The organism is Achromobacter sp. B7 (genome assembly GCF_003600685.1).
Taxonomy (GTDB): domain Bacteria; phylum Pseudomonadota; class Gammaproteobacteria; order Burkholderiales; family Burkholderiaceae_B; genus Achromobacter; species Achromobacter spanius_B.
The window spans coordinates 1,082,578-1,197,573 of the sequence record NZ_CP032084.1 but is presented as its reverse complement, the minus strand read 5'-3'; the positions used below and the strand labels follow the sequence as shown (position 1 = coordinate 1,197,573).

Below are 114,996 nucleotides of genomic sequence, written 5' to 3'. Positions count from 1 at the left end.
GTATGCGGTGGGCACCCATGCGGCCCTACGATGAGTCCGAAGCCATGAGAGGGAGGGGTCGCTCTCGTTATTAAGGATTCATCATGAAGACGATTCATTTGTTCAGCGCCCTTGCCCCCACCGCCTTGATCGTGGCCACGCTGCTATCCGGCCCCGCCCACGCCCAGCAGGCAGTTGCGCCCACCACCGCCACGCCGGGACCGAATATCGCCCTGACCCGCGACGACGTCATGCGCGACCTGGCCGCGTGGCGCGAATCCGGCGTCGAAAGAAACTGGAATAGCGACAACACGCCGGACATCAACAGCCCGGAATACATCGCCAGCTACAGGAAGTACGTGGACATGGTGCACCCGAGCAATGCCGTGCCGCCCATGCAGTCGCAGAGTACGGGCAAGTGGTAGGGCAGCAAAAAGCCATTCCCACGATGACGTTCAAGCCAGGTAAGACGCGACTTCTTCCGTCGTCAAATACCGCTTGAACGTCATCGATGGCGCTTGCGCGTCGTGAATGGCGCCGTTGAAGCCGGACCAGTTTCGCTTTGTGCCTTCGTCCGTTTCCAGTGCGATCAGCACGGGCCTGCCGTGCCGGGCCATGTTGTGACGCAAGGCCGCTTCGCCCCAGGCCCACAGCATGGGCTGAGTCAGTTCGCCGTTGGTGTAGGCGCCGGCTTGCAGCCATTGAAAATCCGCCGAGTCCCGGTCCATGTCTGGCTGGCGGGCGGCGATGTCGCGTTTGACTTGCAGGGCTTGTGCATGCTCGCCAATCAGGATTTGCAGCAAGGTGAAAGCGTGAAAGCTATTGTTGACGCCATGCGCTCGCGCCACGAATCCGGTTTTTGACGTGGGCAAGACCACCACAAGCTCGTCGACATAACTGATTTGCGACGCCAGCCACAAAAAATGCAGCTCTTCAAACGGAAAACTGTCGTTGGTTGTGGCCATGGGATGCAGCAGCGCCATCAGGCTGGTGTCCGCGATAAACGATTCATGGTTGCGCTGACTGCGCATCAGCATCGCCATCATCGGCAGGACAAGCACGTCAACGGCCTGCTGCAAGGATTCCACTTCCCAACGCGTGTCCAACGGCACGGCGGCCAGCTCTGCCTGCGCGTCAACCCACGCCTTACGGTCGGCCTGGTCCACCTCTTCGTCGTCCTCGTCCACTTCCTGCGCGCAATAGGGCCGCAGCGTGCGCAACCACTGGCGAAGCAGCGCATGCAGGCTGTCGAACAGAATGGCCGGATCGGCGCCATCCTCGACCATGGACCCGCATAGCAGGGCCAGGGCCGACGCCCGGTTCGGGTGCAGTTCGGGAAGAAGCGTGGCGCACGCCAACAGGTTCGCCGACGTGTAAGCCGGGTCCTGGCTCTGCGCATAGAAGGCGCGGACTTCGGCGTGGTCGAAGAACTGCTCCAGGGTGTCCAGGTCGTCGGCGGATTGGACGGGCACGGAAAGGACGCTGGCGAGATCGGCGAAAGGGGTCGGCATGCGCAGCCTTTGGAATATTCGGAAGGGGTCGCGGAAACATAGACGAGGATTCCTCCATTGGCAACACCGCGCTTGATGTCGCACACGACGCGCATCCGCAGGCAGCTCTCCGACACCTATTTCCCGACCTTTCCTCCGTGCGTGTCCCTATCCCTACTCCCCCCTGATCCCCGCCCCCTCCACCACCTGGGCCCAGTTCTCGATCTGCGCCGATACCCATTGCCTGGCTCCTGCGCTTCCCGCGAACGGCGCGCCCAGACCCAGGCTTGCAATGCTGCGTGAAAACTCCGGCATGGCGTAGACGGCCGCCAGGCTTTCATCCCATTTGCGAGCGATGTCGGCCGGCATGCCTTGCGGCGCCATGATGAGGAAGGCGAAGGCGGCGTCAAAGTCTTTCAGCGATTCCACGCCCACGCTGCGCAGGGCCGGCACGCCCGGCAGGTCGGGGTCCGGTTCGCGAGCCGAGATGGCCAGCGCGCGCATCTTGCCTGCCTGCACATGGGCCTGCACCGCCGAGGCGGCCAGGAAGCCGGCCTGGATCTGGTTGCCCAGCAACGCGTTGACCGCGCCGGCGCTGCCCCGGAATGGGATGTGGGTGGTATTGATGCCGGTGGCCAGCTTCAGTTTTTCAAACGCCAGGTTGCCGGGGCTGCCGTAGCCGGCTGACGAATAGGTCACCGCGTTGGCCTTGGCATAACGCAGGAACTCATCCACGGTGGCAACGCCCAAGTCGGGCCGCACCGTCAGCGCCAGGCCGAAGCTGCCGGCGATGCTCAGCGGCTCAAGCAGCCGCAAGTAGGTGGCGCCGGCGTCCTTGAAAACGTGCGGATTGACGGTCATCAAGGTGTCCAGCGTCATCAGCAGCGTGTAGCCATCGGGCGCGGCATTGGCCACCGCCTTTGCGCCGACGTTACCGGACGCGCCGGGGCGGTTTTCGACAATGATCGTCTGGCCCATCAGTTTGCTGGCGTGCATCGCGATGGCGCGGGCGCCGATGTCCAACGGCCCGGCGGGCGAGGAATTGACGATGAGCCGGATGGGCCGGGACGGGTAGTCGGCCGGGGCGGCCCAGGCCGTTGACCCAGGGGCTGCAACAAGCATTGCCGCGACAAGCAAGGCGACAACACGGGCTGCAAGAGACGAGACTGCGACAAACCACAAGCGCTTGAACGGGTGACTCATGTTGCTCTCCGGTGTGGCGGCGGCCGGCTGGCCACCGCCTTTGGCCATGCTTCAGGCAATGGCCGTGGGGTGGGGGCTGGTTTCCGCATGGCGGATCATTGTTTGCGACAGCGCAATCAGCAGTTCGCCGCGCCGCGCCTCGGCGGCGGGGTCGTGCCACAGATTGCGAAGCTCGTGCGGGTCTTCGTGCAGGTCGTACAGTTCGCCCCAGTCCGCGTCGGCATACACGCTGAGGCGATAGCGGGCCGTTTGCAGCGTGCGCATCCGCGTGCGCCCCGGAAAACCGAACATCGTGCGCTGACCTTCTTCTTCGATCAGCACGGCGTCGCGCAGCGTGTCGACCGCAGCGGACATCAGCGGCAGCAGGGACTGGCCTTGCAGGCCGTTGTAGGGCGGCAGGCCCGCGCGGGCCAGCACGGTGGCGGCGATATCGGGGGTGGCGCATAGCGCCTGGCTGCGCGGGGCGGCGGGCGCGGCCTGCGGGTCGCGCCAGATGAAGGGGGTGCGAATCAGCCCTTGGTAATGGATAGGGCCCTTGAACAGGAGTTGGTGATCGCCGAAGAAGTCTCCGTGGTCGCTGGTGAAGATGACCACGGTGTTCTCGTCCAGCCCCGTCTCGCGCAGCGCCTGCATGACCCGGCCGATCGTGGCATCGATATGGCTGATGGACCCGTAGTTCAGCGCGATGGCTTCACGCGCCTCGCGCTCGGTGCAGGCGAACACGGCCGGCGTGTGCTTGACCGCCATGTTCAGATCGCGCTGCCGATACAGCCACGCCACATGCGGCGGCGGGTGGTGGTGGACGGCCCGGCTGGCGTGAAACGATACCGGCAGCGTTACGTCTTCCGGCCGATATTGGTCCCAATACTTGCCCGGCGGCGTGTACGGGTGATGCGGATCGGGAAACGAGCATTGGATGAAGAAAGGTGCACGGCCGCCCGCCAGCCGCCGCAGCTGCGCAATGGTTTGATCACCGATGTAGGCGGTGGCCGAGCATTCTTCGGGGACGCGCGTGCGCCACGCCTGCCGGTGTTGCGTCAGCACGAAGTCCGGTGTGGGCAGCGCATGCTCGGGTCCCCACTGCCGCCGCGCCTCGGGATGCTGCTGGGCAAGCCAGCGTGCGTAATGGCCGCCGATCTGATCGCCGTGGTCCAGCGCCAGTCGCACGTAATCAAAGCCGTAGAACGGCGTCTGTACCTCGTGGCCGGGATCGGCTCGCCATTTGGGCGCCCACTCTTGATCGTAGTCACCGCGGTCAAGCCGCCAGGCCTCGCCTTGCGACGCGGCGGCGCCTGCCGGCGGCCATGCGGGGCCGATGCCCGTCATGTTCTGCAAATGCGATTTACCGATCAGCGCCGTGGAATAGCCCGCGTCGCGCAGCCGCTCCACAAAAGTCGTTGCGCGCTGCGATAGCGCGATGCCGTTGTGGCGCACGCCGTGCACCGACGGCATGCGGCCCGTCATCAGGGTCGCGCGGTTGGGCATGCAGATCGGCGAGGCGACATAGAAGCGGTCGGCGGACCACCCCTGGCTGGCCAGGGCGTCCAGCGCCGGGGTGCGCAGCACGGCGTTGCCGTAACTGCCCACGTGGTCCGCACGCTGCTGGTCGGTGATGAATAGCAGAAAGTTGGGCTGCATCAGGTCTCCTTGCCACCGGCTCATACCGGCTTGGCTGTGTTGATGCGGCCATTGTGCGTAGCGGTTTTGGCGTCGAACAGAGATATGCCCCGGTTGTCGGACCCATTCACCGGTCCGCTCACCCTGTGTTTTGCAGCCCACACATGTATCCATCAGATTCGATCGGCGTGCCAACCGACCACGGCGTTACAAGCCATCCCAAATCTCAACAAATAAAACAGCTTTGCCGCGCTAACTGCTTTAGTTCTAGCAGTTGCTTGCGCGGTTGACCCGGCGGCAGGAGGCCCCGGGGCCCACAGGCATAAAAAAGCAATAAACCTGGAGGAGGAGCCATGCGTTTGTTTAATCGCAGGATCGCCGCACTGCTGGCGAGCGGGCTGATTGCCTTGACGGCGGGGTGCGCGTCAACCGGCAAGAAGGACACCATCAACATGGCCGGGCTGAGCCAGCCCGTGGAAATCGTGCGGGACCGCCATGGCGTGTCCCACATCTATGCACAGAACCAGAATGACCTGTTCTTCGCGCAAGGTTTTTCCGCCGCACGCGACCGGCTCTGGCAGCTGGACCTGTGGCGCCGGCAAGGCGAAGGCAAGATGGCCGAGCAATTCGGGCCGCGCTTCGTCGAACAGGACCGCGCCGCGCGCCTGTTCCTGTTCCGAGGCGACATGCAGGCCGAATTCGCCAGCTATCACCCCGAGGGCCAGGCGATCCTTACTGCGTTTGCCGCCGGCATCAACGCCTACGTGGACTGGGTGAAAGCCAACCCCGACCAGTTGCCGCCCGAGTTCAAGCTGACCGGCACGCTGCCTGGCTATTGGCGCCCCGAGACCTCGCTGATCCGCATTTACGGGCTGACGCGCAACCTGAACGAAGAAGTGAAGATGGCGCAGCAAGTCGCCGGGCTGGGCCTGAACGCCGTGCAAGGCCTGAGCACCTTCGAGCCGCCTTTGGCGTTGCAAGTGCCGGCTGGCCTGGACGTGCGCCAGATCGACAAGTCCGTCCTGGCGAACTACACGCTGGCGCGCAATGGCCAGAAGTTTGTCGCGGCGGACTTCCCCCAAAGCCCGCTGGCGCTGGACAAGCGCGAAGCGCTTGCCAGCGCGCTGTCCGAAGGCAAGCTAGCGTCGCTGGATCCGAACTTTGATCCGATGGCCACGCGATACGAAAGCAACAACTGGACCATCGGCGGGCAGCATACCGACACCGGCAAACCCATATTGGCCGGCGACCCCCACCGGTCGATCACGATGCCGTCGTTGCGCTACATGGTGCACTTGAACGCGCCGGGCTGGAACGTGATCGGCGCCGGCGAACCGTCGTTGCCGGGCGTGTCGATGGGCCATAACGACCGCATCGCGTTCGGCTTGACGATCTTCGCCTTCGGCGACGAAGAAGACCTGTACGTCTATGACACCAACCCCGCCAATCCCAACGAATACCGCTATCGGGGCGGCTGGGAAAAAATGCGGCAGGTGGACGAATCCATTCCCGTGCGCGGCCAGGCGGCGGCGGTGCGCCAGCTGAAATTCACGCGCCACGGTCCGGTGATTCACGAAGACCCCGTACGCCACAAGGCGTACGCACTGCGCGCCGCCTATCTTGAATTTCCGGGCACGGCGGCCTATCTGGCCAGCCTGCGCCTGAACCAGGCGCAGAACTGGAATGAATTCGTGGCCGGCATGGAAAAGCACTACACGCCCAGCGAAAACATGGTGTACGCGGACGTGGACGGCAACATCGGCTGGTTCGGCGGCAGCATCGCGCCGATACGCCCGCGCAACGACTGGTCGGGCATGTTGCCCGTGCCCGGCAATGGCGATTTCGAATGGCGCGGCGTCTTGCCCGGCAGCGCCCTGCCCCGCGCGTACAACCCGCCGGAAGGCTATGTTGCGACCGCCAACGAATACAACCTGCCGGCGGACTACGTCTACAAGGACATGTCGGCGCGCACCTGGGCTGAACCTTATCGCGTCCAGCGTATTCGCGAAGTGCTGGCCGATGGCAACCGGCTGACGGTGCAGCAATCGCAGGACTTGCAGTACGACAACCTCTCGATACCCGCGCGCACGCTGGGCGGCTATGCCAAGGCGCTGAATTCCGCCGACCCGGCGCTGAACGACGCGCTGGGCCTGTTGAAGGATTGGGATTACCGGATGGACACCGATTCGCGCGCCGCCACGGTCTACGCGTTCTGGCTGCCCGAGGTCGTCAAACGGGTGTCCGACCTTTACGTGCCCGCGAATGGCCGCGCGGCGTTCGGCGACTTGTCCACCCGCAAGACGCTGGAAAAGCTGGCCACGCCGGATGCCGCCTTTGGCACGCCGCCGGATCGGGGCCGCGACGCGCTGTTGCTGCAAGCGCTGAACGATGGCGTACAGAAACTGCGCGCCAAGCTCGGGCCGGATTCCACCCAGTGGCAGTGGGGCAAACTGCATCACATCCAGTTCGAACACAGCCTGGCCAGCCTGCTGCCGCCGGACACCGCCAAGGCCTGGGGCACCCCGCGCTATCCGGTGGGCGGCGACAACGACACGGTGCATCGGGCGACGTTCCGCAAGAGCGATTTCCGGCAGATCAGCGGCTCGTCGTATCGGCAGGTGATCGACGTGGCCAACTGGGATAACTCACGCGTGCAGAACGTGCCGGGCCAGTCCGCTGACCCACGCAGCCCGCATTACCAGGACTTGCTCAAGGGCTGGGCAACCGGCGAGTACTTCCCCATGGCGTTCAGCCGCGCCAAGGTGGATAGCGAACGCGCCGATACGCTGACGCTCAAGCCGTCGGGGAACTGACGGGCGGGCCACAAAAAAATGCCGGGTCGCTTGGGCGGCCCGGCATTTTTGTTGGGGTTTCTGCTGAGGTATTCGCGACTACTTTTTCGACGCGTCCTGCTCCACCACCATATCCAGCACATACACCTTGGACGGCGCGTCCGCCGGCGGGTTCTTCCAGTCGTAGCGCTTGACGCGCAACACGGTACGCACGCCTTCCTGGTGCTTGAACCCTTCGATGGATTGATAAAGCGGATGCCATTTATCCTGCGTCGGCTGCTGCACGCCCGCTTCGTTGTAGCGGCGCTCGCGCACCATCAGGCACTGGTAATCGGGAATCATGGGGTGGCTGCATTCGGCCTTTTTCGCGGCCACTTCCAGGAACATGATCTGGCCGGCGCTGCCGTACAGCGTTTCGGGCGTGGGTTCGCCAACAAACTTCAGCACGGTGCCGTCCTTACCCACCAGTTCCAGCGCGGGCTCGTGCGTGTCGCCCGACAGCGTGGCCCGCAGATCGCCTTTCAGGCGCGCATTGATCTCGGCATCCAGCTGCATCAAGCTCTGCTCGCACGCCTTCATCGTGGACGCCAGGTTATCCACCGTCAACACGCCGTTCTGGTAGCGGTAACCGCCAAATTGCGTATTGCAACCGCCCCGGATATTCAACGCATCGTTCGTGAAGGCCAGGCGCAGCTGATGCTCAACGCCCGGCTGCAACGTCGGAATCGACTTGCCGGATGCATCGGTGGCAGAAACCAGGCGCCAGTAATACGCGGGCAAGGTCAGCTGGCTGGCGGGCGAGGCGGCAGTGGTGTCGGGCATGGAAGAGGATCCTACGCTGGGAGAGGAAACCGGAGCGCAAGCGGAAAGCAGCGCGGCGCATGCGGACGCAAGAAGAATTATTTTTTTCATGGTTCGTTCCTGGAAGCCGAATGGCACTTAAAGCAAAGCGGCATTCTACGTCCGTGATGTGGACGGGTCAGGCGAAGCGCCGGGCAGAGGGTTTCAAAATCTTGCTGAGGGATGGGATTGGCGGACCCGCTATTTGCCCACCTGACGGGCAGTGCTTTCATACGGAGGTCGGAGGACCAACACATCCAGGTCATTAACCCTGCCATCTCGCCCCGGTGATTACAGACTGACACCTTACGTCCGGGCGATAGGGTTTCATGCCCCCCTACCCCACCTGCAACATCCCCATTTCCTCCCGCACCGCGCCCCGTTGCGCCAACCCCGCTATCGCGTGTCCGATGCGTGCTTCCGCATCGGCCAAGGTACGCGACATGCCCAGCAGCCGGCACACGGACTCGATCACATCCACTTTCGGCGCGTTGCCGGTCATCGCCAGTACGTGCAGGACGCCGTTCGCCAGTTCTTGAATGCAGACATCGTCCACGCGGCGGCGCGTGGCGTCGTCGTCGCTTGCGGCGCGAAAGCCGCTCCAGGTTTCGGGGGTGACGCCGGCGGGCCAATAGAAGGTGGCCTCGCCTTCGTCTGTCTGACCCACGTCCGTTGGCGTCAATGTGCGCAACCGTTCAATGATCCGAACACCCGTGCGCTCCAGGCCCCACGCACGAGCCACTTTACGGTGCAGCACCGTCTCGGCGATGGGGCCTTCCGTGTCGATCACCAGGCGTAATTGTTCCGCCAGCAGCGCGTTGTTGGCGCGGTTGTAGAACGCGTCAGCGCCCTCCGGGGCCGTGCTCAAATCCGCTACGCGATAGGGTGCAACCCCATGCGCGGTCACGCCGTCTGCCGACGGCCAGGCGGTATCGCCTTCTTCCGTGGTGATCACGAATTCGACGGGCGATTCGTCCTGCACCGTGCGTTCCAGTTCCGCGTTCAAGCGGGCCAGGATCTTCTCGACTTCGCGTTCCGGGTTGATCCACCAATCGGTGGACCACACCCGATGCAGCGTCCAGCCCAGCCCTTCAAGCACCACCTGCCGCAAGCGATCGCGATCGCGCGCGGTGGCGCCCGAGTGGTACGCGCGGCCGTCGCACTCGATACCCATCAGATAGCGGCCCGGCGCGCGCGGGTCCACCACGCCCATGTCAATGCGGTAGCCCGAGCAGCCCACCTGCGGATGCACCACCCAGCCATGATCGCGCAGCACCTTGATGACTTGCGTTTCAAACGGGCTGTCCGGTTCGCGGCCGGTCGGCAGCGACTGCTCGACCAAGGCGCGCGGCCCTTTCAGCGCAAATTCCAGGTAATGCTTCAAGTCGCGCACGCCCGTGGCGCGCACCCGCGACAGGTCGATCTGTTCCGGCATCAGCGTGCTGTAGATCACCACGCCTTCGCGCGCGCGCGAAATGGCCACGTTCAGGCGGCGGTGTCCGCCTTCGCCGTTCAGTGGTCCGAAGTTCATCGTCATCTTGCCGGCGGCATCCGGGCCGAAGGTGATCGAGAAATAAATGACGTCACGCTCGTCGCCCTGCACGTTCTCCAGATTCTTGATGAAAAGCGGCTCGCGGGATTGCGCCGAAATCGCCTTGTCCAGTTCGGCATTGGCGCGGCGGCGGGCGTCCAGCAGCGTTTCGATCAGGGCTTGCTGCGGCTGGTTGAAGGTCACAACACCCAATGTCTGGCGGCGGCGCGACTCGTCCAGATAGTGCTGCTCGATGCCCTGCACGATGGCTTCGGCTTCGAGGCGATTGGTGCGGCTACCGCCCCGGTCGTAAATGCCCGCAACCTTTTCCAGACGCACGGCCACGTCATCCGTCACGGGCGACGGGAAGGTGATCAGCTGCGAGTCATAATAGGTCACGTTGCTGAACGTGATCAGGCTTTCATGCTTGCTGCGGTAATGCCACTGCAAACGCAGGCGGTTCATGTCGGCGCCCAGGCATTCGTCCAGAATGCTTTCCAGGTCTTCGACCTGTCCGTCATCCCCCGCGCCGTCATCTTCGGGCGTGGACTTGCTGAAGAAGCTGGTGGGCGGCAACTGCTTGGTGTCGCCCACCACCACCACTTGCTGACCGCGCGCGATGGCGCCCACCGAATCCCACACCGGAATCTGCGAGGCCTCGTCAAACACCACGACATCAAACTGCGAATGCCCGGCGTCCAGATACTGCGCCACCGATAACGGCGACATCAGCAGGCAGGGCTTGAGCTTGGGCAGCAGCGACGGCAAGCGCTGCATCAACTGGCGCACGGGCACGTGGCGCGTCTTTTTTTGCAGTTCGCGGCGCAGCAGGCCAAGCTCGCTATCCGGGCTGACCAGCACGCCGTTGCCATCGGGCACTTTGGCAGCCAGCACGGCGGCGATGTAGGCAGACGTCAGCTTCTGGAAGCGGTCGTCGGCGTCGCGGAATTCTCGGATCTTGCGCTCGTGGTCGGCACTGGAAAACGCGCGCAGCACGGGCTTATGGTCAATGACCTTCTTCACCCACCAGTTGCGATAACTGAATTCAAAATGCGCTTCGACCTGCTCCAGCGGCACGCGGCCCTGCTCAAGGGATGCGACCAAGCCTTGCAGCTGCATCGCAATGGCCTGCTCGCGCGCCTGACGCCATACGCACCACGGCATCAGCAATTGTTTGTTGTGACGCCAGCCCGCCAGCACACCCAGGATGCGTTCAAGCGCGCCATTAGCCTCCGGCTCGCCCACCAGTGCTTCGGGCGGTTTGGCCAGCGCGTCCACTTGCGCCAAGCAGTCTTGCAGACCGCGCCACGCATCCCGATAGCCCAGCAAAGCCTTGCCCAACGGTGCCCCAGGTTGCAGCAAGGCGCGGTTTTCGCCCACCAGTGCTTGAAATCGGGTGCGCAGGTCGGCTGCGGAAACCGGGTCGCCCGCCGCCTGCGTGACCGCATCGGCAAAGCGTTCGGCCCATTGATCATGCCGCTGCACCTGCTCCCAATCCGTGGCCAGTCCCGTGTAGCGGTCTTGCAGCAAGCGCTGCGCGTCCGCCTTCAACGCAGCCAGCTCGCGGTCTTCGATGTTCACCAGCGCCAAGGGCGCCAGCATGGCGGTAATCGACCCCTCGTCCGGCCGCTGGCTGTCCGTGCGATAGCCCGCCAGCCGCTTGCGGATACCGCCCTTGGCGAAGACAGACTTCGGCCACCATGCCGAGCAGGCAGACAGCCACTCGGCCTTTAGCGTATTGGCGTCCAGCTCGGCCAACTGCGCGGTCCATTGCGCCCCCACCTGTTCCCAATGCGCGTTGCGCGCCTGCCCGTGACGCACCAGCGCCTGCACCTGGAAGCGCGCGCCGGGGTCGTGCGCCTGCGTGGCCAAGCCGGCGGGCACCTGCGGTGCGGCGAGCAGCACGTCAGCCAGCGTATCCAGACGCGCGTAGGCATTCAGGCTCAAACCCTGCGCCGGCACACCCAACCCATCGCCCACGGTGGCCGCCTGCGTCTGCAAGCTTGCCACCGCCTGCTCCAGCGCATGCGCCGCAGCCAGCAACGCGTCTTGCCAGCTGGGGCTCCATTCGGCCATGCCGATATGCGCCAGCGGATGGCCATGCAGCACGCCAAGCTCCTTGGACAAGGTCGACATGCGGCGCGCGGTCTCGCGCAGCTGCGCAAGGTCTTGGTATTGATGCGCCTGCGCGTCGGCCCAGAACATCGGCGACGGCTCCTTGCCCGCATTCTGAATGCAGGTGCCGATGGCGTCATAAACCGTCAGGCGGTTGGCATGCGCGTGATGCAGCGCGTCGACCAGCCCGTTCAAGTCGTGGCGAAGCACGCTTACGCGTTCGGCCTCGCGCGCCCAATCGTCGCTGGTGCGCTGCCAGCTGTGATCCAACGCACGCCCCAGCTGTTGCAACACCTCGGATTTACGCGCCTTGGATGAATGCAGTTCCAGGCAGAACGGGCCCAGCCCGATATTGGCCAAACGGCGATGCACCACTTCCAGCGCGGCCATCTTTTCCGAGACGAACAGCACCGTCTTGCCGCGCGCCAGCAAATGCGCGATCAGGTTCGTGATGGTCTGGCTCTTGCCCGTGCCGGGCGGCCCTTCCAACACCAGGTCGCGGCCCGCGTCCACCGCGCAAATCGCTTTCAGTTGCGACGAATCGGATAGCAGCGGGGTCAGCAGGTCTTGGGGCCGATAGCTGTCGTCCAGGCGGTCAAAGCGCTGATCCAAAGGCTCTTTGGCAAACGCCTGACCGGGGTGGTCAATCAGATGCTTGACGACCCGGTTGGCTTTCAACTGCTCGGTGCGGTCCTGCAAGTCCTTCCACATCAGGTACTTGGTGAACGAAAAAATGCCCAGATGCACCTGTTCCAGTACCTCCCAGCCCGAGATTTCCCGCACGGCCAAGCGGAACGCCTGCAACACCGGGGCCACGTCCACGCCCTTGTCGTCCGCGGGCAAAACGTCCAGCCCCGGAATGCGCAGCTCGTAGTTGTTGCGCAGCATTTGCAGCAACGTGGGGTTGATGATGGTCTCGTCGTCGTGGCGAACCAGGCGAAAGCCGCTGCGCACCGATTGCCGTTGCAGCGAAACCGGCACCAGGATCAGCGGCGCCAGATGCGCGCTTTCCGCGCCGGGGCTTTCCGTCCAGCGCAGCATGCCCATCGCCAGGTACAGCGTGTTGGCGCCGCCCTCTTCCAGGCCGATGCGCGCCGCGCCGAAGATGGTCAGCAGGTTGGCGTCCAGCGCTTCCTGCGTAACGCGTGCGATCAGTTCCTTGCTGCCCAGCGCGTCCAGCGCCATGTCGTCCAGCGGCGCGCGGCCGCCCCGGCCCACATGCACCTCGGCCACGCGCGGGTCGCTGCCGTCCATCAACGCGGCGGGCAGCGAACGAATACGGAATTCGCTGCCGTCGGCAATGGCGTCTTCCAGTTTTGCCAGGTCCGGCACAACAAGCGGCAAGGTGGATTTGGTCAGCTTGAAGTTCAGCAGCCGATTGCGCAGCGTCAGGTCCAGCAGGCGCGACTTCCACTTGGCCAGCCGGCCTTCCGGCGTGTCATCGGCGGGCTCCAGGCTGATCACGAATTCCGGGTCCAGCGGCGGCAGTTCGGGCGTGGGCTCGATGGCGGCAGGGAGTTCGGTGTCGTCGGCGTCCGTGGGCGCCACCGACACCCCGCGCGAAGGCAGCGGTTTGATTTGCAATTCGCGCGCGCGATGCACGTCGATGGCGTAGCGAAAGGTATTTTCTTCGCGCAGATGCGCCGCGCCCTGCTCCAACGCGCGCCGCAACGACGGCCGGAAGTTGGGATGCTGCGCGATGCCCGTCGTTTCGAAGACCAGGAATTCACCGCTGTCCACGCGCTTTCTTACCGCCTGCACGTCGTCGGTCAGCGGGTCTGCAAAGCACGCTTGATGCAGCCACACGCCCACCCAGGCGTGCCCGTCTTTCATCAGAATCACCGGACGCAATCCCGCCTGCTCCAGGCAGGACGAGAACAGCATCGCCAGGTCCAGGCACGTTGCCACCCGCGCGTCCATGATGCGATCCGGTGTGCGAATTTTCTGCCCGTCCACGCCGAACGAGGCGGGCGGTTCGGCATAGTGCAGCGATTCCGCAGCCAGTGTGCTGTAGATGGCGGACACCTGCTTCCAGACGACGTCGCGGCTTTTGGACTGGTAGCCGTTCATTTGCAGGTCGGCGTACTGCGCGCGCAGAAGCTTGGACGCCTTGCCGATCAGCCCATCCACGGCCGGATTGTTCGGCATGGAAAACGCCGCCAGCAATTCCGGCAAGGCGCGCGTGCCGGCCCATTGGTCATACGCCAACACGGATATCGGTTGCGAGGCCCGACCCAGTTCCTGCGAGCCTGACTGCACCACCACGTCAATACTGGCGCGCACGGCCTCTTGCAGATCGGCCACGTAGCTGTGGTCGGGCGTCAGGTCCAGCGGGGAAATACGGCGAATTTCTCCCGGCACCAGCACGTCAAAGCGCAGCGTTACGGGTTGGGCAAAGGCGGGGTTGCAGCGCAGCCGCACCTCGATGTTCTCGAATGTGTGCTCGGAACGGTTCGTCAGGCGCAACGTACGCACGATGGGCACCGCGTTCTGAATCGAGGCGTAGCCCAGCGTAGGGTCAGCTTCGATGTCGATGGCGATGGCGTCGATGGCATCCCGCGCGCCAGACGCCGTGGCATGCACCAGGTCAGCATGCACCACGTCGATCAGCAACGCGCCGGTTTGCAACGCGCCGGTCTGGGTCGCGCCCTCCTGGATCGCCGGGGGTTCCAGGTCTTGTCGCTTATCCATCGATATCTCTCGGTTCGTTCCGCGCGGGCCGATGCCGGCAGCGAAAATCTGCAATGCCGGATTTTAAGACGCGACGGCGCCTCTGCCCTCGGGAAACAGCAAGTTTTGCGTATCGGTTTGAACATCGATGGCATGAGGCCCGCGCACCCCATGCGCGCGCCATGCCAGCCCCATGCGCGCCCCCGCCGCCTGGCTATTGCGCCGGCGGATACGCCGGGTCGGTCAGGCAGGCCTGCACCCATTCTGCATCGTCCGACGCATCGATCTCGCCATCCAGCTTGGGCAGCGGCGTGTCGGCATACACGTACTGGGGCGCCTCGGGATGCCGGTTCCAGTTCGCCTTGGTGTCCGCGACGGTCGCGCAGGCTTCGTCGGCGCTATTGAACGAGCACGACGCGATGACGCGCGGTTTGCCGTCAACCACGTTGGCGACGTAGCGCTTGGTGTAGACGGCGCCCGACGCCCAGGATTCGTCCACCGTGCACACGCGGTCGTTGTTCTGATAATGACGAATCGCAAAGCACTCGTAGTCGACATAATCGTGCGGCAGCACGTCGCAAGTCGTCCAATAGCCGGCGAACGCGCCGCCCGTGAATTGCGATTGAAACTTCTGCTGCTGAACCGCCCTGCTAATGATCGTGGGCGTGGTGGCGCCTTTGCCGGTTTCCTTGAACTGCGCGCTGCGGTTCTCGATCAGCTCGCGCGCAATCTCGCCGGCGGTCTTGTCATCGGGCACGGTGTCCGGGTCGCCCAGCAAGCGGTCCAGCGCACGATCGCGCGCGGCCAGCCACCGCTTCTGGCTGGCGACCAGCATCGCGCGGATGCTGTCGTCGGGCGCCTGCTTCAAGATCGCCTGGTAAGCGCGATTCAAGTTCGCATCGGCCGCGACGGTGGCCTTGTCGGCGCAGATCAGCTTTTCGACGGCGGTACCCGCCTTGGCGCAATTGATGGCCATCGCCGGCGCGGACAGCGCGAACACGCCGACCAGAAAAACGCCCTTCACCGCGTTCAGTGGGAAACGTACCAATGTCATTGCGTCTTCTCTCTTTGCGTAAGCCAGCGGGGCCAGCGTGGCGCCGGGCACCCGGCGTGCCATTCTGCATGAAATCAACTTACAAAATAGAAACAGAGTTCAACGTTCTGAAACGTGCACCCGCGCTATCCTGCGCCGGCTTCCTCAACCCCTAACACGCTTCCCTTACCCATGCGCATCCGATTCGCCTCGCTACTGTTGACCCCCCTGTTGGCCTGCGCGTCATATGTGCCGCAAGCATGGGCAGACACGACGGTGCCGTCGCTGGACAAGGCGCGCGGCGCCATCCAGACGGAAGATGCCCGCCGGATGTACGACAGCCAGATGAGCGGCGCGCCCCAACCGGACGGGTTGGGCGTTGCGCTGCCCGACGGCTTCACGCGTGAATTCCTGGTGCAGCAACTGGCCCCGGGCCAGGATCCCAAGCGGCTGCTGGTGGCCGGCGCAAAGCCGTGGGGGCAGCGCCCGGGCACGTTTGTCGCAATGGTCTGCCTGGCGTCCACGCCCGAACGCGCGGCGCAGCTGATCAAATACGGTGGCGGCGAATGCGCCGACCTGTCCAGCGACGACGACAAGAACGGCGTCTGGTTTGGCGTGTTCGGCACGACGCCGGGCGCCGCCCCCACGCTGCTGGCGCGCACCAACGGCCCCGTCAAGACGCCCACCGACTGGCGCGATACCGATATCGACCTGCCCCAGGACGTAGCAACGGAAGACGCCAACGCGCCGTTGCTATCGGTGCCCACCGAATGGAAACGCTTCGATCTGGCCGCCTACAAAATCGCCCCCGGCGCCGTGGCCTTCGGCGTGCGCGCCGGATGGAGCGAAGGCTATTCAGGCGGCGGCGCCAACTTCGAGGCCCTGTACCTGTTTCACATCGACGGCCCCACGCTGCGCGTGGTGTTCGCGCAGCCCATGTCCTTCTTCAAGTCCATCGCGGGCGACTGGCATCCCGACGGCACGCGCGATCACGACATGTCCGACGCCAGCAACCTCCTGATTGTGCTGCCCGAGAAAACCGACGGCTACTTTGACCTGCAACTGCGCCAACAAAGCGGCAAGTGGCGCAAGACGTTGAAGTGGTCGGCGGCCGAGCGGGCGTATCGGTGATGCTTAATGGATCGTGCGCGCCCCTTTGCGCGCGCGCTTGATCTCGTACATGCGCGCGTCGGCCAGGCGAACCGCCGCTTCGGCGTCCAGGCCGCGCGGGTCCACGGCCACCACACCCACGCTGGCTCCTTCGTAAGACACCACGGCATCGCCTAGCTGGTAGCGCCCTGCCGTGGCCGCCGTGGCGCGTTCTTCCAGCGACCGCGCGGCTTCCATGGCGTCACCCCGTTGCGCGGCGGCGCCCGCCGTGGCGTCCATGCGATCCAGCTCGGGGCCTGGCCCCACCAGCACGAATTCGTCGCCACCGATGCGGCCCAGCATGTCGGACGTGCGCAAGGCGGCGGCGACGCGGCGTGCGATCTCCTGCAAGAACACATCCCCCTGCTGATGGCCGTACGTATCGTTGATGCCCTTGAAACCATCCAGGTCGATCACGCCCACCAACACGCTGCCGCCTTCGCGCAACGCACGTTGTTCCAGGCGTTCCAGCTCTTCGTACAGGGCACGGCGATTCGGCAGGCCCGTCAGCGGGTCCGTCATCGCGTAGGACATCAGCTGGACGTTGGCCGAGTGCAGTTGTTCCATCAACATTTCGCGTTGCAGGAAGTTGGCGATCACGTTCGAGAACAGCTTCAACACGGACTCGGCCTGCGGCGCCAACTGCAATTGGCGCGCGCTGGCGGCGCACAACGTGCCCAACAGCTGGCCTTCGTCGGTACGCACGGGCGCGCTGACGTAGGTCTGGATGCCCAGCTGGCGCGCGGCTTCGGAATCCGGCCAGCAATTGGCGACGTCGCTGGTGCACATGCGCCCGTCTTCCAGGGCGCGCTTGCACAGCGTGTCCGACCATGGCACGGACAAGCCTTCGGGAATCTGCAAATCGCCCACGTTGCGGGCGTAGCGCACATGCTGCAAATCGGCCTTCAGATCGATCTCGGTCAGGTACGTGGATTCCAATCCCGTCACGCTGCCCAACATGTCCAGCAAGGGGCGGGTCAGTTGCTCGACCGTTTTGGCTTGGGGCAAGGATCTGGACAGCCCGGCAAGTATCGGATCCATACGGCATCTCTCCTTCAAGCGCGCTTGCTGCCGCGCGGCAGCGCTGCCGGCCCAAAGGAGTCGGGCCGGACAAACGACCATTATGCACTTGTCGACAATTTGTGCCGCCCCATGAAAAAGCCCGCGCTTCCTGTGTCGGAAGTGCGGGCTTGCATGGCGTTTTTGATCAGGCGACCGGCGCCTGCGTCACGTCACGTCACGTCACGTCAGGGCATTCAGCCAACCACGCGGAAACGCTCGGCATCGTCCATGAAAGGCTTGTCGCCAAAACCGTTTTCGTTGGAGCCGAACGGCATTTGCGCGCGCAGCTTCCACGAGGCCGGCACGTTCCATTCACGCGCGACCACGCCGTCGATCAGCGGGTTGTAATGCTGCAAGCTGGCGCCGACGTTGGCGTTGGCCAGGGCTGCCCAGGTGGACAATTGAGCCATGCCGCCCGACTGCTCGGACCACACCGGGAAGTTGTCGGCATACAGCGCGAATTTTTCCTGCAAGCTGCGCACCACGTCCTGGTCTTCGAAGAACAGCACGGTGCCCACGCCGGCGGCGAAGCTCTTGAGCTTGGCTTCGGTCTTGTCGAAACCTTCGGCCGGCGCAACCTTGCGCACTTCTTCGATGGCCAGATCCCACAGCTTCACGCTTTCATCGCCAAACAGGATGACAGCGCGCGAGCTTTGCGAGTTGAACGACGAAGGGCTGTGCTTGATGGCTTCCTGGATCAGGCTGGCCAGTTCTTCTTTGGAGGCCGACACATTACGGCCCAGCGAATACTGCGTACGGCGCTTCTTGAGTGCCTCGAGATAAGCGTTGCTCATGGGACTTGACCTTTCGACTGGTAGATAGGGGGTGGTATGGGAACGAATTCTAACGGTCGAACCGTGACACGCGCACTAGCGGCAGGGCCAAAGCGGCCGATTTTGGACGGAACAAACTGTTCTATTCGTGGAACGAGCCGGGTTGATAGTGCTGTTTGACGGCATCCGCGGCGCTGACGGTTCGCAGCATCCAATCCCGCAATGCGCATATCCGGCGGTCGGACGCGCTGGCCGCCGGATACACCAAGTGATAGGCGTATTCCGGCGCCACCCGAACCCCAACATCGAACAGCCGGACCAGGCGGCCGGCTTGCACGTCGCGTTCGACCAGTTCCCATTCCACCAAGCCCACTGCCGCGCCGTCCATCACGGCTTGCACCACGTGGCTGGATTCCGCGAAGGCGACGCTACGGCTATCGTCGAAGCCATCAACGCCCGCCGCCGCCATCCACATCGGCCAGTTCGGCCAGACAATGCCGCCGGGCCGGCAGTCTACGTAGCACAACGTGTGGTTGAACAAGTCCTGCGGGCGACCCAACGGGCGGCCAGATTGCAACAGCGCCGGGCTGCACACGGGAACGACGACGGTATGAAATAGCCGATGGGACACCGCGCCGGGGTAATCACCCGCGCCGAATCGGATGGCCGCGTCCACATCGTCAGCGGCAAAGTCGCGCACGGCATCGCTGATGTCGAACGTCAATGCCAAGCCGGGGTGTTCGGCCTGAAACTGAGGCAGGCGCGGCAACAGCCAGTGCGTGGCAAAGCGCGCGCCCACTGACAGCCGCAGTTGGGCATCGCCCCGCGTCAGCCGTCGCGCCTTGGACACCGCCTGCTGCAACGTGTGCAACGCGTCGGCAGCGGCGTCGAACAGCACCGTGCCGGCAGGCGTCAATTGAATGCTGCGGCTGGTGCGCGTGAATAGCACCACGCCCAGTTGTTCTTCGATCTCTTTGATTTGATAGCTGACGGCTGCCGGCGTCAGCCCAAGTTCGTCGGCAGCGCGCGTGAAGTTCAGGTGACGCGCTGCCGCTTCCAAGGTACGCAAGGCACGGGTGCCGGGCAGCAGGCGATTCATGATCTTCAAGCCAAATTTGATAATGGCGTGAAAATAACTCGTTTCCCCAGGTAAAGGCAATGCAGGATAGTGGCGAAACTTGATGATCAGCCCGGATATCCTTCATGCCCGCCTTGGAAAGCTTTCCCTATGTCACGCAGCGCAACGGCCTGCCCGCCACCGCCGCCGACCTGGCCCCGCTGGCGTTTGCCGGCTACGCCCACTTCACCGCGATGCAGGTACGCGGCGGACGGGTCCGGGGCCTGGACCTGCACCTGGCACGTTTGCGCGCGGCCTCGCTGACGATGTTCGGGCAGGCGCTGCCCGATACCGCCATCGTGGATGCGCTGCGTTCAGCCATCCGCGCCAGCCCCGAGGACTTATCCCTGGTCGCCACCGTCTATTCCCCAGCCGGCGAATTCACCGTTGCCCAAGGCGATACCCCGCTGGACATCCTGGTACGGACCGGGCCGCCGTCAAATGGCCCGGCCGGGCCCCTGTCGTTGGCGGCGATGCAGCACGAGCGGATGCTGCCGGCCGTGAAGCATGTGGGCGAAGTCGCCAAGACGTATCTGTTGCGGCAGGCGGCCCGGCAAGGCGCCGACGACGCAGCCTTCGTCGACCGGCAGGGTCGTTTGAGCGAGGCGTCCATCTGGAACCTTGCGTTCTGGGATGGGCAGGCCGTGGTGTGGCCCGATGCCCAAATGCTGACCGGCACGACGATGGGCATCGTGCAGCGGCAGCTGCGCGACAGGCAGATACCGCAGCGGGTGCAGCCCGTGACGTTGGCCGACCTGCCGGCCATGGCGGGGGCCGCCGTGATGAACTCCTGGACGCCGGGCGTCGCGGTGAGGCGTATCGGCGACACCGCGATGCCGGACGCGCCCGCGTTCATGACATTGCTGCACGACGCCTATCAGGCCGAAGCGCTGATGGCGCCGTGATGGCTTGCGGCCACGCAACGGGATGCCCGCAACGGGATGCCCGCAACGTGGACGCCGGCAAACGGGAGGGCCGGCAACGATCAGTCGGCGCGGAACCCCGTGGCCTTCACCACATCGCTCCAGCGCTTGGATTCGCTGGTCAACAACGCTTGCAGCGTCTGGCGGTCGGATCCCACCACCACGAAGCCGGCCTCGGCCAGGCTGCGTACGGCAGCGGGCTGGCGCAGCGCAGCGGCGCTGTCTTTTTGCAGGCGGTCCAGTACCGCATCCGGCGTGCCGGCGGGCGCGAACAGCGCGAACCACGCGCCGAAGTTCACGGCGGGCAGGCTGCGTTCGGCAAAGGTCGGCACCGCCGACAGCGCGGGCGAGCGCTGCGCGCCGGTGATGGCCAAGGCGCGCAGCTTGCCGCCCTGCACTTGCGGCACGGCCAGCGCCGTTGTCACGAACGCGGCCTGCACCGCGCCGGACACCAGGCCGGACACCGCGTCGCCCGTTGAGCGGTAGTGGATGGCCTCGATCTTCATGCCCGCTTCGCGCGCAAACAACTCGGCGCCAAAGTGGCCCGGCGTACCCGCCCCGAAGGTGGCGAAGTTGATACGATCGGACGCCTTCTTCGCGCCGTCGATAAACGCCGTCAGGTCCTGATACGGGGAATCGGCCGGCACGACTAGCACGAAGTCGGCGCGCACCACTTCAGAGATCGGCGCAAAATCGCGCGGCGGATCGTAATTCAGGTTGCGGTAGGTGGCGGGCGAGATGCTGATGGAGCCGACTTCGCCCAGCAGAATCGTCTGGCCATCGGCCGGGCTGCGCGCCACGGTCTGCGCGGCGATCTGCCCGCCCGCGCCCACCTTGTTTTCCACGACCACGCTTTGGCCTAGCAACGGCCCCATGTGTTGCGACAGCGTGCGCGCCACGATGTCGGGCCCGGTGCCGGGCGGAAACCCCACGTTCAGCCGCACCGGCCCATTGGGAAATTGCGCCATCGCGGCAAGCGGCACGCACAGCAGGAAGCCGCCCAACAGGCGGCACAGCATTGAAGTCATGGTTGTCTCCGAGTCGTTTTTATCGTCATGCCACGGCGGATGCCGCGGGTTCAGCAAATGCGGTAGAAGCGCAGTTCGACCCGGTCGGGATAGCGTGCGCCCGTGCCGATGAACAGGCTTTCGTTCATCCAGCCCAGTGCGGGCGCCGCCGTTTCAAAGCGCGGATAGCTGCGGAAATAAATCCTGGCGGGGTCCACGGGTTCGCCGCGCACCAACCGGGCGATGTCGTCCGCGTGCCCGGTGCGGATGCCGGTGTTCTCGACGTAGACGCGATCGCCCTCGGGCGTTTCGATGACGTAGCGCGCGTGAATGTCGGTGTACGTGGCCGAGCGGATCACCTGAAAATCGGCGCCGCCCGGCAGCACCTTGCCTGTCAGGCGTGGGCCTTGCGCGGTGCCGCCCGAAATCGGGATGACGCGGCGGCGGCCTTGCGGCGTGTCGCCCACTTCCTGCGGTGCGCCAACCTGGACGATAACGGTGGTGACGTGTTCGAGCCGGGGGGCTTCCGGGTCGGTCAATGCATCGATGGCGCTCATGGCGTGGCTTCCCGGCTTTTCTTCAAGGCGGCGGGATCGAATCCCGCCAGTTGTTTGTAGCGCAGCGATACCGCCGCCAATTCCTCGTGCGCCATCACATCGTGGATGTCGGTGAAACCTTGCGGCGCGCGTTCTTCGGCCATCTGCATGACCTGTTCGGGGCCATTCAAGCGGTTGCGCAGCACGATGCCGGCCGTGCGCGGCAGGCGCTCGGCCTCATATTCCAACAATGCGATTTCCGGCGTGCGCACGCGACCGCCGGCCGCCTGCGCCAGCCAATCCGACAGACAGCGCGCGTCCAGAATGGCTTGCGCCGATCCGTTCGAACCAATGGGGTACATGGGATGCGCGGCGTCGCCCAACAGCGTCACGCGCCCCCGCGTCCAGCGCGGCAGCGGGTCGCGGTCCACCAAGGGAAATTCGTAGATGGCTTCTGCGCCGTCGATGATCGCGGGAATGTCGATCCAGTCCCAGCGCCAGTTGGCGAACTTGTCCGCAAACACCGACTTGTTCACCTGGCGGTTCCAGTCGGTGGCCGGCAGTTCGGCGCCCGGCACGGAAAGTTCGGCAATCCAGTTGATCAGCGAACGCCCTTCGCGGCGCAGCGGTTCAGAGATCGGGTAGCAGACGAACTTCTGGTCCTGATGACCGGCCATGAACATGCTGCGCCCGTCCAGGTAGGGCAGGGCCTCGGTGACCGCACGCCACAGCATGCGGCCAGAGAAGCGGGGTTCGTCGCCCACCGGATGCAGTTGGCGGCGCAACGCGGAATGGATGCCGTCGGCGCCCACCAGGATATCGCCGCGCACGCGGTGCAACGATCCGTCCGCGCGCCGCCGGAACACTGCCGTGGCGCCGTCCGCGTCCTGCTCGGCGGATTCCAGCGCCATGCCCGTCACAATGGCATCGTTGCCCAAACGGTCTCGCACCGCTTGCGCCAGCAGCATCTGGAATTCGCCCCGGTGCACCGAGAATTGCGGCAGCGGATAACCCGCTTGAACGCCACGCGGCTCGCGCCAGATGGGCTGGCCGAACTTGTTGTAGTAGTGCAGCTGCGACGTTTCGATGGCGCGCTCGGCCAGCGCGGGCATCAGGCCCAGCTGTTCCAGCTCGCTGACCGCGTGCGGCAGCAGGTTGATGCCCACGCCCAGCGGTCTCAGTTCCTGGGCGCTTTCATATACGCGGCATTCGATGCCGCGCCGATGCAGCATCAGCGCGAGCGTCAGCCCGCCGATGCCGGCGCCGGCGATGACGATTTGCATGTCCACTCCTGGTCTTATTTGTTATGCAACATAACAAAATTGCCGCCGATTCCGCACCGGGGATTTCCCGTAATCCGGTAGCGCGGCGCGCATGACTGCATTAGTGTTGAGCCCCCTGACACCAGGACCCTGCCCCGCGCCACCACCATGTCACGAGCCGCATCCCAACGCCCCCGCCGCCCCGGCGCGCGAGGCGAGCAGTTTCAGCCCCACGTCCCCGGCGTCCGGTACGGCGCACTGGACGGTCTGGTCGGTTACGCCATCCGACGCGCGCAGATCGTTATCTATGAGGACTTCCTGGCCGCGTTGGCGCCGTGGGACATCACGCCCCAGCGGTTTTCGGCGCTGACATTGATTGCGGCGAATACTCACCTGAAACTAACGGACCTGGCTCGCATCCAGGGCATTGCGCGGTCGGGCGCCGTGCAGATCGTGAACCAGTTGCAGGCGCTGGGCTATGTGGAACGGCAGGACGCCGAGCACGATAAGCGCGCCTATTCCCTGGCAGCCACCGACGCCGGCCGCGCCGTGCTGGCCGACATTACAGAGGCCGTGCAGGCGCATGACGCGCGGATCAGCCAGGAACTGGGTGCGGCGGAAAAGCGGCAGCTGATTGAATTGCTGGGCAAGCTGGGGGCTTAGGCCCGGGCGGCTATTGCCCAAACGAGCGCCGGCGCCCCCCCCACAAGGGCGGCATGGCCGCTGCGAGCGCGCCCGTGGTGCTACGATCCACCGACCCGTTTACACGTGAAGGAACCCATGCCGACCCCCATGCGCCAGCAAGACCCATTCATGCCAACGCCCGAAGCCATGCAGCGCCGCCTGGAGCTTGAGAACGTGCACAATGCGCGCGACCTGGGCGGGCTGGCCGGGATCGACGGCCGGCGCGTGCGGCGGGGCAAACTGTTTCGCAGCGGCAACCCGGGCCGCGCCAGCGCCGCCGACCTGGAACGGCTGGGCGCGCTGGGTTTGGAAGCCGTCATCGACTTTCGCGCTGAACCGGAAAAGGCCCACGACGAGGCGCACTTCGGCCAACGCTTTCACTGGATTGCATCGCCCGTGCTGGACGGCAATATGGCCATGGCATCCCTGCTGCCGCGCCTGCGCGACGCCAGCCCGGCATTCGCGACGACCATGATGGTCGAGATCTACCGAGAATTTCCGTCGCGCTACCAGGCCGCGTTTGGCGGTTTCATGAACACGGCGATGACGGGCAAGACCCTGCTCTTTCATTGCACGGCGGGCAAGGACCGCACCGGCTTCGCATCGCTGTTGCTGCTATCGGCGCTGGGCGTGGCGCAGGACGATATCCTGTCGAATTATCTGGAATCGAATCACTGCAACGCCCGGTTCTTTGAGGACATCCTGGCAAAGTCCGGCGCCAGCGGCATCAAGGACGACGTGATGATGCCGCTGCTGGAAGTGGCGCCCGCGTACCTGGACGCGTCGGTGCAAGCCATCAAGCAGGAATACGGCAGCATGGACCGGTATCTGACAGACGCGCTGAAGATAGACGCCGACGTCTTGCGCAATCATTACCTGGAAGCCTGAATCTTGCCGCGCGGGCGAGATTCAATGGCTTCGGCGGGTTCAGCTACTTCAGCCGCTTCAGCTACTTCAGCTACTTCAGTTGCTTCAGTTGCCCGAGCTGCGGCGCAGCCGATCGGAAGACTGCTTGTTCAAGCGCTTTGCCTCTTCTTCGGCGTAGTCTTCTTCGCCGGGGTCGTATGAGCCCTCGTGCATGCAGCTGCTGCGATACCACTGGCACTCGCTGCTGCGGGAGTCTCCCAAGCCAACCATGGAACATCCTGCACCCATCGCGATTAGCGACGCTGCCGCACCGCAACGGATCAACTGTTGAATCGACATAAGCTTGCCCTACCGTTGAATCTACAACGCCCTTTATAACAGTGCCGCATCACTGTTTTGGCGTGCATGGGCGTGCGCATTACATCCCCTAACTGAAACCCTAGGATCGAAACCATGCTGAAGGACCGCGCATTTCTGGCCTGGCTTGCCGTCTTTGCCGTGGTGGCCGGCACACTGATTGCGTTGCTGTGGCCACGGACGTCGGCGCCTGTATCGATTGGGGGTGGCGGCTATGACCTGTCGGATTGGGTGTACACGCTGTCGCTGCTGGCGTTCACGGGATTGTGGTCGACGGTGGCGACGCTGATCGGGCTAAGCCGAAACAACGCGCATGCCGCGAAGCGGGCGTATCGATTGGCGGCGGTCGGGCTCACGACATTCGTGGTGGCGGTGGTGGCGTTTGGCGGGAACTTGCATTGAGGCATTCAATGGCCATGTGTCCAAGGCCAAAGGCAAACGCAAACGCAAACGCAAAGCAAAAAGCCCGCTGAAACGTAGCGTTTCAGCGGGCTTTTTTGCGAGGAATTCTTGGTGCCGACGGCGAGACTCGAACTCGCACAGCTTTCGCCACTACCCCCTCAAGATAGCGTGTCTACCAATTTCACCACGTCGGCATTCACCAGATTTCTGTAACCCTACCGATAGGCAAGGCCAGAAAGTCGAGCATTCTAGCATGGATTTAGTAGAACCCGGAATGAAGCAGATTTCGGGCTCCGATCCCAATGGCGCAAAATAAAAAAGCCGGCGCGCACGCCGGCTTTTTCAACCTTGCCCGATCTTACTTGGCGGGCGTTTCAGCCGGCTTGGTGGCCGGAGCGGCCGGGGCAGTGGGCACCGAGGCATCGGGCTTGGCCGGCGCGGCAGGCGCCGCCGGAACCGAAGCGGCACCCGGAACCGAAGAACCACCGGCTGCGGGAGCAGCGGGGGCTGCGCCCGGCACTTGCGGCACGGAGCGGTCGGCCGGGAAGCTTTGCATCACGCCGGAGTCAACGGCCGGGCCGCTGGTGCCCTTGTGGCTGACGTAGGCCAGGCCGGCGGTGGACGCAAAGAAGACCACGGCGGCCCACTTCGTCGCGCGCGACAGGAAGTTGGCAGCGCCAGTGGCACCGAACAGGCTGCCGGACGAGCCGCTACCGAAAGCGGACCCCATGTCGGCACCCTTGCCCTGCTGCAGCAGGACCAGGACGATGATAGCCAGCGCCGAAAGTACTTGGACGGCCAGCAAAAGTTTAAGCATCAAGGGCATTACAGACTCCGGAACGGAAACTTAGATGGCGGCAATACGCAAAAATTCTTCAGCCACTAGCGACGCGCCGCCGACCAGGGCCCCGTCGATATCAGTCATGGCGAACAAACTGGCGGCGTTGGCAGCTTTGACGCTACCGCCGTATAAAACTTGTACTTGCGCCGCGCCCAGCGTGCGCAGGGCGGCGCGGATGGCGCCGTGAACTTCCTGCGCTTGCTCCGGGCTGGCGGTGCGGCCGGTGCCGATGGCCCAGACGGGCTCATAAGCCAGGACCATGCGCGCCACCGATTCGGCGCCCAGGGCCAGCACGGGCTTCAACTGGCGCTCGATGACGGCCAGTGTGTTGCCCGCTTCGCGATCCGCCAGCGATTCACCGACGCAGACCACCGGGGTCAGGCCTGCGGCCAGCGCGGCTTGCGCCTTGGCGGCAACGATTTCGTCGGTTTCACCGTGCAGCACGCGGCGCTCGGAGTGGCCGGCCAATGCCCAGCGGCAACCGAATTCTTTCAGCATTGCACCGGACACTTCACCGGTGTAGGCGCCTTTTTCGTGTGCGCTGACGTCTTGCGCGCCCCACGACACGCTGCTTCCGGTCAGGGCCGAGCCGGCTTGCGCCAGATAGGGAAACGGAACACAGATGCCGATCTCGCAGTGGCTCGCGGCATCCGCGGCGCGCAGCTCGGTCAGCAACGCGGCGTTCTCGGCCAGGTTGCCGTGCATCTTCCAGTTGCCCAGCACAAGGCGGGCGCGATTGTCGACTGAAGTCATGGCAGGTGTCAGAGTGGGGGTGAGCCCCGGGCAATGATGCAACCGCCCACGGGCCTGCCTGGAAAAAATTCCAGGCGAAACCCAAGATTGTATCCTGTTGCGCGGCGATACGCCGATCGCCGCGCGATTCTTACATTGTCAGGATGATTTTGCCGATGTTTTCACCGCCTTCCATCATGGCGTGCGCCTTGGAGGCCTCGGCCAGCGGGAAGGTGGCGTGAACGATGGGCTTGATGGCCCCTTTTTCCAGCAAGGGCCAAGCCTGTTCGCGCAGGGCGCGGGCGATGGCGCCCTTGAAGGCGACGGGACGGGGACGCAGGGTGGAGCCCGTGATGGTCAGGCGGCGGCGCATGACTTGCGAGGTGTCCACGTCGGCGCGCGAACCGCCCAGTTGCGCAATGATGACGATGCGGCCATCATCGGCCAGGCACTGCATGTCGCGGGCGATGTAGTCGCCGGCCACCATGTCCAGGATGACGTCCACGCCGCGCCCATCGGTCGCGTCCATGACTTCCTTTACGAAATCCTGGGTTTTGTAGTTGATGCCTTTTTCAGCACCCAGTGCCTCGACGGCACGGGCGCGGTCATCGCTGCCGACCGTGGCGAACACGCGGTTGCCCATGGCGCGCGCCAACTGGATCGCCGTGGTGCCGATGCCGCTGGCGCCGCCGTGCACCAGCAGGATCTCGCCTTCGGACAGGCGGCCGCGATCGAACACGTTGCTCCAGACCGTGAAATAGGTCTCGGGCAAACCGGCCGCTTCAACGTCTGACAAGCCCTTGGGAATGGGCAGGCATTGCGCCACGGGCGCCACGCAATATTCGGCGTAACCACCGCCGGCCACCAGGGCGCAGACCTTGTCGCCGATGGCAAAACCGCTGTCGGCAACGTCACCGCCCACGATCTCACCGGCCACTTCCAGGCCCGGCAGGTCGGACACGCCACGCGGCGGGGCATAGTTGCCCTTGCGCTGGAAAACGTCGGGGCGATTGATGCCCGCGGCGCTGACTTTGATCAGGACTTCACCCGCGCCGGGTTCGGGCGTGGGGCGTTCTACGGGGACCAGGACCTCGGGGCCGCCGGGGCGGGAGATTTCTACAGCGTGCATCGCGTGCCTCCTTTGCAGCAAATAGATTATTATTGCGCCCTTTACGGCATCTCGCGGGATCGTTCGGACAGAATGTTTGCCTGACGGCCGAATCCCCAAACCGTAACGCCGCGACCCGACGCGCGGCGCGGCATCACCCCGGAAGCGTGGCAGAGTGGTCGATTGCACCGGTCTTGAAAACCGGCAACGGGCAACCGTTCGTGAGTTCGAATCTCACCGCTTCCGCCAGACCCTCGACAGCAGCCCACGCGCCTTTGCGGCGCGGCTGCGTTCCCCTACCCGTGTTGCAGACCGGCCCGAAATACGGCCTTGGCCCCGGCGCCCGCGCGCTATATCGGCAGGTGCCACGCAAAGACACCGGCTTCCCGTCGCGTCACGGGGCATCCTCTCCCGACATGTAGCGCGTGCACAGTTCCCTGAGCCGCAATAGCGCGGGTGGCAGTGTTTTGCCTTCCAGAGTCACAAACACAAACTGGGACGACAACTCCAATGCCGGTCGGATATCCAAGTGCACCAACTCGCCATGGGCGATTCCAGGCTGCGCCACGCGCAGCACGCCAAAGAACACCGTATCGCTGGTTCGGACCAAATCGACCAGCGGGTGGATGTCGTTCGATTGGTACTGGATCGCTTCGATGAAATGCGCTGTTGGGCCGAAATAGGCATTCAGTCGGTGCATCACCTCGTCGCTCATGGCTCGGCCGCTGGCGGCTACGCCGAAACGACGCAAGGCCTGAAAATCGAGATCGGTCCGGCCGGCCAGTGGATGCCCGGTCCGAACCACGAAGCCCAGCGGCGTGCGGGGAAAGAACATCAGATGCAGATCCGCGTCGGCCGGGATGTGATTGCGGTGAACCACCAGCGCGTCGACCGCCCCCTCGCGCAGCTCTTGCACCTGCATCTCGGGTGCACCGCCGCTTAGCAGCAGCTTGATTGCCGGATAGCGCTCCTTCATCTCGCGCAGCAGCGGCACCGAAAGAATCGCGGTGGGCGTGGGGCCGAGGCCCAGCCGCAGCGTGCCGCCCGCGTAGTCGGCCAACAGACTGGCGCTGCGACGCAGCTCGGACAGTTCGACCCGGATGCGCCGCGCGCGCACGATGGCCAACTCGCCCAGCGCTGTCAGCGTTTTCTCTTTGTCGCGTTCAAGCAAGCGGCCGCCCAGCGTTTCTTCAAGCGCCTGGATACTGCGGCTGAGGGCGGGCTGTGTCAGGTGCAGTTTGACGGCTGCACGGCTGAAAGATCGAGTCTCCACCAACACAAGAAAGTGTTCCAGCTGCTGCAAGTTCATGCGGACCCCGTGGTTTTATTACTTCTTAATTATGCTTTGATGATTAATTATGCATTGGACGTAATGAATCGGGACTTCCAGAATGCGGGTTCACCATCCGAATTCAACTGGAGCAACAGGCCATGGCCCTCGGTTCGCGCTTTCCGCAGTCGGCTTCTTCCCGTTTTCAACGCCTGATAGGCCTGGCCGCAGCCGGCACGCTGGCCATGGCTTGCGCCGCGCCAGCTAGCGCCGCCGACTGGCCGGCCCGCCCGGTCTCGGTATTTGTTCCCGTGGCTGCCGGCGGCGCGGCCGACGCGCTGGCGCGTGCCTGGGCCGCCTACGCCGGCAAAGAGATCGGCGGCACCGTGGTGGTGGAAAACAAGCCCGGCGCCAATGGCAGCATCGCGGCCGCCTATGTGGCCAAGCAGCCGGCCGACGGCTATGCGCTGCTGTTCGGCAGCACGTCCAACATGTCGGTAAACCCATTCACCTACTCGCAGCTGGCCTACAACCCCACGCGCGACTTCGACCCGGTCACGAAGATCGCCGGCACCTCACAGGTGCTGGTGGCCAATCCCGCCACCGGCATCCGGTCGGTGGATGACCTGGTGAAGAAGGCCAAGGCCAGCCCCGGTCATCTGAACTACGGCTCGGCCGGTATCGGCAATTCCACACACCTGAACGTGGCATTTCTGGCCGAGCACTTCAAGATCGAGATGTCGCACGTACCGTACAAGGGCGCAGCGCCGGCAATGATGGATTTGATTGGCGGACAAATCGACCTGACCGCGGACGCGCTTACCGGCGCGGTGCCGCAGGTCAAGACCGGCAAGGCGGTACCGCTGGTGATCTTCGGCGCAGACCGCGTCGCGCAACTTCCCGATGTGCCCACGATTGCGGAGGTCGGCGTGCAGGGCTTTCCCGGCGACGCCTGGTACGGCTTGATGGCGCCCAAGGGCACGCCCCCCGAGATCGTGACTCGGCTTACCGAGGCCACGCGCAAGTTCTGGGCTGATCCGGCGGTGCGCAAGCAAATGGCCGACATCTACATGACGCCGCCCAAGGAGCTTGGACCCGCCTCGGTGGCGGAGTCGATGAAAACCGAGGCCGATGTGTGGGGCCCGATCGTGAAACGCCTGGGCGTGCGCAACGACTGATTTGTGCCGGGCCCCGCGCGCCCGGCTTTTTATTGAGGTATCCATGAACGCTATCCCCTCCCCGCGGTTGGCCGAGCCCGTTGAACACCTGCCGCGCGGTGAAGACTTCCTGCTGTGGCCGCCCTGCCTGCAGTCGTATGGCTATCGCATTGTCGATCGCCTGTTCGCCACCCGCGCCATCCGCCGTGGCTCGCAGCCACGCCCCTTGCCGCGCGCTCCCGAAATCGACGTGCGCTTCACGCAGGGCGATGAACAGCTGGGTGTGGCCGATCTGATGGACCGCAACAACGTTGCCGGCCTGATCGCGATCCATCGCGGCCACATTGTTCTGGAACGCTATGGCCTGGGTTTCCAAGCGCATGAGCGCTGGTCGACCATGTCCACGGTCAAGTCCATGACGGCCATGCTGACGGGCGCGGCCTTGCACGACGGCTCGATTGCGAGCCTGGACGACCCGGTGACGGCCTATGTACCGGCGCTGGCCGGCTGCGCCTACGATGCCGTGACGGTGCGCCACCTGCTGACAATGTCATCAGGTATCGCCTGGGAAGAAAACTACACCGACAAGTCCTCGGATGTGAATCGCTATAGCAAATCGCTGGCCGACAAGGTGCCGGGTGGCGTGCTGGGCTTGCTGCGCGCCTGCCATCGCGCCCACGACGCCGGCCGGGTATGGCACTACAACACCGGGGATACGTATCTGCTGGGCGCGGTACTCAGCGCCGCCACCGGCGGGACGCTGGCCGACTATATGTCACGGCGAATCTGGCAGCCGTGCGGCATGGAATTCGACGGGTTCTACACGCTGGAATCTGACGATGGGCAGGAGATCGGAGGCAGCCGCGCGGGCATGACGCTACGCGACATCGGCCGCTTCGCACAGTTCGTGCTGGACGATGGCGTGGCGGGCGGCGAGCGCATCCTGCCCGAAGGCTGGGTCGCACGGTCCGGCACCCCGGCATTCCAGATCCCGGCCGACCAGCACGCCGCGCATCGAGAGGCGCTGGGCCTCGCGGCGTACGGCTACAGCTGGTGGCTGCGCGAGGACGGCGCGATGATGGCCATGGGCCATTCCGGTCAGCGCATCTTCATCGATACGCGCGCACAGCTGGCGGTGGTGCAGCTTGCCGCCTATCCCGAGCCGCGCTACGCGAGCCCCAACGAGCCAGACCGCGATGCAGCACTGAACGCTTTCATTCTTGCCCTGCGCGAGGCCACGGGCGCATAACCATGGGCCGGCGCCGGGCCCGGATCCACGCCCGGCATCGCGACGGAACCTTGCGACACCGCGGAGGCCCGCGCCCCACGTCTGTTTCAGTGGCGGCTGTTCGCACACGCGGTGATCCGGGTTTTCCCTAGCGCAAGACTTGAGTATCATCCGCGCTCCGGTCGTTGTTGTACGGCCCCAGGCGCCTCCAGGATCTCAGTTTCCATGCAATGCCCTCGCTGCAATTGGCAGAACCCCGCCTCGAATACGCAATGCTTCAGTTGCCAGGCGCCGCTGCCTGTCCCGGCTTCGTCGGCCGCCCAACCCGCCGGCGCATTCGCCACGGGCAAGAAGAAAACAAAACCCGCCAAGGCCTCCGCGCCTAAAGCCGCCGCCCGTTCTGCCCCCGCCGGACAAGGCAACGCGCTAGTGTTCCCCAGCATCTGGCCACGGCTGGGTGCAAGCGCAATAGACGCCGTGGTGATGGCAGTGGGGATGACCGTCTTGATCCTGGCGTCCCAGCTGACCTACGAGGGCTTGACCGGTGACAAGGCGCCCTTCTGGATTGCCTTGATCGCCGGATTGATTGGCTGGTTCCTGCCCGCCATCATGGACGCGTGGGGCAACGGGTCGCCGGGCAAGCGCGCGGTGAAACTGCGCGTGGTCAATCGCAAAGGCAAGGCGCCGGGCCTGGTGCGGTCGATGTGGCGGCACACGTTGAAGTACACGGTGAACATGCTGCTGCCGGGCCTGTTTCACCACTTGCAGCAAATGATCTTTGGCGAACGCGCCATGCACAACGCCTTGGCCGGCACGCACGTGATCACACGCGATGCGAACCCGCACGCGATGCAGGCGGCCGTGGCGCGCGCCCCGTCCGTCACCGGCGCGGGCAAGTTCCTGTTTTTTGTTTTCGGCACCCTGGTCCTGGTGGTGGTGGGCATCGTCATTGGCGTGAACGCCACCGGCGATCGCAACAGCGACAACCCGCTGCATGCGGATATCAACCGCTACGACCTGGTGTCCGACCCGGTGCGCCGCCTGGCGGAAAACCACTATCGGCGCACGCAGAAGTTTCCGGCCAGCCTGGACGACCTGGGCATCAGCCAGCAGTCCATGCAAGACAGCGGCTTTTCCAAGGTGGAGATGAACCCGGTCAACGGCGTATTGCGCTTCACCATTGCCGGCACGCCCAGCACCGACGGCACGCCCAGCCTGGCGGGCAAGCATCTGGTCTACGTGCCGGAACTGCGCGCCGAACGCAAAGGCGGCGGCGTGCGCCGGTGGCAATGCGGCAGCGACGACATCCCCGCCAGCGACCGTACCTACAGTTGCCGCCACGACGCCAGCGCCTTCTCGCGCTAGGCCACCCGGCCATTCTCAGCACCCGCCAAGCAACCGACGTAACGACGGAACCCACGCATGTCCGCCTTGATCGAAGCCATCCACCGCGCCGAAGACGGCAGCGACTTGCCAAAAATGCTGTCGCTGTGCGACCAGGCCGTGCGCGAACAGCCGGCATCGGCCACCGCGTGGGCCTTGCGTGCCCGCTGCCACGCGCAACGCAAAGCCTATGTCCAGCGTGATGCCGATCTGGCGCGCGCGCTGGCGCTGGACCCGCAATGCAGCGACGCCATCGCCGTGCAGGCGGTGGTGCAATACGACGACGGCGACAAGCAGCAGGCGTGGCGTGAATTGCGCGATGCCCGCCAACGCGCGCCTTCGCACTTTGGCCTGCTGATGGCCGAAGGCTACCTGCTGATCAACGACCGCCGCCTGGAAGACGCCATTGCCAGCTGGACCCGCGCCTCTCAAGTGCGTTCGGCCGCCGCCGCGCCGCACTGCTATATCGGATCAAACCTGCACAACGCCGGTCGCTATACCGAGGCCCTGCCCTACCACCAGCGTGCCGTCGCGCTGGCGCCCAACAACGGCGGCTTTTTGTACGATGCCGGCAATAACTACCGGCGCCTGGGCGACCTGCAAAACGCCATCGCCATGTTCGACCGCGCCCGCGCCATCCTGGGCGAACAAAACGCTATCCAGCACAACCGCGCGTCCTGCCTGCAAGCCATGGAACGCCACGCCGACGCCATCGAGGAATGGACCAGCCTGCTGCGACGCGAGCCCGACTGGGACTGGCCGCTGGAAGGCAAGGCGCGGTCGCTGCACCGGCTGGGTCGCGCGGACGAAGCCGTGCCCTTGTGGCGCCATCTGGATACGCTGTCCGACACCGGCTGGGAGGGCCGCAAGGAACAAGCGCGCGAATACGTGCGCAGCCGCGAACCGAAACTTGCCGAAGAAGCGCTGATCGGCCTGGACCCGCTTGACAGCGGCGACGCGCAGCTGCTGTTCGTGGCGGGCAACGCCCAGCGCGACCAGCGCAATTGGGAAGCCGCGCTGGCGTACTACCTGAAAGGCTATGAGCTCGCCCCCAGCGACGACTTCCTGCCCGGCAACGCGGCCGACATGCTGAACTACCTGGAACGCTACGACGAAGCGCTGCCGCTGGCCGAGGTGGCCATTTCGCTGGACCCGGACTGGCTGAAATGGCGTCGCGTCCGCATCGAAGCGCTGACGCATTTGAACCGCGCCGACGAGGCCGTGGCCTACGCCGACACCGCCCTGGAACGTTGGCCTGACAGCGGCCCGCTGCACGCCGAGCGCATCAACGCGCTGATCGCCGCCAAACGCAATGACGAAGGGCTGGCCGCTTGCGACCGGCTGCTGGCGCTGGACCCCGACTACCGCAGTTGGGCGCTGTTCGCGCGCGGCCGGATCTACGGCCAGATGAAGCGCCACGCGGAATCGGCCGTGGCCTACCGCCAGGCCTCCTCGTCCTACCAGCAAAACGGCAAGCCGTATTTTCAGGAGCTGTCGATGAAGAACGCGCTGGAAGCGGAAGCGGCCGCCGCCAAACCCGCCGGCTTCCTGGGACGGCTGTTCGGCCGCAAGTAGCCGGAACGCGCGCGGCGGGATGTTATAGTCACGCCCGCTGCCGACCCTTGCAAAGGGCCGCGCATCGCCCGAGTGGTGAAATTGGTAGACACAAGGGACTTGAAAAAATTTGAGCCCTTTGGAGGAAACTTCAAAGGTGTAGCCCGTCAAACTCGGCGAATGCCCTGGACTTGTTCCGAGCCAACGCCGAGCCAAGCCCCGATTGAAAAATCGGGGAAGGTGTAGAGAGCAGACGGCGGGCACCTAAGGCCGCAAGGCTATGGTGAAGGCGTGCTCCAGACCACGAACAGCGCACCCGCGCTGGCGGCGAAAGCCGAAGTGGTAAGAAAATCCCTCGACCGCAAGGTCGTACCGGTTCGATTCCGGTCTCGGGCACCACTTTTGCGATCGAAAGGCATCGGCCTTTCGGGTCGCCTGTCTTGCGCCTGCCCTGCGCTTTCCCCGGTTTTCCCTTTCTTCCTGTCGTCTTGAACGCCCCCGCCGCCCGCCCCCCTTTCATCGTCCTGGACGCCTGCGTCCTGATGTCCGGCATCTTGCGGCGGTTGCTGTTGCGTCTGGCGGATGCCGGCGTGTACACGCCGGTGTGGACCGAACGCATTGGCGAGGAATGGCGCCGCAACGCGTCGCGCATCTGGGATATTCCGCCCGAGGTATTGGCCGAGTTCTGGGCCGAGATGAACGCGCGCTTTCCCGACGCCAATGAAGCCGACACCCAGGTGTATGAGGCCTCGTTGCGCTACAGCGACCCCAAGGACTTCCACGTGATTGCCGCCGGCCTGGCGCGCCGCGCGCGTTGTGGCTGGCAGCAGCCGCCCGTGGTGCAGGTGCTGACCTGGAACCTGAAGGATTTCAACCGGTCGGAATTGCGGCGCCAGGGGCTGGATGTCTACAACCCCGATCGCATGCTGGTGCAATGGTGGCAGGCGGACGCGAGCGCCATGCGCGCGGCCATTGCGCAGATTCCCGACGACTACGTCGCGCTGGGCCGCGAGCCCGAACCCTTGGCCACGACGCTGCATCGCGAACGCTTGTATGGCTTGAAGAGCCTGGTGGCGCGCGACGCGGGGTGAAAAGGCGGGGCGGCTTCTGAAACGACTGCTGAGGCGCCTGCTAAGACGCCTGCTAAGACGCCTGCAGGGGCCGCCTTGCAGGGCGACAAGAGGGCAAAAAAAGGGCCTGGCCAGCTTGCGCCGCACCAGGCCCGGAGCCAAGCGTGTTCCCCGTGGTCAGTCGACCTCGACGAACGTTTCCTCGCGCTTCTTTCGCAGCGCCGGCAGCATCACCAGCACCAGCAAAATGGCGGCCAGCGCCAGCAATGTGGCGGACAGCGGACGCGTGACGAAGGTGCTGAATTCACCTCGCGACAGCAGCAGCGCCCGACGGAAGTTTTCTTCCATCATCGGACCCAGCACCAGGCCCAGCAACAGCGGCGCACCCTCGCAGCCCAGCTTGCTCCAGACATACCCGATGACGCCGAAGATGGCGAACATGAAGATGTCGAACACGTTGTAGTTCAGCGAATACACGCCGATCGTGCAGAACACCAGGATTGCCGGGAACAGCATGCGGTAGGGAACCCGCAACAGCTTCACCCAGATGCCGATCAACGGCAGGTTCAGGATGACAAGCATCAGGTTGCCGATCCACATGGACGCAATCAGGCCCCAGAACAGCTCGGGGTGGCTCGTCATCACTTGCGGGCCGGGCTGGATGTTGTGGATGGTCATCGCGCCCACCATCAAGGCCATGACCGCGTTGCCCGGAATACCCAACGTCAGCAGCGGGATGAACGAGGTTTGCGCGCCCGCGTTGTTAGCGGATTCCGGACCTGCCAAGCCGGCCGGATGCCCCTTGCCGAAACGCTCGGGCTGTTTCGACAGCTTCTTCTCAAGCGTGTACGAGGCAAACGCCGACAAGACAGAACCGCCGCCCGGCAAGATGCCCAGTGCGGAACCCAGGGCAGTGCCCCGGACGATGGCGGGCGCGGCTTCGCGGAACTCTTGCCGGCTGGGATACAGCGAACCCACCTTGTCGGTGATCTCGACCCGATTCTCTTTCTGCTCCAGGTTGGCCATGATCTCGGACAGCCCGAAAACGCCCATCGCGACGATGGCGAAGTCGATACCGTCCTGCAATTCCGGGATGCTGAAATCGTAGCGGGCGACGCCCGAATTGACATCGGTGCCGACCATGCCCAGCAGCAAGCCCAGCAGGATCATGCAAATCGCCTTGGGCAGCGACCCCGACGCCAGCACCACCGCGCCGATAAGACCCAGGGCCATCAAGGAAAAGTACTCGGCGGGTCCGAAGGCAAACGCCACTTCCGCCAGGGGCGGCGCGAAGGCCGCGATCAACACCGTGGCGACGCTACCCGCGAAGAAGGACCCGATGGCAGCAAGCGACAAGGCCGCGCCGGCCCGTCCGTTGCGCGCCATCTGGTGACCATCCAGCACCGTCACCACGGCGGACGTTTCGCCCGGCAGGTTCACCAGAATGGCCGTCGTCGAGCCGCCATACTGGGTGCCGTAGTAAATGCCCGCCAGCATGATGAGGCCGGCCGTGGGCGGCAACACATACGTGATGGGAAGCAGCATCGCGATGGTGGGCACCGGACCCAGGCCCGGCAATACGCCCACCAACGTGCCCAACAGGCAGCCCAGGAATGCGTAGCTGAGGTTTTCCGGCGTGAACGCCACGGAGAAACCCAGCATCAGGTTTTGCAGTAGTTCCATGGCCGTCTCCTAGTTGGCGAATGCGCTGGGCCACAGGGGAAATATCAAGCCCAGGCCGCGGATGAACGCAAGGTAGGAGAACGCCACGAGGAACAGGCCGTTGGCAACGGCGACTTTCCAATTGAATTCGTGGCTGGCAAGGCTGCTGATGAGCACCAGCAGAAAAACTGAAAGGTAAAGCCCCAGGTGCGAAAGCGCGAAACCGTACAACACCACCGACCCGACCACCAGGAAAAGAATGCGGAAGTCGTAGCGGCTGATGGTGGTCGTCTGGGCGTTCTTGGCCAGCGCGCTGATCAGCACGACGGCGCCCATCAGCGCCAGGACGATGCCCAGCCAGAAAGGGAAATATCCCGGTCCCATACGTGCCGCGCTTCCCATGGAATATTCGGTGGCCTGCGCGGAAAAGGCCCCTCCCAAAGCAATGAACATGGCTCCGGACCAAAAGTCCTGTCTGTTTCTAATCAAGCTGCGGTCTCCCTTGTCTGACGCGCCGAACCATCACTGAAAACAACGGCGCGTGCTTATCTCAACGCCTTGCGGCACCGTCGCGAACGACAGGCAGAAAAGCGAAGTGGGAGATCCTAAATCGCATGCCGACATATCGAACATCCGTAAGAACCATGACTTTTTTGGGGATATCCCTGAGTCAAATAGTGGACATTTTTCACCTGTCTGGCCGTGATGGCGGCTTACAAACACCCTTCACTTTGCTTTCAACGCAGGCACTGCAAGGATGTTGGCCAAGGACGAAAAAGTTCCAGGGGTGACGTGAAAAAATTTTCGCAGTGACTGCGCTGCGCAACTTTTTTTGCAACAACGTCCGACTTCAAGCGTGCGCGCGAAAACAAAAACGCCCGCAAGTTGCGGGCGTCCGTGAGGTGGATTCGGTGTCGGGTGAAGGCGGCCTCAAGCCGGTGCCGCCGCCCTGGTCAGTGGTCGTGGTTGCTGGCCGCGAAGCCCGCGGCGTTCAGCACGTCGATGACTTCCAGGATGTGGTCCGGACCACGGGTCTGCAAGACAAAATCCACTTCGACATTGCGCACCGGCAATGACGTGAAAGCGCGTTGGTGATGCACCTCGGTGATATTCGCCTGCGCGTCGGCAATGAGTTTGGTGGCATGCGCCAGCGCACCCGGCAGGTCGCGCAAGTCCACGCGGATACGGGCAAGGCGGCCGGCGCGCACCATGCCGCGTTCGATCAGCTCGCCCAGCATCAGCGGGTCAATGTTGCCCCCCGTCAGAACCAGGCCGATGCGCTTGCCCTTGTAGCGGTCGCTGCCCGCTTCCTGCGCGCGCAGCAGGGCTGCCAGGCCCGCCGCGCCGGCGCCTTCGACCACGGTCTTTTCAATTTCCAGCAGCACGACAATGGCGTGTTCGATGTCGCTTTCGCTGACCAGTTCAATGTGATCGACCAGCTTGGCGACGATGGGCTGCGTCAGCGCGCCGGGCGACTTCACGGCGATGCCTTCCGCAATGGTGTATTGCCCCTGCGGCATGTCCACGCCCTTGACCGCCGCGTACATCGACGGGAAGCGCTCGGTCTGCACGCCCACGATCTCGATGTCCGGCTTTAAGGCCTTGGCCGCCGTGGCCACGCCTGAAATCAGCCCGCCGCCGCCGATGGCGATGACCATCATGTCCAGCCGCGGCTGGTCTTCCAGCATTTCCAGCGCTACGGTGCCCTGCCCCGAAATGACGGCTTCGTCGTCGTAGGGGTGGATCATGATCAGCCCGCGCGCCTGCGCCAGCTCGTAGCCGTGCGCCTTCGCATCGTCGAACGTATCGCCCGCCAACACCACCTCGGCGCCAAAGCGGCGCGTGTTGGCCACCTTGACGGTGGGCGTGAAGCGCGGCATCACGATCACGGCCGGTACGCCCATGCGCTGCGCATGGTAGGCCACGCCTTGCGCATGGTTGCCGGCGGACACCGCGATAACCCCCTTGGCGCGCTCCTCGTCCGACAAGCTGAGCATGCGGTTCAACGCGCCGCGTTCCTTGAACGACGCCGTGAATTGCAGGTTCTCGAACTTCAGCCAGATCTCGGCGCCGAAGATGTCGGACAGCGTGCGGGACAAGGTAAACGGGGTCTTCAAGACCTGGCCGCGCAAGTGTTCGCGGGCGGTCTGGATGGAAGCGATATCGATCACGATGGGTGGGTCCTGTTAACGCACAGGCAGAAAATTGAACAGCAAGAGGCCTTGCGCATAGTTGATCCCGATGCGGCGGGAATTCTCGCCAAGCAGGTTGGCGATCAGGTCCAGCCTGCCGATGATGGCGCCGAACTCGCGTTCGAAGCTCAGGTTCGTGGCATTGGGAGACATTTCATTGGCCAGCAAAAGCAGCTCGCCCTGATTGTTGCGGCGCGAGGCCAGCAGCCAGGCGGCAGCCTCGACGTTCCGTGCGGCATTGTAGACCCGCTGGCCGTCCAGCGCGTCGGTGGCATACAGGCGGGTCTTGCCGTTGTGCGCGGCGATGATGGTGTCGGCCATGCCGTAGATGAACGCGCCGACGCGGTCGCCGGAGTAGTTCGGGTCCAGCGACACGGCCAGGATCTGGATGTCTCGCAGGCCGGCCAGGTCGCTGGGCGGGATGCGTACTTCGATGGCGTGTTTGACCCGGTTCACGGCGGCTTTTTGATCGGCCACGCCGGTCTTGCGCCATTCGCGCGGATTGCGCCGGTAGAGCTTGTCCAGCAGCGAATACAGGCTGGTGAGGTTGTCGCGCACTTCCAGCGTGACGGTGCGATTGAAATCCGTCTGGCCGAATTGGTCGGCCGACATGGCTTCGCTGTTGGGGCCGCGCTGCCCCGGGCCCGGACTGCTCATGCAGCCGGTCAGCATTGCGGCGGACAGCGCGCCACACAGCACCGCGCCCGCGGCGGCAGGCCATCTGGTCATGCTTGGATCATCCGATTCCCCCTTTTCTCGCGCACGACTTTACAGCAAGGTCGGCGAAGTTGGGGGACGACAGCGGGGTGAAGTCGCAAGAAGATGAATCAGCGCGTCAGTCGCGGTTTGTGGCGCCGCAATAAAAAACGGCGCCTTGCGGCGCCGTTTTTGTTCAATCAGCCTGCCAGCTTATTCAGCTTGCGGTTCCGATTGGGGGGCTGCATCGGGAGCGGCAGCGGGTTGCTGCGCTTCGATACCGCCGATTGCCTTGATGGACAGGCGCAGACGGCCCTTGTCGTCGGCCTCGATGACCTTGACGCGGACTTGCTGGCCGACCTTCAGCACATCGTTGATGTTGGCGATGCGGTAGTTGGCGATTTCCGAGATGTGCAGCAGGCCGTCACGGCCCGGCAGCACTTGCACGATGGCGCCGAAGTCCAGCAGACGCAGGACCGAACCTTCGTACATCTGGCCCACTTCGACATCGGCCGTCAGTTCGACGATGCGGCGCTGGGCTTCTTTGGCCTGCGCTTCGTCGACGCTGGCGATCACGATCGTGCCGTCGTCGGAGATGTCGATCTGCGTGCCGGTTTCTTCGGTCAGCGCACGGATGGTGGCGCCGCCCTTGCCGATCACGTCGCGGATCTTCTCGGGGTTGATCTTGATGGTCAGCATGCGCGGGGCAAAAGCCGAGAGCTCGCCGCGCGAACCGTCCAGCGCTTCCTTCATCTTGGTCAGGATGTGCAGGCGGCCTTCGCGGGCTTGCGCCAGCGCCACTTGCATGATTTCCTTCGTGATGCCCTGGATCTTGATGTCCATCTGCAGTGCGGTGACGCCGTTTTCGGTGCCCGCAACCTTGAAGTCCATGTCGCCCAGGTGATCTTCGTCACCCAGAATGTCGGTCAGCACGGCGAACTTGCCGCCGTCCAGGATCAGGCCCATGGCCACACCGGCCACGTGATCCTTGACCGGCACGCCGGCGTCCATCATGGCCAGCGAGCCGCCGCAGACCGAAGCCATCGACGACGAGCCGTTGGACTCGGTGATTTCCGACACGATGCGGATCGTGTATTGGAAGTCTTCCGGAGCCGGCAGCAGCGGGATCAGCGAACGCTTGGCGAGACGGCCGTGACCGATTTCGCGGCGCTTGGGCACACCGATGCGGCCCGTTTCGCCGGTGGCGAACGGAGGCATGTTGTAGTGCATCATGAAGCGGTCGCGGTATTCACCCATGAGCGCGTCGATGATCTGTTCGTCTTGCTTGGTGCCCAGCGTGGCCACGACCAGCGCTTGCGTTTCACCACGGGTGAACAGCGCGCTGCCGTGTGCGCGGGGCAGCACGCCCAGACGCACGCTGATGGGGCGAACGGTGCGGGTGTCGCGACCGTCGATACGCGGTTCGCCGTTCAGGATCTGACCGCGAACGATGGCCGATTCCAGCGAGAACATGATGTTGTCGACGGTGACGGCGTCAGGCGCGGGCTCGCCCTTTTCAGCAGCGGCGGCAGCCAGCTTGGCCGACACGTCGGCCGACACTTCGCGCAGCTTGGCCGTACGGGCCTGCTTTTCGCGGATCTGGTAGGCGGCGTTCAAGCCTTCCTGGGCAGCCGCGGTCACGGCGGCGATCAGGGCTTCGTCCTTGGCGGGCGCTTGCCAGTCCCACTCGGGCTTGCCGGCGTCCTTCACCAATTCGTGAATGGCGTTGATGACGGCCTGCATTTGCTCGTGGCCGAACACCACACCGCCCAGCATGATTTCTTCGGACAGCTGTTGGGCTTCCGATTCCACCATCAGCACGGCGTTTTCCGTACCGGCAACCACCAGGTCCAGCTTCGAGGACTTCAGCTGCGTGGCGGTCGGGTTCAGCGCGTATTGGCCGTCGATGTAGCCCACGCGAGCGGCGCCGATCGGGCCGTTGAACGGGATGCCCGAAATGGCCAGAGCGGCCGAGGCGCCGATCATGGCGGCGATGTCGGGATCAATCTCGGGATTGACCGACAGCGTGTGGATGACCACCTGGACTTCGTTGTAGAAGTCTTCGGGGAACAGCGGACGCAGCGGACGATCGATCAGGCGCGAGGTCAGCGTTTCCTTTTCGGACGGCTTGCCTTCGCGCTTGAAGAACCCACCCGGAATACGGCCGGCGGCGTAGGTCTTTTCGATGTAGTCGACGGTCAGCGGGAAAAACGTTTGACCCGGCTTGGCCTTCTTGGAAGCTACGACAGTAGCCAGGACAACGGTGTCCTCAATCGACACCACAACGGCGCCGGAGGCCTGGCGAGCGATCTCGCCAGTTTCCAGGACGACCGTGTGCTGGCCGTACTGGAACGATTTTGTCACTTTGTTGAACATGACGATTATTCCTTACAAATGAAAAACCGTGGCCGCTGCGACAATACGTCGCACCGACCACGGTTGCGTCATGGGGAGCCAGCCCCGTCGATCACTTGCGCAGACCGAGTTTTTCGATCAGAGCGCGGTACGAATCGGGATTGCGGCCCTTGAGATAGTCGAGCAGCTTGCGGCGACGGCTGACCATACGCAGCAGACCGCGGCGCGAGTGATGGTCCTTCATGTGTTCTTTGAAGTGACCGGTCAGTTCGTTGATACGGGCGGTGAGCAGAGCCACCTGAACTTCGGGGGAGCCGGTATCGCCTTGAGCGCGTTGGAACTGCGCAACGATATCGGATTTCTTGATGTCAGCTACAGACATTGATGACCTCTTCGGACATGCGACAGGGCCGAGGTGCCCTGACGTGGTTGGGAAAAATTTGCGTAAGACCCGGCGATAAGCGTTTTTGCTTTCTCACTGCTGCTTCAATAGCTGCAAAGTGGCCGCTTTCGGCTACCGTGCAGCCGGACTGCCGGCGCAAAGCATCTTGCAAAATCAATCAATACGTTTGATAAAGCTCGGTGATTATAGCTGAAACGCTAGAATTACCCCAGAGACGGTTTCGCCTGTTCGGCAGAGGCCGGCAAGCGCCCACGGCGCCTAGAGGAGCAATAGATGTCTAAATATTACAGAACAGCCCGCATCACCCTCGCCTCCCTGGCCCTGACCGGCCTGGCCGCCTGCGCGAACCTGGCCCAGGTGCCGCCCGGCACGCCTTACGCCGATGTGTTGACCCAGTTTGGCAAGCCCAACTACACCTGCCCGCAAGCGGGCGGCGGGCAACGCGTCATCTGGACCCAGCAGCCGATGGGGCAATTTGCCTGGGGCACCAACGTGGGCACCGATGGGCGCGTGGGTCCTGTCGTGCCTTTGCTGACGGACGCGCACTTCAAGGTGCTGGAAGTCGGCGATTGGGGGCCGGACCGGGTGCGCTGTGAATTTGGTCCGCCCGCCCGCATCGAAGAGGCAGGGCTGGGCGAAAAGCGCGAAGTCGTGTGGTCGTATCGCTACAAGGAAAACGGCGTCTGGAATTCGCTGATGTACGTCTACATGAGCCGCGACGGCAGCAAGCTGACGCACTTCCATCCTGGCCCGGACCCGATGTATGACGATGAAAGGTTCATGTGGCGCTAAGGTGTCCGGGCAATAATCGCCCGACGCCAAACGTCAAGCGTCCAACGTCCAACGTCCAACGTCAAAGATGAAATACAAAACCCGCCGACTGGCGGGTTTTGTGTGAGCGGTAAGTAATACCGACAGCGGTCAGGAGGATGACTGCCCGCGACGCTCTTGCGTCAGGCGGCGCGCCTTGTTCCAGCGCCACGCCCACATGACCCAGCCCGAAAGACCATACAGCACGAACAGGCCGAACAGCACCACCGGGGGATCGCTGGACACGAACACGAACACGGCCACCACCAACAAGATGCCCCAGAACGGCACGCTGCGGCCCAGCGCAAAGCTCTTGCCGCTGAAGAACGGCGCGTTCGACACCATGGTGATGCCGGCGTACATGGTCAGCGTAAAGGCCACCCAGGCCATCAGGCTGTCATGGATCGGCAGCTTGTTATCGACAGCCAGCCAGACGAAGCCGGCAACCAAGGCGGCGGCCGCCGGGCTGGGCAAGCCTTGGAAATAGCGTTTGTCGACGACGGCGATATTGGTATTGAAGCGTGCCAGGCGCAGCGCGGCGCCGGCGACATAGACGAAGGCGGCAAGCCAACCCCAGCGGCCCAGGTCGTTCAAGATCCATTCGTACATGACCAGCGCGGGCGCAACGCCAAACGACGTCATATCCGACAGCGAATCATATTGCTCGCCGAAGGCAGACTGCGTATTGGTCAACCGGGCGACGCGGCCATCCATGCCATCAAGCACCATCGCCACGAAAATGGCGATGGCGGCGACTTCGAAGCGATCATTCATGGCCTGCACGACGGCATAGAACCCCGCGAACAGCGCCGCGGTGGTGAATGCGTTGGGCAGCAAGTAGATGCTTCGGTGGCGGTTCTCGGAATCGCGCATGGAAAAATTGGGCATAGTCTCAATAACTTACAACGGACTGTGAAAGGTTAACTCATATGGCCCCGCTTGCGGGATAGAGCAAGAGCCGTGCCTGACGAAAAGGCCATAAAAAAAACGGCACGCCCTTGCGAGCATGCCGTCTTTGAGGACGGGGCGCGGGGCCAGCCCCGCACCGGACGTCGATCAGTTCTTGGACTTGTCCACCAGCTTGTTCGCGGCGATCCAGGGCATCATGGCGCGCAGCTTGCCGCCCACTTGCTCGATCTGCGATTCCGCGTTGATGCGGCGGCGCGAGGTCAGCGTCGGGGCGCCGGCGGTGTTTTCCAGGATGAACTTCTTGGCGTATTCGCCGGTCTGGATGTCCGTCAGGCACTGGCGCATGGCCTTGCGGGTTTCGTCGGTGACGATCTTCGGACCCGTTTCGTATTCGCCGAATTCAGCGTTGTTCGAAATCGAGTAGTTCATGTTGGCGATACCGCCTTCATAGATCAGGTCGACGATCAGCTTCAGTTCGTGCAGGCATTCGAAGTACGCCATTTCGGGCGCGTAGCCGGCTTCCACCAGCGTGTCGAAACCGGCCTTGATCAGTTCGACGGTACCGCCGCACAGGACGGCTTGTTCGCCGAACAGGTCGGTTTCGGTTTCTTCGCGGAAGTTGGTTTCGATGATGCCGGCACGGCCGCCGCCGTTGGCGCTGGCGTACGACAGAGCCACGTCACGCGCGGCGCCCGACTTGTCCTGGTACACGGCCACCAGGTGGGGCACGCCGCCACCTTGCTTGTACGTGTTGCGCACCGTGTGGCCCGGGGCCTTCGGGGCGATCATGATGACGTCGATGTCTTCGCGCGGCACGACCTGGCCGTAGTGGACGTTGAAGCCGTGGGCGAAAGCCAGGGCGGCGCCGGCCTTGATGTTGCCGTGCACTTCCTTGTTGTAGACCGAAGCGATGTTCTCGTCCGGCAGCAACATCATGACGATGTCGGCGGCCTTCACGGCATCAGCCACTTCCTTGACTTCCAGGCCGGCGTTGGCGGCCTTGTTCCACGAAGCGCCGTCCTTGCGCAGGCCGACGATGACCTTCACGCCCGATTCATGCAGGTTCTGCGCGTGCGCATGGCCTTGCGAACCGTAGCCGATGATGGCAACGGTCTTGCCTTTGATGAGGGACAGATCGCAGTCTTTGTCGTAGAAAACTTTCATGGTTGTGCTCCAGATTCCAGTATTTTGGATATTCGATTAATTCAGATGTAGGGTGTGGCGTGGCCTGGAAGGCCGGTCAAATCTTCAAAATCCGTTCACCGCGTCCGATGCCGGACACGCCGGTGCGTACGGTTTCAAGGATGGCACTGCGGTCCAGGGCTTCCAGGAAGGCCTGTACTTTTTCCTGCACCCCGGTCAATTCGATGGTGTAGGACTTGTCGGTCACGTCGATGATGCGGCCACGGAAAATGTCCGCCATGCGCTTCATCTCTTCGCGTTCCTTGCCAACGGCGCGCACCTTCACCAGCATCAGCTCGCGCTCGATGTGGGCGCCTTCGGTCAGGTCCACCACTTTAACGACATCCACCAGGCGGTTCAGGTGCTTGGTGATCTGTTCGATGACTTCATCGGAACCGGTCGTCACGATCGTCATGCGCGACAGCGTGGAATCCTCGGTGGGCGCCACGGTCAGGGTTTCGATGTTGTAGCCCCGCGCGGAAAACAGCCCCACCACGCGCGACAGCGCGCCGGGTTCGTTTTCGAGGAGGACGGAAATCACGTGCTTCATGGTGGCCTCCTTACAGGTCTTCAGAGCCAAGCAGCATTTCGGTCAGCCCACGGCCGGCCTTGACCATCGGCCACACGTTTTCGGTGCGGTCGGTGATGAAGTCCAGAAAGACCAGGCGTTCCTTGTGCTTGCCAAAGGCTTCGCGCAGCGCGGGTTCGACATCCGCCGGACGCTCGATGCGCAGACCCACGTGGCCATAGGCCTCGGCCACCTTGACGAAGTCGGGCAGCGAATCCATGTAGGACTCGGAATAGCGCGAGCCGTAATCGATCTGCTGCCATTGCCGGACCATGCCCAAGAAACGGTTGTTCAGGCAGACGATCTTGGGCGTCAGGCGGTATTGATGGCAGGTCGACAGTTCCTGGATGTTCATCTGGATCGACGCTTCGCCGGTAATGACGGCAACGTCGTGCCCAGGGTTGGCCATCTGCACGCCCATCGCGTACGGCAGCCCCACACCCATGGTGCCCAGGCCGCCGGAGTTGATCCAGCGGCGCGGCTTGTCGAACTTGTAGTACTGGGCCGCCCACATCTGGTGCTGGCCCACGTCGGACGTGACGAAGGCGTCGCCGCCCGTCACTTCCCACAGCTTTTCCACCACGTACTGCGGCTTGATGACTTCGTCCGAGTTGGCGAACTTCAGGCATTCCTTGCCGCGCCACGTTTCCACCTGCTCCCACCACTTGGTGATGGACGCGGGCTTGTGCTCGGCGGCCGCCACTTCGAATTGGGCGGACAGGTCGGCCAGCACATCCTTGACGTTGCCGACGATCGGGACGTCCACGCGCACGCGCTTGGAGATCGACGACGGATCGATATCGATATGGATGATCTTGCGGGCGTTTTGCGCAAAGTGCTTGGGGTTGCCGATCACGCGGTCATCGAAACGCGCGCCGATGGCCAGCAGCACGTCGCAGTGCTGCATCGCCATATTGGCTTCGTACGTGCCGTGCATGCCGGGCATGCCCACGAACTGGCCGCTGCTGGCCGGGTACCCACCCAGACCCATCAGGGTGCTGGTGCAAGGCGCGCCCAGTTGCGACACCAGCTTGTTGAGCTCAGGCGCGGCGTTCGACAGGATGACGCCGCCACCCGTGTAGATCATCGGCCGTTCGGCGGCCAGCAGCATCTGCACGGCTTTCTTGATTTGCCCCTGGTGGCCCTTGTTGACGGGCGCGTAGGAACGCATCGAGATCTCGCCCTTGGGCGGCGTGTATTTGCACTGCGCGACGGTGATGTCCTTGGGGATATCGACCAGCACCGGGCCGGGGCGGCCCGTGCGCGCGATATAGAACGCGCGGCGCATGGTTTCGGCCAGGTCCTTGACGTCACGCACCAGGAAGTTGTGCTTGACGCAGGGACGCGTGATGCCGACGGTGTCGCATTCCTGGAACGCATCTTCGCCGATGGCCGCAGTGGGCACTTGCCCGCTGATGATGACCATGGGGATGGAATCCATATAGGCAGTGGCGATGCCGGTGACGGCATTGGTCACGCCCGGGCCGCTGGTCACGAGGCAGACGCCAACCTTTTGCGACGAGCGCGAATAGGCATCGGCGGCGTGCACGGCGGCTTGCTCGTGACGAACCAGGATATGCTGAAATTTGTCTTGCTTGAAGATCGCGTCGTAGATGTAAAGCACTGCGCCGCCGGGATAGCCGAAAACGTGTTCCACGCCCTCATCGGCCAGGCAGCGCACGACGATATCGGCGCCATTCATTTCCATGTTGTATTTCCTTTCAGTACCGGCCCTGCAACCCTGACTGCTGCTCGCCCGGATACGGCGGCAACGGAACCCATACCGGCTACGACAACATGATCCGGCGCTTAGCGGCTCACGGAGCCACGCCACCCGGACACCCTGCCGACCCGGCACACGCTCGACAGAACGCAGTGCAAACGCCCCTGGGGGACGCTGGAGGTCGAAATGGAAGCTTTGGCAACACACGCTTGTGGCGCGGCCAACAGCAAGTATCACTGCGGCGGGATGACTGGGGAGGTGACCCGTTACCATCCGCCTCAACGCACCGGTATCGGATAGGCAGACCGGCGCAAGAGATGGAATTTACCGCGTTGCGTCAAAGGTAGCAAATCGGCGTGAAGCGACCGTTGCACGCGCGATGCAAGGCGAATTGCGGGACAGTCCGGCAATCATCCAACCCCAAAATATATGCCCGCCCAGCGGGGCAGCTTTCCCCTTGGGGCGGCCCAGCGGAAAAAGGGGCCCCCACGCTTCGCGCCCTTCGTGCGCTCTCTGCCCCCAAAGGGGGCAGCTTTCCCCTTGGGGCGGCCCGGCGGAGAAAGGCCCTAACTCGCGGGCGCATCTATATACTTGCCGCATCGCGAGAATTAGGCCCCGCCCCCATGGATTTGCGCATCGCCAGCATCCGACGCTTCCTTTACAGCCACTACTTCTTCGGGGGGGTGCGCCAGGGGGTTGGCATGCTGTTGCCCGTGCTGGTGCTGGGTGGGCTGTTCGGCAACTACACCACCGGGCTGGTCGCCACGTTTGGCGCGCAGTGCCTGGCCATCATCGACCAGCCGGGCGGGCCGCAGCGCCATCGCACCAACGAAATGCTGGGCGGCGCGGCGCTGGGTACGCTTACCGTCATCATTACCGGCCTGGCCTCCAGCAACCCCGTCCTGATCTGGTTGGTGGTGATTGCGCAGTGCTTTGTCTATTCGATGTTCACGGTGTTCGGCAAGCGCGGCGGGCTGATCGGCTTTGCCGGCCTGTTGCTGATGACGTTGACCATGCATTCGCCGCTGGAGCCGCACCAAGTGCTGGCGCATGCCGCCGCGACGCTGGGCGGCGCGTTGTTCTACGTGGTCTTCAGCCTGGGCTTTTCGCGCCTGTTCTGGCTGCGCGAAGAACAGCAGGCCATGTCGGTGGCGCTGTTCGCCACCGCCGACTATGTGGCGGCTCGCGCCGCTTTCTACGACGAAACGGCCGACCTGGACGAGGCCTACCGCGCACTGATCCAGCGCCAGTCGATCATGACGGAAAAGCACCAGGCCGCGCGCGACATGGTGCTGCGCGCGCTGCCACGCGGCAAGGGCGTGGGTGACCGCCAGCGCGTGATGATCTGGAACATGTTCGTGGACATGCTGCAATTGCTGGACACGCTGGTTGCCACGCATACCGACTACGCGTCGCTGCGCCGCACGCTGGCCGGCAACGACTGCCTGATGTTCATGCGTGACGCGCTGGTCAAGATGTCGCTGGAATTGAATCGCATCGCGCTGGACGTGTCGCGCGGCCGCCCGGTGCAATACCGCAGCAGCGCCAAGGCCGAGCTGCGCGCCATCGAATACGAAATCGAACAGCTGAAACAGCAAGGCTTGGGCGAACGCGAACCCGAGATGCTGGCGCTGATCATCCAGGTGCTGCGCCGCCTGCGCAATTCGGCCCGCATCGTGGACCGCCTGGCGGACCACACGGCGGCATCGCCCGACGCCAAGCCCACCGACGTCTTGCGCATCAACAAGTCGTTGACGCGATTCATCTCGCGGCAGGAATTCCGCTTTGGGCTCCTGACCAGCAACCTGCGGCTGGATTCCCCGCATTTTCGCTATGCGCTGCGCGTGACGGCCGCCGCCGCCATTGCCATGACGCTGGCCAGCCGCTGGTTGTCGCCGGAGTTTTCCGCGCACAACTACTGGATCATGCTGACCATCGTCATCATCATGAAGCCCGGCTTCGCGCTGACGCGGCAGCGCAACGGCTGGCGCCTGGGCGGCACCCTGATCGGCTGCATCTGCGCCCTGCTGCTGTTCAACCTGACCGACAGCCCCGAGATCCTGTTCGCCGTGCTGCTGGGCGCCTGCATCATGGGCAACAGCCTGGTGCAGCTGAACTACATGGCCAGCGCCATATTCAACACGCTCTTCGTGGTGCTGGTGTTCCACTTCGTGTCGCCGGGCACCGTGTCGATGTCGGTGATTGGCGAACGCGCCATCGACACGCTGCTGGGTTGCGCGCTGGCGCTGATATGCAGCTACATCCTGCCGTGGTGGGAAGCGCGCTACCTGAAGCCGCTGGCGGCCGCCGCCACGCGCGCCAACCGCGAGTACCTGGTTGCGGGCCTGCGCTACGTGGAAGCCATGCAGGCGCATGGCGCGCCGTCAAACGCGGCCACAGCTACCGCCACGAATGCCGCCACGACTGCCGGCACACCCCCTGCATCCCCCGCCGCCAGCCCCACTGCCACATCCGCGGCCGACACGCCCGCCGTCATCGACGCCGACCTGGCCTGGCGGCTGGCGCGCAAGAACGTGCACATTGCGTTCAGCAACTTCGCCGAAGCGTTCTATCGAATGATGAGCGAGCCAAAGTCGCACCAGCAAAGCGTGCCGGAATTGAATAACCTGCTGATCCAGAACCACGTGCTGGCATCACAGATCACGGCGGCGATTCCCATCCTGGCCGCGCTGCCCAAAACGCCCGAGGCGGTGCAGCTTGCCATGAACGGCATGGTCGACCTGCTGGACGAAAAGCGCCCGCAGATCGCCACCACCCTGCCCACGCAGTTCGACACATCCGGAGAGCAGGCGGCGTTGGCCTATCCGCTGAAACAGATGCTGAAGGCCTCGCACATGATTCGCCAGGAATTGCAGGCGCTGGCCGACCCGACGCACGCACCGCCGCTGGCGGCGGCGGCCTGAAGGCGAAGGTATCGGTAACCCGCAAGACGGGCAAAGCGCGCGAAGACGTGGAACAGTACTCACGTCAACCGCGCGCTTACCGCGTCGACTGATGACGGCGTCAACGCACCACGCCGTCCACGCATCACCGCATCACCGCATCACCGCATCAATCCGCCAGCTTGCGGCGAAACACCAGCTTGTCGTCCGTCGATGCCGAGGCGTCGTAGGCGTAGCCTTCCAGGTCAAAGCCTTGCAAGCCTTCGGGCTTGGTCACCTTGTGCTGAATCGCGTAGCGCGCCATCAACCCACGCGCCCGCTTGGCGTGAAAGCTGATGATCTTCCAGGCGCCGTTCTTCCAGTCCTGGAACACGCACTGCACCACGCGCGCCTTCAGCGTCTTCAAGTCAACTGACTTGAAATATTCCTCGGACGCCAGGTTCACGATGACCGGCGCCTTCTTGCCTTCCAGGCGCTCGTTCAAATAGTCCGCAATGGTCGAACCCCAGTACTCGTACAGGTTCTTGCCCTTGGGCGTTTCCAGCCGCGTGCCCATTTCCAGGCGATACGGTTGCATCAGATCCAGCGGTCGCAACACGCCGTACAGGCCGCTGAGGATGGCCACGTGGTCTTGCGCCCAGTCCAGCTGCTTGGCCGACAGGCTGGAGGCGTCCAGCCCTTCGTACACATCGCCGTTAAAGGCCAGCACGGCCTGGCGCGAGTTGGTCTGGGTGAAGCTGCGCTTCCAGTGCGCATAGCGCTGCGCGTTCAGTTCCGACAGCGCCGGGCTCAGGCTCATCAGGCCGGCGATGTCTTCGGCGGACTTGGTCTTAAGCACTTTGATCAGGCCGGCGGCCTGATCCACGAACAGCGGCTGGGTATGCGTCTCGATATGCAAAGGCGAGTCGTAGTCCAGCTTCTTGGCGGGGGAAAGCAAAAACAACATTCGTAGTTCCTTTATCAGCGCGCCGTCCAGCCACCATCGACCGAAACGGACGTGCCCGTAATTTGCGCCGCGGCGTCCGAGGCCAGGAACACGGCGGTGCCGCCCAATTGCTCCGGCGTCACGAATTGCAGCGACGGCTGCTTTTCGCCCAACAGTTCGCGCGCGGCGGCTTCCTGGTCGACGCCATTCTTTTGCGCCAGCGCGGTGATCTGCTTTTCCACCAGGGCGGTGCGCACCCAGCCCGGGCAGATGGAATTGGCGGTGATGCCCTGCCCGGCCGTTTCCAGCGCCGTGACTTTGGTGAAGCCCACCACGCCATGCTTGGCCGCCACGTAGGCCGACTTGTTGGCCGACCCGACCAGGCCGTGCGCCGACGCGATATTGATGATGCGGCCAAAGCCCTGCTTCTTCATGTGGGGCAGCGCGGCGGCGGTGCCGTGGAACACGGCGGACAGGTTCAGCGCCAGGATGGCATCCCACTTTTCAGCGGGAAAATCCTCGATCAGCGCGGTGTGCTGGATGCCGGCGTTGTTGACCAGGATGTCGATGCGGCCCAACTGGCGCACCGTGTTCTCGACCAAGCCGCGCACCGCGTCGCCCTTGGACAGGTCTGCGCCGTCGTAGACGACCTTCACGCCATGCTTGTCGGCCAGGCCGGCGCGCACTTTTTCAATCTCGGCGGCCTCGCCAAACCCATTCAGGACAATATCGGCGCCTTGCTGCGCGAAGGCCGTGGCGATACCCAGGCCGATGCCGCTGGTGGAACCGGTGACTAGGGCGACTTTTCCTTTAAGCATGCGCATTCTCCTGGGGTCTGGCGGGGGTGACGGTGGGGTGACCGTGGGGTCGAAAAGCAGAGCGGAGACAAGTGTAGCCGCCCAACAAGACGGCAATCATGCCATGACCCCACGCCGTGCGGGGTCAAGCGCGAGGGGGGCTGTCGGCGGGGTTTGCCGAGGGGGTTGTCGACGTGTCAGCTGAAGAACCGGACAACGGCTCCGACTCCGGCGAAGGCGCCGTCTGCACCGGGCCCGGCAGATCCGCCATGCCGCCACGGTTCTCCGGCACGCGCTCCAGCAGCTTGATCAGCACCGGCACCACGCCCATCGAAATCGCAACCACCACGGACAGCACATCGCGCTGTTCAAGATTCACCAGGTGGTTGTCCCAGGCTTCGTTGAAGATGGCGAAGCTGAACTCGCCGCCTTGGGCCAGCACCATCGCGAACAGCAGCCGGTGGTAGCGCGGCAAGCCCAGAAATCGCGCGAACCCATACAGGACCAGCGCCTTGACGACCAGCAAAGCCGCCACGCCGCCAAGAATGAACGACCAGTGGTCGGCCACCACCTTCAGGTTGACGGACATGCCGATGGCCAGGAAGAACAGGCCCAGCAGCAGCCCCTTGAAGGGTTCGATGGCGCTTTCAAGGTCGTTCCGATAGCGCGATTCCGCCATCAACACGCCCACCAGGAAACCGCCCAGACCGGCTGACAGGCCGGCGTAGTCGAACAACTGCGCGGCGCCCACCACCATCAACAGCGCGGCCGCCGTGAACAGTTCTTGCAGCTGCGCCTTGGCGGCCCAGCCCAGCAGGCGCAGCCGATACGCCAACGTCACCACCGCCACGGCCACCAGCGCTTCCTTGAAAGACGGGGCCGACGTGCCGTCGGAGCCCAGCAGCCCCGCCGCCACCAACATCGGAATGGCTGCCATGTCCTGAAACAGCAGCACCCCCAGGGCCGATCGCCCCAGCGGCGTGCGGGTCAACGTGCGCTCATCCAGCAGCCGCAGCGCCACCGCCGTCGACGACAACGCCAGCGACAAGCCGCACAGCACGGCAGCCTGCCATCCCATACCGGCCAGATGCCGCAGCGCCGCGCCAAACACCAGGCCCAGCAGCAGGCCGCAAACCAGCATCTGCAAGGTGCCCAGCAAAAAGACCTCGCTGCGCATGGCCCACAAGCGCTTGGGCGACAGTTCCAGCCCGATGATGAACAGCATCATCACCACGCCCCATTGCGACACGTTGATCATGGTGTCGACGTTGGTCACCAGCTTCAGGCAGGACGGCCCGATCAGCACGCCCGCGATCAGGTAGCCCGGTATGGCGCCCAGCCCCAGCCGCTGGGTGATCGGCACGCACAACACGGCGGCAAGCAGAAGGATAAGGATCAGGTCCATGGAACAGGATGCCGGCTGGGGATGATGGGGGAAGGCCGAAGGCGCGCAGCGCGAATGGAAGGATTCTGGGCAAAGATCGCGACCACCGGAAGCGTCGAATGCCTCCCTTCAAAGATTTTTTCGCACCCCCTTTACACACAAGAAAAAATTCCTGTAGAATTGCGGGCTTCGCTGCTCCAACAACGAAGATCCTTCCGACCAGGGATCTTTCAGTGAAGCCTCTTTTAAGAACTTGAAGTCTGGGGTCTTAAAGGTCTAAGCCTTAAAGGTCTAAGCCTTAAAGGTCTTAGCCTTAAAGCAAGAGGCACCACCGTTTTGGAACCCAGCCACGGAGAGGTGGCAGAGTGGTCGAATGTACCTGACTCGAAATCAGGCGTACGGTATCCCCGTACCGTGGGTTCGAATCCCACCCTCTCCGCCAGTATTCAAGAACGAAGCCCCTGAGAAATCAGGGGCTTTTTTCTTTGTGCGGCGGGCAGACGGCTGAAGAGTCAGGTGACCCCGCCGTGCCGTGCCCTACCGCCCTACCCCGCCCTACCCTGCGCGGGCCAATGCGTGGCCGATGGCGACGCGCGGCGAGGCATGCGCTACCGCGACAACCCCCGGCAACTTGAACGCGCTGACTGCCCGCGTCAGTTCGGCTGCCTGGTCCTGCATCGACCCGGCGGCCGCGGCGGCTTCTTCTACCAGTGCGGCGTTTTGCTGCGTGACTTCGTCCATTTGCGATACCGCGCGGTTCACCTGTTCGATGCCGTCGGCCTGTTCGGCGGAGGCCGCCGCGATCTCACCCATGATGTCGGTCACGCGCTGCACCGAGCTGACGATTTCCTGCATGGTAGTGCCGGCGCGTTCGGCGCTGATCGAGCCTTGGCTGATCTTTTGGACGGTGTCTTCGATCAGCGTCTTGATCTCCTTGGCTGCTTGTGCGCTGCGTTGCGCAAGCGTGCGCACTTCCGCTGCGACCACCGCGAAGCCCTTGCCCTGCTCGCCCGCGCGCGCGGCTTCCACTGCCGCGTTCAGCGCCAGGATGTTCGTCTGGAACGCGATGCCGTCGATGACGGACACGATGTCGGCGATCTTGACCGAGCTGGACGAAATGGCGTTCATCGTGCTGACGACCTCGGACACCGTCGCGCCACCGCGCGAGGCCGTGTCGGAGGCGGCCGCGGCCAGTTGGTTGGCCTGGCGGGCGCTGTCGGCGTTCTGCTTCACGGTGGAAGACAGTTGCTCCATCGAGGCCGCCGTTTCCTCCAGCGATGCCGCCTGCTGTTCGGTGCGGGACGACAGGTCGGTGTTGCCGGCCGCGATTTCGCCCGACGCGGACGCCATGCTGTCCACGCCGGTGCGGATGCTGGCGACCGTGCCGGCCAGGTTGGCGTTCATGGATTCCAGCGCCTGCATCAGCTGGCCGATCTCGTCGCGCGAACGCACGGTGATCGTGCTGGTCAGGTCATTGGCGGCGACGGTGCGCGCCACGCGCACGGCGTCGGCCAGCGGGCGAGTGATGCCGCGTGTCAGCAACACGGCCAGTACCAGGCCCGTAACCAGCGCAATCGAGCCGATTACGATCATCCACAGGTTGGCGGCGCCGTAGGCGCTTTGGATGTCGGCCGCGCTGGCATCGATCTCGGCGCGTTGCAGGTCCGACAGCTTGTTGATCTGGTCGATGAACTGGCGCGTGGCCGGCAGGAATTCCTGCGTGAAGACGCGGTTGGCCGCCTCGACGTCGCCGTCCTGCTTGGCTTTGAAGATGGCGTCACGCGTGCGCAGGTAGTCGCCGCGAGACTTGCGGATGCCTTCCCACAGGCGCTTTTCCTCGTCGGTCTCGATCAGCGGTTCGATCTTTTGTTGCAGCGCCGACGAATTACGGGTGGACGCGGCCGCCTCTTCCGTGAAGAAACCGGCCAGGCTGGCGTCGGCGCTTTTGGCGATGGCGGTGGTGCGCGTCACGCCGGTCTGGATATTGCGGCCCCAGTCGCTGATCAGGCGTTCCTTGATGAGCGAACGCTGCGTCACGGTTTCGACCGATTCGTTGATGTTGGCCAGACTGACCAACCCCACGATGCACATGACGATAATCATCGCCAGCAAGACGGAAAAGCCACCCGCAAGACGGGTTCCAAGCTTCATGTTTTTCATACTGCCTCCAGCATCCACCCAGGCGCGTGAATGCGGGTTTTGGCAGCTGCATGGCGTCGGACTATGCCGCCGCCTTCGCAAGCCAGACGCCCGCAAGCCCCTGGATGATCCGCCCCCAAAAATATTGGTGTTCGTTGTGTCAGGTAAATGCCGCCGGAGAAGTCGGATTCGAGGATTCTCTTGACGGTCCGGGAAATGCTAGCAGCCCGGATTTGAGCGGCATCGGGCGAAATGGAGAACTTTTTGCCACAAGCTCGCGCGTTTGCGTAACCGCCCGCCCGCCGCCGAGGGCGAAAAAAAAAGCGGCCGATGCACGATGCGCGGCCGCTGAAAAATGATGCGGCCGTGATGGCCGCCTTGTTGCGTCAATCCGTCACGGTGGGCCGCGCCAGCTGGAACAGGTCCGTGCTGCGGGCGTACCAACCGCTGCCGTGCATGCGCGCCACCAGCCCCATCTCGGTCGTGTTCACATAGCCGCGCTCGGCGTCCTGCACAAAGGCGTCGTCCACATGCGCGCCCAGCACGCGGCCGATGACGACGACCTGGTGCGGGCCGGTCACGATCGTGGCCTGGCTGACGCATTCCAGCGACACCGGGCTGCCCTGAATAAGCGGTGGACGAACATGCGCGGCGGGCAGCGCGGTCAGCCCGGCCTTGGCCAGCTCGTCCACGCCCGGAGGGTAGTCGGCGCAGGTCTGGTTCATCTGCTGCATCAGCGCTTCAGGCACCAGGTTCACCACGAACTCGCCGTTTTCGATGATGTTGGCGCTGGTGTCCTTCAAGTCGCCGTTGGCCCGGCGCATCAGGCCGATGGCGACGGTGGGCGGCTGGTGCCCCATGACGTTGAAGAAGCTGAACGGCGCGGCGTTGACGCACCCGTCGGCCGATATCGTGGTGACCCACGCGATCGGCCGGGGGGTGACGGTCGAGGTCAGCAGCTTATAGACCGTCTGCGAAGGCAGCGCGCTGAAATCAAAATGCATGGCTTAGGGCTCCTGGCCGCCCGCGCCAAGCGCTGAGACGGCCCGCTTTTCTCGGGTGTCGACCTGCAACTGGAACACGTCGGGGCGAGCGTAATGGCCGGCCACATCGAAGTCGTACTTGCCGCGCAGGATCTGGTTGGGGTTGATGTCGGCGTACAGGATGGTCTCGTCCGAGAAATCCGGCCCCGCCAGCACTTCACCAAGGGGGTCGATGATAGCGCTGCCGCCGCGCATCAACACGGTGTCGGGCGCATCGCCCAGCGCGCATTCGAAGTCTTCCGGGTAGGCTTGGCGGCGCAAGTGCTGGCACGCCGTCAGCACATAGCAGCGGCCTTCCAGCGCGATGTGGCGCATGCTGGGAATCCAGCTGTCGCGGTCATCGGCCGTGGGCGCGCAATACAGCGCCACGCCCTGGCTGTACATGTACATGCGCAGCATGGGCATGTAGTTTTCCCAGCAGATCACAGCGCCGATCTTGCCGTAAGGCGTGTCGAAAACAGGCATGGTCGAGCCATCGCCAAAGCCCCAGATCAGCCGTTCTCCGGCCGTGGGCATCAGCTTGCGATGCTTGCCGACCAGGCCCTTGGCGCCGTTGAAATACAGCACGGTGCAATACAGCGTGCCGCCGTCCGCTTCGATGCAGCCCATCACCACGAAGCTGTCGGTGTCGGCTGCGGCCTGCGCCACGATGGCCACTTCCTCGCCATCCAGCGCGATGGCCTGCCGGTGGTAGCTGGCGAACGCGTCGCGGCCTTCGGGCTTGCGCATGCCGATGGGCGCGCCAAAGGAATTGCCCTTGGGATAGCCGCCCAGAAAGGCTTCGGGAAACACCAGCACCCGCGCGCCCTGCTCGGCCGCCTGCCGGATCAGCGAAGCCGCCTTGTTGGCGCAGGCAACGCTGTCGGTGGGGATGGACGCGGCCTGGATCACGGCGGCCTTGAAACTCGCTTGCACGGACATGTTTCTCCTCGCTTTTTTAGTGGATGGGGTCTTCGTCGATGGCTTGGGCGCGGGTGTTCGGCAGGAACAGGCTGCCGATAACGCCCACTACCACCATCACGACAACCGGGTACATCAACCCGCCAAAGATATTGCCGCTGGCCTGGGCCAGGTAGGTGGCGGTAAAGGGCACGATGCCGCCGAAGATGCCGGCGCCGATGTGATACGGAAAGGATAGCGCGGTGTAGCGGATGCGGGCCGGGAACAATTCCACCAGGTACGACGCGACCGGCCCGTACACCATGGCGACCACGGCGGTCATCAGCACCAGGATCAGGATGATGGTGGCGCGGTCCACGCGCGCGGGGTCGGCGCGATCGGGGTAGCCCGCCGTGCTCAGGGCGCGGGCGTAGGCGGCGCGGTCAAAGCCGTTGACGGTGGTGCCGCCCACGCTCATCGCGATTTCCTGCCCGGGCAGCGGCGCGGCGTATTCGAAGTTGATGCCCTTGCCGACCAGGAATTTCTTGGCCTGCACGCACACCTTCTTGTGATCGGCGTGGCTGCCGATCATGGCGGCCTGCAAGCCGAAGTCGCACGCGCCGCCGCTGGTGTCGGCGTGCACGCGGACGGGCGTGCTTTGCATGGCTTGCGCCAGCGCCGGGTTGCCGGCCTTGAGCAGCACGTCGAACATCGAGTGATAACCCAGGGCGGCGATGAACAGCCCCGCCATCATGATCCACTTGCGGCCGATGCGGTCGGACAGCCAGCCGAACAGCACAAAGGTCGGCGCGCCGATGATGAAGCCGATCAGGATCAGGGTGTAGACGCTGGTCTGGTCCAGCTGCACCGCCTGTTGCAGGAAGATCATCACGTAGAACTGGCCCGTGAAATACGTGGCGCCCTGGCCGGCGGTAACGCCGATCAGCGCCAGGATCACCAGGCGCAAGCTGGACCACTGGCCAAACGTTTCCTTGATGGGGTTTTTCGACAGGCGGTTCTGCTGCTTCATCCGCGTGAACACGGGCGATTCGTGCAGCTTGGCGCGCACGTAGATCGAAATGGCCAGCATCACGATCGACAGGATGAACGGCAGGCGCCATCCCCACTGCCGGAAATCATCGGCGCTCATGGATGCCTGGGTGCACAGGATGACGACCAGCGACAGGATCAGGCCGGCCGACGAGGTGATCTGGATCCAGCCCGTCAGCAGACCGCGCCGCTTGGGTTCGCAGTGCTCGGCCACGTAGATCACCGCGCCGCCGTACTCGCCGCCCACCGCCAGGCCCTGCACCACGCGCAGCGTCAGCAACAGAATCCAGGACAGGTGGCCCGCCGATTCGTAGGTGGGCAGGCAGCCGATTAGCACGGTAGCCCCGCCCATCATCACAACCGTGATCAGGAAGGTGTACTTGCGGCCCCACTTGTCCCCCAGGTACCCGAACATCACCGCGCCCAGCGGCCGGATGATGAAGCCGACCGCCAGCGCGCCCAAGGCGGCCAGCAGCGCAACGGTGGGATTGTCCTGCGGGAACAGCACCTGGCTCATGAAAACCGCCAGCGTCCCGTAGATGAAAAAGTCATACCACTCGAACAACGTGCCCAAGGTCGAGGCCACCACCACCTGGCGTTCCTCTTTGCGACTTAGCGTCGGCGCCGCAGCCGCGCGCCCCATTGCCACATTAGCTTCCATGCTTGCTTTCCCCTGTGTTTTTTAGATTGATACTGCTGTACGCATTAACTATTATCAAACTTAAACCCCAGGCGGACAAAGCTGGGGGAAACCCGGAACGGGCCGCGGGGACCGCTCGAAAGCGGCCGGACGCCGCTGCTACACTGCCGCCAAACACACAGTGGAGGCAGTGATGGCAAGGCCCGCCGGCAAGGTAGACAAGGACACGGAAAAGACGCCGACCGCGGCGCGCAGGGGCATCCAGTCCATTGAAGTGGGCTTTCGCATCCTGGACCTGATCCGCAAGACGGGCCGGCCCTTGCCTCTGAAGGACATCGCGGACGCCTGTGAGCTGACCGTGCCGAACGTGCACTACTACCTGGTCAGTTTTCAGAAGGTGGGCGTGGTGCAGCAGCATGCGGACACGGGGCACTACGGCCTGGGGCCCTACGCGTTGCGCCTGGGGCTGGCCGCGCTGGAACAGTTCGACGTCTTCACCTCGGCGCGGCCGATCATGGCCGAAGTGGCCGCCGTCACCGGGCACACCGTGTTTTTGGGCGTGTGGGGCAACAAGGGGCCGACCATCGTCTATCGCGTGGAAGGCAGCCGCAGCCGGCCCTTGCTGGAATTACGCGTGGGCACCGTGATGCCGCTGCTGTCATCCGCGCTGGGCCGCAATTTTCTGGCCCATCTGCCCGATGCCTTGACGCGCGACCTGCTGGAGCGGGAACTGGCATCGTCCGTGCCGGAAAGCCACGGCGGGGCGCCGGGCAATTCCTACACGCTGAAAGACGTGCAAGCCATACGCGACGAAGTGCAAAAGCACCACATCAGCCGCTGCCGCCACGCGCTGCTGCCGCACTTTACGTCGCTGTCCGCGCCCATCTTCGACATGCTGGGCGAAATGACGGCCGCCATCACGCTGATGGGGCCGGTGGGCGCCATCGACGACGACCTGGATTCCGGCACCGCGCGGCTGCTGCGCGAAAAAGCGCGGTCGATATCGGCCATGGCGGGATGGGAAGGGTCAGAGCCGGTTGGGGCAACGCGCGCCGGTTGACGCGCGACGCCGGCTCAGGTGCATGCCGGGGCGCGCCGGCAGGGTCAGCTTTCCACCACGATCTTCGCGTCTTTGATCGTCTTGGCGTACTTGCGCTGTTCCTGCGTCATGAAATCGGCAAAGCGCTGCACGCTGCCGCCACCGTCTTCCGCGCCGACCTGCGCCAGCTTTTCCTGCACATCCGCCATCGCCAGCACCTGGTCGATGTCTCGATTCATGCGTCGGACCATGGCGTCCGGCATCTTGCCCGGCCCCACCATGCCGAACCAGATGCTGGCCTCGAAACCGGGGTAGCCCTGTTCGGCCACCGTGGGCACGTCCGGCTGGCTCCTGGAACGCTGTTGCAGCGTCTGCGCCAGCGCGATCACCTTGCCCGATTGCAGCAGCGGCGTGGCGGTGGTCATGCCTTCGAAGCAGTACTGCACATGGCCGCCCAGCAGATCGTTCATCAGCGGCGCCGATCCCTTGTAGGGCACGTGCAGCACGTCGATGCCAGCACGCGCCTTGAAGATCTCCAGCGCCAGGTGTTGGGCCGAGCCGGCGCCGGCGGACCCGAACACAATCTTGCCCGGCTGCGCGCGGCACAGCTTGACCAGGTCAGGCAAGGTCTTGGCGGGTTGCGATGCGCCGCCGATCAGGATGGTGGGCGTTTTGCCGACCAGCGCGATGGGCGTGAAATCGCGGTCCACCGAATAGGCAAGCTTGGGATGCAGGCCGGGCGCGATACCGTGGCTGTTCACATGCGCCATCAACAAGGTGTTGCCGTCATTGGGCTGGCGCGCGACCTGTTCGGCGGCGATGACGCCGGCCGCGCCCGCCCGGTTCTCGACGATGACGGGTATGTTCCACATCACACCCAGCTTTTGCCCCAACAGGCGCGCCAGCACATCGGTGCCTCCGCCGGCCGGAAAACCCACCACGATTTTCACCGGGCCGGACGGCATGTCCTGCTGCGCTCGCGCCGTCACGGGCAGCACGAGCGCCGCCCCCAGCGCCGCGGCGCCGGTCATGAATTGCCTGCGTTGCATTCTTGTCTCCTTGCGCCGGTCCCGAAGGCCGGCAGCTTTTATTGGAAAAGCGCCGCCTGCTTGTGATGGCGCCTAGCGACTGACGCGGACCCACTTGCCAAATTTTTCCACCATGCGTTCGTCAAACCCGAAACCCAGGCCCGGTTCCTGATGCAGCACCACGCGGCCTTGCTTGTGGGTTAACTGCCGATCGACCAGTTTGCGGAAATTCAGCACCTGGTCGTCCCAGAAGAACTCCACGTAGCGCGCGTTAGGCGTGGCCGCCACCAGCGGCGCGTGCACGTCGTGGAACCAATGCGGGCACACCACGACGCCGTAGCTGGCGGCGGTGGCGGCAATGCGCTTCCATTCGGTGATGCCGCCGCAGACGGCCGCATCGGTTTGCAGGATGCCGGCCGCGCCCTTGTCCAGCAGTTCCTTGTGGTACCAGCGGCCATAGCCGATTTCCGCCGTGGCGATCGGCAGATGCGTCAGCCGCGCCAGCTTGGCATGGCTGTCGATATCGTCGGGGCCAAAGGGTTCTTCGATGAAATACGGTTCGTACTGCTCGAAGCGGCGGATGTACTGCATGGCCTGCGTCACGTCCTGCCAGGCGTTATTGCAATCCATCATCAGTTCGACGTCCGGGCCAACCGCCTCGCGCGCCGCCTTCAGGCGCGCCTCTTCCTCGCGCGGCGACAGGCGGCCCGTTTTCATCTTGACGGCGCGAAAGCCCTTGTCCACATAGCTGGCCATTTCTTCGCCCAGATGCTGCGGCGTCTTGCCGTCCAGGTAATAGCCGCCGCTGGCGTAGGCCGGCACCGTCTCCAGTTCAACGGCACCCAGGAACTTGTGCAGCGGCAATCCGGCAGTCTTGGCGTTCAAGTCCCACAGCGCGATGTCCAGTGCGCTTAACGCGCGCATCACCGTGCCCTGGCGGCCTTGCAGCAGCGCCTCTTGGTACATGGCCTGCCACAGGCCTTCAACGGCATGCGAATCGCGGCCCAGCAGCACGGGCGCCAACAGGCTTTGCACGGCCGCTTCGAAGATGGCGCCGCCGGCGCTGCCCACATAGCAAAAGCCAATGCCCTCGACGCCGTCGGTGGAACGAACCTTGACCAGGCCGTAGTGGCGGGTGGATACGCTGCGGTTTGAAAACGACGTGACTTTGTCCAGCGGCACGGCGGCGGCGCAAACGTCGATGGATTCAATAATGGGCACGGCAAGCTCCTTGATGGCGGGTTTCCAACATGCCGCGCCGTGGCCTGATGCGCGCGGGCGGCTGGGGTTGAACGTATTCTTGCCGCCGTCAAAGAAAACAACAATTATCTTCATCCATCTTTAGAATACGGAAAAACCATCTTTTAAGAGGGGCGCAATCGCCGTGGACTCGCGCTTTCTACAAACCTATGTGCATGTGGTGGAACTGGGCTCCATCGCGCAGGCCGCGCGCCATCAAGGCCTGACGCCGGCCACCGTGCAGCAGCGCTTGCGCGCGCTGGAAGGGGATGTCGGCAGCGCGCTGATTGCCCGCTCGGGCCGCACCGTCAAGCCCACGCCCGCCGGGCTGCGCATTCTTGAGCGTGCCCGCCATATCCTGCGCGACGTGCGCGACCTGCGTTCGGCGGCCAGCGACACCGAACTGCCCGCCGGCCCCTTGCGTCTGGGCGCCACGCCCACCGCGCTAACCGGCATCATGCCGCCCGTGCTGCGGACCTGGGTGGCGCGCCATCCGCATATCGAGATCTACATAGAGCCTGCGCCCACCACCCTGCTTTACAGCAAGGTACTGTCCGGCGAACTCGATGGCGCGCTGCTGGTGCACCCGCTGTTCTCCCTGCCCAAGACCTGCGAATGGCGCGACCTGCGGCACGAACCGCTGGTGCTGGTGACGCCCGCCGGCATGAAGGTGCGCGACCCGCTAGCGGTGATCGCGCGCGAACCGTACATCTGCTATGACCGCAGCGTGGTGGGCGGCAAGATGGCCGACGATTACCTGCGCGCGCGCAATTTGCGGCCGCATGTACGGTTCGAACTGGATGGCATCGACTCCATCGCCAAGCTGGTGGCCGAGGGCTTGGGCGTGGCGGTGCTGCCTGATTGGGCGGTGATGGGCGAGCCCGTGGCGCGGGTCAAGCGCTGGCCCTTGCCCGCGCCCTGCCCCGTACGCACGGTGGGTGCGATCTGGCAGCGCGCCGGCGTACGGTCGGAGTTGATGCGGGCCTTCGCGGCGTTGACTGAAACGCAGCTGGGCCTGACGCGCGGCTAGGCGATGGCGTCCTGGCCGTTACGCGCCACGATGACGCCGCCGGATATGACGAGGCGGCGCGGCTTGCGCGTGACGACCGCTTCGGCCACGCAACTGGCGTCGACCAGCACCAGGTCGGCGCGCGCGCCCGGCGTCAGGCCATAGCCCTCGAAACCACAGGCCCGGGCGGCGGCGCCGCTGACGCAATCAAACGCCCATTCCACTTCGTCGTCGCGCCGCAGGTCGTTGCGCAGGCCGATCATCATGGCGCGCGCCAACATGTCGGGGCTGCCGTACGGCGTCCAGGTGTCGCGGATGCCATCGTTGCCGCCGAAGATCGTGACGCCCGCCTCACGGCAAGCGCGCACGGGCGGCACGGGCCGCGATGGCGGCGCGGTGGTCAGCAGCGCAACGTCCAGCGTGGCCAGTCGTTTCAGCAAGCCGTCCAGTCGCTTGGCGTCCACGCCGCCCAGGCAAAACGCATGGCTGATCACCACCTTGCCCTGCATGCCCAGCGCCTGCACGCGGTCCAGGATCAGGTCCAACGTAAACGCGCCCAACTCGCCGGGCTCGTGCAAATGGATGTCTACCGGCTTGCCATGCTTGTTGGCCAGGCCGAACAGCACATCCAGGGATTGGGCGGGGTCGCGGTCAATGGCGGACGGGTCCAGCCCGCCCAGCACATTGGCCCCTTGCGCCAGCGCCTGATCCAGCAGTTGCGCGGTGCCGGGGCGTACCAGCAGACCCGACTGCGGAAATGCCACGGTCTGAATTTCAATGCGGCCCGCGAGTTCGTCGCGGGTGGCATGCACGCCGTCCAGATGGCGCAGGCCCGCGTCGGTGTCGACATCGACATGGCTGCGGATGCGGGTGGTGCCTTCACGCAAAAACGCCAGCGCCAGCGCGCGCGCATGGCTGGCGGCATCATGACCCGAACTGGCGCGCCAGGCGCGTTCGTTATCGATACGGTCGGTCAGCAGCGGGCCAACTTCGTTGACGTACCAGGGGGAATCCCAGGTCGTCTTGTCCAGATGGGTATGCCCTTCTATCAGCCCCGGCAACAACAACGCGCCGCCGCCCTCCTCGACCAGCACGTCGGCCGGCGAGTGCACGGCGGTACCGATCTGAAGGATGCGCCCGTTGCGCACTTGCACGTCGACGGTTTCGGCCGCCGACACGCGGACGTTCTTCAACAAGAGGTCGGTCATGGATGTTCCCGGACAAACGAAAGCGGCCGGCCCGAGGGGCCGGCCGTATCAGCCTGAATGCTCAGACTTGCGGCGGTTCGATCCAGAAAAAGCGTTCGCCTTGGCGGACCATGTCGGCAACGCCTTCGGCGCCGATGCGATAGTCCGAACCCATGAGCGATGCGCCACCGTCTTCATGGATGTGGATAACGGCCAGCGGGTCATTGGCCATGGTGTACCAGTAGTACCCGGGCTTGAGATTATGCAGGTCAGTAGTCATTGCTCGAGTATACAAACAACGCCACAAGACAAAAAGACAACACTAATACAAAGCTTGCCTGACAGCGCGAACACGACACGTCATACTGCGTGATCCTGATCTGAATAAGCTGGTGCATGTGTCACGCTGCGGCACTTGGAATCCGCGGACGTTGGTAGATAGGAGAACAGCGAGCGCATGAAAAGGCAGTCACTTCAATTCAGCGAGCCGCACAAGCAAGCCGTTCTGGCGGGCACGAAAGTGCAGAGCCGACGCATCCTGAAACCGCAGCCCACCAAGCTCACAACGGCTTGGTACGCGGACGCGGCCGACGCCGGGCGCTGGGTTGCAATGGGCCCTGATCGCGATAACCCCACCGAATTACGCCGCACTTCCAGCTGGGTCAGATGCCCCTTTGGAAAATCCGGTGAAAGCATCGTCTTGAGCGACGAAGCGGGCAACCCGTTTGCTCACGCATTGGTAGTAGGCGTGCGCATTCAACGCCTGCAAACCCTGACCGAAGCCGACGCCCGGGCCGAAGGCACCGAAGCGATTTACCAAGCGTCGGCGTTATTGCCCGGCGTTCCTCTTCAAACAGCATTTGCATTGATGTGGTGTGAGCGCTATGGCTCGCATGCCTGGGCCGCCAACCCCTGGGTCTGGGTCGTGGAATACCGGCGCACCCAAACGCTGTAGCGATGTCGCCACGCCGCCCCCGGCGGATGGTGACCGGGTGTAACGACCCCCGGTGACTTCATCGCATTCCACTTCATTTCAATCGATTTCAGATCTCGGCCTACCAGAGCAGAAGCACTAGTCCCGCATCGCAGCACGATCCGAGCCTTGTGACGGGGGACGGTTGCGGATTGTCGCTATTGCGCTTGGGGCGCTTACGAATACGCGGCCGAAAAGCCCGAAAATAGGGGCGTCAAATAACTTTGCTGTGTCGTGCAGCAGGCAGGTGCAACATGAAAAAGTGGCTTATTGCTGGTGTGGGTGCCGCAGGTCTGCTGATCTCCAGCGTGGCCTTGGCCCGAGTGGACGTGGGTATTTCCATCGGCGTGCCGGGTGTGGTGTATCCCGCGCCGGTATACGTTGCCCCCGCTCCCATTTACGTGGCTCCGCCGCCTCCGGTTTACTACCGTCCGCCTCCCGTCTACGTGGCGCCCCCCGTGGTTTACCCCGCCCCGGTTTATTACCGTGGCGGCCCCCACTGGCGCGGCGGTCCGCCCCCGCGCTACTACGGTCCGGGCCCTGGCTATTATCGTGACGGGCACGGCCATGGCAAGGGCCATGGAGATTGGCGCCGATAAATACGAAGGCCACTCAAATGAGTGGCCTTTTTTCCGTGGGGACAATGTCCGGTGTCCCGGTGGATGCCTATTAAGCCGCGGGGGCTCGTAGCGGTTTTTCCGCCACCAAGGCGGATTTTTGCGATACCGGCGCGGGCTTTCCATCCACCCAACGCGGCGATTCCTGTACAAGATCAATCCATCTGCGCGGCGCACTGGACGCGCGCCACCAACCATTATGCGGACGCATGGGCAAACTCCGGCTCACCGTTAAAACGCACACCATTGATTTCTTGGAACAACTGACGGCTTTCCTGCTCTGCTTCGTGCAAATCCGAAAACGGCGCCTGTCCGGGTACCGTCCAGCATTTTTCCGGCGCGGTTCCACCGACTCGGCGGGTCCATATCTGCACGCGGTAGCCCTGCTCGTCTTCGCGAGCGACAGAGCATCTCACACGAAAATCTCCAATCATTCTTGAAGTCATGGACAACTCCTTGTTATATAAGTGAATGAAGCGTGAAGAACGCGGGTGTATTGTGCCGCAACTATCCGGCCCTTATATTAGAAATACACAATTGCTCACATCAAATTCATGCACTCACACTGTGATGATAATGAGTAAAAAAGACAGCAATGTGTCGCTATGATAAAAAAAAACGGAGCCGCCAGGCTCCGTTTTCTTATCCGCCAAATGGCCGATAGACGTAATGCGCTTCAGGGTTTCAGTACCGTCAAACCGCCCATATAAGCTTGCAGCGGTTCGGGAATCAATACGCTGCCGTCGGCTTGTTGATGGTTTTCCAGCACGGCCACCAGCGCGCGGCCTACGGCCAGGCCCGAACCATTAAGCGTGTGCACGAATTCCGGTTTGCCCTGTGCATTGCGGAAACGGGCCTGCATGCGGCGAGCCTGGAACGTTTCGCAATTGGACACCGACGAAATCTCGCGCCAGGTATTTTGCGCGGGCAACCACACTTCCAGGTCATAGGTTTTGGCGGAGCCAAAACCCATATCGCCCGTGCACAGCAGCATGACGCGATACGGCAGGCCCAGCAATTGCAGCACGCGTTCGGCGTGGCCAACCATGTCTTCCAGCGCTTCGTACGATTGGTCAGGCTGCGTGATCTGCACCATTTCAACCTTGTCGAACTGATGCTGGCGGATCATGCCGCGCGTGTCGCGGCCGCCGCTGCCGGCTTCCGAACGGAAGCAAGGCGTGTGCGCGGTCAGCTTCAAAGGCAGGTCGGCGGCGGCCTGGATGGTGTCGCGCGCCACGCTGGTCAGCGTGATTTCCGACGTGGAGATCAGGTATTGGTCTTCACGCACATAGGGGTTGCCGGCGGCATCGACCTTGGGGTCGTCATCGCCACCCCCCTTGGACACGGCGAACATGTCGTCCTTGAACTTGGGCAGCTGGCCCGTGCCGTACAAGGTGGAGGCGTTGACGATGTAAGGCGTATAGCACTCGGTGTAGCCGTGCGTGCCCGTTTGCAGGTCCAGCATGAACTGGGACAGCGCGCGGTGCAGGCGGGCAATGGGGCCGCGCATGAACGAGAAGCGCGCGCCCGACAGCTTGGCGGCCATGTCGAAATCCAGGCCCAGCGGCTCGCCAATGGCGACGTGGTCGCGCGCTTCGAACGCCAGGGCGGGCGGGTTGCCGTCCGCACCGGCGGCGCCGGGCAGCCAGCGGCGCACTTCGACGTTGTCGTCGGCGGATTCGCCCAGCGGCACGCTGGCGTGCGGCAGGTTGGGCACCGACATCAGCAGGTCGTTCAGCGGGGCCTGCAAGGCCGCCAGCTCTTCTTCCAGCTGCTTCAGGCGAACGGGCACGGCCTGCGATTCGGCCATGACGGCGCTGGCGTCTTCGCCCTTGGCCTTCAACTGACCGATCTGCTTGGCCAGCGCGTTGCGGCGGGCTTGCAGGGACTCGGTTTCGGTCTGGACGGCCTTGCGGCGGGATTCCAGGTCGTTGAACCGTTCCGTGTCGAAGGACACGCCACGGCTCTTGAGGCGGTCGACGACGGTTTGCAGGTCTTTGCGCAGCAGTATCGGGTCTAGCATGTTGATGTCGGTTGAGGTTGGGTGAAGGCGGCGGGCCGGGGCCCGTTACCGGTTCTTGGCGCGTTCCTGCGCGTCCAGCTCGCGCAGAAATGCCAACTTTTGCTGGATTTTAGCCTCCAGGCCGCGATCGGTCGGCCGGTAGAAGGAAGGCTTGAGTCCGTCAGGGAAATATTGTTCGCCCGCGGCGTAGCCGTGTGGCTCGTCGTGGGCATAGCGATAGGCCTTGCCATGGCCCAGTTGCTTCATCAGCTTGGTCGGCGCATTGCGCAGGTGGATCGGCACCGGCGCGCTGCCGTGTTCCGCCGCGAATTGGCGCGCCTGGTTGTAGGCGTTGTAGACGGCGTTGGATTTGGCCGCGCAGGCCATGTAGACCACGGCTTGCGCCAGCGCCAGCTCGCCCTCGGGCGAGCCCAGGCGTTCGTAGATGTCGGCGCCGTTCACGGCCAGGTCGGTGGCGCGCGGGTCGGCCAGGCCGATGTCCTCGACCGCCATGCGAACCAGGCGCCGCGACAGGTATTTGGGATCGGCGCCACCGTCGATCATGCGGCAGAACCAATACAACGCGGCATCGGGATTTGAGCCGCGCACCGACTTGTGCAAGGCGCTGATCTGGTCGTAGAAAGCGTCGCCACCCTTGTCGAAACGGCGCAGGTTCTGCGACAGGGATATTTCCAGCCAGGCGGCGTCCACCGTGTCGCGACCGGCCGACTGCGCCGATTCCGCCACCACTTCCACCGCGCTGATCAGCCGTCGCGCATCGCCGTCGGCCCAGGCGGCCAGTTGCTCGCGCGCGTCGGGTTCGATGCGGATGGCGGCGTCGCCGTCGTCCAGCCCTTCGTTCAGGGCGTGCACGGCGCGGTCGACCAGCTGCTGCAATTCCTCGGGCGACAGCGATTGCAGCACGTACACCCGGGCGCGGGACAACAGCGCCGAATTGACTTCGAACGAAGGGTTTTCTGTTGTGGCGCCGATGAAGGTGAACAGCCCGCTTTCCACATAGGGCAGAAACGCGTCCTGCTGGGCCTTGTTGAAGCGGTGCACCTCATCAACAAACAGGATGGTGCGGCGGCCCTGGCCTTGCGCCACTTGCGCCACCGTGACCGCTTCGCGGATGTCCTTGACGCCGCCCAGCACCGCCGAAATGGCGATGAATTGCGCGTCGAAACCGTCGGCCATCAGGCGCGCCAGCGTGGTTTTACCCACGCCGGGCGGCCCCCAGAAAATCATGGAATGCGGGCGACCGGATTCAAAGGCCACGCGCAGGGGCTTGTCGGGCCCCAGCAGGTGCGACTGCCCGACCACGTCGGACAACGTGCGCGGGCGCAGGCGCTCGGCCAGGGGCACATAGGGCCGATGCGCAGGATCGGCCGCGAAGAGATCGTTGCTCATTGGCAGCAGATGGGGGAAGACGGCAAGAAGATCAAGTCAGCATTACACCATGACCGCCGCGCCCTTTCCGGGCGCCCCCGGACCACACACCGGACCACACACCGGACCACACATTGGACCGTCTGGCCCCGGGGCGCCTAGGCCAGTTCGGGCGGGCCGAAGCGGCGGTTGGCCAGCACCGGCAGCACCTTGCGGGCATGCGCCAGGCGCTCGGGGTCGATGTCGGCAAACACCAGCGCCGGGGCTTCGCCCGCGCGCGCCGTCACCACGCCCAGCGGGTCCACCACCATGCTGCACCCAATATTGCGTTCGCCGCATTCGCCCGTGGCCGCCACGTAGCAGGTGTTCTCCAGCGCACGGGCCGTGACCAGCACCTCCCAGTGCATTTCCTTGAGCGGCCCGCGCACCCAGGCGGCGGGTAGCACCAGGAGGTCGGCGCCGTCCAGCGCCAAGCGGCGCGCCAGTTCGGGAAAGCGCACGTCATAGCAGGTCATCAGGCCGACGCGCAGGCCGGCGATGTCCAGCAACGGGGGGATCTCGGTGCCCGGCGTGACGTTGGTGGATTCCTTCATCGTGAAGGCGTCGTACAGGTGCAGCTTGCGGTATTGCGACACGATGCGCCCGTCTTGCACCGTGACCAGCGTGTTCCAGACCCGGCCTTCGCCGGTCGGCACGTGCACGCACATCATGGTCGCCAGCGACGAGTCCCGGCTGGCCTCCAGCAGGCGCGTCATGAACGGGCCATCCAGCGGCTGCGCGGCTTTCAGCACGATTTGCGGGTCGGTGATGTCGCGCGCCAGGATGCCTTCGGGCAAGACCAGCAGACCGGCGCCGCCCGCGCTGGCCCGCTCCATCAGGTCGATGCAGACCTGCGCGTTCTCTTCCCAGACACGGCTGACGGCGAACTGGCCCAAGGCAACTTTCAACATGGCTATTCCTTCATGGAGCGCGTTTTTTTCGCGAATTTCCTATTGTCGCGCCAACTCGGCCGGCCCGCACCGTACGGGTAAGTCCTAGCTGCCTTTGTAAATTTCTTTCACGATAATGAAAAAAAAGCATTTCCACGTAAATATTTTCCATAACGAGCGCGCCGCCATGATCCATTCCTCTTCCCCCGCAGCCCTGTTGGATGTGAACGGCAAAGGCCTGGGCGCGTTCCCCGAGTCCTGTACGACGGCCGGTGTGGCCGCCCTGAACTGGAACCTGCTGGACGAAGACGTCAGTCTGCCCGTGGCCGTGTTGTACGAAGCGCGCGTGCGCCACAACCTGCAATGGATGCAGCAGTTCATGGAGGCGTACCACGTCAAGCTGGCGCCCCACGGCAAGACCACCATGAGCCCGGCGCTGTTCAAGCGCCAGATCGACAACGGCGCATGGGGTATCACGCTGGCGACCGCGCCGCAGGTGCTGGCCGCGTACCAGCACGGCATCCGCCGCGTGCTGATGGCCAACCAATTGGTGGGCCGCGCCAACATGGCCATCATCGCGCGCCTGTTGCAAGATCCGGCGTTCACCTACTTCTGCATCGTCGATTCCCCCGCCAACGCCGCCCAGCTAGGCCAGTTCTTTGCCGAACAGAGCCTGACTTTGCCTGTGCTGATCGAGCTTGGCCCCACGGGCGGACGCACCGGCGTGCGCGATGATGCGCAGTTGCAAGCGGTGATCGACGAAATTGGCCGTTGGCCTAGCCTGGCGCTGGCGGGCATTGAAGTCTATGAAGGCGTGTTGCAGGAAGAAGGCGCGATCCGCGCGTTCCTGCGCCGCGCCACCGATGCGCTGCGCGGGCTGGCCACGGCCGGCCGTCTGCGCAAGAACGGCCCCGCCATTATTTCCGGCGCGGGCTCGGCCTGGTTCGATGTGGTGGCCGAAGAATTCTCGCAGCTGGATATCGGCGCGCCGCTGGAAGTGATCCTGCGCCCCGGCTGCTATGTGTCGCACGACGTGGGCGTCTACCGGTCCGCCGCTGAACGCATCAACGCCCACAACCCCGTCGCGCAAAAAATGGAACCGGGCCTGCTGCCCGCCTTGCAAGTCTGGGCCTATGTGCAGTCGCTGCCTGAACCGGGCCGCGCCATTATTGCGCTGGGCAAGCGCGATGCGGCTTTCGACGCCGGCCTGCCGACGCCCGCGCTGCATTATCGGCCCGGCCGCGCCAGGCCGGGCGACGCCTCGCCGGGCGACGCCACGCCGGGCCAAAACGCCCCCTGCGCCGCGCCCCAGGCGTGGAAGCTGACCGCCATGATGGACCAGCATGCCTTCATGCAGATCGCCGACGGCGACGACATCCAGGTCGGCGACATGATCGCTTTCGACATTTCCCACCCCTGCCTGACGTTCGACAAGTGGCGCCAGGTGTTGTTGGTGGACGAGCAGTACCGCGTCACCGACGTAGCCGAAACCTTCTTCTGAACGCCCCCTAGCCCGCCGCAACGCGCCTGGCCCAAGGGGGCTGCTGCACGACGACCGGGATCCCGGCGCGAATCCGATCACACGCGACAACCTGTTTGTTTTTGACCCTCTGGAGAGAGAATCATGAACTTCCGACCCTCCCGGCGAGGCAGTGGGCTGACCAGCCTGCTCGCGGCCGGCGCAATTGGCTTGACCGCAATGACCTCCCCCGCCCTGAGTGCCACGCCGGTCAAGGGGGGCACGATTTCCGTCGCCACCATCGGTGAACCGCCCACGCTGGACCCGATGACCAGCACGGCGGATCTGGTCGGCATCCTGACGCAGCATTTCTTCGAAACGCTCTACACCTTCGACGCCAAGTGGAACCTGACCCCGCTGTTGGCCGACAAGATGCCCGACGTCACGCCCGACGGCCTGGTCTACACGATTGCGCTGCGCCAGGGCATCACGTTCCATGACGGCTCGAAGATGGACTCCTCCGACGTGCTGGCGTCCTTGAAGCGCTGGACCGAAACCGCCACGCGCGGCAAGGGCGCGGCCAAGGTCATCAGCAGCATCGAGGCGCCCGACGCCAACACCATCCGCATCACGCTCAAGCAGCCCTACGCGCCGCTGACCGCGCTGCTGGCCATGAACAACGCCGCCGCCGTCATCATGCCCAAGGGCAAGATTGCGCCGGTGCTGACCGAAATCGTCGGCACGGGTCCGTACCAGTTGAAGGCCCGCGTGCCCGACCAGTACATCCAGTTGGTGCGCTTTGACGGCTACAAGCAACGCGACGGCGAGCCCGACGGCTACGGCGGCGCGCGCAAGCAGTACCTGGACGAAATCCGCTTTGTGCCGGTCAGCAACGCCAACACGCGTTCCGAAGCCGCCGCCGCCGGTCAGTTCGACTACGTCGACTCGCTGCCGGTGGAAGCGCTGGCCAAGCTCAAGGGTGGCCGTTCCGACCCGGTGATGCTCAAGCCTTTCGGCTGGCCGCGCCTGGTGCTCAACACCAAGCAAGGCATCATGTCCAACCTGGCGGTGCGCCAGGCCGTGCAGCTGGCGCTGAATGAAGAAGACATGCTGTTCGCCGCCTTCGGCAACAAGGACTTCTACAAGCTGAACGGCGACCTGTATCCGGAAGGCTACCCGTGGGCCACGTCGCTGGGCGGCAAGGTCTACAACAAGGGTGATGCCGCCGCCGCCAAGAAGCTGCTTGACGGCGCCAACGTGGCCGACAAGAAGATCCGCATCCTGACCAGCCAGCAGTACGAATTCCATTACAAGATGGCGCTGGTGGCCGCGGAATACCTGAAGGCCGCCGGCTTCACGGTGGACATGCAGGTGGTGGACTGGGCCACGCTGACGCAGCGCCGCCAGGACCCCGCCGTGTGGGACATCTTCATTACCCACAGCGTGTTCCTGCCCGAACCCGCGCTGATCGATTTCCCGTCCAAGGACGCCCCCGGCTGGTGGGACACGCCGCGCCGCGCGCAGGTGATGGACGCCTTCAACCAGGCGCGCACACAGGAAGAACGCATCAAGCGCTGGGCCGACGTGCAGCAGGCCGTGTATGACGAAATCCCCTTCGTGAAGGTGGGCGACTTCAACGCCCAGGCCGCGCGCTCGCCGTCGTTGCAAGGCACGCAGCCCGCTCCGTGGCCGTACTTCTGGAACGCCTGGAAAAGCGCCAAGTAAGTAGGGAAACGCGCGGCCAGGCGGTGAATGATCCCGCCGCCTGCCGCGTCCCAGCCGTCTTTCGCTCCGCGTGCACTGATTGCCGCTTTTCTAGGACTCTATCGTGTTGCGTTATCTTTTGAACCGGCTGGTCGGGCTGGTGGCCGTGATGTTTATCGTCGCGACCATCGTGTTCGTCATCATTCGCGTCACACCCGGCGATCCGGCGGCTGTGATGCTTGGGCCACAGGCCAGCCAGCAGGACATCGCCGCGCTGCGCGCGCAACTGGGGCTGGACCAGCCCATGGCGCTGCAATACGTATCGTGGCTGGGCAAGCTGGTGCAAGGCGACCTGGGCCAGTCCATCTTCATGAACAAGCCCGTGCTGTCGGCGCTGGCTGACCGTGCCGAGCCCACTATTTTGCTGACGTTGATGTCGCTGCTGATTGCCAGCGCCATCGCCCTGCCGGTCGGCATCCTGTCGGCGGTCAAGCGCGGCACCACGCTGGACCAGTCGGTGCTGTCGTTCTCGATGTTTACCTCCAGCGTGCCCAGCTTCTGGCTGGGCCTGCTGCTGATGCAGATTTTCTCGGTAAAGCTGGGCTGGCTGCCGGTGTCGGGCTATGGCGGCCCGGACGCCTCGCTGGCCACTCGCCTGTCGCACCTGATCCTGCCCGCCGTGGTGCTGGGCCTGGTCAATTCGGCGTTGATCACCCGCTTTATCCGCGCCAGCATGCTGGACGTACTGCGCGACGATTACGTGCGCACCGCGCGTGCCAAGGGCCTGCCGGAAAGCAAGGTCATCCTGAAGCACGCCGTGCGCAACGCGCTGATTCCCATCCTGACCGTGCTGGGCCTGACCACCGCGCTCTTGATCAGCGGCGCCGTCGTGACCGAGACCGTGTTCGGCCTGCCCGGCGTGGGCAGTCTGGTGGTGTCGGCGGTGCTGCGCCGCGACTACCCCGTCATCCAGGGCGCGCTGCTGATCATCGCGGCCATCTACGTCCTGATCAACCTGATCATCGATCTGCTCTACCTGCTGGTCGACCCCCGGGTGCGCTACTGATATGGCTATTGCAACTTCCCCCCAATCCGCCGGCGGCGCCGACCGCTGGCAGGTGCTGCGCCTGCTGGTGTCGCGCAAGACCGTGCTCTTGAGTCTGATCGTCATCATCGTGCTGGTGGCCGCCGCGCTGCTGGCGCCGTGGGTCAGCCCCTACGATCCCTTCAAGCTGTCCATCATGAACCGGCTGAAGGCGCCGGGCGCCGCGCACTGGTTCGGCACCGACGACTTTGGCCGCGACGTCTTCAGCCGCGTCATCTACGGCGGCCGCCTGTCGCTGATGGTGGGCTTTTCGGTCGTGATCGTGTCCAGCGTGCTGGGCATCGCGCTGGGGCTGATCGCCGGCTTCTTCCGCTCGGCCGACAAATTCGTCTCGCGGCTGATCGACGCCATGATGGCGTTTCCCGACATCCTGCTGGCCATTTCGCTGGTGGCCGCGCTGGGCCCCTCGCTGATCAACGTAGTGATTGCGCTGGGCATCGTCTACACGCCCCGCCTGGCCCGCATCGTGCGCGCCTCCACGCTGGTGATCCGTGAATTGCCGTTCGTGGAAGCCGCCCGCGCGCTGGGCGTGCCCACGTGGCGCATCGTCACCGTGCACGTGCTGCGCAACCTGGTGTCGCCCATTCTGGTGCAAGGCACGTTCATCTTCGCCTACGCGATTCTGGCCGAAGCCGGCCTGTCGTTCCTGGGCGTGGGCGTTTCGCCCGACATCCCCACCTGGGGCACCATGATCAACGCCGGCCAGCAATACATGGGGTCGGCGGACTGGATCATGATTTTCCCCGGCATCGCCATCGTGCTGTCCGTGCTGTCGCTGCAATTGGTGGGCGACGGGCTGCGCGACGTACTCGACCCGCGCCTGCGCAAGGAGCTGTAATCATGACGTCAAGCAACCGAGACGTCGTGCTGTCCGTGGAAGGGCTCAAGACCTGGTTCCACAGCCGCGACGGCATCGCCAAGTCCGTGGACGGCGTCACCTTTGATCTGGCGCGCGGTGAAACGCTGGCCATCGTGGGCGAATCCGGTTCCGGAAAATCCGTGACCAGCCTGTCCATCATGGGGCTGTTGCCCAAACCGGCGGGCCGCATCGAAGCGGGCAAGATCCTGTTTCGCGACCGCCAGGGCGTGCAGCATGACCTGGCGCGCGCTTCGTCCGCCACCCTGCAGAAGATACGCGGCGCCGAAATCGCCATGATCTTCCAGGAACCCATGACCAGCCTGAACCCGCTGTACACGGTGGGCGACCAGATCGCCGAAGCCGTGTTGCAGCACGAAGGCGGCTCGTACGCGTCGGCCATCCGCCGCGCCCGCGAAATGCTGGAACGCGTCGAGATCCCGGCCGCCGACCGGCGCGTCAACGAATATCCGCACCAGATGTCGGGCGGCATGCGGCAACGCGTGATGATCGCCCTGGCGCTGGCCTGCAACCCGGCGGTACTGATCGCCGACGAGCCCACCACCGCGTTGGACGTGACCGTGCAGGCGCAGATTCTGGACCTGCTGCGCCGGCTGCAAAAAGAAATGAACATGAGCATCCTGTTCATCACGCACAACCTGGGCGTGGTGGCGGAAATCGCGCACCGCGTCGCCGTCATGTACGCCGGCCGCGTGGTGGAAGACGCGGGTGTCTACGACCTGTTCGAAAAACCCACGCACCCGTACACCCGCGGCCTCTTGTCCTGCCTGCCCACGGCCGCGCTATTGGCTTCGGGCGAACGGCTGCGCGCCATTCCCGGCAACGTACCCAGCGTGCTGTCGCTGCCCGCCGGCTGCACCTTCGCCCCGCGCTGCGAACTGGCGGCGGACGATTGCCGCGCCGCCGTGCCCGAACTGGTTGCGGTGCAAGCGGAACACCGCGCGCGCTGCATCAAGGTGAATCCGATATGACTAGCCCCCAAGCCACCGTGCGGGCCCAAGACCCGCTGGTCCGCATTGAAGACCTGAAGGTCCACTTTCCCACGTCGCAAGCCCGTAATGCGCCGGTCGTGCGTGCCGTGGATGGCGTCAGCTTCGATGTGCCGCGCAACACCATCGTCGGCCTGGTAGGCGAATCAGGCTCGGGCAAGACCACGACGGGCCGCGCGTTGCTGCGCCTGTTCGAGCCCACCGCCGGCCGCCTGCTGTTTGACGGCACCGACATCACGCATCTGAACGAAAAGCAGATGCTGCCGTGGCGCCGCCGCATGCAGATTGTGTTCCAGGACCCGTACGCCAGCCTCAACCCCCGCATGACGGTGGCCGAGATCCTGGGTGAAGCGCTGGACACGCACAAGCTGGCGCAGCACCGCCGCGCCGCGCGCATCGGCGAACTGCTGGAACGCGTGGGCCTGAACGCGGACCACAGCCGCCGCTACCCGCATGAATTCTCGGGCGGACAGCGCCAGCGCATCGGCATCGCACGCGCGCTGGCCGTCGAACCCGATTTCATCGTGGCGGACGAGCCGGTGTCGGCGCTGGACGTATCCGTGCAGGCGCAGGTGCTTAACCTGCTGCAAGACCTGCAACGCGACCTGGGCCTGACCATGCTGTTCGTGGCGCACGACCTGGCCGTGGTGGATTACCTGTGCGATGAAGTCGTCGTCATGTATCTGGGCCGCGTGATGGAACGCGGGCCGACCAGCGAAGTCTATGCACGGCCGCGCCACCCCTATACTCGCGCACTGCTGTCGGCCGCGCCCGTGCCGGATCCGCGCGCCCCGCGATCGCGTATTCTGCTCAAGGGCGATATCCCCAGCCCGGTCAATCCGCCGTCCGGCTGCGTGTTCCGCACGCGCTGCCCCCACGCGATCGACGCCTGCGCCACCATCGAGGCGCAAGCCGTCCAGGTGGGCGCGGGCCACTTCGTGGCCTGTTCGCGCCTGGACGCCCCCGAGCTGGCGGCCTAGCGCATTGCACGACCCGATCAGACCCAGGAAACCCCACATGGACATCATCCGCGACATCGTCTTCCAGATACGCAGTCGGCGGGACGCATTGAGCGTGACCGAACGCAAGGTGGCCGACGCCATTCTTGACGACATCATCTGGGGCGCCAGCGCCACCGTCGACCAGCTGGCCACCAAGGCCGGGGTCAGCATCGCCACGATTTCGCGCTTTGCGCGCACCGTGGGCTGCGACGACACGCGCGACCTGAAAATGAAATTGGCGCAGGCCAGCACGGTGGGCAGCCGCTTTCTGGACCCCAGCGCGCCGGCCGAGGAAAGCACCTTTTACGCACGCATCTACGCCGACATCGAAAGCACCTTGCGCGCGCATCTGCCCACGTTCACCGAACCGCTATTCGAACAGGCGGCATCCATCGTGGACGGCGCGCGGATGATCTACGTGTTCGGCATGGGCGGCGCCTCGGCCGTGCTGGCGCAGGAAGTGCAGTCGCGGCTGGTGCGGCTGGGCTACCCCATCGCGGTGTACAGCGATGCCGTGCTGCTGCGCATGGTGGCCGCCACGCTTACCGAGCACGACGCCGTGCTGGTGTTGTCGGCGTCGGGCCTGACGCCGGAAATCCTTGGCGCGGCCCGCATTGTGAAGCAGTATCGCGCCCGCATCGTCGCCATCACCGACGCCACGTCCGAACTGGCCAAGCTGGCCGATGTGGTGCTGCCCATCCGCACGGACGAAACCGACTTCATCTACAAACCCTCGGCATCGCGCTACGCGATGATGCTGGCCATCGACTTGCTGTCCACCGAACTGGCCATGCTGAACCAAGAGGAAAACCGCGAACGCCTGCGCCGCATCAAACTGGCGCTGGACGAACACCGTGGTGGCCCCAACCGCTTGCCGCTGGGCGATTGAACCTGGAACCCAAGATGTACGACACCCTTATCGGCAACGTCCGTATCCTGGACGGCACCGGCGGCCCCGAGTACCGCGCCAGCGTTGCGCTGGCCGACGGCCGCATCGCAGCCATCGGCGCCTTGCCGGGCGCGCAGGCACGCCAGATCATCAATGGCACCGACCTGGCGCTGGCGCCCGGCTTCATCGACGTGCACACGCACGACGACACCAACGTGATCCGCACTCCGGGCATGTTGCCCAAGCTGTCGCAGGGCGTGACCACCGTGGTGGTGGGCAACTGCGGCATCAGCGCCTCGCCCGTGTCGCTGCGCGCCGACCCGCCGGATCCGATGAACCTGCTGGGTGGCCGTGAAGACTTCAACTACCCCTCGTTCAGCGACTACACGCGCGCCATCGAAGCGGCGCGTCCCGCCGTGAACGTGGCCGCGCTGGTCGGCCATACCGCCCTGCGCAGCAACCACATGGACCGCCTGGACCGCGTCGCCACGCGCGACGAAGTGCTGGCCATGCGCGAACAGCTGCGCGATGCGCTGGCGCACGGCGCCATCGGCCTGAGCACCGGCCTGGCCTACGCGTCCGCCATTGAAGCCGACACCGCTGAAGTCAAACTGCTGGCAGAAGCCCTGGATGAATTCGGCGCGCTGTACACCACGCACCTGCGTTCCGAGTTCGCCGCCATTCTGGATGCCATGCAGGAAGCTTTCGACATTGCCGGGCACGCGCGCGTGCCGGTGGTGGTGTCGCACCTGAAATGCGCGGGCGCGGGCAATTGGGGCCGCACGAAGGAAGTGCTGTTCGCGTTGGAAAACGCAGGCCGCATGCAGCATGTGGGCTGCGATTGCTACCCGTATTCGGCCAGCTCGTCCACGCTGGATTTGAAGCAGGTGACCGACGAATTCGATATCGACATCACGTGGTCGGTGCCGCATCCCGAGCAGGCGCGGCGCAAGCTGGCCGACGTGGCGGCGGACTGGGGCGTGTCCTTGCTGGACGCCGCGCGCCGCCTGCAACCGGCCGGCGCCGTGTATCACAACATGCACGAGGACGACGTGCGCCGCGTGCTGTCGCATCCATTGACGATGGTGGGGTCCGACGGCTTGCCCAATGACCCGATGCCGCACCCGCGCCTGTGGGGCGCGTTTCCGCGCGTGCTGGGTCACTACAGCCGCGACGTGGGCTTGCTGCCGCTGATCCAGGCCGTACACAAGATGACCGGTCTTTCCGCCGCCCGCTTCGGCCTGGCTGATCGCGGCCTGGTGCGCGAGGGCTATCACGCCGACCTGGTGCTGTTCAATCCCGATACCGTCATCGACCGCGCTACCTTCGCCGAGCCGGTGCAAACGGCCGCTGGCATCGAGGCCGTGTGGGTCAACGGCGCGCTGTCCTACCGGCACGGCCAGGCCACCGGCGAACGCGCGGGCCGCTGGCTGCCGCGCAATGGCGATTTGCGCGCCAGCTTCGCGGCGGCCTCGCCCTATTCGGCCTCGGCCTGAATTTCCTTGCCCGAATCATTCTTGCCCACTACGAATTAAGGAGCACCTCCATGAGCAACACTCCCACTCCCGATCAAAACGGCATCACCCGCTACGGCGTCGGTGGCGGCACCGGCCAGGGCGGTTCGCACATGCCGTTCGCGCGCGCGGTCGCCGCCGACGGCTGGCTGCACGTATCCGGCCAGGTGCCGATGGAAAACGGGGAAGTGATTGAGGGCGGCACGGTGGCGCAATGCCACAAGGCCATCCAGCAATTGCTGGCCATCTTGAAGGAAGCGGGCTACGGCCCCGAACACGTCGTGCGCTGCGGCGTATGGCTGGACGACGCGCGCGATTTCCCGTCGTTCAACAAGGTGTTCAAGGAATACTTCGGTGAAAATCCGCCCGCCCGCGCCTGCGTGCAGTCCAGCCTGATGGTGGACGCCAAGGTGGAAATCGATTGCGTGGCGTACAAGCGCCCTTGATGCGGTGAACCGCCGGCCACGCGCCTGCCGGCGCGCGGCGCGGCCTTACATCTTGACGATGTCCACGCCCTTGGGCGCGGTGAACTGGAATTCCTTGGCGGGCAGGCTGGGGTTGGCGGCAATGGACGACAGGTCCACGCGCGTCGTCTGGCCGAACGAATCCAGCAGCTCGACCCGCACGGGCAGGTTGTCTTTCATGCCGATGTCCACGCGCGAAAAGCCCGCATCCGCCGTGCGCGGCTTGGCGCGCAGCCAGTCCACGCCGTCCTTGGACGGCAAGGCCGACACATCAAACGACTGTTCCAGCGAACCCGATCCGAACAGGATCGCGGCCGGCGACGTGCCGATGGCGGCGTCCACCTTGCGTTCGGTAACCTGCGCCAGGTCGGGGTCAAACTGGAACAGCACGCGCCCGTCGGACACCACCAGCTGTTCATAGGGCTTTTGCACCGCCCACTTGAACTTGCCCGGGCGCTGGAATGAAAACACGCCGGTCTGGGCAGGCTGCGTGCGGCCCTGGTTGTTCACGGTGTATTGCGAGAACGAACCGGTGGCCGAGGTGACCGTGGCCACGAACGACTTCAACTGCTCTTGCGCGCTGGCGGCGAACGTCAGCGCGGGCGCCAGGCTCAGGGCGGCGACAACGGCCAGGCGGTGAAACGTCTTCATCAGGCTTCCTCTCGGGCGGCGGCAGCGGCGGGGACCAGGATCTCGCGATTGCCATTGGACTGCATCGCCGACACCATACCCGATTGCTCCATCTGCTCCAGTAACCGGGCCGCGCGGTTGTAACCGATACGCAGGTGGCGCTGCACCAGCGAAATCGACGCGCGGCGATGCTTGAGCACCACTTCGCAGGCCTGGTCGTACATCGGGTCGGATTCCGCGTCGCCACCGATGCCGGTGACGCTGCTGGCGCCTTCGCCGTTATCGCCCTCGACGCCACCTTCCAGCAGGCCTTCGATGTAGTTGGGCTCGCCTTGTGCCTTCAGGCTTTCCACCACGCGGTGCACTTCATCGTCGCTGCAGAACGCGCCGTGCACGCGCACGGGCAAGCCGGTGCCCGGCGGCATGTAAAGCATGTCGCCCTGGCCCAGCAGGGTTTCGGCGCCCATCTGGTCAAGAATCGTGCGGGAATCGATCTTGGACGACACCTGGAACGCGATGCGCGTCGGGATGTTGGCCTTGATCAGGCCGGTGATGACGTCCACGCTGGGGCGCTGCGTGGCCAGGATCAGGTGGATACCGGCAGCGCGCGCCTTTTGCGCCAGGCGGGCGATCAGTTCTTCGATCTTCTTGCCCACCACCATCATCAGGTCAGCCAATTCGTCGATGACCACCACGATGGTGGGCAGCGGCGCCAGCGGCTCGGGCTGGTCGGGCGTCAGCGAGAACGGGTTCGGGATGGGTTCCTCGCGCTTGATGGCGTCGCGGATCTTGGTGTTGTAGCCCGCCAGGTTGCGCACGCCCATCTTGCTCATCAGGCGATAGCGCTTTTCCATTTCGCCCACGCACCAGTTCAGCGCGTTGGCGGCCTGGCGCATGTCAGTGACAACCGGCGCCAGCAGATGCGGAATACCTTCGTAGACGCTCATTTCAAGCATCTTCGGGTCAATCAGGATCAGGCGCGTGTGCGAAGCGTCGGCCTTGTACAGCAGGGACAGGATCATGGCGTTGATCCCCACCGACTTGCCCGACCCCGTGGTACCCGCCACCAGCAGGTGGGGCATCTTGGCCAGGTCGGCCACGACCGGGTTGCCGGCAATGTCCTTGCCCAGCGCCATCGTCACGACGGAATGGCTGGCGTGATAGGTCTGCGACCCCAGGATTTCCGATAGGCGGACCATCTGGCGGCGCGGGTTGGGCAATTCCAGGCCCATCAGGTTTTTGCCGGGTATGGTTTCCACCACCCGGATACTGACCAGGCTCAAGGCGCGCGCCAGGTCTTTGGCCAGGTTGACGATCTGGCTGCCCTTGACGCCGGTGGCCGGCTCGATTTCGTAGCGCGTAATGACCGGGCCGGCCTGCGCCGCCACCACGGTGACCGACACGCCGAAGTCGGCCAGCTTCTTTTCGATCAGGCGCGAGGTGAATTCGATGGTTTCGGCCGACACCGTTTCCTGGTTGGTCAGCGGGGGGTCCAGCAGGCTGATCGCGGGCAGGTCGCCTTCGGCGCCGCCGGCGGGCGCGAAGAACAGCGACTGCTGCTTTTCCTTTTCGACCCGCTCGGACTTGGGCACCACCGTAATGGCGGGTTCGATCCGCACCGGCTGTTCGTGCACCAGTTTTTCCTGCTTGGCCACGACTTGCTCGGTACGCACGGCCTTGGCCACCTGGCCGACCTTGCGGTCTTCGCGAGCGGCGTAGGAATTACGGACGCGGCGCACCAGGCCTTCCAGCCAGGAGCCCACGCGTTCGGCCACCGCCAACCACGAAAAAGAGAAAAACAGGCTCAGGCCGATGGCCAGCATGACCAAAAAGGCCAGCGTGCTGCCCGTAAAACCGATGCTGCGGCTGATCAAGTCGGCCAGCGTGTGGCCGATGACGCCGCCGGCGCCGCTGGCCGTTTCGGACGCGCCGGGCAGGTGCGTGCCCCGGCTGGACAGGCGCAGGGCTTCCATGCCCAGCGACCCCACCAGCAGCAGGAAGAAGCCGATGCCCTCTTCCCAATGGACGCGCGGCAGCACTTCCGGTTGCTTACTGTTAGTTACCTTAAGCTGGCTGGCCAGGCGCCGGTAGCCCGCGCGAACCCGGTGCAGCAGCAGAATTACCCACCACCAGGCGGAAAAACCGAACAGGTAGAGCAAGATGTCGGCCAGGTAGGCGCCCAGGCGGCCGCCGTGGTTGCGCACCACGTCGCCTGGCACCGAGTGCGACCAGCCAGGGTCGGACGCGCTCCAGGTGGCCAGCACCAGAGTCAGCCAGGCCGCCAGGGCGGCAAATAGGATCCAGCGGGCTTCACGCAGCAACGCGGAGATACGCGTTTGTAGCGGCGAAGGCCCGTTGCGGGTGTTGCGCGAGGCGCGCGGGGAAGCAGTCGAGATACGCGGCATGCGGCTCATTATAATTGGGCGTTAACCTAAAGATACCCGCCCATGTCCACGCCCACGCACGCTAAAGTTTTGATACTCGGTTCCGGCCCCGCCGGTTACACGGCGGCCGTCTATGCGGCACGCGCCAACCTGAGCCCCGTCCTGGTGACCGGCCTGGCCCAAGGCGGCCAGTTGATGACCACCACGGACGTCGATAACTGGCCCGCCGACGCGGATGGCGTCCAGGGTCCGGACCTGATGCAGCGCTTCCAGAAGCACGCCGAACGCTTCAACACCGAAATGCTGTTTGACCACATCGCCAAGGTCGACCTGTCCAAGCGCCCGTTCACGCTGACCGGCGACACAGGCAAGATCTACACCTGCGACGCCCTCATCATCGCCACTGGTGCATCGGCCAAATACCTGGGCCTGCCCTCTGAAGAGGCCTTCATGGGCCGCGGCGTGTCGGGCTGCGCCACCTGCGACGGTTTCTTCTACCGCAACCAGGACGTGGTCGTGGTCGGCGGCGGCAACACCGCCGTGGAAGAAGCCCTGTACCTGTCCAACATCTGCCGCAAGGTCACCCTGATCCATCGCCGCGACAAGTTCCGCGCCGAGCCCATCCTGGTGGACAAGCTGATGTCCAAGGTCGAGAACGGCAACATGGAACTGAAGCTGTTCCATACGCTGGAAGAAGTGCTGGGCGACAACAGCGGTGTAACTGGCGTGCGCGTACGCCACGTGGACACCGGCGTCACGGAAGACATGCCGGTCACCGGCGCCTTCATCGCCATCGGCCACCAGCCCAACACGGAAATCTTCCAGGGCCAGCTGGAAATGAAGGACGGCTACATCGTCACCAAGAGCGGCTTGTCCGGCATGGCCACGATGACGTCCGTGCCCGGCGTGTTCGCCGCCGGCGACGTGCAAGACCACGTCTATCGCCAAGCCATCACCAGCGCCGGGACGGGCTGCATGGCCGCGCTGGACGCCCAACGGTGGTTGGAGAATGCGGGGCAGTAAGGTCGGCCTGGCCGACCTGAAACGCCTGAAGAAAGACCTGCAAACCGAGCGCGAACGCGAAGCGCTTGCCAAGCGGGTTGCCGCCATCAAGAAGCCTGAAACCGCCCCCATGGATGACATGGCGGCGTTTCAGCGCACGATGAAGTCCGTCACGCCGATCAAGCAGGACGCCCGGGTTGAACACAAACCCGTGGCGGAACCTGCCCCGGCGTTACGCCGGGCCAACGCGCTGGGCGAAACGCCGTCGCGCGCCGATGTGGGCGTATCCGATGGTGGCGAAATCACGCACCTGTTGTCCGAAGGCGGCACCGCCTTCGTGCGTGGTGACGCGGCGCCGGACACCGCGCGCAACCTGCGGCGCGGCCAATGGCGCGCGGGCGCTGAACTGGATCTGCACGGCCTGCGCGTCGAACAGGCGCGCCACGCGCTATTGTCGTTTCTGGACGAATGCCAGGACCATGGCATCCGCTGCGTGCGCATCGTGCACGGCAAAGGCTACGGATCCGAAGGGCTGGAGCCCGTGCTGAAAGACAAGGCGCGGACCTGGCTGGTGCAAAAGAACGAAGTGCTGGCTTTTTCCGAGGCCCCCGAACGCGAAGGCGGCGCCGGTGCGCTGCTGGTGCTGCTGCGGCAATCCGAAGGGTCGCGCAAATGAAATGGCTGTACCTGGGCGTGGCGATCATCGCCGAGATCTTCGCCACCAGCGCGCTAAAGGGTTCCGAAGGATTCACCCGTCTGGTGCCGTCGCTGATCACCGTGTGCGGCTACCTGATTTCGTTCTACTTCCTGTCTCTGACGCTGCGCGAGATCCCGGTGGGCATTGCCTATGCCATCTGGTCCGGCGTGGGCATCGTGCTGATCTCCATCGTGGGCGCGGTGCTGTTCAAGCAGCACCTGGACACGCCCGCGCTGGTTGGCATCGGCCTGATCATCGCCGGCGTGGTGGTAATGAACGTATTTTCGAAGTCGGTATCCCATTGACCGCGCCTGCCGCGGGGGGGGCAGCCGCTGGATGTGACGCGGAATTGTCCGGCGCGGCCTGCTGGCGCGTGGCCGGAATGCCGCTCTGGCGCCAATGGCTTGCCTGGCTGTGCTTTGTCAGCCTGGCCTGCCTGGGCGGCCTCTGGAGCGCCAACGCCATGGCGCAGGACTTCAACCGCGCCGCCGAACTCGTCCGCTACCGCGCCTGGTTCCAGGCATTCACCCACGATCTTGATGCGCTTGCCGCCACGCGCGGCCCGCTGACCGAGGCGCAGCTGGACGAACGCTTTGCGCGCTCCGTCGTGCCCGGTTCGCGCGCCGCCAGCTTCCTGCGCCAAACCTTCACGCGACGCGGCGACGACGGCTTGTACTATCCGCAAGCCGGGTCGCGCGCGGTGTTCACAGGCGTGCTGGCCACCGCCATCCCGGCCGGCCAGGGCGGCGTCTACCCCGAGACCACGCCCGCCGTCGATGTCGGCGATTTGACCGTCTGGTACCTGCACGTGGACGTGGGCGACATGGCCAATACCTACCTGCTGTCACCCGAGCATTTCAAGCCCTACCGGCTACCCCCGCCCGGCAAGCTGGAACGCGACGCCTACCCTTTCCTGCTGATGGACACGCGCGACAAGGCGTTGCGCCTGGGCGGCATCAGCAGCGAACTCTGGGGCCTGATCGTCTACCTGCACAATGCCGCCTATTGATCGCACCTTGCGCCTGCTGCTGCTGACCGGGCTGTCGTGCGCGTCCACGTGGGCGCACGCGCTGTGCCAGCCCATGGCGGCATCGGCCCAGCGCGAGACGGTGGTGGCCCAGGTACGGCTGGACGAAACCGCCACTTTGCTGGCGTTGGACGGCTCGCGCATCAAGACCTGGGAACCGCCCGTTGCGGTGCAAACGGGCACACGCGCCACGCCCGTCATCTGGGCCGAGCAGGTGGACTGGTCGGTGTATGTGACCGATCCGATGGCGAACGCCTCCCCTGCGTCTGGGGCCGCGCCGCCCGCCCCCATCGATGCGGGGTCCAAGGCCAACCCCATCGCCAACGCCACGCTCGGCCCCACCGTGCTGCGGTTCGAGCGCGGCCCCGACGGCGTCCGCCACCTGTGCGGCATCGCCCAATTCGACCCCGGCACCCTCCAGGCAGCGCAAGCCGCCGGGCGGCCCGGCCTGCCCAAGCCCGACTACGAAACCCGCTTTCAATACGACAGCGCCGGCCGGCTTGCGGCCTACGAAATGCGTTCTCGGAATGCGCAGGGCAAGCCCAACCCCTCGGCCTATTTCTGTCTGCGCTATGACAGCAACGGATGGCTGGCGGAACATGGCGCCAACGCTTGCAGCGACCCGTCTCGGCCGCTGATGCGCTATGTACACGATGCCGCCGGCCGGCTGCTGCGCACGATTTCGTATGTGGAAAACCAGGGCGATGCCCAGGAAGTCACCCAGTTCGATCAGCAAGGCCGACCCGCCCAGCGCTATCGTCGCCAACGGCTGGACTGGCACAACGAAAAGTTGATGCTGGGGCTGCCCTATCAGGAACGCCCATCCGAATTTGCCGTCTTGGTGTTGCCCGGCGCGAACTGGGCGGCGCCAGCCATGGAGTCGTATCACTACGACTGGGCCATCGTGCAGCCCAAGGGCGATGACGGCGACGTCTACGGCGCCAGGCGCGATCCGTCGTCCGTCCTGGCGCAGGGCAATAGCGGCCCGGACGGCCAATTCACCCTTAGCGTGGCGCAGCGCCGCCAAGTCTGGGAAGCGGCAGGGAAAAACCCTGGCGGCGTGCACTGGCTGTGGGCGCCGGGCCAGGTCTACACGCTATTGCAGACGCTGCCCCCAGGCGTGTGGGAAGCGTGCACCAACGCCGACAACCGGCAGGCGAATGCCTGCGGCGCCCCCTAGGAATTGTTGGGGGGCGGCAGCGAATCGCCGGGATGGCGCGCGCCCGGATGCCGCACATAATCCACCAGCGCCAAGGTGGCACGGTCCGGCGGCGGGGTCAGCAGCGACACCACGATGATCGTCAGGAAGGCCACCGGCGCGCCGAACACGCCGGCGGCAATCGGCTGGATGCCCCACCACAGGTCCACCGGCTGCGTGCGTGAAATGCCCAGCACCCATTCGCGCAACCACGGATGCGTATGCGTCATGTAGGCAAAGGTAACCAGCAGCCCGGCCGCCATGCCCAAGGTAGCGCCCCATTTGTTGGCGCGGCGCCAGAACACGCCCATAACCAGGGCAGGAAAGAACGACGAGGCCGCGAACGAGAACGCCGCCGACACCATGAACAGAATGTCGGCAGGCTTGCGCGCGGCGACCCAGGCCGCGCCAAACGCCACCACCAGCAACAGTATCTTGGACACCATTACCCGGCGCGCCGCCGACATGCGCGGCGACACCATCCGGTACCACATGTCGTGCGACAAGGAATTGGACAGCGTCAGCAGCAGGCCGTCGGCCGTGGACAAGGCGGCGGCAAGCCCGCCGGCCGCCACCAGGCCCGAAATCACATAAGGCAAGCCGCCGATCTCGGGCATCGCCAGCACCACCACGTCCGCCCCCATGCTGATCTCGCTTAGCTGCACGACGCCATCGCGATTGATGTCGGTCACGTCAAGCAGGTTGCTGTCGACCGCGCTCCAGGCATGCACCCAATTGGGCAGGCTGAGAAAGTTCGACCCCACCACCTGCGTATAGACCTCGTACTTGACCAGCAGCGCCAGCGCGGGCGCCATGAAGTACAGCAGCAGGATGAACAGCAGTGACCAGAACACCGATTTGCGCGCCTCGATCACCGAGGGCGTGGTGTATGAACGCATCAGGATGTGCGGCATGCCCGCCGTGCCCAGCATCAGGCACAAGACCAGCGCCAGGAAGTTGACGCGCATGTTGCGCTGTTCTTCGGGGTCTTTGGCGGGAAAGGGTTCCGCGTGAGGGGTGGCCGGGGCGGCCCGCGCCTCGAACGTGGCGCGCGCCTGCGACCACGCCACCCGCGCGTCTTCCACGCTGGCGGGGTAGGCGGCCAGCTCGCGCTCGGCCGAACGAATCTCGACCATCGGCGCATCCGACGCGTTCAATTGCGCCAGCCGGCTGCGCAGCTTGTCCTTTTCCAGGGTCCAAGATTCAGGCAGGGCCTGTACGCGCGACGCCATTTCATCGGCATGCTGCTGCCACAGCCGCCGCACCTCGATTTCGGAAGGATCGTTTTGCAGATAGATTTCTTTCTCGGTCACCTGCTGCAAGACCACGCCGGCCGACAATTGCGGCACCGGCATGTTCGTATGCTTGACCGACAGCCACACCACCGGCACAAGATAGGCGATGACCAGGATGATGTACTGCCCCACCTGCGTCCACGTTACGGCGCGCATGCCGCCCAGGAACGAACACACCAGCATGCCGCCCAGCGCCACGAAGATGCCCAGCTCGAACGAAATACCCGTCATGCGCGTGGTGATGATGCCCACGCCGTAGATCTGCGCGACCAGGTAGGTGAACGAACAGAGGATGGCGCAGGCCACGCCCGCCAGCCGGGGCATGTTGCCGCCGTAGCGCGCGCCCATGAAGTCGGGAATGGTGTATTGGCCAAAGCGCCGTAGGTAAGGCGCCAGCAACATGGCGACCAGCACGTAGCCGCCCGTCCAGCCCATGATGTAGGCCAGCCCGCCGTAGCCGGTCAGGTACAGGGTGCCCGCCACGCCGATGAACGATGCCACCGACATCCAGTCGGCCGCCGTGGCCATGCCGTTATAGATAGCGGGCACACGTCGGCCCGCCACGTAGTATTCGACCTGGTCCGACGTGCGGCAGACGATGCCGATACCGGCATACAGGCTGACCGTGACCAGCAGGAAAACGTAGCCGATCCAGTTGCGCGGCATCCCCAGGACCTCGGCCAGCGCCATCAGCAGGATCATCAGGGCAAAGCCGGCCGTGTACAGCACGTAGATACGGCGTAGCCGGATCTTGAATTCCTGTGGGGTATCTCCGCTGAACGGCATCAGCGGCCCCCGCCGGCGCGATCGCCGTTGCCGGGGGTGTTGCCGTTGCCGTTGCCGTTGCCGTTGCCGTTGCCGCCCGCAGGGGTCCCCACTTCAGCGCCCCCTCCACTGCCCGCATCGAGCGCCGCCTCGGCGGCTTCGTCGGCGCGGTTCATGACCCGCGCGTAGACGCCAACGATGATCAGATATGCCAACGGCGCGCCATAGGCCGCCATCCAGAACGCGAAGGGCCATCCGATGAAATCAAAGCTCAGGCTGCGCGCGAAGAATGCGGGCACGAACGTCAGTGCCGCCCAGACCACAAGCAGCAACAGAATCAGCCGCAGATTGCGGCGCCAATAGGGGGTGGCGATAGGCGGGGAAAGAGATGCGCGGGATTTCGGCATAGCTAGGATGTTTTCAGACCCTATCTGGATAGCGCGAAACGCTGCGTCTGAAAAGCCCTTGCGGATGAAATCCAGGCTTTTTATGCGACAACGGCTGGCACTCTTTGGTGCCAGCCGTTGTGCGTTTTGCTTTTTTTGAGTACTGCTTTACTTTTTTTATGTACCGGTGCCGCCGGTATTTGCCCATGCAGGGCTTTGTCTCCTCACCTGCATGGGAAGAGATTCTGCACCAAGTGCGGGAATGCCACACTAGGGGAATGCCCTAAGACGGAGCATTCATTTACATATTCCCCGCACCACAACGGTGCCATTTGACCGGAAAGTTCTAAATATTGGGATTTTTTGGCAAAAAAGCCGGAATTGAGCCGAATTCAGGAATCTGGCGCGTCCCGCAATATGACGGCCGCGCCCGCGCCATGCCCGGAATCGGGCGCGCCGGTCCGGCCCATCAGCCCCCCGGTCCGCCCCGGACGCCGCGCCATTTTTATTTCTTGTTTACACCCGCCCGCCCAACCTATATCCCGTTTTTACCCCCCGCTCCGTAACCTGCCGGTGTCCTGATTGGTCACCTGGCCTGCCCCGGCGCGCATCCGCCTTTGCCGCGCAGGCCCGTCGTTCGAAGGGAGCGCTGCTCCCGGGAGGAAAAACGTGGATGCCATCTATATCGCCGCCTTCGCCGTCATGGCCGGCGCGACGCTAGCCCTGCTGCAATTTTGCGCAGCCCTGTCCGGGGGAGAGCCGTCATGAACTGGCTTTACTGGCTTAGCGGCCTGACCGCGGCCGTGCTGTTCGTCTACCTGTTGGTGGCGCTGTTCAAACCGGAGAAATTCTGATGACCGCCGAATTCGTCGGATTGCTGGCCTTGTACCTGGCAATCCTGCTTGCGATCGCGCCGCTGCTCGGGCGCTACATCCGCGTCGCCATGGAAAACGGGCAATCCAGGCTGACCGCCTGGGGCCGCCCGCTGGAGCGCGGCATCTACCGGCTTGCGGGCATTGATCCACAGGCCGAAATGGGTTGGAAGCGCTACGCCGTGGCCGTGCTGGTGTTCAACATGGTCGGCATCGCGGTCGTCTATGGCTTGCAGCGCTTGCAAGGCATGCTGCCGCTGAACCCTGCCGCCCTGGGCGCCGTCAGCCCGGATTCCGCGCTGAACACCGCGATCAGTTTTGTCAGCAACACCAACTGGCAAGGCTATGGCGGCGAATCCACCATGAGCTACCTGACGCAGATGCTGGCGCTGACGGTGCAGAACTTTGTCTCGGCCGCCACCGGCATCGCCGTGCTGTTTGCGTTGATACGCGGCCTGTCGCGCCACTGTTCGGCCACGGTGGGCAACTTCTGGGCGGACATGGTTCGCTGCACGATGTACGTGCTGCTGCCGCTGTCGTTCGTGCTGGCGCTGTTGCTGGTCAGCCAGGGCGTCATCCAGAACTTCAGCCCGTATCAAGACGTGCAGACGGTGCAGGCCCTGCACTACGAACAGCCGCGCGTGGGCGCCGACGGCCAGCCGGTGCTGGACGCGTCCGGCCAGGCCGTGACCGACCCGGCCGTCACCTCGACACAAACGTTGGCGATGGGCCCCGTGGCCTCGCAGGAAGCCATCAAGCTGCTGGGCACCAACGGCGGCGGCTTCTTCAATGCCAATTCCGCGCACCCGTTCGAGAACCCCACGCCGCTGGCGAACTTCATGCAGATGCTGGCCATCTTGATGATTCCCGCCGCGCTGTGCTTCACCTTTGGCGAAATGGTGGGCAGCCGTCGGCAGGGCATCGCCATCCTGGCCGCGATGACGGTGCTGTTTGCCGCGTTTGCGCTGACCACCGCCTACTTCGAACAGCAGCCCAACCCCATGGCGGCGCAAGCCGGCGCGGACAGCGCCATGACGGCCCTGGCGCCGGGCGGCAACATGGAAGGCAAGGAATCGCGCTTCGGCATCGCGGCCACGTCGCTCTTTGCCATCATCACCACGGCGGCATCGTGCGGCGCGGTGAACGGCATGCACGATTCGTTCAGCGCCATGGGCGGCCTGCCGCCGATGTTGCAGATGCAGTTGGGCGAAGTGGTCTACGGCGGTGTGGGCTCCGGGCTGTACGGCATGTTGGCCTTCGCCGTGCTGGCGGTGTTCATCGCCGGCTTGATGATCGGACGCACGCCCGAATACCTGGGCAAGAAGATCGAAGCCTACGACATGAAGATGGTGTCCATCATCATCCTTGTCACCCCCTTGCTGGTGCTGGGCGGCACCGCGCTGGCCGTGTCGGTATCGGCGGGCCAGGCGGGCGTGCTCAATCCGGGCATCCACGGTTTTTCGGAAATCCTGTACGCACTGTCATCGGCCGCCAATAACAACGGCAGCGCGTTTGCCGGGCTATCGGCCAACACGCCTTTCTACAACGTGCTGCTGGGCATCGCGATGTGGTTTGGCCGCTTTGCCGTGATCGTGGCGGTGCTGGCCATGGCCGGCTCGCTGGCGGCCAAGCGGCGCCTGCCCGCCGGCCCCGGCAGCATGCCCACCACCGGCCCGCTTTTCGTCGTGCTGCTGATCGGCGCGGTGCTGCTGGTGGGCGCGCTGACGTATGTGCCCGCGCTGGCCCTGGGGCCGGTCGCTGAACACCTGCAACCTTGAATGCAACAGGCTAGGAAACAACATGGCCAAGATTGAAATGCAAACCTCAAGCGCAGGCGGCGGCGCCGCCCGCGCACCCGACGTCACCCCCCAAGAGCGCCCGTTCGGCATGTGGTCCCGATCGCTGGTCGCGCCCGCGCTGCTGGACAGCCTGCGCAAGTTGTCGCCCGCCGCGCAACTGAAAAACCCCGTCATGTTCGTGGTGTACGTGGGCAGCATCCTGACCACCGTGCTGTGGGTCATGGCCCTGCGCGGCCAGGCCGAAGCGCCCGCCGGCTTCATCCTGGCCATCGCCGTTTGGCTGTGGTTCACGGTGTTGTTCGCCAACTTCGCCGAGGCCCTGGCTGAAGGCCGCGGCAAGCAGCAGGCGGCGACGCTGCGCGGCTTGCGCACCACCATCAACGCGCGCCTGCTCAAGAACTTTCACGATGCCGACGCCCGCGACGCACATCCCGATCAATGGCGCGGCCAGGCCGTCAGCCAGGCTTCGGGCCTGCTGCGCCGAGACGACGTGGTGCTGATCGAAGCGGGTGAAACCATTCCCGGCGACGGGCAGGTCATCGCGGGCGTGGCCTCGGTGGACGAAAGCGCCATCACCGGCGAGTCGGCGCCCGTCATCCGTGAATCGGGTGGCGACTTCTCTTCCGTCACCGGCGGCACGCGCGTGCTGTCCGACTGGATCTTCGTGCGCATCGCGGCCGACCCCGGCGAGAGCTTCCTGGACCGCATGATCTCCATGGTGGAAGGCGCCAAGCGCCAGAAGACGCCCAACGAACTGGCGCTGACCATCCTGCTGGTCGGCCTGACGGTGGTGTTCCTGCTGGTGGTCGTGACGCTGATGCCCTTCTCCATCTACGCGGTCAGCGCGGCGGGCGGCGGTGCGGCGGTGACCGTGACCGTGCTGGTGGCGCTGCTGGTGTGCCTGATCCCGACCACCATCGGCGGCCTGCTGTCGGCCATCGGCGTGGCGGGCATGAGCCGCATGATGAGCGCCAACGTCATCGCGACCTCGGGCCGCGCGGTTGAAGCGGCGGGCGATGTCGATGTACTGCTGCTGGACAAGACGGGCACCATCACCTTCGGCAACCGCCAGGCGTCCACCTTCCTGCCCGCCCCGGGCGTGTCGGCCCGCGAATTGGCGGACGCGGCACGGCTGGCTTCGCTGGCCGATGAAACGCCCGAAGGACGCAGCATCGTGGCGCTGGCCGACAAGACCACGCACGCCCCCGCCACGCGTGTGGAAGACGCGGAGTTCGTCCCGTTCACCGCGCAATCGCGCATGAGCGGCGTGAACCTGGGCGAACGCATGATCCGCAAGGGCGCGATAGACGCCGTACAGTCCTGGCTCAAAGCGCTGGACGCCAACGTGCCCGACGCCGTGTTGCATCAAGCCGAAGACGTAGCCCGGCGCGGCAGCACGCCGCTGCTGGTCAGCGACGGCAATCGCGCGCTGGGCGTGGTCGAGCTGAAAGACATCGTCAAGCCGGGCATCCAGTCGCGCTTTGCCGAACTGCGCCGCATGGGCATCAAGACGGTAATGATCACCGGCGACAACAAGCTGACCGCCGCGTCCATCGCCGCCGAAGCCGGGGTGGACGACTTCCTGGCCGAAGCCACGCCCGAGGCCAAGCTGAAGCTGATCCGCGCCTATCAAGCCGAAGGCCGGCTGGTGGCGATGACGGGCGACGGCACCAACGACGCGCCCGCGCTGGCGCAAGCCGACGTGGCCGTGGCGATGAACTCGGGCACCCAGGCCGCCAAGGAAGCGGGCAACATGGTGGACCTGGATTCCAACCCCACCAAGCTGATCGAGATCGTTGAAATCGGCAAACAGATGCTGATGACGCGCGGAGCCTTGACCACGTTCAGCGTGGCCAACGACGTGGCCAAGTACTTCGCCATCATTCCGGCCGCCTTCGCCACCGTGTATCCGCAGTTGAACGTGCTGAACATCATGCAGCTGGCCACGCCAGCCTCGGCCATCTTGTCGGCCGTGATTTTCAACGCGCTGATCATCGTGGTGCTGATTCCGCTGGCCCTCAAGGGCGTGCGCTATCGGCCGCTGGGCGCCTCGGTGCTGCTGCGCCGCAACCTGCTGATCTACGGCCTGGGCGGCCTGCTGGTCCCGTTCGTCGGCATCAAGCTGGTCGACATGGTGCTGGCCGCGCTGGGGTGGGCCTGACGCCCGCGCCGGCCTGGCGCGGCCCGGCCCGGCCTGGCGTGGCCTGGCGTGGCCTGGCGTGGCCCGGCCCGGCCCGGCCCGGCCCGCAACATAAGCACGTAGCCCACGTCTGTCATGCCGCCGACATAACCCGCACCCATTCACTACCCGCCCCCGGCGCGCGCCTCGCGCACGCCGGTGAGCCCGCCCAGAGCCTGCCTCATTCAAGGAATTCATCATGCAAGCCACAACTTCCCCAAACGCAGCCGCCACTGCCCCCACCCCGGCCCGCCAAGGCGGCATCCTACGCCCCGCGCTGGTCGTCTTTGCCGCGCTGTCGCTCGTGACCGGCCTGGCCTACCCCTTCCTGACGCGCGGCGTGGCCGCCGTGGTGTTCCCGCACGAGGCGGCCGGCTCGCTCATCACGCAGGGCGACAAGGTCGTCGGGTCGGCGCTGATCGGCCAGGCGTTCAGCGAACCGCGGTACTTCTGGAGCCGGCCGTCGGCCACCGCGCCCATGCCGTACAACGGCGCGGCCTCCGGCGGGTCCAACCTGGGCCCGCGCAACCCCGCGCTGGCACAAGCCATCCAGGAACGCATCGCGGCCTTGAAGGCGGCCGATCCGGACAACCCCACGCCGGTGCCGGTGGACCTGATCACCGCGTCCGGCAGCGGCCTGGACCCGCACATCAGCCCGGCCGCCGCCAACTATCAGGCCGCGCGGGTGGCGCGCCTCCGCCATCTGCCGCGCGCGCAGGTCGATGCGTTGATCCAGGCGCACACCGAAAAGCCCTGGATCGGCGTGCTGGGTGACCCGACCGTCAATGTGTTGACGTTGAACCTGGCGCTGGATGCATTGCGCCCTGCGCCATGACGGCGCGGCGTATAGTAGCGCCAGCCTTTTCCACCCCACACTTTGCGCTTCATGGCTGACATTGCTGGCGAGCGTCCCGATCCCGACGCGCTCTTGAAAACGCTGGACGACGCCGCGCGCCAGGCGGTGCGCGGCAAGCTTCGCGTGTACTTCGGCGCATCGGCCGGCGTGGGCAAGACCTACGCCATGCTGGTGGCCGCCCGCGCGCAAGCCGAGCAAGGCGTGCACGTGCTGGCCGGCATCGTCGAAACCCACGGCCGCCGCGAAACGGCAAGCCTGCTGGATGGCTTGGCAACGCTGCCCTTGAAAGACGTGGCGTACCGGGGCCACGTGCTGCGCGAATTCGACCTGGACGGCGCGCTGGCCGCCCGGCCCGCGCTGGTGCTGGTGGACGAGCTGGCGCATTCCAACGCGCCGGGCTCGCGCCACGCCAAGCGCTGGCAGGACATCCACGAATTGCTGGCCGCCGGCATCGACGTCTGGACCACGCTGAACGTGCAGCATCTGGACAGCCTGAACGAAGCGGTGGGCAGCATCACCGGCGTGCGCGTGTGGGAAACCGTGCCGGACGAGGTCTTCGACACCGCCGACGAGGTCATCCTGGTGGACCTGTCGGCCGACGAACTGCTGCGGCGCCTGAAAGAAGGCAAGGTCTATCTGCCCGAGCAGGCGCGCCACGCCACGCGCAATTTCTTTCGCAAGGGCAACCTGATCGCGCTGCGCGAACTGGCCTTGCGCCGCACCGCCGACCACGTGGACGACGACGTGCAGGCCTATCGCCGCGACCGCGCCATTGATTCGGTGTGGCGCACGCGCGAAGCCGTGGTGGCCTGCATCGGCCCGGACGCGGACGCCGAATACGTGATCCGCAGCGCGCACCGCCTGAGCCAGCAATTGGACTGCGACCTGCACGTGGTCACCATCGACACGCCGCGCGCGGCGCCCACCCCCCAGGCCCAGCAAGACCGCATGCAGCGCAGCCTGGCGCTTGCCGACGGCCTGGGGGCGCGCACGGAAACGCTGCCCGGCGGCGACATGGTGGATGCCGTTGTGCGCTACGTGCGTCGGCACAACATCACCAAGGCCGTCGTGGGGCGCACCCGCGCAAGCGGCCTGCAACGGCTGCGCGTGTCGCTATCCGCCTTGTTGTCGGCGGCGCTGGCGCCGGGCTGGCTGTGGCGCCGCCACAGCTTTGCCGACATGCTGGCCGCGGGCTGCCCCGAAATCGACATCATCCGGTTGGGCGCACCGCCCCTGCCCGCCAGCGCGGCGCCAGGGCGCGACCCGCTGACGCTGGGGCACCGCGCACGCACGCCAGCCGATGACCGCAACACCGCGCCGTGGTCGGGCTATGCGTGGGCGCTGTGCTATTGCGCGGCCGCCACGGGCTTGTCGATGCTGGCGTTTCCGGCGCTGCACCAGACCAACATCGTCATGCTGTTCCTGCTGGCGGTAGTGGCCGTGGCGCTGCGTCACGGGCGAGGCCCGGCCGCGCTGGCGTCCGTGGTCAGCGTGGCGTTGTTCGACTTTTTCTTCGTGCAGCCGCTGGCATCCTTTGCCGTGTCGGACGTGCAGTACCTGCTGACGTTCGCCGTGCTGCTGGCCGTGGGCCTGCTGATTGGGCAGCTGACGGCCGGGCTGCGGCTACAGGCGCAGGTGTCGGTCAAGCGCGAAGCGGACGCGCGCAGCCTGTACGAATTCGCGCGCGAGCTGTCGTCGGCATTGTTGCCGGAACAAATCGTGGCGCTGGCTGGCGCATTCGTGCACGCCACGTTCGGCTCGCGCTGCGCGCTGTATATCCTGGGCCTGGACGACCGCCTGAAGCTGGCCTCGCCCGCCGCCGACGATATGCCGGCGCTGGAGTCCGCCTTGGCCCAATGGGTGTATGACCATGGCCAACCGGCCGGCGCGGGCACCGCCACGCTGTCCAACAGCGACCTGCTGTACCTGCCCCTGAAAGCGCCGATGCGCACGCGCGGCGTGCTGGCCCTGGCCGCGCCGCGCCGCAGCCTGTTCACGCATCCCGACGCGCGCCGCCAGATCGAGGCCTACGCCACGCTGATCGCCATTGCGCTGGAGCGACTGCACTATGTCGAAGTCGCGCAGCAGGCACTGGTCAGCATGGAATCCGAACGGCTGCGCAATTCGCTGCTGGCGGCGGTGTCGCATGACCTGCGCACCCCGCTGACCAGCCTGGTCGGCATGACGGACACGCTGACGCGCCGGCCGGGCACGCTGCCGGACGATGTGCAGGACACCATTCGCGCCATGCGCGACCAGGCGCAGCGCATGCATGCGCTGGTGGTCAATCTGCTGGACATGGCGCGGCTGCAAAGCCATGACACGCCGCTGCGCCTGGAATGGCAGTCCATTGAAGAACTGGTGGGCGCGTCGCTGGCCGCCATGCGCGAGCCGCTTGCCGCGCACCACGTCACCGTCGCGCGCCTGTCCGACCTGCCGCTGGTGGAATGCGACGGCGTGCTGATCGAACGCGTGCTGTGCAACCTGCTTGAAAACGCCGCCAAGTACACGCCGCCCGGCAGCACCGTGCACATCCACGCGGCGGTGCACGATGACTCGCTGCGCGTGGCCGTCTGCGACAACGGCCCGGGCGTTACACCGGGCGCCGAGCGCCGCATCTTCGAAAAATTCACGCGTGGCGACCGCGAATCCGCCACCCCCGGCGTGGGCCTGGGCCTGGCGGTATGCGAAGCCATCATCCTGGCCCACCACGGCCGTATCTGGGTGGAGCACACGCCGGGCCAGGCCCATGGCGCGCAGTTCGTCTTCAGCCTGCCGCTGGGCACCCCGCCCGACGTCCAGCCCGAATCCACTGAATCCCCCGATTCCCCCAATTCCCATTGAAAGCGCCTTTTGCATGTTCGACTACCAGCCTACCGTCCTGATCATTGAAGACGACGCCAACATCCGGCGCTTCGTACGCCAGGCCCTGGAAAGCGAGGGCTGCGCCGTGCACGAGGCCGACACGGTAAAGCGCGGCCTGATCGAGGCCGGCACGCGCCAGCCCGACGCCATCGTGCTGGACCTGGGGCTGCCCGACGAAGACGGCATGACGCTGATCCGCGAGTTGCGCGGCTGGACGCAGGTGCCGGTGCTGGTCCTATCGGCCCGCAGCGCCGAGCCGGACAAGGTGGCGGCGCTGGACGCGGGCGCCGACGATTACCTGACCAAGCCGTTCGGCGTCAGCGAACTTCTCGCGCGGCTGCGCGTGCTGTTGCGCCGCCATGCGCGGGCGGGCGCGGCCAGCGCCGCCGAGATCAGCTTTGGCGACGTGCGCGTCGACTTCTCGCGGCGCGTCGTCGAACGCGGCGGCCAGCACGTGCACCTGACCGCCATGGAATACCGGCTGCTTGCCGCGCTGCTGGCGCACCGGGGCAAGGTCATGACGCATCGAGAACTGCTGCGCGACGTGTGGGGGCCGTCGCATATCGAAAGCAACCACTACCTGCGCATCTACATGGGGCACCTGCGGCAAAAGCTCGAAGCCGACCCCGCGCAGCCCGTGTTCCTGCTGACCGAGATCGGCGTGGGGTACCGCTTCGCGGGCTGAGCGGGGCAACGGATCGCGGTGACCGGGATGTAGTGAACGTGGATGTAATCAACGTGTCTGCGATCGCCGTGCCTGTGATCCACATTGACGCGATCTTTACGCGTGCCGCCCGTGTCTTGTCTCGCGCTTTATGCCGATCCTCCTATTGTTGCCATCCGTTCAACAGCAGGAGCATTCCATGTCCCGCAATTCCTTGGCCGCGCTGGCGTTGCTGACGCTGGCCGCCACCGCCCAAGCCAATGACGCCCCGGTCGCCACCGCCGCCCCCGACTTCACTTTGTCCGCAAACCTCGGCCTGACGAGCCAATACCGCTATCGCGGCCTGATGCAGTCGGACAACAAACCCGCCGTGCAAGGCGGCTTCGACCTTGCCCACCGCAGCGGCTTTTATCTGGGCAACTGGAATTCCAGCATCAGCTGGCTCGGCGACAGCAACCCCGACGTTTCCGCCCCCGTGGAAATGGATTTCTACGGCGGCTACAAGGGCAATGTGGCCGATGGCGTGCCCGTGGACCTGGGTGTCTTGCAGTACTACTACCCGGGCGATTTCCCGTCCGGCTACACCAGCCCCGACACCACCGAACTCTACGCCGGCATCGGCTATGGCCCGGTCATGTTCAAGTATTCCATTGCCATGACCAACCTGTTCGGCTTTGCCGACAGCAAATACAGCCAATACTTCGACCTGAGCGCCAACGTCGACACCGGCGTGTGGGGCCTGACCCTGAACGCCCATGCCGGCCGCCAGATGGTGAAAAACGTGGACAACGGGTCGTATACCGACTGGAAGCTGGGGCTGACCAAGGACTTTGGACAAGGCCTGTCGGTATCGCTGGCCTACCTGGACACCAACGCGGATCGCGCCGTCTATACCAACACCCGCGGTCGCGACATGGGCCGCGCGACAGGCGTGCTGTCCTTGACCAAAACCTTTTGATCCCCCCGGGCGTTGACGCGATTTTTACGCGCCGCGCCCGCTTTTATCGGCGGGGTTTACGGCGCCCTTCCTATAGTGGAATCGTCATCAACCAACCGATACGCGGTCGCCGCAAGCAGCGCCTTCCGCCCCGCCCCCGCCATGATCGCCCAACCCAATTCCTCTGGCCCCGCCTTGCTTGCCCCCTTTCCCGCGCCTGCTCAGGCGCGCAACGAACAGGTGGCGCTGACGGTCAGGATCGATACGCTGGATGCCTTGAACGTGCGCCTGGCGCTGCATCGGGCCCTGGGCACGCGCATCGGCATCTATTTGCTGTCGGTGGACCACGCCCGCGCGCAAAGCACGCTGCAATTGCAATGCAGCCGGGACCAACTGGATGAGATGATGCAAGCCGTCATGCGTGGGCTGCCGCAGGCCGAATTCGGCACCGTGCGCCCGGCCGCCACCCTGACGGGGCAATAACCATGGACATGCCCGTCACCCCCCGCTTTGAAGGCATCTGGCTGCCGATGATCACGCCGCTGCGTGGCGGCTATGTAGACGCGGACGCGGCCCAGGCGCTGGCCCGCTATTACCGCAACGCGGGCATCGCCGGGCTGGTGCTGTTCGGGTCCACCGGCGAAGGCAACTTGCTAAGCCTGTCCGAAAAGATCGACATGGCGCAGGCGATCAACAGCGATCCACACGCGCTGCCGCTGGTGTTCGGCGCGGGCGGCGTGGACACGCGCGGCGTGGCCACGGCCATCCGGCGCCTGGACAAGCTACGGCCGGCAGGCTATCTAGTGCCGCCGCCTTATTATCTGGGCCCATCGCAGGCGGGCATTCTTTGGCATTACCGGCAGATCGCCTGGGCCACCGATCGCCCCATCATCCTGTACAACATCCCCAAGCGCACCGGCGTGACGATGACGGTGGAAACCATGGAAACACTGGCGTCCTTGCCCAATTTTTCGGCGGTGAAGGAATGCGATGCGCCCGTGCTTGCCGCCCTGAATGCGCGCGGCAAGCTGGATGCGCTGTGTGGCGACGACTTGTCCTTGCTGGACCACTGGCTGGCCGGCGGACACGGCGCCATACCGGCCGCCGCGCATCTGTTTCCCGAACGCCACGTTGAAATCATGCGGCTGGCGCGCGCGGGCCAGGCCGACGCCGCCCGGGCGCTATTCGAACCGCTGCGCGCGTTGATCCGGCTGCTGTTCGCCGAACCGAACCCCGCGCCGATCAAGCGTGCGCTGGCCATGCAAGGGCTGATCGCCGACGAACTGCGCATGCCCATGATGCCCGCCAGCCGCGAGATCACGCCACGGCTGCAACGAGCACTGGGCGCAATGCAGGCGCTGCCGAGCCGCTTGCAGACAGCTTGAATACCGACACGGCGCGCGCCAGGCCGTCGGCCTGATCGTGCAGGGTCGAGGCCGACGCGGCAAACTCTTCGACCAGTGCGGCGTTCTGTTGCGTCACGCTGTCCAGATGCGTGACGGCCTGGTTGATCTGTTCGATGCCCGTGCTTTGTTCAGCCGACGCCGTGGCGATTTCCCCCATCAACGGCGCGCTGGTGGCCGCCGATTCCAGCACGCTGCCCATCGTGGCGCTGGCCTGTCCCACGCGTTCGCTGCCGCGCGCCACCGAATCGGACGAGGCTTCGATCAGGTCCTTGATTTCTTTGGCGGCCGTGGCCGAGCGCTGCGCCAAGGCCCGCACCTCGCCCGCAACCACCGCAAACCCACGCCCCTGCTCGCCCGCGCGCGCGGCTTCCACCGCCGCGTTCAGGGCCAGGATGTTGGTCTGGAACGCAATGCCGTCGATCACGCTGATGATCTCGCCGATGCGCTGCGAGCTGTGCGAGATCTCGCGCATGGCGTCGATGGCGTGCTGCGTTTCTTCGCTGCCCTGACGCGCCAACTTTGCCGACTGCGCGGCCAGCGCGCTGACTTCGCGCACGTGTTCCGCGCTTTGGCGGGCAGTAGCCGTAATCTCTTCAACGCTGGCCGCCGTCTGTTCCAGCGCGGCCGCCTGTTTTTCTGTGCGATCCGACAGGTCCAGGCTGCCCGCCGCGATCTGGCGCGAGGCCGCCGCGATGGACCCGGTCGATTGCACGATGCTGCGCAAGGCCACTTCCAACCGTGTCTGCATGCGCCCCATGGCTTCGAACAGCTGCCCGATCTCGCCACGATGGTTGCTGGACACTTCGCCAGCCAGATCGCCGTTGGCCACGCGTTCGCACAGCGCCACGGCCTCGTCCAAGGGGCGGATCACATGGGTGTGGAAAAAACGCAGCGCCGCCAACAGCAACAACACCAACAGACCGATGGTGGCCCCGCCCTGACGCCAAAGCGTCTGGTAGAACGCGGCGTCCACATCGTCTACATACAGGCCCGTGAAGATCAGCCAGCCCCATTCCGCGTCGTAGGTTGCGTAACTGATCTTCGGCAGCGCCTCATCCGCGCCGGGGCGTGGAAAGCGGTAGTGCACATAGCCGCCGCCCGCCTTGCCGCCGGCATACAGCCGCTGGAATATGGGCAGCCCGTCCACGTCCTTGATGTCACGCACGTTGGTGCCCACCAATTTCGGGTCAGGGTGCACCAGCAAGGCGTAGTCATCGCCAAAAGCGCCCACATAGCCGTCGGCGCCATAGCGCAGCTGCGACAGGCGCCTGGCCACGTTGCGCTTGGCCTCGGCCAGCGGCATGCCTTCGCTGACGCTTTGCTTGCCGTTGCGCAAAATGCCGGCCGACAGGTCCAGCACGTGCCGCAGTTCCGTCTTGCGGTCCTCGACCATTTCACCCCGGCGCTGCCACGCATCCCAGGCGCCCAGCGCCAGCACGGCCGCGCCTATCGCGAAAACGAACCACAACAACTCTCTGCGCAGACTGGAGTTCTTCACCGGATTTCCTTGTAATGCTTGTCATGCCCACTGCGCGCCTGAAACGATAGACGGCAAAATGTGACTGTTTATGTATTGAGATTTGTCAGGATACGGAGAAGACGCAGGGTTTTCACCAAGCGCGCGCGGGCTTGTTGATCTGGCGCAAGCGCCGGGCGCAAAAAAAACGCAAGGCGCGAGACGCCTTGCGTTTTGTTTGGTGCGGGCCCGGCGGCTGGATGCCGGGTCGTCAGGGATGGGAGGTCATGGCCTCGGGGGCACCGCCGGCGGTGTCACTGGTTGCTTGGTCGGCCGCGGCGTCGTCAGCGCGATCAGCGTGACCACGATCAGCGAGTAATTGGGCACGCTGCGCATGTTGCGAAACATCATCTCCGTCAAGCTGAACGCGCAATAACCCAGGCAGAACAACAAGCCCAGCTGCGCTCCCACCCGTATCACGCGGTCGTCGCTGGCCATGCGCCGGAAGAAAACGGCGGCCGGCACCAGATACAAGGTCAGGATGGTCATCAAGCCCAGCAAGCCATATCCGGACAACGCACCCAGCATATCGTTGTGAGGCTCACCGAAGCCTTCAACCACCTCTTGCGTCACGATCCCCTGCGTCTGCAAGTGCCGCAGCTCTTCCCGGAACATGCTGGGGCCCACGCCCACGATGGGGCTTTTCTGGAACATCAGCAGCGACGCATGCCACAGCTGCAAGCGGATGCCAAACGAGGTATCGCGGTTGGACGACGTGGCAAACCCCTGCACGTCGGACGTGATCTCGTGCATGCGGCTGCTGAACGTCCAGATCGCGGCGGCGCTGGCGGCCAGCGCCACACACAGCGCCAGCGCGCAATACACCTTGTGACGACGGCTCCAGTTGCGCAGGCCCAGCAGGAATACCAGCGCGAGAATCGGCAGCAACATCCAGCTGCTGCGCGTCTCGGACTGCCACGTGGCGTAGACGGTCAGCAGCACCACCGCCAGCTTCACCGCCATTTCGATGCGCGGCCAGCGCGTACAGGCGCCAAAGCCCATCGACAGCAAGGTCATGCCGCCCAGCAGCAGAGTCAGGTTGGCGAACGCCACCGCGTTATAGCGCCCGCCCACGTCCACCATGCCGTTGCGGCCCACCGTCGCCATCGTGACGATCAGCAGCATGGCCCCGCCGAAGGCGCCCACCAGCACGCTCCATTGCACCGCCTTCAACCACGGGCGCGGCGCACGCAGCAGCAGCCACAGCACCGGCAGCGCCAAGGCGAAGCGCAACAGCTTTTCAAGTTCTGAATTGCTCCACACGCCGCGCACCGCCGACGTGATGAACATACAGGCCAGGGGCAGCAGCAGCACCAGCGACATGGGCCACAAGGCCCGGAAGTCCATGGGTTCGTAGCGCTTGACGGCGTTCACGGCCAGCGCGGTCAGCGCAATCAGCGCGCTCAGATAAAGAACGGCGGGGCCGCCCACCGGGCTGGTCAACGCCAGCGCGGGAACCAGCAATACAAGCCAGGTGGCTAGGGATACATATAGTCGGGGCACAGCGATCAACCTGGAAAGAGCAGCGTAAGCGCCAGCGCGCTTCATGCGGATACGTTAGACAAAACCCGCCCGCCATGACGGCGGGCGGGTTCAGCGGACCACCTTGATACGAACCGCGGATTTACATGTTTTCGATCATGACCTGGCCGAAGCCCGAGCACGACACCTGCGTCGCCCCTTCCAGCAGGCGGGCAAAGTCATACGTGACCTTCTTGGACAGGATGGACTTTTCCATGCTGGAGATGATCAGGTCGGCCGCTTCGGTCCAGCCCATGTGGCGCAGCATCATTTCGGCCGAGAGGATTTCGGAACCGGGGTTCACGTAGTCCTTGCCGGCGTACTTGGGTGCGGTGCCGTGGGTGGCTTCGAACATGGCCACCGAATCCGACAGGTTGGCGCCCGGGGCGATGCCGATGCCGCCCACCTGCGCGGCCAGCGCATCCGAGATGTAGTCGCCGTTCAGGTTCAGCGTGGCGATTACGTCGTATTCGGCCGGACGCAGCAGGATCTGTTGCAGGAAGGCGTCGGCGATCACGTCCTTGACGATGATCTCGCGGCCCGTCTTCGGGTTCTTGAACTTGCACCACGGGCCGCCGTCGATCAGCTGCGCGCCAAATTCCTTTTGCAGCAGCTCGTAGCCCCAGTCCCGGAAGCCGCCTTCCGTGAACTTCATGATGTTGCCCTTGTGCACCAGCGTCAGCGACGTGCGGTCGTTGTCGATAACGTACTGCGCGGCCTTGCGCACCAGGCGCTCGGTGCCTTCGCGCGACACCGGCTTGATGCCGATGGACGAGGTGTTCGGAAAGCGGATCTTCTTGACGCCCAGCTTGGTCTGCAGGAACTGGATCAGTTCCTTGGCCTGTTCGCTTTCGGCCATGTATTCGATGCCGGCATAGATGTCTTCCGAGTTCTCGCGGAAGATCACCATGTTGGTCTTTTCGGGTTCGCGCACCGGCGAAGGCACGCCCTTGAAGTACGCCACCGGGCGCAGGCAGACGTACAGGTCCAGTTGCTGGCGCAGCGCCACGTTCAGCGACCGGATGCCGCCGCCCACCGGGGTGGTCAGCGGGCCCTTGATGGACACCACGTAGTCTTTGACGACTTCCAGGGTTTCATCGGGCAGCCAGACGTCCGGGCCGTAGACCTTGGTGGCCTTCTCGCCGGCATAGACTTCCATCCAATGGATCTTGCGCTTGCCGCCGTAGGCTTTTTGCACCGCGGCATCGACAACCTTGATCATCACCGGGGTGATGTCAGCGCCCGTGCCGTCGCCTTCAATGAAGGGAACGATGGGCTGTTCAGGCACATTCAGCGAGAAATCAGCGTTGACCGTGATTTTCTGGCCGCCAGCGGGAACCTTGATATGTTGGTAGGACATGAATGCTCCATTTGCTCCGGGTGGTTTTTCTGCACGCGCCGCATCGAAAAGCGTCCGATTCCGCAGGGAAAAACCCCTGTCTGACCGCACACCGGATGGCGGATAGCAACCAATTCTATATCGCAAAGGGTTCCCGGCAACCGGCGGCCATCGGGCGCGCGGTAAAATAATGCGTCCATAGACCGCATTGCGCCCCCACCGATGTTCAATCCCTCACGCGACCAAGTCCGCGAATTCTTTATCGACACCTGGCGCAAGCACCGCGCCAACGAGGTGCTGACCCCGCTCGAGGCCATCGCGCTGGACTGGATCATCGAGCATCCCGAATACCACGGCGACCTTGAAAGCCCCGAGGCCATGACCATGGAATACGCGGTGGAAAAGGGGCGCACCAACCCCTTCCTGCACCTGTCCATGCATTTGGCCATCGCCGAGCAGTTGTCCATCGACCATCCGCCCGGCATCCGTCTGGCTTACCAGCAGTTGACCGCCCGCTCGGACGCGCACCATGCAGCCCATGAAATCATGGAATGCCTGGGGCAAGTCGTATGGGAGGCGCAGCGCCTGGGCACGCCGCTGGACAGCGACACCTATATCGATCTGATCCGGCGCCGCGCCAGCCTTTGATACTTGCTTTGACGCTTATGTAGCGTGCAACGCGCAAGCGTTATGGCTTATTTGCGTACGCCTAGGTCGCTGGGCTGAGACGCGAGCCATGCCGACACGTTGGAAATATCCTGGTCGGACAGCTGCGTGGCAAAGGCGCCCATGATGGGGTTCTTGCGCACGTTGGCGGTGGCCGCGCTGCCCGAGGCGCCGCGTTTGTAGGCCTTCAAGGCATGCGACAGGTAGTCGGCATGCTGGCCGGCCAGCGTGGGGTAGGCCGGGTCCACCGCGGTCTTGGCGTCGGCGCCGTGGCACGACGCGCAATTGAATTTGTCGAAAACGGCCTTGCCGGCCGCCAGGTCCTGCGCCTGGACGGAGGCGCCCGCCATGGCGAAAGTCGCGCCCAGAAGGGCAAGCATCGTGCGATTCATTGTTTGCCCCTTATTTCAGATTCGAGTAGTACGCGGCCAGATCGGCGATGTCCTGGTCGGACAGGCTGCCGGCAATGGCGTCCATCGTGGGATGGCTGCGCGCGCCTTTCTTGTACTCGTTCAGGGCGGTTTCGATGTATTTGGCGTTCTGGCCAGCAATCATCGGCACGTGATAGAGCTCGGGGAACGTCGCCTTGTAGCCTTCGATGCCGTGGCAGCCGATGCACATGGAGACCTTGTCGCGGGCGTTTTGGATATTACCGACAGGCGCTGCGTCGGCAGCAACAGCCTGACCGGCGATCGCACAGGATGCCATCGCGGCCAACACGTAAACCGTGCACTTCAGAGAGGTTCGCAACTTCATTGGAATGGCTCTTCTTGGTATGGCTTAAGGACTAGGGCCTGCTCACACGTCGGCCCCCTGCAAACACGTTGCGGGTCGAACCCAACTGCAAAACCGCCTGATTGTACGATAATTGCTCAGGATTAATACCTTGCGATGGGTATTGATCACCGTCAATCCTCGGAAGCCATAAGCCAATGTCCGCAGCCCAGTCCGCACACTCCGCCTCGCCTGCCCGCTTCAACGGGACCGACAGCTACGTCGCCACCGACGACCTGAAACTGGCCGTCAACGCCGCCCTGACCTTGCAGCGCCCGCTGCTGATCAAAGGCGAACCCGGTACCGGCAAGACCATGCTGGCCGAAGAGGTGGCGCGCGCGCTGGGGCGGCCGCTGCTGCAATGGCACATCAAATCCACCACCAAGGCGCACCAGGGTCTGTACGAATATGACGCCGTTTCGCGCCTGCGCGATTCGCAGCTGGGTGACGAAAAAGTCCGCGATATCCGCAACTACATCGTCCAAGGCACCCTGTGGCAAGCCTTCCAGGCCGATGAGCCGGTGGTGCTGCTGATCGACGAGATCGACAAGGCCGACATCGAATTTCCCAACGACTTGCTGCGCGAACTGGACCGCATGGAATTCCATGTGTACGAAACGCGCGAGACCATTTCGGCGCGCCATCGCCCGCTGGTCATCATCACGTCCAACAACGAAAAAGACCTGCCCGACGCGTTCCTGCGCCGCTGCTTTTTCCACTACATCCGCTTCCCCGACCGCGACACCATGCGGGACATCGTGGCCGTGCACTATCCGCACTTGAAACAGGACGTGCTGCGCGCGGCGCTGGACACCTTTTTTGCGCTGCGCGATGCGCCCGGCCTGAAGAAAAAGCCGTCTACCTCGGAACTGCTGGACTGGCTGCGCCTGCTGCTGGCCGAAAACGCCACGGCGGCCGAGATCGACGCCCACACAGCAACCGCCGTGCCGCTGATGGCCGGCGCGCTTCTGAAGAACGAGCAAGATGTGCACCTGCTGGAACGCCTGGCGGCCATGACCCGCGGCGGCCAGCGCCGCTGATCTTGCAGCCACCGGCGCACCCTATGCTGATCGACTTTTTCTATCACCTGCGGGCGCACAAGCTGCCCGTCTCGGTCAAGGAATACCTGACCCTGGTGGACGCCCTGCGCCACGACCTGATGGCGCCCACGCTGGACGAGTTCTACTTCCTGGCGCGCGCCACGCTGGTCAAGGATGAATCGCTTTACGACCGCTACGACAAGGCCTTCGGCGCCTATTACAAGGGCATCGAGGCCGCGCTGCCGCCGGGCAAGGAAATTCCGCTGGACTGGCTGATCAAGCAGTTTGAAAAGAACCTGACGCCCGAAGAAAAAGCGGCCATCGAAAAGCACGGCTGGGACAAGCTGATGGAGCTTTTCAAGGAACGCATGCAAGAGCAGAAAGAGCGCCACGCGGGCGGCAGCAAATGGATCGGCACCGGCGGAACGTCGCCGTTCGGCAACGGCGGCTACCACCCCGAGGGCATTCGCGTGGGCGGCGCGTCGGCGGGCAACCGGTCGGCCGTCAAGGTCTGGGACATGCGTCAGTTCAAGGACTACGACGACCAGGTCGAACTGGGCACGCGCAACTTCAAGGTGGCGCTACGGCGCTTGCGCCGCTTCGCGCGCCAAGGCGCCGAAATGGAACTGGACCTGGACGACACCATCGCCAGCACCGCGCGCAACGCCGGCCACCTGGACCTGCGCATGGTGCCCGAACGCCACAACACCGTGAAGGTGCTGATGTTGCTGGACGTGGGCGGCAGCATGGACGACCACATCGGCCGCGTCGAAGAATTGTTTTCAGCGGCGCGCAGCGAATTTCGCAATCTGGAAGTCTATTACTTCCACAACTGCCCGTACGAAAGCCTGTGGCAAAGCAACCGCCGCCGCCAGAACGAACGCTTCGACACCTGGGATGTGCTGCGCAAGTACAACCCGGACTGGCGCCTGATCATCGTGGGCGATGCCACCATGAGCCCGTACGAAATCCTGCAACCGGGCGGGTCCGTCGAGCACTACAACAAGGAACCCGGCGCCCAATGGATGCGGCGGCTGCTGGACGCGTGGCCCAAGTCGGTATGGCTGAACCCCGAGCCCACCGCGTCGTGGCAGTATCGGCAGTCCATCGCGCTGATGCGCGACATCATGCAGGACCGCATGTACCCGGTCACCGTCGCCGGCCTGGAACAGGCCATGCGGGTGCTGTCCAAGTAAGGGGTTGCGGTAACGGCGCGCGGTAAGGCCCTGCGGGGCGTCAGCCGTCGACCGGCTGCTCGGGCGTGTCCAGCGTCAGTTGGTAGAACGCCAGATCCAGCCAGCGGCCGAACTTGAACCCGGCCTGGCGAATCGTGCCGGAATGCGTGAAGCCCAGCTTTTCGTGCAGGTGGATGCTGCCTTCGTTCGAGGCGTCGATGCCGCCGACCAACACGTGCACCTGGTTGGCGCGCGCACGTTCGATCAACACCCGCATCATCGCTTCGCCCAGCCCCTTGCCACGAAAACGCGCGTCCACGTAAACGGAATGCTCGACCGAATACTTGAACGCGGGCCAGGCACGGAAGGTGCCGTAGCTGGCGAAGGCCATCAACTCACCGGCCTCGTTTTCGAATCCCACTACCGGAAAACCGCCCTGCTGCTTGGCCTGGAACCAGCCTTGCATGGCCTCTGGCGGACGGGGCTTGTAGTCGTACAACGCCGTGGAATTGACGATGGCGTCGTTGAAGATGGCCAGTATCTGATCGGCATGGCGCGCATGCGTGCAATCAACCAGGGCGGCGCCTGGTGGGACGTGGATGTCGGGCGAGTTCATGGCGCGAAATTGTACTGTCACGAGCCGCGTCGATAGCATCGGCCGAAAGCGTCCGCACAAAAAAAAGACCGGCGAATCCGCCGGTTCAATGAGGTGTTGCCGCTTCTGGCCACTCTCAGGCGGCGCGGCTCTCCACTGATCGGTTGTTGGCGGACGCATGCCGCAGGCCGGGACATTGGCGCCAGGACAGGTCGTCGCCGTCCATATCCAGGTCAAAGAGATCGTTCGCGGCCGGCCAGGGGTGGCTGCGCGTCGCCGCGCCTTCCATCTCGAGCACGTGCCCGGCAAACCCACGGGGCGAACCACCGCACTCGGCAAAATAACGTTGGGCGTTCAGGTCCACCACATAGGTGGTCATATCATGGGTCAGTATGGCCACGAATTGGCCGTCATCACTGGCATAGGCGTACTGAAACTGTCCTTTGATGCCGTCGCCGTTCAGGGCGCTACCGGTCAATTGGGACAAGGCACGCGTGACGATTTCGGTCAGCATGGGTCGTTCCTCCGAAAAATGCGCCGGCAGGATGCCGGCAGCGAAGGCGCGAACGACAAGCACCGGCGCCGCGCTTGCAGCGGCGTCTGGCGTTGGACGGGAAGCCGGGTAGACGGCTGTCGCGCATCCCGTCGGCAACAGCTACTACGTGTTGAAAAGCTTACACCCGCAAGCCGGGCAAGCTCAAATTTGCCTTGTGCACGAACGGTGTTGCGGTGCAGCACCCTGTGACGACGCCACTTTCGGCCGATTATGCGGCTGCAACCGGCACGCCGCCTATCTCTGCGTCACCGTTATTCTGGCGCAGCCATTGTTCGCGGCGCAGTCGATACAGCACGTGCTCGCGCAGCTTGTGCCCCTCGGGCAAGGCGGGATGATCGAACGTGCCGGGCTCGGCCTGCATGCCCAGACGCCTCATCACTGCCTGCGAACGCTGGTTGCCCACGGCGGTGAACGCCACAATTTCGGGAAGGTGCACCTGGTCGAAGCCCACGCGCAGCGACGCCTCGGCCGCTTCGCTGGCGTAGCCCCGCCCCCAAAAGGGACGAGCCAGCCGCCAGCCCACTTCGACGCCTGGCGCAAACGGAAGCAGGGCCGGCAACGGCTTGATGCCGACAAAGCCGATGAACGGCGCCGCGCCAGGCGCTTCCACCGCCCAAAAGCCCCAGCCGTGCTCGTCGATGCCCGCTGCCAGCCGCTGGGCCATCGCATCGCTTTGCTCGGTGGAAAGCGGGATCAGGAATTCCGTTACGCAAGGGTCGGCATTCATGGCGGCGAAGGGCTTGCGGTCGTCCGCCCGCCATTGCCGCAGCACCAGACGCGGTGTTTCTACTTCAAGAGATAACGACATGTCGCACTTCCTTGTCTTGCGCCCAGGTCCGCAGCCCCTGAACCATTGCCAACGTATACACTCCAACGAATTCTGCCATGCCAAAGGAATTGTCTGCCATGCGCCTGTCCCTGTCGAAGCTGCCGCGCCCGTTGGGTGCGCTGCTGTTCTCCTCCTTCCTGGCCTTCCAGGCCGGCGCCGCCAATCTTCCGGCCGGCGTTTCGGAGGCCGCCTCGGTTGAAGGCATCACCGAATATCGCTTGGCCAATGGCCTTCGGGTGCTGCTGGTACCCGACGAATCCAAACCATCCACCACGGTCAACATGACGTACCTGGTCGGCTCTCGCAACGAGAACTACGGCCAGACCGGCATGGCTCACCTGCTTGAACACATGCTGTTCAAGGGCACGTCCACCACCCGCAACGCCATGGGCGAGTTTTCGCGCCGAGGCTTGCAAGCCAACGGGTCCACCTCCAGCGACCGCACCAACTACTTCGCCAGCTTTGCCGCCAACCCCGACACCTTGAAGTGGTATCTGGGCTGGCAGGCCGACGCCATGGTCAATTCCTTGATCGCCAAGGAAGACCTGGATTCGGAAATGACCGTCGTCCGCAACGAAATGGAAAGCGGCGAAAACAGCCCTTCACGCATCCTGATGCAAAAGATGCAGGCCGCCGCCTACCAGTGGCACAGCTACGGCAAGAACACCATCGGCGCGCGCTCCGACGTTGAAAACGTAGACATCGGCCAGCTGCGCGCCTTCTATCACGAGTACTACCAGCCCGATAACGCCGTGCTGATCGTGGCCGGCAAATTCGACCCGCAAGCCACCCTGGCAGACATCGAGCAAACGCTGGGCAAGCTGCCCAAGCCCGAGCGCAAGCTGCCGCCCGAATACACCGTGGAACCCGTGCAGGACGGCGAACGCTCCGTCACGCTGCGCCGCACGGGCGGCACGCCGCTGGTTGCCGCGATGTACCACATCCCCGCCGCCGGCAGCCCCGACTTCGTGCCGCTGGACCTGGCCACCGTGATCTTGTCCGACACGCCGTCGGGCCGCCTGTACCACGCGCTGGTCGCCACGAAAATGGCCTCGGGCGTATTTGGCTTCACCATGGAAAACCGCGATCCGGGCCTGGCGATGTTCGGCGCGCAGTTGCCGCCCGGCAAAGACCTGGACGCCGCCATGAAGACGCTGACCGGCACGCTGGAATCGTTGGGTAAAAAGCCGTTCACTCAGCAAGAACTGGACCGCGCCCGCAGCAAGTGGCTGACCGCATGGGAACAAACCTACAGCGATCCCGAGCAAGTCGGCGTGGCACTGTCCGAAGCCATTGCGGCCGGCGACTGGCGCTTGTTCTTCTTGCAGCGCGACCGCGCCCGCAAGGCCACGCTGGCTGAAGTCCAGCAGGCGGCCACCACGTACCTGCTGCAAAGCAATCGCATCGAAGGCCGTTATATCCCCACCGAAAAGCCGCTGCGCGCACCGCAGACGCAACGCGTGGACCTGACCGCCGTGTTCAAGGACTACAAGGGCGACCCGGACTTCAAGGCCGCCTCGGCCTTTGACCCCACCCCGGAAAACATCGACAAGCTGACGCAAAGGAAGAAGCTGGACCTGCCCAACGGGCCGGTTCAACTGGCGCTGCTGCCCAAGGCGACGCGCGGCAACCGCGTGCAGGCGCAGATGCTGATCCAGTTCGGCAACGAGAAAGACCTGCGCGGGCAACGCGTGAACGCCAGCGCGGTGGCCGACCTGCTGATACGCGGTACGGCCAAGCTGTCGCGCCAGGACATCCAGGATCGGCTGGACAAGCTCCAGGCTGAACTTGGTTTCAGCGGCGGCGGCACCACGTTGAAGATCGCCATGTCGACCAAGGGCGAAAACCTGCCCGAGCTCACTGCCCTGGCGCTGGACATCGTGCGCAACGCCAACTTCCCGAAAGAGCAGTTGGACGAATACCAGCGCCAGCTGGAAACGTCGATTCAAAACGCCATGACCGAACCGTCAGCGCTGGCCGGACGCACCCTGGCCCGCCAGGACAATCCGTGGCCCGTGGATGACCTGCGCTACGTGCCCACGTTCGAAGAGTCGCTGACGAATGTACGTGGCCTGAACCGCGACGCGCTCGTCAAATTCCACGCCAAGTTCTACGGCGCCGGCAAGATCGAGTATTCCGCCGTCGGCGACTTTGAACCGGCGGCCGTCGAAAAGGCCATCAAGACGGGCCTTGCCGGCTGGAAGAAGGCGCCCGCCTACACGCGCGTGCCCAACCCGTATCGCGACATCCCCGCCAAACAGTTCGATATCGACACGCCTGACAAGGCCAATGCGTTCTACTTGTCGCGCATGCCGCTCAAGCTGCAAGACACCGATGCCGACTACGCGGCACTGTATCTGGGCAATTACCTGTTCGGTGCGTCGGAAACGTCACGCTTGTGGAATCGCGTGCGCGAGACCGAAGGGCTGTCGTACAACGTGCGCAGTTCGTTGTCGGTGTCCTCGTTCGAACCCAGCGCCAGCTGGACCATGTACGCCATCTACGCGCCGCAGAATCGTGAACGGCTGGAAAAGGCCATCAACGAGGAACTGGCTCGCGTGCTGAAAGACGGCTTTTCCGACAAGGAAATCACCGAT

Annotated in this window: 98 protein-coding genes, 3 tRNA genes and 1 pseudogene (1 of these 102 only partly in view); 47 read left to right on the top strand and 55 right to left on the bottom strand. The window is 64.4% G+C overall.

The features are described from left to right. Positions 1–83 precede the first annotated feature (83 nt). A complete protein-coding gene (locus DVB37_RS05375) occupies positions 84–404 on the top strand; it encodes a DUF4148 domain-containing protein (protein ID WP_120154184.1) in 321 nt (106 codons plus the stop codon). Positions 405–434: 30 nt separating this feature from the next. Here the strand turns inward: DVB37_RS05375 and DVB37_RS05370 are convergent, their stop codons facing one another. The 3 genes from DVB37_RS05370 to DVB37_RS05360 form a co-directional block, all read right to left on the bottom strand. Continuing rightward, on the bottom strand, positions 435–1,490 hold the full coding sequence (locus DVB37_RS05370) for a hypothetical protein (RefSeq protein ID WP_120154182.1): 1,056 nt from the start codon (positions 1,488–1,490) through the stop codon (positions 435–437). Between the two features lie 153 nt (positions 1,491–1,643). Beyond that, on the bottom strand, positions 1,644–2,672 hold the full coding sequence (locus DVB37_RS05365; protein WP_120157393.1) for a tripartite tricarboxylate transporter substrate binding protein: 1,029 nt from the start codon (positions 2,670–2,672) through the stop codon (positions 1,644–1,646). 51 nt (positions 2,673–2,723) lie between these two features. Then, positions 2,724–4,310, bottom strand: a complete 1,587-nt coding sequence (locus tag DVB37_RS05360; protein ID WP_120154180.1) for a sulfatase — start codon at positions 4,308–4,310, stop codon at positions 2,724–2,726. Between the two features lie 332 nt (positions 4,311–4,642). Between DVB37_RS05360 and DVB37_RS05355 the strand changes: the two genes are divergently transcribed. Then, entirely contained in the window at positions 4,643–7,102 is a 2,460-nt protein-coding gene (locus DVB37_RS05355) for a penicillin acylase family protein (protein ID WP_120154178.1), read from the top strand. Positions 7,103–7,180: 78 nt separating this feature from the next. Here the strand turns inward: DVB37_RS05355 and DVB37_RS05350 are convergent, their stop codons facing one another. From DVB37_RS05350 to DVB37_RS05340, 3 genes are all read right to left on the bottom strand, one after another. Then, positions 7,181–7,903, bottom strand: coding sequence for an META and DUF4377 domain-containing protein (locus DVB37_RS05350; RefSeq protein ID WP_240434041.1), 723 nt, complete (start codon positions 7,901–7,903; stop codon positions 7,181–7,183). A 355-nt stretch (positions 7,904–8,258) separates the two neighbouring features. Continuing rightward, the gene (locus DVB37_RS05345) at positions 8,259–14,258 is read right to left on the bottom strand and encodes a DUF3320 domain-containing protein (RefSeq protein ID WP_120154174.1); all 6,000 of its coding nucleotides are present in this window, start codon (positions 14,256–14,258) and stop codon (positions 8,259–8,261) included. 193 nt (positions 14,259–14,451) lie between these two features. Continuing rightward, entirely contained in the window at positions 14,452–15,291 is an 840-nt protein-coding gene (locus tag DVB37_RS05340; RefSeq protein WP_120154172.1) for a lysozyme inhibitor LprI family protein, read from the bottom strand. A gap of 171 nt (positions 15,292–15,462) precedes the next feature. On the opposite strand from DVB37_RS05340, the gene DVB37_RS05335 reads away from it, so the two are divergent. Continuing rightward, a complete protein-coding gene (locus tag DVB37_RS05335) occupies positions 15,463–16,401 on the top strand; it encodes a hypothetical protein (RefSeq protein ID WP_120154170.1) in 939 nt (312 codons plus the stop codon). Between the two features lie 3 nt (positions 16,402–16,404). On the opposite strand, the gene DVB37_RS05330 is transcribed toward DVB37_RS05335, so the two are convergent. From DVB37_RS05330 to DVB37_RS05320, 3 genes are all read right to left on the bottom strand, one after another. Next, positions 16,405–17,460: a sensor domain-containing diguanylate cyclase gene (locus DVB37_RS05330; protein ID WP_104142906.1), complete on the bottom strand. Its 1,056-nt coding sequence runs from the start codon at positions 17,458–17,460 to the stop codon at positions 16,405–16,407. Between the two features lie 215 nt (positions 17,461–17,675). Beyond that, on the bottom strand, positions 17,676–18,275 hold the full coding sequence (locus DVB37_RS05325) for a nitroreductase family protein (protein WP_046807037.1): 600 nt from the start codon (positions 18,273–18,275) through the stop codon (positions 17,676–17,678). A 121-nt stretch (positions 18,276–18,396) separates the two neighbouring features. After that, positions 18,397–19,353, bottom strand: a complete 957-nt coding sequence (locus DVB37_RS05320; RefSeq protein WP_120157392.1) for a LysR substrate-binding domain-containing protein — start codon at positions 19,351–19,353, stop codon at positions 18,397–18,399. Positions 19,354–19,457: 104 nt separating this feature from the next. On the opposite strand from DVB37_RS05320, the gene DVB37_RS05315 reads away from it, so the two are divergent. Then, entirely contained in the window at positions 19,458–20,276 is an 819-nt protein-coding gene (locus DVB37_RS05315; protein WP_120154167.1) for an aminotransferase class IV family protein, read from the top strand. A gap of 80 nt (positions 20,277–20,356) precedes the next feature. On the opposite strand, the gene DVB37_RS05310 is transcribed toward DVB37_RS05315, so the two are convergent. From DVB37_RS05310 to DVB37_RS05300, 3 genes are read right to left on the bottom strand one after another with little or no spacing between them, the layout of a single operon-like run. Beyond that, positions 20,357–21,322: a tripartite tricarboxylate transporter substrate binding protein gene (locus tag DVB37_RS05310; protein ID WP_120154165.1), complete on the bottom strand. Its 966-nt coding sequence runs from the start codon at positions 21,320–21,322 to the stop codon at positions 20,357–20,359. Positions 21,323–21,372: 50 nt separating this feature from the next. Beyond that, positions 21,373–21,858, bottom strand: a complete 486-nt coding sequence (locus tag DVB37_RS05305) for a DUF3237 domain-containing protein (protein ID WP_120154163.1) — start codon at positions 21,856–21,858, stop codon at positions 21,373–21,375. Next, positions 21,855–23,120 (bottom strand): flavin-dependent oxidoreductase, encoded by a 1,266-nt coding sequence (locus DVB37_RS05300; RefSeq protein WP_120154161.1) that lies wholly within the window; start codon positions 23,118–23,120, stop codon positions 21,855–21,857. The genes DVB37_RS05305 and DVB37_RS05300 overlap by 4 nt, the downstream gene beginning before the upstream one ends. 147 nt (positions 23,121–23,267) lie before the next feature. On the opposite strand from DVB37_RS05300, the gene DVB37_RS05295 reads away from it, so the two are divergent. Together DVB37_RS05295 and DVB37_RS05290 are read left to right on the top strand one after the other, a co-directional pair. Next, entirely contained in the window at positions 23,268–23,762 is a 495-nt protein-coding gene (locus DVB37_RS05295) for a MarR family winged helix-turn-helix transcriptional regulator (protein WP_120154159.1), read from the top strand. Between the two features lie 117 nt (positions 23,763–23,879). Next, the gene (locus tag DVB37_RS05290; protein WP_120154157.1) at positions 23,880–24,671 is read left to right on the top strand and encodes a tyrosine-protein phosphatase; all 792 of its coding nucleotides are present in this window, start codon (positions 23,880–23,882) and stop codon (positions 24,669–24,671) included. Positions 24,672–24,755: 84 nt separating this feature from the next. Here the strand turns inward: DVB37_RS05290 and DVB37_RS05285 are convergent, their stop codons facing one another. Next, the gene (locus DVB37_RS05285) at positions 24,756–24,920 is read right to left on the bottom strand and encodes a hypothetical protein (protein ID WP_370512778.1); all 165 of its coding nucleotides are present in this window, start codon (positions 24,918–24,920) and stop codon (positions 24,756–24,758) included. Between the two features lie 183 nt (positions 24,921–25,103). Here DVB37_RS05285 and DVB37_RS05280 point away from each other — a divergent pair, with 183 nt between their 5' ends. Continuing rightward, positions 25,104–25,409: a hypothetical protein gene (locus tag DVB37_RS05280; protein ID WP_120154153.1), complete on the top strand. Its 306-nt coding sequence runs from the start codon at positions 25,104–25,106 to the stop codon at positions 25,407–25,409. A gap of 109 nt (positions 25,410–25,518) precedes the next feature. On the opposite strand, the gene DVB37_RS05275 is transcribed toward DVB37_RS05280, so the two are convergent. The 4 genes from DVB37_RS05275 to DVB37_RS05260 all read right to left on the bottom strand — a co-directional run bounded on the left by DVB37_RS05275 (position 25,519) and on the right by DVB37_RS05260 (position 28,111). Next, a tRNA-Leu gene (locus DVB37_RS05275) sits at positions 25,519–25,603 on the bottom strand. A gap of 164 nt (positions 25,604–25,767) precedes the next feature. After that, positions 25,768–26,235: a preprotein translocase subunit SecG gene (secG, locus tag DVB37_RS05270; RefSeq protein ID WP_104142895.1), complete on the bottom strand. Its 468-nt coding sequence runs from the start codon at positions 26,233–26,235 to the stop codon at positions 25,768–25,770. 21 nt (positions 26,236–26,256) lie between these two features. Continuing rightward, positions 26,257–27,003: a triose-phosphate isomerase gene (tpiA, locus tag DVB37_RS05265; protein ID WP_046807028.1), complete on the bottom strand. Its 747-nt coding sequence runs from the start codon at positions 27,001–27,003 to the stop codon at positions 26,257–26,259. A gap of 130 nt (positions 27,004–27,133) precedes the next feature. Beyond that, positions 27,134–28,111 (bottom strand): NAD(P)H-quinone oxidoreductase, encoded by a 978-nt coding sequence (locus DVB37_RS05260; protein WP_120154151.1) that lies wholly within the window; start codon positions 28,109–28,111, stop codon positions 27,134–27,136. 140 nt (positions 28,112–28,251) lie between these two features. Between DVB37_RS05260 and DVB37_RS05255 the strand changes: the two genes are divergently transcribed. Beyond that, positions 28,252–28,339, top strand: a tRNA-Ser gene (locus DVB37_RS05255). Positions 28,340–28,484: 145 nt separating this feature from the next. Here DVB37_RS05255 and DVB37_RS05250 read toward each other — a convergent pair. Continuing rightward, complete coding sequence (locus DVB37_RS05250; protein ID WP_046807026.1) at positions 28,485–29,399, bottom strand: LysR family transcriptional regulator; 915 nt, start codon at positions 29,397–29,399, stop codon at positions 28,485–28,487. Positions 29,400–29,521: 122 nt separating this feature from the next. Between DVB37_RS05250 and DVB37_RS05245 the strand changes: the two genes are divergently transcribed. The 5 genes from DVB37_RS05245 to DVB37_RS05225 all read left to right on the top strand — a co-directional run bounded on the left by DVB37_RS05245 (position 29,522) and on the right by DVB37_RS05225 (position 35,773). Beyond that, complete coding sequence (locus DVB37_RS05245; protein WP_223264773.1) at positions 29,522–30,538, top strand: tripartite tricarboxylate transporter substrate binding protein; 1,017 nt, start codon at positions 29,522–29,524, stop codon at positions 30,536–30,538. Between the two features lie 43 nt (positions 30,539–30,581). Next, complete coding sequence (locus DVB37_RS05240) at positions 30,582–31,766, top strand: serine hydrolase (protein WP_120154149.1); 1,185 nt, start codon at positions 30,582–30,584, stop codon at positions 31,764–31,766. A 204-nt stretch (positions 31,767–31,970) separates the two neighbouring features. Beyond that, a complete protein-coding gene (locus tag DVB37_RS05235; protein WP_046807024.1) occupies positions 31,971–33,110 on the top strand; it encodes an RDD family protein in 1,140 nt (379 codons plus the stop codon). A 57-nt stretch (positions 33,111–33,167) separates the two neighbouring features. Beyond that, positions 33,168–34,703 (top strand): tetratricopeptide repeat protein, encoded by a 1,536-nt coding sequence (locus DVB37_RS05230; RefSeq protein WP_120154147.1) that lies wholly within the window; start codon positions 33,168–33,170, stop codon positions 34,701–34,703. Between the two features lie 521 nt (positions 34,704–35,224). After that, positions 35,225–35,773: a PIN domain-containing protein gene (locus DVB37_RS05225; protein WP_240434040.1), complete on the top strand. Its 549-nt coding sequence runs from the start codon at positions 35,225–35,227 to the stop codon at positions 35,771–35,773. Between the two features lie 156 nt (positions 35,774–35,929). Here the strand turns inward: DVB37_RS05225 and DVB37_RS05220 are convergent, their stop codons facing one another. The 6 genes from DVB37_RS05220 to rpsO all read right to left on the bottom strand — a co-directional run bounded on the left by DVB37_RS05220 (position 35,930) and on the right by rpsO (position 43,039). After that, a complete protein-coding gene (locus DVB37_RS05220) occupies positions 35,930–37,435 on the bottom strand; it encodes a tripartite tricarboxylate transporter permease (RefSeq protein WP_046807021.1) in 1,506 nt (501 codons plus the stop codon). A 9-nt stretch (positions 37,436–37,444) separates the two neighbouring features. Then, positions 37,445–37,867: a tripartite tricarboxylate transporter TctB family protein gene (locus DVB37_RS05215; protein ID WP_046807020.1), complete on the bottom strand. Its 423-nt coding sequence runs from the start codon at positions 37,865–37,867 to the stop codon at positions 37,445–37,447. Between the two features lie 500 nt (positions 37,868–38,367). Beyond that, positions 38,368–39,585: a threonine ammonia-lyase gene (locus DVB37_RS05210; protein ID WP_046807019.1), complete on the bottom strand. Its 1,218-nt coding sequence runs from the start codon at positions 39,583–39,585 to the stop codon at positions 38,368–38,370. A gap of 15 nt (positions 39,586–39,600) precedes the next feature. Further along, positions 39,601–40,278 carry a hypothetical protein gene (locus tag DVB37_RS05205; RefSeq protein WP_370512779.1) on the bottom strand — a complete coding sequence of 226 codons (678 nt, stop codon included), beginning with the start codon at positions 40,276–40,278 and terminating at the stop codon, positions 39,601–39,603. Positions 40,279–40,515: 237 nt separating this feature from the next. Then, complete coding sequence (pnp, locus tag DVB37_RS05200) at positions 40,516–42,678, bottom strand: polyribonucleotide nucleotidyltransferase (RefSeq protein WP_104143657.1); 2,163 nt, start codon at positions 42,676–42,678, stop codon at positions 40,516–40,518. A 91-nt stretch (positions 42,679–42,769) separates the two neighbouring features. Continuing rightward, the gene (gene rpsO / locus DVB37_RS05195; RefSeq protein WP_006223612.1) at positions 42,770–43,039 is read right to left on the bottom strand and encodes a 30S ribosomal protein S15; all 270 of its coding nucleotides are present in this window, start codon (positions 43,037–43,039) and stop codon (positions 42,770–42,772) included. A gap of 294 nt (positions 43,040–43,333) precedes the next feature. On the opposite strand from rpsO, the gene DVB37_RS05190 reads away from it, so the two are divergent. Next, positions 43,334–43,852: a lipoprotein gene (locus tag DVB37_RS05190; protein WP_046807016.1), complete on the top strand. Its 519-nt coding sequence runs from the start codon at positions 43,334–43,336 to the stop codon at positions 43,850–43,852. 129 nt (positions 43,853–43,981) lie between these two features. Here DVB37_RS05190 and pssA read toward each other — a convergent pair whose 3' ends face one another. The 4 genes from pssA to DVB37_RS05170 all read right to left on the bottom strand — a co-directional run bounded on the left by pssA (position 43,982) and on the right by DVB37_RS05170 (position 48,237). After that, complete coding sequence (gene pssA, locus DVB37_RS05185; RefSeq protein WP_046807015.1) at positions 43,982–44,758, bottom strand: CDP-diacylglycerol--serine O-phosphatidyltransferase; 777 nt, start codon at positions 44,756–44,758, stop codon at positions 43,982–43,984. A gap of 168 nt (positions 44,759–44,926) precedes the next feature. Continuing rightward, positions 44,927–45,943 (bottom strand): ketol-acid reductoisomerase, encoded by a 1,017-nt coding sequence (gene ilvC, locus DVB37_RS05180; protein ID WP_046807014.1) that lies wholly within the window; start codon positions 45,941–45,943, stop codon positions 44,927–44,929. 76 nt (positions 45,944–46,019) lie between these two features. Beyond that, complete coding sequence (ilvN, locus tag DVB37_RS05175; RefSeq protein ID WP_006223608.1) at positions 46,020–46,511, bottom strand: acetolactate synthase small subunit; 492 nt, start codon at positions 46,509–46,511, stop codon at positions 46,020–46,022. Positions 46,512–46,521: 10 nt separating this feature from the next. Beyond that, complete coding sequence (locus DVB37_RS05170; protein WP_046807013.1) at positions 46,522–48,237, bottom strand: acetolactate synthase 3 catalytic subunit; 1,716 nt, start codon at positions 48,235–48,237, stop codon at positions 46,522–46,524. Positions 48,238–48,875: 638 nt separating this feature from the next. On the opposite strand from DVB37_RS05170, the gene DVB37_RS05165 reads away from it, so the two are divergent. Beyond that, positions 48,876–51,176, top strand: a complete 2,301-nt coding sequence (locus DVB37_RS05165) for an FUSC family membrane protein (RefSeq protein WP_120154145.1) — start codon at positions 48,876–48,878, stop codon at positions 51,174–51,176. 148 nt (positions 51,177–51,324) lie between these two features. Here the strand turns inward: DVB37_RS05165 and yaaA are convergent, their stop codons facing one another. The 3 genes from yaaA to DVB37_RS05150 all read right to left on the bottom strand — a co-directional run bounded on the left by yaaA (position 51,325) and on the right by DVB37_RS05150 (position 54,282). Further along, positions 51,325–52,101 carry a peroxide stress protein YaaA gene (yaaA, locus tag DVB37_RS05160; RefSeq protein ID WP_104143654.1) on the bottom strand — a complete coding sequence of 259 codons (777 nt, stop codon included), beginning with the start codon at positions 52,099–52,101 and terminating at the stop codon, positions 51,325–51,327. A gap of 14 nt (positions 52,102–52,115) precedes the next feature. Then, a complete protein-coding gene (locus DVB37_RS05155; RefSeq protein ID WP_046807010.1) occupies positions 52,116–52,898 on the bottom strand; it encodes a 3-hydroxybutyrate dehydrogenase in 783 nt (260 codons plus the stop codon). Between the two features lie 124 nt (positions 52,899–53,022). After that, complete coding sequence (locus DVB37_RS05150) at positions 53,023–54,282, bottom strand: cation:proton antiporter (RefSeq protein ID WP_120154143.1); 1,260 nt, start codon at positions 54,280–54,282, stop codon at positions 53,023–53,025. A 330-nt stretch (positions 54,283–54,612) separates the two neighbouring features. On the opposite strand from DVB37_RS05150, the gene DVB37_RS05145 reads away from it, so the two are divergent. Beyond that, positions 54,613–54,703, top strand: a tRNA-Ser gene (locus DVB37_RS05145). Between the two features lie 113 nt (positions 54,704–54,816). On the opposite strand, the gene DVB37_RS05140 is transcribed toward DVB37_RS05145, so the two are convergent. The 4 genes from DVB37_RS05140 to DVB37_RS05125 form a co-directional block, all read right to left on the bottom strand. Then, the gene (locus DVB37_RS05140; protein WP_370638750.1) at positions 54,817–56,412 is read right to left on the bottom strand and encodes a methyl-accepting chemotaxis protein; all 1,596 of its coding nucleotides are present in this window, start codon (positions 56,410–56,412) and stop codon (positions 54,817–54,819) included. Between the two features lie 374 nt (positions 56,413–56,786). Then, positions 56,787–57,404, bottom strand: coding sequence for a flavin reductase family protein (locus tag DVB37_RS05135; protein ID WP_046803366.1), 618 nt, complete (start codon positions 57,402–57,404; stop codon positions 56,787–56,789). A 3-nt stretch (positions 57,405–57,407) separates the two neighbouring features. Next, a complete protein-coding gene (locus DVB37_RS05130) occupies positions 57,408–58,364 on the bottom strand; it encodes a carbon-nitrogen hydrolase family protein (RefSeq protein WP_120154141.1) in 957 nt (318 codons plus the stop codon). A 16-nt stretch (positions 58,365–58,380) separates the two neighbouring features. Continuing rightward, entirely contained in the window at positions 58,381–60,033 is a 1,653-nt protein-coding gene (locus DVB37_RS05125; RefSeq protein WP_120154139.1) for an MFS transporter, read from the bottom strand. Between the two features lie 172 nt (positions 60,034–60,205). Between DVB37_RS05125 and DVB37_RS05120 the strand changes: the two genes are divergently transcribed. Beyond that, positions 60,206–61,072: an IclR family transcriptional regulator gene (locus tag DVB37_RS05120; RefSeq protein WP_120154137.1), complete on the top strand. Its 867-nt coding sequence runs from the start codon at positions 60,206–60,208 to the stop codon at positions 61,070–61,072. Between the two features lie 44 nt (positions 61,073–61,116). On the opposite strand, the gene DVB37_RS05115 is transcribed toward DVB37_RS05120, so the two are convergent. Then, on the bottom strand, positions 61,117–62,100 hold the full coding sequence (locus tag DVB37_RS05115) for a tripartite tricarboxylate transporter substrate binding protein (RefSeq protein ID WP_120154135.1): 984 nt from the start codon (positions 62,098–62,100) through the stop codon (positions 61,117–61,119). A 72-nt stretch (positions 62,101–62,172) separates the two neighbouring features. After that, positions 62,173–63,300: a mandelate racemase/muconate lactonizing enzyme family protein gene (locus DVB37_RS05110; protein ID WP_104143681.1), complete on the bottom strand. Its 1,128-nt coding sequence runs from the start codon at positions 63,298–63,300 to the stop codon at positions 62,173–62,175. Positions 63,301–63,463: 163 nt separating this feature from the next. Between DVB37_RS05110 and DVB37_RS05105 the strand changes: the two genes are divergently transcribed. Continuing rightward, the gene (locus DVB37_RS05105) at positions 63,464–64,348 is read left to right on the top strand and encodes a LysR family transcriptional regulator (RefSeq protein WP_120154133.1); all 885 of its coding nucleotides are present in this window, start codon (positions 63,464–63,466) and stop codon (positions 64,346–64,348) included. On the opposite strand, the gene DVB37_RS05100 is transcribed toward DVB37_RS05105, so the two are convergent. Both DVB37_RS05100 and DVB37_RS05095 read right to left on the bottom strand, forming a co-directional pair. After that, positions 64,345–65,535 carry an amidohydrolase family protein gene (locus tag DVB37_RS05100; RefSeq protein ID WP_120154131.1) on the bottom strand — a complete coding sequence of 397 codons (1,191 nt, stop codon included), beginning with the start codon at positions 65,533–65,535 and terminating at the stop codon, positions 64,345–64,347. The genes DVB37_RS05105 and DVB37_RS05100 overlap by 4 nt on opposite strands. 61 nt (positions 65,536–65,596) lie before the next feature. Continuing rightward, positions 65,597–65,794 carry a hypothetical protein gene (locus DVB37_RS05095; RefSeq protein WP_082134365.1) on the bottom strand — a complete coding sequence of 66 codons (198 nt, stop codon included), beginning with the start codon at positions 65,792–65,794 and terminating at the stop codon, positions 65,597–65,599. Between the two features lie 177 nt (positions 65,795–65,971). Here DVB37_RS05095 and DVB37_RS05090 point away from each other — a divergent pair, with 177 nt between their 5' ends. Together DVB37_RS05090 and DVB37_RS28605 are read left to right on the top strand one after the other, a co-directional pair. After that, positions 65,972–66,469: a PmgT domain-containing protein gene (locus DVB37_RS05090; RefSeq protein ID WP_046803373.1), complete on the top strand. Its 498-nt coding sequence runs from the start codon at positions 65,972–65,974 to the stop codon at positions 66,467–66,469. Between the two features lie 272 nt (positions 66,470–66,741). Then, positions 66,742–67,086 carry a virulence factor gene (locus DVB37_RS28605; RefSeq protein WP_120154129.1) on the top strand — a complete coding sequence of 115 codons (345 nt, stop codon included), beginning with the start codon at positions 66,742–66,744 and terminating at the stop codon, positions 67,084–67,086. A 215-nt stretch (positions 67,087–67,301) separates the two neighbouring features. Here DVB37_RS28605 and DVB37_RS05080 read toward each other — a convergent pair whose 3' ends face one another. From DVB37_RS05080 to DVB37_RS05065, 4 genes are all read right to left on the bottom strand, one after another. Further along, entirely contained in the window at positions 67,302–67,550 is a 249-nt protein-coding gene (locus tag DVB37_RS05080) for a hypothetical protein (protein ID WP_082134366.1), read from the bottom strand. 230 nt (positions 67,551–67,780) lie between these two features. Further along, entirely contained in the window at positions 67,781–69,127 is a 1,347-nt protein-coding gene (gene serS / locus DVB37_RS05075; protein WP_046803374.1) for a serine--tRNA ligase, read from the bottom strand. A 45-nt stretch (positions 69,128–69,172) separates the two neighbouring features. Continuing rightward, complete coding sequence (locus DVB37_RS05070; protein ID WP_120154126.1) at positions 69,173–70,516, bottom strand: replication-associated recombination protein A; 1,344 nt, start codon at positions 70,514–70,516, stop codon at positions 69,173–69,175. A 137-nt stretch (positions 70,517–70,653) separates the two neighbouring features. Continuing rightward, a complete protein-coding gene (locus DVB37_RS05065; RefSeq protein ID WP_082134367.1) occupies positions 70,654–71,445 on the bottom strand; it encodes a deaminated glutathione amidase in 792 nt (263 codons plus the stop codon). Between the two features lie 166 nt (positions 71,446–71,611). Between DVB37_RS05065 and DVB37_RS05060 the strand changes: the two genes are divergently transcribed. From DVB37_RS05060 to DVB37_RS05020, 9 genes are all read left to right on the top strand, one after another. Continuing rightward, complete coding sequence (locus tag DVB37_RS05060) at positions 71,612–72,925, top strand: amino acid deaminase (RefSeq protein ID WP_120157391.1); 1,314 nt, start codon at positions 71,612–71,614, stop codon at positions 72,923–72,925. A 123-nt stretch (positions 72,926–73,048) separates the two neighbouring features. Next, the gene (locus DVB37_RS05055; RefSeq protein WP_120154124.1) at positions 73,049–74,608 is read left to right on the top strand and encodes an ABC transporter substrate-binding protein; all 1,560 of its coding nucleotides are present in this window, start codon (positions 73,049–73,051) and stop codon (positions 74,606–74,608) included. 103 nt (positions 74,609–74,711) lie between these two features. Then, the gene (locus DVB37_RS05050) at positions 74,712–75,653 is read left to right on the top strand and encodes an ABC transporter permease (RefSeq protein WP_046803377.1); all 942 of its coding nucleotides are present in this window, start codon (positions 74,712–74,714) and stop codon (positions 75,651–75,653) included. Position 75,654: 1 nt separating this feature from the next. Next, positions 75,655–76,530, top strand: a complete 876-nt coding sequence (locus DVB37_RS05045; RefSeq protein WP_046803378.1) for an ABC transporter permease — start codon at positions 75,655–75,657, stop codon at positions 76,528–76,530. Between the two features lie 2 nt (positions 76,531–76,532). After that, positions 76,533–77,540 (top strand): ABC transporter ATP-binding protein, encoded by a 1,008-nt coding sequence (locus tag DVB37_RS05040; RefSeq protein ID WP_104143635.1) that lies wholly within the window; start codon positions 76,533–76,535, stop codon positions 77,538–77,540. Continuing rightward, positions 77,537–78,538: an ABC transporter ATP-binding protein gene (locus DVB37_RS05035; protein ID WP_120154122.1), complete on the top strand. Its 1,002-nt coding sequence runs from the start codon at positions 77,537–77,539 to the stop codon at positions 78,536–78,538. Before DVB37_RS05040 ends, DVB37_RS05035 begins: the two co-directional genes overlap by 4 nt. A 37-nt stretch (positions 78,539–78,575) precedes the next feature. Next, a complete protein-coding gene (locus DVB37_RS05030; RefSeq protein WP_046803381.1) occupies positions 78,576–79,448 on the top strand; it encodes a MurR/RpiR family transcriptional regulator in 873 nt (290 codons plus the stop codon). Between the two features lie 14 nt (positions 79,449–79,462). Beyond that, entirely contained in the window at positions 79,463–80,944 is a 1,482-nt protein-coding gene (locus DVB37_RS05025; protein ID WP_120154120.1) for an amidohydrolase family protein, read from the top strand. A gap of 50 nt (positions 80,945–80,994) precedes the next feature. Continuing rightward, positions 80,995–81,408 carry a RidA family protein gene (locus DVB37_RS05020; protein WP_104143630.1) on the top strand — a complete coding sequence of 138 codons (414 nt, stop codon included), beginning with the start codon at positions 80,995–80,997 and terminating at the stop codon, positions 81,406–81,408. Positions 81,409–81,453: 45 nt separating this feature from the next. Here DVB37_RS05020 and lolA read toward each other — a convergent pair whose 3' ends face one another. Together lolA and DVB37_RS05010 are read right to left on the bottom strand one after the other, a co-directional pair. Further along, on the bottom strand, positions 81,454–82,077 hold the full coding sequence (gene lolA, locus DVB37_RS05015) for an outer membrane lipoprotein chaperone LolA (protein ID WP_046803384.1): 624 nt from the start codon (positions 82,075–82,077) through the stop codon (positions 81,454–81,456). Continuing rightward, complete coding sequence (locus tag DVB37_RS05010; RefSeq protein WP_120154118.1) at positions 82,077–84,461, bottom strand: DNA translocase FtsK; 2,385 nt, start codon at positions 84,459–84,461, stop codon at positions 82,077–82,079. Before DVB37_RS05010 ends, lolA begins: the two co-directional genes overlap by 1 nt. A 42-nt stretch (positions 84,462–84,503) precedes the next feature. Between DVB37_RS05010 and trxB the strand changes: the two genes are divergently transcribed. The 5 genes from trxB to DVB37_RS04985 all read left to right on the top strand — a co-directional run bounded on the left by trxB (position 84,504) and on the right by DVB37_RS04985 (position 88,346). Continuing rightward, positions 84,504–85,463 (top strand): thioredoxin-disulfide reductase, encoded by a 960-nt coding sequence (trxB, locus tag DVB37_RS05005; RefSeq protein ID WP_104143627.1) that lies wholly within the window; start codon positions 84,504–84,506, stop codon positions 85,461–85,463. Next, positions 85,450–86,118, top strand: coding sequence for a Smr/MutS family protein (locus DVB37_RS05000; protein ID WP_046803387.1), 669 nt, complete (start codon positions 85,450–85,452; stop codon positions 86,116–86,118). The genes trxB and DVB37_RS05000 overlap by 14 nt, the downstream gene beginning before the upstream one ends. Further along, positions 86,115–86,444, top strand: a complete 330-nt coding sequence (locus DVB37_RS04995; RefSeq protein WP_046803388.1) for a multidrug efflux SMR transporter — start codon at positions 86,115–86,117, stop codon at positions 86,442–86,444. Before DVB37_RS05000 ends, DVB37_RS04995 begins: the two co-directional genes overlap by 4 nt. A 77-nt stretch (positions 86,445–86,521) precedes the next feature. Further along, a complete protein-coding gene (locus DVB37_RS04990) occupies positions 86,522–87,148 on the top strand; it encodes a hypothetical protein (protein ID WP_120154116.1) in 627 nt (208 codons plus the stop codon). Then, complete coding sequence (locus DVB37_RS04985; protein ID WP_120154114.1) at positions 87,135–88,346, top strand: hypothetical protein; 1,212 nt, start codon at positions 87,135–87,137, stop codon at positions 88,344–88,346. Before DVB37_RS04990 ends, DVB37_RS04985 begins: the two co-directional genes overlap by 14 nt. Here the strand turns inward: DVB37_RS04985 and DVB37_RS04980 are convergent. Both DVB37_RS04980 and DVB37_RS04975 read right to left on the bottom strand, forming a co-directional pair. After that, positions 88,343–90,445: a sodium:solute symporter family protein gene (locus DVB37_RS04980; RefSeq protein WP_120154112.1), complete on the bottom strand. Its 2,103-nt coding sequence runs from the start codon at positions 90,443–90,445 to the stop codon at positions 88,343–88,345. The genes DVB37_RS04985 and DVB37_RS04980 overlap by 4 nt on opposite strands. A 116-nt stretch (positions 90,446–90,561) precedes the next feature. Next, positions 90,562–90,831 (bottom strand): annotated as a pseudogene (locus DVB37_RS04975) (DUF4212 domain-containing protein); the annotation flags it as partial. A 743-nt stretch (positions 90,832–91,574) separates the two neighbouring features. Here DVB37_RS04975 and kdpF point away from each other — a divergent pair. The 9 genes from kdpF (at position 91,575) to DVB37_RS04930 (ending at position 102,367) form a co-directional block, all read left to right on the top strand. Then, positions 91,575–91,664: a K(+)-transporting ATPase subunit F gene (kdpF, locus tag DVB37_RS04970; RefSeq protein ID WP_046803392.1), complete on the top strand. Its 90-nt coding sequence runs from the start codon at positions 91,575–91,577 to the stop codon at positions 91,662–91,664. After that, positions 91,664–93,460: a potassium-transporting ATPase subunit KdpA gene (kdpA, locus tag DVB37_RS04965; RefSeq protein WP_104143622.1), complete on the top strand. Its 1,797-nt coding sequence runs from the start codon at positions 91,664–91,666 to the stop codon at positions 93,458–93,460. The genes kdpF and kdpA overlap by 1 nt, the downstream gene beginning before the upstream one ends. 22 nt (positions 93,461–93,482) lie before the next feature. Then, positions 93,483–95,642: a potassium-transporting ATPase subunit KdpB gene (gene kdpB, locus DVB37_RS04960; protein ID WP_104143621.1), complete on the top strand. Its 2,160-nt coding sequence runs from the start codon at positions 93,483–93,485 to the stop codon at positions 95,640–95,642. Positions 95,643–95,859: 217 nt separating this feature from the next. Further along, on the top strand, positions 95,860–96,495 hold the full coding sequence (gene kdpC, locus DVB37_RS04955; RefSeq protein WP_046803395.1) for a potassium-transporting ATPase subunit KdpC: 636 nt from the start codon (positions 95,860–95,862) through the stop codon (positions 96,493–96,495). A gap of 51 nt (positions 96,496–96,546) precedes the next feature. Continuing rightward, complete coding sequence (locus DVB37_RS04950) at positions 96,547–99,360, top strand: sensor histidine kinase KdpD (protein WP_120157390.1); 2,814 nt, start codon at positions 96,547–96,549, stop codon at positions 99,358–99,360. Between the two features lie 13 nt (positions 99,361–99,373). Next, positions 99,374–100,066 carry a two-component system response regulator KdpE gene (kdpE, locus tag DVB37_RS04945; protein WP_120154110.1) on the top strand — a complete coding sequence of 231 codons (693 nt, stop codon included), beginning with the start codon at positions 99,374–99,376 and terminating at the stop codon, positions 100,064–100,066. A gap of 178 nt (positions 100,067–100,244) precedes the next feature. Further along, the gene (locus DVB37_RS04940) at positions 100,245–101,003 is read left to right on the top strand and encodes a TorF family putative porin (RefSeq protein ID WP_120154108.1); all 759 of its coding nucleotides are present in this window, start codon (positions 100,245–100,247) and stop codon (positions 101,001–101,003) included. Positions 101,004–101,144: 141 nt separating this feature from the next. Next, entirely contained in the window at positions 101,145–101,465 is a 321-nt protein-coding gene (locus DVB37_RS04935) for a hypothetical protein (protein ID WP_240434039.1), read from the top strand. 2 nt (positions 101,466–101,467) lie between these two features. Further along, the gene (locus DVB37_RS04930; RefSeq protein ID WP_120154106.1) at positions 101,468–102,367 is read left to right on the top strand and encodes a 4-hydroxy-tetrahydrodipicolinate synthase; all 900 of its coding nucleotides are present in this window, start codon (positions 101,468–101,470) and stop codon (positions 102,365–102,367) included. On the opposite strand, the gene DVB37_RS04925 is transcribed toward DVB37_RS04930, so the two are convergent. The 3 genes from DVB37_RS04925 to icd form a co-directional block, all read right to left on the bottom strand. Further along, complete coding sequence (locus DVB37_RS04925; protein WP_120154104.1) at positions 102,300–103,886, bottom strand: methyl-accepting chemotaxis protein; 1,587 nt, start codon at positions 103,884–103,886, stop codon at positions 102,300–102,302. The genes DVB37_RS04930 and DVB37_RS04925 overlap by 68 nt on opposite strands. A 243-nt stretch (positions 103,887–104,129) precedes the next feature. Continuing rightward, positions 104,130–105,407: an O-antigen ligase family protein gene (locus tag DVB37_RS04920; RefSeq protein WP_162941162.1), complete on the bottom strand. Its 1,278-nt coding sequence runs from the start codon at positions 105,405–105,407 to the stop codon at positions 104,130–104,132. A gap of 121 nt (positions 105,408–105,528) precedes the next feature. Continuing rightward, entirely contained in the window at positions 105,529–106,785 is a 1,257-nt protein-coding gene (gene icd / locus DVB37_RS04915) for an NADP-dependent isocitrate dehydrogenase (RefSeq protein WP_006217809.1), read from the bottom strand. Between the two features lie 201 nt (positions 106,786–106,986). On the opposite strand from icd, the gene DVB37_RS04910 reads away from it, so the two are divergent. Further along, positions 106,987–107,412 (top strand): DUF1841 family protein, encoded by a 426-nt coding sequence (locus DVB37_RS04910; RefSeq protein ID WP_046803401.1) that lies wholly within the window; start codon positions 106,987–106,989, stop codon positions 107,410–107,412. Positions 107,413–107,459: 47 nt separating this feature from the next. On the opposite strand, the gene DVB37_RS04905 is transcribed toward DVB37_RS04910, so the two are convergent. Continuing rightward, a complete protein-coding gene (locus DVB37_RS04905) occupies positions 107,460–107,822 on the bottom strand; it encodes a cytochrome c (RefSeq protein ID WP_046803402.1) in 363 nt (120 codons plus the stop codon). Between the two features lie 10 nt (positions 107,823–107,832). Further along, entirely contained in the window at positions 107,833–108,186 is a 354-nt protein-coding gene (locus tag DVB37_RS04900; RefSeq protein WP_046803403.1) for a cytochrome c, read from the bottom strand. Positions 108,187–108,362: 176 nt separating this feature from the next. On the opposite strand from DVB37_RS04900, the gene DVB37_RS04895 reads away from it, so the two are divergent. Next, a complete protein-coding gene (locus DVB37_RS04895) occupies positions 108,363–109,244 on the top strand; it encodes a MoxR family ATPase (protein WP_046803404.1) in 882 nt (293 codons plus the stop codon). 23 nt (positions 109,245–109,267) lie between these two features. Next, the gene (locus tag DVB37_RS04890; RefSeq protein WP_120154099.1) at positions 109,268–110,440 is read left to right on the top strand and encodes a VWA domain-containing protein; all 1,173 of its coding nucleotides are present in this window, start codon (positions 109,268–109,270) and stop codon (positions 110,438–110,440) included. A gap of 40 nt (positions 110,441–110,480) precedes the next feature. Here DVB37_RS04890 and DVB37_RS04885 read toward each other — a convergent pair whose 3' ends face one another. The 3 genes from DVB37_RS04885 to DVB37_RS04875 form a co-directional block, all read right to left on the bottom strand. Then, complete coding sequence (locus tag DVB37_RS04885) at positions 110,481–111,035, bottom strand: GNAT family N-acetyltransferase (RefSeq protein WP_120154097.1); 555 nt, start codon at positions 111,033–111,035, stop codon at positions 110,481–110,483. A gap of 115 nt (positions 111,036–111,150) precedes the next feature. After that, positions 111,151–111,528, bottom strand: a complete 378-nt coding sequence (locus DVB37_RS04880; protein WP_104143610.1) for a hypothetical protein — start codon at positions 111,526–111,528, stop codon at positions 111,151–111,153. 250 nt (positions 111,529–111,778) lie between these two features. Further along, positions 111,779–112,378, bottom strand: a complete 600-nt coding sequence (locus DVB37_RS04875; RefSeq protein WP_120154095.1) for a GNAT family N-acetyltransferase — start codon at positions 112,376–112,378, stop codon at positions 111,779–111,781. Positions 112,379–112,476: 98 nt separating this feature from the next. On the opposite strand from DVB37_RS04875, the gene DVB37_RS04870 reads away from it, so the two are divergent. Further along, a protein-coding gene (locus DVB37_RS04870) for a pitrilysin family protein (RefSeq protein ID WP_120154093.1) crosses the window boundary here: on the top strand, positions 112,477–114,996 show its 5' portion. It continues 237 nt past the right edge of the window; only the first 2,520 of its 2,757 coding nucleotides appear in the window; the start codon lies at positions 112,477–112,479; its stop codon lies beyond the right edge, outside the window.

Bases quoted from the DNA above. Each gene is read 5' to 3' on its own strand.
- DVB37_RS05215 (WP_046807020.1), bottom strand. From the start codon at position 37,867: ATGTTCATTGCTTTGGGAGGGGCCTTTTCCGCGCAGGCCACCGAATAT.
- DVB37_RS05325 (WP_046807037.1), bottom strand. From the start codon at position 18,275: ATGAGCAACGCTTATCTCGAGGCACTCAAGAAGCGCCGTACGCAGTAT.
- DVB37_RS04885 (WP_120154097.1), bottom strand. From the start codon at position 111,035: ATGAACTCGCCCGACATCCACGTCCCACCAGGCGCCGCCCTGGTTGAT.
- DVB37_RS05190 (WP_046807016.1), top strand. From the start codon at position 43,334: ATGTCTAAATATTACAGAACAGCCCGCATCACCCTCGCCTCCCTGGCC.
- DVB37_RS05340 (WP_120154172.1), bottom strand. From the start codon at position 15,291: ATGACATTGGTACGTTTCCCACTGAACGCGGTGAAGGGCGTTTTTCTG.
- trxB (WP_104143627.1), top strand. From the start codon at position 84,504: ATGTCCACGCCCACGCACGCTAAAGTTTTGATACTCGGTTCCGGCCCC.
- DVB37_RS05155 (WP_046807010.1), bottom strand. From the start codon at position 52,898: ATGCTTAAAGGAAAAGTCGCCCTAGTCACCGGTTCCACCAGCGGCATC.
- DVB37_RS05080 (WP_082134366.1), bottom strand. From the start codon at position 67,550: ATGACTTCAAGAATGATTGGAGATTTTCGTGTGAGATGCTCTGTCGCT.
- kdpF (WP_046803392.1), top strand. From the start codon at position 91,575: ATGAACTGGCTTTACTGGCTTAGCGGCCTGACCGCGGCCGTGCTGTTC.
- kdpC (WP_046803395.1), top strand. From the start codon at position 95,860: ATGCAAGCCACAACTTCCCCAAACGCAGCCGCCACTGCCCCCACCCCG.
- DVB37_RS04930 (WP_120154106.1), top strand. From the start codon at position 101,468: ATGGACATGCCCGTCACCCCCCGCTTTGAAGGCATCTGGCTGCCGATG.
- ilvN (WP_006223608.1), bottom strand. From the start codon at position 46,511: ATGAAGCACGTGATTTCCGTCCTCCTCGAAAACGAACCCGGCGCGCTG.
- DVB37_RS05060 (WP_120157391.1), top strand. From the start codon at position 71,612: ATGATCCATTCCTCTTCCCCCGCAGCCCTGTTGGATGTGAACGGCAAA.
- DVB37_RS04950 (WP_120157390.1), top strand. From the start codon at position 96,547: ATGGCTGACATTGCTGGCGAGCGTCCCGATCCCGACGCGCTCTTGAAA.
- DVB37_RS05225 (WP_240434040.1), top strand. From the start codon at position 35,225: ATGTCCGGCATCTTGCGGCGGTTGCTGTTGCGTCTGGCGGATGCCGGC.
- DVB37_RS05065 (WP_082134367.1), bottom strand. From the start codon at position 71,445: ATGTTGAAAGTTGCCTTGGGCCAGTTCGCCGTCAGCCGTGTCTGGGAA.
- lolA (WP_046803384.1), bottom strand. From the start codon at position 82,077: ATGAAGACGTTTCACCGCCTGGCCGTTGTCGCCGCCCTGAGCCTGGCG.
- DVB37_RS05375 (WP_120154184.1), top strand. From the start codon at position 84: ATGAAGACGATTCATTTGTTCAGCGCCCTTGCCCCCACCGCCTTGATC.
- yaaA (WP_104143654.1), bottom strand. From the start codon at position 52,101: ATGTTGTTTTTGCTTTCCCCCGCCAAGAAGCTGGACTACGACTCGCCT.
- DVB37_RS05240 (WP_120154149.1), top strand. From the start codon at position 30,582: ATGAACGCTATCCCCTCCCCGCGGTTGGCCGAGCCCGTTGAACACCTG.
- DVB37_RS05100 (WP_120154131.1), bottom strand. From the start codon at position 65,535: ATGACCGACCTCTTGTTGAAGAACGTCCGCGTGTCGGCGGCCGAAACC.
- rpsO (WP_006223612.1), bottom strand. From the start codon at position 43,039: ATGTCTGTAGCTGACATCAAGAAATCCGATATCGTTGCGCAGTTCCAA.
- DVB37_RS05335 (WP_120154170.1), top strand. From the start codon at position 15,463: ATGCGCATCCGATTCGCCTCGCTACTGTTGACCCCCCTGTTGGCCTGC.
- kdpE (WP_120154110.1), top strand. From the start codon at position 99,374: ATGTTCGACTACCAGCCTACCGTCCTGATCATTGAAGACGACGCCAAC.
- DVB37_RS05290 (WP_120154157.1), top strand. From the start codon at position 23,880: ATGCCGACCCCCATGCGCCAGCAAGACCCATTCATGCCAACGCCCGAA.
- DVB37_RS05035 (WP_120154122.1), top strand. From the start codon at position 77,537: ATGACTAGCCCCCAAGCCACCGTGCGGGCCCAAGACCCGCTGGTCCGC.
- DVB37_RS04900 (WP_046803403.1), bottom strand. From the start codon at position 108,186: ATGAAGTTGCGAACCTCTCTGAAGTGCACGGTTTACGTGTTGGCCGCG.
- DVB37_RS05285 (WP_370512778.1), bottom strand. From the start codon at position 24,920: ATGGTTGGCTTGGGAGACTCCCGCAGCAGCGAGTGCCAGTGGTATCGC.
- DVB37_RS05245 (WP_223264773.1), top strand. From the start codon at position 29,522: ATGGCCCTCGGTTCGCGCTTTCCGCAGTCGGCTTCTTCCCGTTTTCAA.
- pnp (WP_104143657.1), bottom strand. From the start codon at position 42,678: ATGTTCAACAAAGTGACAAAATCGTTCCAGTACGGCCAGCACACGGTC.
- DVB37_RS05205 (WP_370512779.1), bottom strand. From the start codon at position 40,278: ATGCTGACCGGCTGCATGAGCAGTCCGGGCCCGGGGCAGCGCGGCCCC.
- kdpA (WP_104143622.1), top strand. From the start codon at position 91,664: ATGACCGCCGAATTCGTCGGATTGCTGGCCTTGTACCTGGCAATCCTG.
- kdpB (WP_104143621.1), top strand. From the start codon at position 93,483: ATGGCCAAGATTGAAATGCAAACCTCAAGCGCAGGCGGCGGCGCCGCC.
- DVB37_RS05120 (WP_120154137.1), top strand. From the start codon at position 60,206: ATGGCAAGGCCCGCCGGCAAGGTAGACAAGGACACGGAAAAGACGCCG.
- DVB37_RS04880 (WP_104143610.1), bottom strand. From the start codon at position 111,528: ATGCTGACCGAAATCGTCACGCGTGCCTTGTCCCAATTGACCGGTAGC.
- DVB37_RS05170 (WP_046807013.1), bottom strand. From the start codon at position 48,237: ATGGAAATGAATGGCGCCGATATCGTCGTGCGCTGCCTGGCCGATGAG.
- ilvC (WP_046807014.1), bottom strand. From the start codon at position 45,943: ATGAAAGTTTTCTACGACAAAGACTGCGATCTGTCCCTCATCAAAGGC.
- DVB37_RS05260 (WP_120154151.1), bottom strand. From the start codon at position 28,111: ATGCACGCTGTAGAAATCTCCCGCCCCGGCGGCCCCGAGGTCCTGGTC.
- DVB37_RS05295 (WP_120154159.1), top strand. From the start codon at position 23,268: ATGTCACGAGCCGCATCCCAACGCCCCCGCCGCCCCGGCGCGCGAGGC.
- DVB37_RS05125 (WP_120154139.1), bottom strand. From the start codon at position 60,033: ATGGAAGCTAATGTGGCAATGGGGCGCGCGGCTGCGGCGCCGACGCTA.
- DVB37_RS05280 (WP_120154153.1), top strand. From the start codon at position 25,104: ATGCTGAAGGACCGCGCATTTCTGGCCTGGCTTGCCGTCTTTGCCGTG.
- tpiA (WP_046807028.1), bottom strand. From the start codon at position 27,003: ATGACTTCAGTCGACAATCGCGCCCGCCTTGTGCTGGGCAACTGGAAG.
- DVB37_RS05030 (WP_046803381.1), top strand. From the start codon at position 78,576: ATGGACATCATCCGCGACATCGTCTTCCAGATACGCAGTCGGCGGGAC.
- DVB37_RS05355 (WP_120154178.1), top strand. From the start codon at position 4,643: ATGCGTTTGTTTAATCGCAGGATCGCCGCACTGCTGGCGAGCGGGCTG.
- DVB37_RS04895 (WP_046803404.1), top strand. From the start codon at position 108,363: ATGTCCGCAGCCCAGTCCGCACACTCCGCCTCGCCTGCCCGCTTCAAC.
- DVB37_RS04905 (WP_046803402.1), bottom strand. From the start codon at position 107,822: ATGAATCGCACGATGCTTGCCCTTCTGGGCGCGACTTTCGCCATGGCG.
- DVB37_RS05250 (WP_046807026.1), bottom strand. From the start codon at position 29,399: ATGAACTTGCAGCAGCTGGAACACTTTCTTGTGTTGGTGGAGACTCGA.
- DVB37_RS05330 (WP_104142906.1), bottom strand. From the start codon at position 17,460: ATGGATCCGATACTTGCCGGGCTGTCCAGATCCTTGCCCCAAGCCAAA.
- DVB37_RS05010 (WP_120154118.1), bottom strand. From the start codon at position 84,461: ATGCCGCGTATCTCGACTGCTTCCCCGCGCGCCTCGCGCAACACCCGC.
- icd (WP_006217809.1), bottom strand. From the start codon at position 106,785: ATGTCCTACCAACATATCAAGGTTCCCGCTGGCGGCCAGAAAATCACG.
- DVB37_RS05135 (WP_046803366.1), bottom strand. From the start codon at position 57,404: ATGCATTTTGATTTCAGCGCGCTGCCTTCGCAGACGGTCTATAAGCTG.
- DVB37_RS05115 (WP_120154135.1), bottom strand. From the start codon at position 62,100: ATGCAACGCAGGCAATTCATGACCGGCGCCGCGGCGCTGGGGGCGGCG.
- DVB37_RS28605 (WP_120154129.1), top strand. From the start codon at position 66,742: ATGAAAAAGTGGCTTATTGCTGGTGTGGGTGCCGCAGGTCTGCTGATC.
- DVB37_RS05370 (WP_120154182.1), bottom strand. From the start codon at position 1,490: ATGCCGACCCCTTTCGCCGATCTCGCCAGCGTCCTTTCCGTGCCCGTC.
- DVB37_RS05230 (WP_120154147.1), top strand. From the start codon at position 33,168: ATGTCCGCCTTGATCGAAGCCATCCACCGCGCCGAAGACGGCAGCGAC.
- DVB37_RS05130 (WP_120154141.1), bottom strand. From the start codon at position 58,364: ATGTCCGTGCAAGCGAGTTTCAAGGCCGCCGTGATCCAGGCCGCGTCC.
- DVB37_RS05165 (WP_120154145.1), top strand. From the start codon at position 48,876: ATGGATTTGCGCATCGCCAGCATCCGACGCTTCCTTTACAGCCACTAC.
- DVB37_RS05000 (WP_046803387.1), top strand. From the start codon at position 85,450: ATGCGGGGCAGTAAGGTCGGCCTGGCCGACCTGAAACGCCTGAAGAAA.
- DVB37_RS05320 (WP_120157392.1), bottom strand. From the start codon at position 19,353: ATGAATCGCCTGCTGCCCGGCACCCGTGCCTTGCGTACCTTGGAAGCG.
- DVB37_RS04940 (WP_120154108.1), top strand. From the start codon at position 100,245: ATGTCCCGCAATTCCTTGGCCGCGCTGGCGTTGCTGACGCTGGCCGCC.
- DVB37_RS05055 (WP_120154124.1), top strand. From the start codon at position 73,049: ATGAACTTCCGACCCTCCCGGCGAGGCAGTGGGCTGACCAGCCTGCTC.
- DVB37_RS04935 (WP_240434039.1), top strand. From the start codon at position 101,145: ATGATCGCCCAACCCAATTCCTCTGGCCCCGCCTTGCTTGCCCCCTTT.
- DVB37_RS05220 (WP_046807021.1), bottom strand. From the start codon at position 37,435: ATGGAACTACTGCAAAACCTGATGCTGGGTTTCTCCGTGGCGTTCACG.
- serS (WP_046803374.1), bottom strand. From the start codon at position 69,127: ATGCTAGACCCGATACTGCTGCGCAAAGACCTGCAAACCGTCGTCGAC.
- pssA (WP_046807015.1), bottom strand. From the start codon at position 44,758: ATGCCCAATTTTTCCATGCGCGATTCCGAGAACCGCCACCGAAGCATC.
- DVB37_RS05020 (WP_104143630.1), top strand. From the start codon at position 80,995: ATGAGCAACACTCCCACTCCCGATCAAAACGGCATCACCCGCTACGGC.
- DVB37_RS05095 (WP_082134365.1), bottom strand. From the start codon at position 65,794: ATGACTACTGACCTGCATAATCTCAAGCCCGGGTACTACTGGTACACC.
- DVB37_RS05305 (WP_120154163.1), bottom strand. From the start codon at position 21,858: ATGAGCGCCATCGATGCATTGACCGACCCGGAAGCCCCCCGGCTCGAA.
- DVB37_RS05150 (WP_120154143.1), bottom strand. From the start codon at position 54,282: ATGGACCTGATCCTTATCCTTCTGCTTGCCGCCGTGTTGTGCGTGCCG.
- DVB37_RS05140 (WP_370638750.1), bottom strand. From the start codon at position 56,412: ATGAAGCTTGGAACCCGTCTTGCGGGTGGCTTTTCCGTCTTGCTGGCG.
- DVB37_RS04875 (WP_120154095.1), bottom strand. From the start codon at position 112,378: ATGTCGTTATCTCTTGAAGTAGAAACACCGCGTCTGGTGCTGCGGCAA.
- DVB37_RS05345 (WP_120154174.1), bottom strand. From the start codon at position 14,258: ATGGATAAGCGACAAGACCTGGAACCCCCGGCGATCCAGGAGGGCGCG.
- DVB37_RS05365 (WP_120157393.1), bottom strand. From the start codon at position 2,672: ATGAGTCACCCGTTCAAGCGCTTGTGGTTTGTCGCAGTCTCGTCTCTT.
- DVB37_RS05300 (WP_120154161.1), bottom strand. From the start codon at position 23,120: ATGCAAATCGTCATCGCCGGCGCCGGCATCGGCGGGCTGACGCTCGCG.
- DVB37_RS05315 (WP_120154167.1), top strand. From the start codon at position 19,458: ATGCCCGCCTTGGAAAGCTTTCCCTATGTCACGCAGCGCAACGGCCTG.
- DVB37_RS05235 (WP_046807024.1), top strand. From the start codon at position 31,971: ATGCAATGCCCTCGCTGCAATTGGCAGAACCCCGCCTCGAATACGCAA.
- DVB37_RS05090 (WP_046803373.1), top strand. From the start codon at position 65,972: ATGAAAAGGCAGTCACTTCAATTCAGCGAGCCGCACAAGCAAGCCGTT.
- DVB37_RS05310 (WP_120154165.1), bottom strand. From the start codon at position 21,322: ATGACTTCAATGCTGTGCCGCCTGTTGGGCGGCTTCCTGCTGTGCGTG.
- DVB37_RS04890 (WP_120154099.1), top strand. From the start codon at position 109,268: ATGCTGATCGACTTTTTCTATCACCTGCGGGCGCACAAGCTGCCCGTC.
- DVB37_RS05025 (WP_120154120.1), top strand. From the start codon at position 79,463: ATGTACGACACCCTTATCGGCAACGTCCGTATCCTGGACGGCACCGGC.
- DVB37_RS05070 (WP_120154126.1), bottom strand. From the start codon at position 70,516: ATGAGCAACGATCTCTTCGCGGCCGATCCTGCGCATCGGCCCTATGTG.
- DVB37_RS04995 (WP_046803388.1), top strand. From the start codon at position 86,115: ATGAAATGGCTGTACCTGGGCGTGGCGATCATCGCCGAGATCTTCGCC.
- DVB37_RS05040 (WP_104143635.1), top strand. From the start codon at position 76,533: ATGACGTCAAGCAACCGAGACGTCGTGCTGTCCGTGGAAGGGCTCAAG.
- DVB37_RS05045 (WP_046803378.1), top strand. From the start codon at position 75,655: ATGGCTATTGCAACTTCCCCCCAATCCGCCGGCGGCGCCGACCGCTGG.
- DVB37_RS04990 (WP_120154116.1), top strand. From the start codon at position 86,522: ATGCCGCTCTGGCGCCAATGGCTTGCCTGGCTGTGCTTTGTCAGCCTG.
- DVB37_RS04910 (WP_046803401.1), top strand. From the start codon at position 106,987: ATGTTCAATCCCTCACGCGACCAAGTCCGCGAATTCTTTATCGACACC.
- secG (WP_104142895.1), bottom strand. From the start codon at position 26,235: ATGCCCTTGATGCTTAAACTTTTGCTGGCCGTCCAAGTACTTTCGGCG.
- DVB37_RS05360 (WP_120154180.1), bottom strand. From the start codon at position 4,310: ATGCAGCCCAACTTTCTGCTATTCATCACCGACCAGCAGCGTGCGGAC.
- DVB37_RS05350 (WP_240434041.1), bottom strand. From the start codon at position 7,903: ATGCCCGACACCACTGCCGCCTCGCCCGCCAGCCAGCTGACCTTGCCC.
- DVB37_RS04980 (WP_120154112.1), bottom strand. From the start codon at position 90,445: ATGCCGTTCAGCGGAGATACCCCACAGGAATTCAAGATCCGGCTACGC.
- DVB37_RS04985 (WP_120154114.1), top strand. From the start codon at position 87,135: ATGCCGCCTATTGATCGCACCTTGCGCCTGCTGCTGCTGACCGGGCTG.